105 protein-coding genes and 2 riboswitches (1 of these 107 running past the window's edge) are annotated in these 114,032 nt (G+C 61.8%); of the genes, 66 read left to right on the forward strand and 39 right to left on the reverse strand.

The genetic code is table 11. The features are described 5' to 3' along the window. A partial coding sequence (locus BLS60_RS13640; protein ID WP_143024602.1) for an integrase core domain-containing protein occupies positions 1-297 on the forward strand: 297 nt, incomplete at its 5' end. Between the two features lie 60 nt (positions 298-357). Here BLS60_RS13640 and BLS60_RS13645 read toward each other — a convergent pair. From BLS60_RS13645 to mupP, 3 genes are all read right to left on the reverse strand, one after another. Then, positions 358-1,281: a GGDEF domain-containing protein gene (locus BLS60_RS13645; protein ID WP_092368983.1), complete on the reverse strand. Its 924-nt coding sequence runs from the start codon at positions 1,279-1,281 to the stop codon at positions 358-360. 249 nt (positions 1,282-1,530) lie between these two features. Next, positions 1,531-2,271: a YciK family oxidoreductase gene (locus BLS60_RS13650; RefSeq protein WP_092368986.1), complete on the reverse strand. Its 741-nt coding sequence runs from the start codon at positions 2,269-2,271 to the stop codon at positions 1,531-1,533. 123 nt (positions 2,272-2,394) lie between these two features. Next, the gene (gene mupP / locus BLS60_RS13655; RefSeq protein WP_092368989.1) at positions 2,395-3,066 is read right to left on the reverse strand and encodes an N-acetylmuramic acid 6-phosphate phosphatase MupP; all 672 of its coding nucleotides are present in this window, start codon (positions 3,064-3,066) and stop codon (positions 2,395-2,397) included. 317 nt (positions 3,067-3,383) lie between these two features. Here mupP and BLS60_RS13660 point away from each other — a divergent pair, with 317 nt between their 5' ends. Further along, positions 3,384-4,637 (forward strand): pyridoxal-phosphate-dependent aminotransferase family protein, encoded by a 1,254-nt coding sequence (locus BLS60_RS13660; protein ID WP_092368991.1) that lies wholly within the window; start codon positions 3,384-3,386, stop codon positions 4,635-4,637. Between the two features lie 122 nt (positions 4,638-4,759). On the opposite strand, the gene ubiG is transcribed toward BLS60_RS13660, so the two are convergent. Together ubiG and BLS60_RS13670 are read right to left on the reverse strand one after the other, a co-directional pair. After that, on the reverse strand, positions 4,760-5,458 hold the full coding sequence (gene ubiG, locus BLS60_RS13665; protein WP_092368994.1) for a bifunctional 2-polyprenyl-6-hydroxyphenol methylase/3-demethylubiquinol 3-O-methyltransferase UbiG: 699 nt from the start codon (positions 5,456-5,458) through the stop codon (positions 4,760-4,762). Positions 5,459-5,582: 124 nt separating this feature from the next. Beyond that, entirely contained in the window at positions 5,583-6,911 is a 1,329-nt protein-coding gene (locus BLS60_RS13670) for a TRZ/ATZ family hydrolase (RefSeq protein WP_092368997.1), read from the reverse strand. Positions 6,912-7,052: 141 nt separating this feature from the next. On the opposite strand from BLS60_RS13670, the gene BLS60_RS13675 reads away from it, so the two are divergent. From BLS60_RS13675 to BLS60_RS13715, 9 genes are all read left to right on the forward strand, one after another. Further along, a complete protein-coding gene (locus BLS60_RS13675) occupies positions 7,053-8,123 on the forward strand; it encodes a s-methyl-5-thioribose-1-phosphate isomerase (RefSeq protein WP_092369000.1) in 1,071 nt (356 codons plus the stop codon). A 224-nt stretch (positions 8,124-8,347) separates the two neighbouring features. Beyond that, positions 8,348-11,161 (forward strand): DNA gyrase subunit A, encoded by a 2,814-nt coding sequence (gene gyrA, locus BLS60_RS13680; protein WP_070883008.1) that lies wholly within the window; start codon positions 8,348-8,350, stop codon positions 11,159-11,161. 94 nt (positions 11,162-11,255) lie between these two features. Continuing rightward, positions 11,256-12,341 carry a 3-phosphoserine/phosphohydroxythreonine transaminase gene (gene serC / locus BLS60_RS13685; protein WP_092369003.1) on the forward strand — a complete coding sequence of 362 codons (1,086 nt, stop codon included), beginning with the start codon at positions 11,256-11,258 and terminating at the stop codon, positions 12,339-12,341. Beyond that, positions 12,341-13,450, forward strand: coding sequence for a prephenate dehydratase (gene pheA / locus BLS60_RS13690; protein ID WP_070883010.1), 1,110 nt, complete (start codon positions 12,341-12,343; stop codon positions 13,448-13,450). The genes serC and pheA overlap by 1 nt, the downstream gene beginning before the upstream one ends. An 83-nt stretch (positions 13,451-13,533) precedes the next feature. Then, positions 13,534-14,643: a histidinol-phosphate transaminase gene (hisC, locus tag BLS60_RS13695; protein ID WP_092369006.1), complete on the forward strand. Its 1,110-nt coding sequence runs from the start codon at positions 13,534-13,536 to the stop codon at positions 14,641-14,643. Beyond that, a complete protein-coding gene (locus tag BLS60_RS13700) occupies positions 14,640-16,883 on the forward strand; it encodes a bifunctional prephenate dehydrogenase/3-phosphoshikimate 1-carboxyvinyltransferase (protein WP_092369009.1) in 2,244 nt (747 codons plus the stop codon). Before hisC ends, BLS60_RS13700 begins: the two co-directional genes overlap by 4 nt. Continuing rightward, positions 16,880-17,569: a (d)CMP kinase gene (cmk, locus tag BLS60_RS13705; protein WP_070883013.1), complete on the forward strand. Its 690-nt coding sequence runs from the start codon at positions 16,880-16,882 to the stop codon at positions 17,567-17,569. The genes BLS60_RS13700 and cmk overlap by 4 nt, the downstream gene beginning before the upstream one ends. A 138-nt stretch (positions 17,570-17,707) precedes the next feature. Beyond that, entirely contained in the window at positions 17,708-19,390 is a 1,683-nt protein-coding gene (gene rpsA / locus BLS60_RS13710) for a 30S ribosomal protein S1 (RefSeq protein ID WP_070883014.1), read from the forward strand. Positions 19,391-19,612: 222 nt separating this feature from the next. Next, on the forward strand, positions 19,613-21,379 hold the full coding sequence (locus BLS60_RS13715; protein ID WP_092369012.1) for an ABC transporter transmembrane domain-containing protein: 1,767 nt from the start codon (positions 19,613-19,615) through the stop codon (positions 21,377-21,379). Positions 21,380-21,726: 347 nt separating this feature from the next. On the opposite strand, the gene folE is transcribed toward BLS60_RS13715, so the two are convergent. Both folE and gap read right to left on the reverse strand, forming a co-directional pair. Further along, a complete protein-coding gene (gene folE / locus BLS60_RS13720; RefSeq protein ID WP_092369015.1) occupies positions 21,727-22,290 on the reverse strand; it encodes a GTP cyclohydrolase I FolE in 564 nt (187 codons plus the stop codon). A 174-nt stretch (positions 22,291-22,464) separates the two neighbouring features. After that, the gene (gene gap, locus BLS60_RS13725; RefSeq protein WP_092369018.1) at positions 22,465-23,466 is read right to left on the reverse strand and encodes a type I glyceraldehyde-3-phosphate dehydrogenase; all 1,002 of its coding nucleotides are present in this window, start codon (positions 23,464-23,466) and stop codon (positions 22,465-22,467) included. Between the two features lie 130 nt (positions 23,467-23,596). On the opposite strand from gap, the gene edd reads away from it, so the two are divergent. The 10 genes from edd to BLS60_RS13775 all read left to right on the forward strand — a co-directional run bounded on the left by edd (position 23,597) and on the right by BLS60_RS13775 (position 35,841). Beyond that, complete coding sequence (edd, locus tag BLS60_RS13730; RefSeq protein ID WP_070883465.1) at positions 23,597-25,426, forward strand: phosphogluconate dehydratase; 1,830 nt, start codon at positions 23,597-23,599, stop codon at positions 25,424-25,426. Beyond that, positions 25,423-26,388 carry a glucokinase gene (locus BLS60_RS13735; protein ID WP_092369021.1) on the forward strand — a complete coding sequence of 322 codons (966 nt, stop codon included), beginning with the start codon at positions 25,423-25,425 and terminating at the stop codon, positions 26,386-26,388. The genes edd and BLS60_RS13735 overlap by 4 nt, the downstream gene beginning before the upstream one ends. A 54-nt stretch (positions 26,389-26,442) precedes the next feature. After that, on the forward strand, positions 26,443-27,177 hold the full coding sequence (locus tag BLS60_RS13740) for a response regulator (RefSeq protein WP_092369024.1): 735 nt from the start codon (positions 26,443-26,445) through the stop codon (positions 27,175-27,177). Then, positions 27,167-28,624 carry an ATP-binding protein gene (locus BLS60_RS13745; protein WP_092369027.1) on the forward strand — a complete coding sequence of 486 codons (1,458 nt, stop codon included), beginning with the start codon at positions 27,167-27,169 and terminating at the stop codon, positions 28,622-28,624. The genes BLS60_RS13740 and BLS60_RS13745 overlap by 11 nt, the downstream gene beginning before the upstream one ends. A gap of 246 nt (positions 28,625-28,870) precedes the next feature. Beyond that, a complete protein-coding gene (locus tag BLS60_RS13750) occupies positions 28,871-30,103 on the forward strand; it encodes a D-mannose isomerase (RefSeq protein ID WP_092369029.1) in 1,233 nt (410 codons plus the stop codon). A 114-nt stretch (positions 30,104-30,217) separates the two neighbouring features. After that, complete coding sequence (locus BLS60_RS13755) at positions 30,218-31,486, forward strand: ABC transporter substrate-binding protein (protein ID WP_070883460.1); 1,269 nt, start codon at positions 30,218-30,220, stop codon at positions 31,484-31,486. 117 nt (positions 31,487-31,603) lie between these two features. After that, positions 31,604-32,512, forward strand: coding sequence for a carbohydrate ABC transporter permease (locus BLS60_RS13760; protein WP_092369032.1), 909 nt, complete (start codon positions 31,604-31,606; stop codon positions 32,510-32,512). Then, positions 32,505-33,335: a carbohydrate ABC transporter permease gene (locus tag BLS60_RS13765; RefSeq protein WP_092369035.1), complete on the forward strand. Its 831-nt coding sequence runs from the start codon at positions 32,505-32,507 to the stop codon at positions 33,333-33,335. Before BLS60_RS13760 ends, BLS60_RS13765 begins: the two co-directional genes overlap by 8 nt. A 29-nt stretch (positions 33,336-33,364) precedes the next feature. Then, positions 33,365-34,513: an ABC transporter ATP-binding protein gene (locus BLS60_RS13770; RefSeq protein ID WP_092369038.1), complete on the forward strand. Its 1,149-nt coding sequence runs from the start codon at positions 33,365-33,367 to the stop codon at positions 34,511-34,513. 95 nt (positions 34,514-34,608) lie between these two features. After that, positions 34,609-35,841 (forward strand): maltoporin, encoded by a 1,233-nt coding sequence (locus BLS60_RS13775; RefSeq protein ID WP_070883457.1) that lies wholly within the window; start codon positions 34,609-34,611, stop codon positions 35,839-35,841. 311 nt (positions 35,842-36,152) lie between these two features. On the opposite strand, the gene BLS60_RS13780 is transcribed toward BLS60_RS13775, so the two are convergent. Further along, positions 36,153-37,022, reverse strand: coding sequence for a MurR/RpiR family transcriptional regulator (locus BLS60_RS13780; RefSeq protein ID WP_092369041.1), 870 nt, complete (start codon positions 37,020-37,022; stop codon positions 36,153-36,155). 166 nt (positions 37,023-37,188) lie between these two features. Between BLS60_RS13780 and zwf the strand changes: the two genes are divergently transcribed. From zwf to BLS60_RS21995, 11 genes are all read left to right on the forward strand, one after another. Next, positions 37,189-38,658, forward strand: coding sequence for a glucose-6-phosphate dehydrogenase (gene zwf / locus BLS60_RS13785; protein ID WP_070883455.1), 1,470 nt, complete (start codon positions 37,189-37,191; stop codon positions 38,656-38,658). Then, positions 38,645-39,358: a 6-phosphogluconolactonase gene (gene pgl / locus BLS60_RS13790; RefSeq protein WP_092369043.1), complete on the forward strand. Its 714-nt coding sequence runs from the start codon at positions 38,645-38,647 to the stop codon at positions 39,356-39,358. The genes zwf and pgl overlap by 14 nt, the downstream gene beginning before the upstream one ends. Positions 39,359-39,380: 22 nt before the next feature. Then, complete coding sequence (locus tag BLS60_RS13795; RefSeq protein ID WP_092369046.1) at positions 39,381-40,040, forward strand: bifunctional 4-hydroxy-2-oxoglutarate aldolase/2-dehydro-3-deoxy-phosphogluconate aldolase; 660 nt, start codon at positions 39,381-39,383, stop codon at positions 40,038-40,040. 61 nt (positions 40,041-40,101) lie between these two features. After that, entirely contained in the window at positions 40,102-41,727 is a 1,626-nt protein-coding gene (locus tag BLS60_RS13800; protein WP_092369049.1) for an NADP-dependent glyceraldehyde-3-phosphate dehydrogenase, read from the forward strand. 8 nt (positions 41,728-41,735) lie between these two features. After that, positions 41,736-42,554 carry a shikimate 5-dehydrogenase gene (locus BLS60_RS13805; protein ID WP_092369052.1) on the forward strand — a complete coding sequence of 273 codons (819 nt, stop codon included), beginning with the start codon at positions 41,736-41,738 and terminating at the stop codon, positions 42,552-42,554. Positions 42,555-43,171: 617 nt separating this feature from the next. After that, on the forward strand, positions 43,172-43,330 hold the full coding sequence (locus tag BLS60_RS13810) for a DUF3309 family protein (protein ID WP_070883450.1): 159 nt from the start codon (positions 43,172-43,174) through the stop codon (positions 43,328-43,330). Between the two features lie 131 nt (positions 43,331-43,461). Further along, a complete protein-coding gene (locus BLS60_RS13815; protein ID WP_092369055.1) occupies positions 43,462-44,475 on the forward strand; it encodes a ligase-associated DNA damage response exonuclease in 1,014 nt (337 codons plus the stop codon). Beyond that, positions 44,472-46,211, forward strand: coding sequence for an ATP-dependent DNA ligase (locus BLS60_RS13820; RefSeq protein ID WP_092369058.1), 1,740 nt, complete (start codon positions 44,472-44,474; stop codon positions 46,209-46,211). Before BLS60_RS13815 ends, BLS60_RS13820 begins: the two co-directional genes overlap by 4 nt. Beyond that, the gene (locus BLS60_RS13825) at positions 46,208-48,787 is read left to right on the forward strand and encodes a ligase-associated DNA damage response DEXH box helicase (protein ID WP_092369061.1); all 2,580 of its coding nucleotides are present in this window, start codon (positions 46,208-46,210) and stop codon (positions 48,785-48,787) included. The genes BLS60_RS13820 and BLS60_RS13825 overlap by 4 nt, the downstream gene beginning before the upstream one ends. Then, positions 48,784-49,452 (forward strand): ligase-associated DNA damage response endonuclease PdeM, encoded by a 669-nt coding sequence (gene pdeM / locus BLS60_RS13830; protein ID WP_092369064.1) that lies wholly within the window; start codon positions 48,784-48,786, stop codon positions 49,450-49,452. The genes BLS60_RS13825 and pdeM overlap by 4 nt, the downstream gene beginning before the upstream one ends. Positions 49,453-49,704: 252 nt before the next feature. Continuing rightward, the gene (locus BLS60_RS21995; protein ID WP_092369067.1) at positions 49,705-51,627 is read left to right on the forward strand and encodes a HAMP domain-containing methyl-accepting chemotaxis protein; all 1,923 of its coding nucleotides are present in this window, start codon (positions 49,705-49,707) and stop codon (positions 51,625-51,627) included. A gap of 92 nt (positions 51,628-51,719) precedes the next feature. On the opposite strand, the gene BLS60_RS13840 is transcribed toward BLS60_RS21995, so the two are convergent. Together BLS60_RS13840 and BLS60_RS13845 are read right to left on the reverse strand one after the other, a co-directional pair. Then, on the reverse strand, positions 51,720-52,502 hold the full coding sequence (locus BLS60_RS13840) for a hypothetical protein (protein ID WP_092369070.1): 783 nt from the start codon (positions 52,500-52,502) through the stop codon (positions 51,720-51,722). 97 nt (positions 52,503-52,599) lie between these two features. Beyond that, positions 52,600-53,580, reverse strand: coding sequence for an alpha/beta hydrolase family protein (locus BLS60_RS13845; RefSeq protein WP_208597306.1), 981 nt, complete (start codon positions 53,578-53,580; stop codon positions 52,600-52,602). A gap of 164 nt (positions 53,581-53,744) precedes the next feature. Here BLS60_RS13845 and aroC point away from each other — a divergent pair, with 164 nt between their 5' ends. The 3 genes from aroC to BLS60_RS13860 all read left to right on the forward strand — a co-directional run bounded on the left by aroC (position 53,745) and on the right by BLS60_RS13860 (position 56,700). Further along, a complete protein-coding gene (gene aroC / locus BLS60_RS13850; protein WP_092369076.1) occupies positions 53,745-54,836 on the forward strand; it encodes a chorismate synthase in 1,092 nt (363 codons plus the stop codon). Between the two features lie 97 nt (positions 54,837-54,933). Continuing rightward, positions 54,934-56,088: an MFS transporter gene (locus BLS60_RS13855; RefSeq protein WP_092369079.1), complete on the forward strand. Its 1,155-nt coding sequence runs from the start codon at positions 54,934-54,936 to the stop codon at positions 56,086-56,088. A 66-nt stretch (positions 56,089-56,154) separates the two neighbouring features. Then, positions 56,155-56,700 (forward strand): hypothetical protein, encoded by a 546-nt coding sequence (locus tag BLS60_RS13860; RefSeq protein ID WP_092369082.1) that lies wholly within the window; start codon positions 56,155-56,157, stop codon positions 56,698-56,700. Between the two features lie 6 nt (positions 56,701-56,706). On the opposite strand, the gene BLS60_RS13865 is transcribed toward BLS60_RS13860, so the two are convergent. Both BLS60_RS13865 and BLS60_RS13870 read right to left on the reverse strand, forming a co-directional pair. Next, positions 56,707-57,204 carry a methylated-DNA--[protein]-cysteine S-methyltransferase gene (locus BLS60_RS13865; RefSeq protein ID WP_092369085.1) on the reverse strand — a complete coding sequence of 166 codons (498 nt, stop codon included), beginning with the start codon at positions 57,202-57,204 and terminating at the stop codon, positions 56,707-56,709. A gap of 2 nt (positions 57,205-57,206) precedes the next feature. Continuing rightward, positions 57,207-58,085, reverse strand: coding sequence for a DNA-3-methyladenine glycosylase family protein (locus tag BLS60_RS13870; RefSeq protein WP_092369088.1), 879 nt, complete (start codon positions 58,083-58,085; stop codon positions 57,207-57,209). Positions 58,086-58,295: 210 nt separating this feature from the next. On the opposite strand from BLS60_RS13870, the gene BLS60_RS13875 reads away from it, so the two are divergent. Beyond that, complete coding sequence (locus BLS60_RS13875; RefSeq protein WP_092369091.1) at positions 58,296-60,377, forward strand: LTA synthase family protein; 2,082 nt, start codon at positions 58,296-58,298, stop codon at positions 60,375-60,377. Between the two features lie 308 nt (positions 60,378-60,685). On the opposite strand, the gene BLS60_RS13880 is transcribed toward BLS60_RS13875, so the two are convergent. Further along, complete coding sequence (locus BLS60_RS13880) at positions 60,686-61,240, reverse strand: hypothetical protein (protein ID WP_143024603.1); 555 nt, start codon at positions 61,238-61,240, stop codon at positions 60,686-60,688. Between the two features lie 183 nt (positions 61,241-61,423). After that, complete coding sequence (locus tag BLS60_RS13885; protein ID WP_083328747.1) at positions 61,424-61,702, reverse strand: hypothetical protein; 279 nt, start codon at positions 61,700-61,702, stop codon at positions 61,424-61,426. 361 nt (positions 61,703-62,063) lie between these two features. Between BLS60_RS13885 and BLS60_RS13890 the strand changes: the two genes are divergently transcribed. Beyond that, positions 62,064-62,390 carry a ribonuclease E inhibitor RraB gene (locus BLS60_RS13890; RefSeq protein WP_070883435.1) on the forward strand — a complete coding sequence of 109 codons (327 nt, stop codon included), beginning with the start codon at positions 62,064-62,066 and terminating at the stop codon, positions 62,388-62,390. 77 nt (positions 62,391-62,467) lie between these two features. Here the strand turns inward: BLS60_RS13890 and BLS60_RS13895 are convergent, their stop codons facing one another. Further along, entirely contained in the window at positions 62,468-62,788 is a 321-nt protein-coding gene (locus BLS60_RS13895) for a protealysin inhibitor emfourin (RefSeq protein WP_092369097.1), read from the reverse strand. Next, entirely contained in the window at positions 62,785-63,828 is a 1,044-nt protein-coding gene (locus tag BLS60_RS13900) for a M4 family metallopeptidase (RefSeq protein ID WP_092369100.1), read from the reverse strand. Before BLS60_RS13900 ends, BLS60_RS13895 begins: the two co-directional genes overlap by 4 nt. 268 nt (positions 63,829-64,096) lie before the next feature. On the opposite strand from BLS60_RS13900, the gene BLS60_RS13905 reads away from it, so the two are divergent. Continuing rightward, complete coding sequence (locus tag BLS60_RS13905) at positions 64,097-64,984, forward strand: AEC family transporter (protein WP_092369482.1); 888 nt, start codon at positions 64,097-64,099, stop codon at positions 64,982-64,984. A gap of 422 nt (positions 64,985-65,406) precedes the next feature. On the opposite strand, the gene BLS60_RS13910 is transcribed toward BLS60_RS13905, so the two are convergent. Next, positions 65,407-65,673 carry a PepSY domain-containing protein gene (locus BLS60_RS13910; protein ID WP_070883432.1) on the reverse strand — a complete coding sequence of 89 codons (267 nt, stop codon included), beginning with the start codon at positions 65,671-65,673 and terminating at the stop codon, positions 65,407-65,409. Between the two features lie 447 nt (positions 65,674-66,120). On the opposite strand from BLS60_RS13910, the gene BLS60_RS13915 reads away from it, so the two are divergent. After that, entirely contained in the window at positions 66,121-66,849 is a 729-nt protein-coding gene (locus BLS60_RS13915; protein WP_092369103.1) for an amidotransferase, read from the forward strand. Positions 66,850-66,927: 78 nt separating this feature from the next. On the opposite strand, the gene mqo is transcribed toward BLS60_RS13915, so the two are convergent. Both mqo and BLS60_RS21350 read right to left on the reverse strand, forming a co-directional pair. Next, complete coding sequence (gene mqo, locus BLS60_RS13920; protein ID WP_092369106.1) at positions 66,928-68,544, reverse strand: malate dehydrogenase (quinone); 1,617 nt, start codon at positions 68,542-68,544, stop codon at positions 66,928-66,930. Between the two features lie 328 nt (positions 68,545-68,872). After that, positions 68,873-69,331 (reverse strand): hypothetical protein, encoded by a 459-nt coding sequence (locus tag BLS60_RS21350; RefSeq protein ID WP_143024604.1) that lies wholly within the window; start codon positions 69,329-69,331, stop codon positions 68,873-68,875. Positions 69,332-69,636: 305 nt separating this feature from the next. On the opposite strand from BLS60_RS21350, the gene exaC reads away from it, so the two are divergent. Then, positions 69,637-71,157, forward strand: coding sequence for an acetaldehyde dehydrogenase ExaC (gene exaC / locus BLS60_RS13925; RefSeq protein WP_092369109.1), 1,521 nt, complete (start codon positions 69,637-69,639; stop codon positions 71,155-71,157). A gap of 75 nt (positions 71,158-71,232) precedes the next feature. Here exaC and BLS60_RS13930 read toward each other — a convergent pair whose 3' ends face one another. Then, positions 71,233-72,198: a LysR family transcriptional regulator gene (locus BLS60_RS13930; protein ID WP_092369114.1), complete on the reverse strand. Its 966-nt coding sequence runs from the start codon at positions 72,196-72,198 to the stop codon at positions 71,233-71,235. Between the two features lie 109 nt (positions 72,199-72,307). Between BLS60_RS13930 and BLS60_RS13935 the strand changes: the two genes are divergently transcribed. The 3 genes from BLS60_RS13935 to queF all read left to right on the forward strand — a co-directional run bounded on the left by BLS60_RS13935 (position 72,308) and on the right by queF (position 74,763). After that, the gene (locus tag BLS60_RS13935) at positions 72,308-73,063 is read left to right on the forward strand and encodes a sulfite exporter TauE/SafE family protein (protein WP_070883426.1); all 756 of its coding nucleotides are present in this window, start codon (positions 72,308-72,310) and stop codon (positions 73,061-73,063) included. Between the two features lie 109 nt (positions 73,064-73,172). Further along, on the forward strand, positions 73,173-73,871 hold the full coding sequence (gene pyrF, locus BLS60_RS13940; protein ID WP_070883425.1) for an orotidine-5'-phosphate decarboxylase: 699 nt from the start codon (positions 73,173-73,175) through the stop codon (positions 73,869-73,871). Between the two features lie 64 nt (positions 73,872-73,935). Next, a complete protein-coding gene (gene queF / locus BLS60_RS13945; RefSeq protein ID WP_092369117.1) occupies positions 73,936-74,763 on the forward strand; it encodes an NADPH-dependent 7-cyano-7-deazaguanine reductase QueF in 828 nt (275 codons plus the stop codon). Positions 74,764-74,813: 50 nt separating this feature from the next. Here queF and BLS60_RS13950 read toward each other — a convergent pair whose 3' ends face one another. Both BLS60_RS13950 and BLS60_RS13955 read right to left on the reverse strand, forming a co-directional pair. Beyond that, positions 74,814-75,080: a DUF4404 family protein gene (locus tag BLS60_RS13950; protein WP_070883423.1), complete on the reverse strand. Its 267-nt coding sequence runs from the start codon at positions 75,078-75,080 to the stop codon at positions 74,814-74,816. Positions 75,081-75,209: 129 nt separating this feature from the next. After that, complete coding sequence (locus BLS60_RS13955) at positions 75,210-75,893, reverse strand: HAD superfamily inactivated hydrolase PcrP (protein ID WP_092369120.1); 684 nt, start codon at positions 75,891-75,893, stop codon at positions 75,210-75,212. Positions 75,894-76,100: 207 nt separating this feature from the next. On the opposite strand from BLS60_RS13955, the gene BLS60_RS13960 reads away from it, so the two are divergent. Next, positions 76,101-76,802, forward strand: coding sequence for an MlaA family lipoprotein (locus tag BLS60_RS13960; RefSeq protein ID WP_092369123.1), 702 nt, complete (start codon positions 76,101-76,103; stop codon positions 76,800-76,802). A gap of 76 nt (positions 76,803-76,878) precedes the next feature. Here the strand turns inward: BLS60_RS13960 and BLS60_RS13965 are convergent, their stop codons facing one another. Next, positions 76,879-77,178: a PilZ domain-containing protein gene (locus BLS60_RS13965; protein ID WP_070883420.1), complete on the reverse strand. Its 300-nt coding sequence runs from the start codon at positions 77,176-77,178 to the stop codon at positions 76,879-76,881. A gap of 208 nt (positions 77,179-77,386) precedes the next feature. Between BLS60_RS13965 and rssB the strand changes: the two genes are divergently transcribed. Further along, positions 77,387-78,571 carry a two-component system response regulator RssB gene (gene rssB, locus BLS60_RS13970; RefSeq protein ID WP_092369126.1) on the forward strand — a complete coding sequence of 395 codons (1,185 nt, stop codon included), beginning with the start codon at positions 77,387-77,389 and terminating at the stop codon, positions 78,569-78,571. An 8-nt stretch (positions 78,572-78,579) separates the two neighbouring features. Further along, entirely contained in the window at positions 78,580-79,065 is a 486-nt protein-coding gene (rssC, locus tag BLS60_RS13975) for an anti-sigma factor antagonist RssC (RefSeq protein ID WP_092369485.1), read from the forward strand. Positions 79,066-79,126: 61 nt separating this feature from the next. Here rssC and tal read toward each other — a convergent pair whose 3' ends face one another. From tal to BLS60_RS13990, 3 genes are all read right to left on the reverse strand, one after another. Beyond that, on the reverse strand, positions 79,127-80,053 hold the full coding sequence (gene tal, locus BLS60_RS13980; protein ID WP_092369129.1) for a transaldolase: 927 nt from the start codon (positions 80,051-80,053) through the stop codon (positions 79,127-79,129). A gap of 94 nt (positions 80,054-80,147) precedes the next feature. Beyond that, positions 80,148-81,146 (reverse strand): tRNA dihydrouridine(20/20a) synthase DusA, encoded by a 999-nt coding sequence (dusA, locus tag BLS60_RS13985; RefSeq protein WP_092369132.1) that lies wholly within the window; start codon positions 81,144-81,146, stop codon positions 80,148-80,150. 168 nt (positions 81,147-81,314) lie between these two features. Further along, positions 81,315-82,247 carry a helix-turn-helix transcriptional regulator gene (locus BLS60_RS13990; RefSeq protein ID WP_092369488.1) on the reverse strand — a complete coding sequence of 311 codons (933 nt, stop codon included), beginning with the start codon at positions 82,245-82,247 and terminating at the stop codon, positions 81,315-81,317. Positions 82,248-82,577: 330 nt separating this feature from the next. Here BLS60_RS13990 and BLS60_RS13995 point away from each other — a divergent pair, with 330 nt between their 5' ends. The 4 genes from BLS60_RS13995 (at position 82,578) to mntP (ending at position 86,321) form a co-directional block, all read left to right on the forward strand. Beyond that, a complete protein-coding gene (locus tag BLS60_RS13995; RefSeq protein ID WP_070883416.1) occupies positions 82,578-83,273 on the forward strand; it encodes a fumarylacetoacetate hydrolase family protein in 696 nt (231 codons plus the stop codon). Between the two features lie 231 nt (positions 83,274-83,504). Then, complete coding sequence (locus BLS60_RS14000; RefSeq protein WP_092369135.1) at positions 83,505-84,269, forward strand: SDR family oxidoreductase; 765 nt, start codon at positions 83,505-83,507, stop codon at positions 84,267-84,269. Positions 84,270-84,307: 38 nt separating this feature from the next. Then, positions 84,308-85,264: a 2-hydroxyacid dehydrogenase gene (locus tag BLS60_RS14005; RefSeq protein ID WP_092369138.1), complete on the forward strand. Its 957-nt coding sequence runs from the start codon at positions 84,308-84,310 to the stop codon at positions 85,262-85,264. Between the two features lie 319 nt (positions 85,265-85,583). After that, a riboswitch (yybP-ykoY riboswitch) is annotated at positions 85,584-85,750 on the forward strand. A gap of 4 nt (positions 85,751-85,754) precedes the next feature. Then, complete coding sequence (gene mntP / locus BLS60_RS14010; RefSeq protein ID WP_070883413.1) at positions 85,755-86,321, forward strand: manganese efflux pump MntP; 567 nt, start codon at positions 85,755-85,757, stop codon at positions 86,319-86,321. Between the two features lie 165 nt (positions 86,322-86,486). On the opposite strand, the gene BLS60_RS14015 is transcribed toward mntP, so the two are convergent. Beyond that, the gene (locus tag BLS60_RS14015; RefSeq protein WP_092369141.1) at positions 86,487-86,747 is read right to left on the reverse strand and encodes a type B 50S ribosomal protein L31; all 261 of its coding nucleotides are present in this window, start codon (positions 86,745-86,747) and stop codon (positions 86,487-86,489) included. Positions 86,748-87,011: 264 nt separating this feature from the next. Beyond that, positions 87,012-87,206: riboswitch (cobalamin riboswitch) on the forward strand. A gap of 175 nt (positions 87,207-87,381) precedes the next feature. Here BLS60_RS14015 and BLS60_RS14020 point away from each other — a divergent pair. From BLS60_RS14020 to BLS60_RS14050, 7 genes are all read left to right on the forward strand, one after another. Further along, positions 87,382-88,395, forward strand: coding sequence for an ABC transporter substrate-binding protein (locus tag BLS60_RS14020; protein ID WP_092369491.1), 1,014 nt, complete (start codon positions 87,382-87,384; stop codon positions 88,393-88,395). Beyond that, positions 88,392-89,426 carry a FecCD family ABC transporter permease gene (locus BLS60_RS14025; RefSeq protein WP_420831586.1) on the forward strand — a complete coding sequence of 345 codons (1,035 nt, stop codon included), beginning with the start codon at positions 88,392-88,394 and terminating at the stop codon, positions 89,424-89,426. Before BLS60_RS14020 ends, BLS60_RS14025 begins: the two co-directional genes overlap by 4 nt. Beyond that, entirely contained in the window at positions 89,423-90,190 is a 768-nt protein-coding gene (locus BLS60_RS14030) for an ABC transporter ATP-binding protein (protein ID WP_070883411.1), read from the forward strand. Before BLS60_RS14025 ends, BLS60_RS14030 begins: the two co-directional genes overlap by 4 nt. A gap of 15 nt (positions 90,191-90,205) precedes the next feature. Beyond that, positions 90,206-90,646 (forward strand): pseudoazurin, encoded by a 441-nt coding sequence (locus BLS60_RS14035; protein WP_092369144.1) that lies wholly within the window; start codon positions 90,206-90,208, stop codon positions 90,644-90,646. A gap of 33 nt (positions 90,647-90,679) precedes the next feature. After that, positions 90,680-91,903, forward strand: a complete 1,224-nt coding sequence (locus tag BLS60_RS14040) for an MFS transporter (protein WP_092369147.1) — start codon at positions 90,680-90,682, stop codon at positions 91,901-91,903. A gap of 188 nt (positions 91,904-92,091) precedes the next feature. Next, the gene (locus BLS60_RS14045) at positions 92,092-92,604 is read left to right on the forward strand and encodes a DUF5677 domain-containing protein (protein ID WP_143024605.1); all 513 of its coding nucleotides are present in this window, start codon (positions 92,092-92,094) and stop codon (positions 92,602-92,604) included. A gap of 109 nt (positions 92,605-92,713) precedes the next feature. Next, a complete protein-coding gene (locus BLS60_RS14050) occupies positions 92,714-93,082 on the forward strand; it encodes a hypothetical protein (RefSeq protein ID WP_420848471.1) in 369 nt (122 codons plus the stop codon). Between the two features lie 65 nt (positions 93,083-93,147). Here BLS60_RS14050 and BLS60_RS14055 read toward each other — a convergent pair whose 3' ends face one another. The 6 genes from BLS60_RS14055 to BLS60_RS14080 all read right to left on the reverse strand — a co-directional run bounded on the left by BLS60_RS14055 (position 93,148) and on the right by BLS60_RS14080 (position 98,669). After that, positions 93,148-94,287: a mechanosensitive ion channel family protein gene (locus BLS60_RS14055; protein ID WP_092369150.1), complete on the reverse strand. Its 1,140-nt coding sequence runs from the start codon at positions 94,285-94,287 to the stop codon at positions 93,148-93,150. Positions 94,288-94,426: 139 nt separating this feature from the next. Further along, on the reverse strand, positions 94,427-94,834 hold the full coding sequence (locus BLS60_RS14060) for a hypothetical protein (protein WP_092369153.1): 408 nt from the start codon (positions 94,832-94,834) through the stop codon (positions 94,427-94,429). 271 nt (positions 94,835-95,105) lie between these two features. Continuing rightward, positions 95,106-96,110, reverse strand: a complete 1,005-nt coding sequence (locus BLS60_RS14065; RefSeq protein ID WP_092369156.1) for an NADP-dependent oxidoreductase — start codon at positions 96,108-96,110, stop codon at positions 95,106-95,108. 208 nt (positions 96,111-96,318) lie between these two features. Continuing rightward, complete coding sequence (locus BLS60_RS14070; RefSeq protein ID WP_092369159.1) at positions 96,319-97,512, reverse strand: benzoate/H(+) symporter BenE family transporter; 1,194 nt, start codon at positions 97,510-97,512, stop codon at positions 96,319-96,321. Further along, a complete protein-coding gene (locus BLS60_RS14075; protein WP_092369162.1) occupies positions 97,512-98,126 on the reverse strand; it encodes a LysE family translocator in 615 nt (204 codons plus the stop codon). Before BLS60_RS14075 ends, BLS60_RS14070 begins: the two co-directional genes overlap by 1 nt. A 96-nt stretch (positions 98,127-98,222) precedes the next feature. Further along, positions 98,223-98,669 (reverse strand): MarR family winged helix-turn-helix transcriptional regulator, encoded by a 447-nt coding sequence (locus tag BLS60_RS14080; protein WP_092369165.1) that lies wholly within the window; start codon positions 98,667-98,669, stop codon positions 98,223-98,225. 81 nt (positions 98,670-98,750) lie between these two features. On the opposite strand from BLS60_RS14080, the gene BLS60_RS14085 reads away from it, so the two are divergent. Together BLS60_RS14085 and BLS60_RS14090 are read left to right on the forward strand one after the other, a co-directional pair. Continuing rightward, positions 98,751-99,917 (forward strand): aminotransferase-like domain-containing protein, encoded by a 1,167-nt coding sequence (locus BLS60_RS14085; RefSeq protein WP_092369168.1) that lies wholly within the window; start codon positions 98,751-98,753, stop codon positions 99,915-99,917. Positions 99,918-99,956: 39 nt separating this feature from the next. Next, entirely contained in the window at positions 99,957-100,559 is a 603-nt protein-coding gene (locus BLS60_RS14090; RefSeq protein ID WP_070883400.1) for a glutathione S-transferase family protein, read from the forward strand. A gap of 119 nt (positions 100,560-100,678) precedes the next feature. Here the strand turns inward: BLS60_RS14090 and BLS60_RS14095 are convergent, their stop codons facing one another. Continuing rightward, positions 100,679-102,883 (reverse strand): heavy metal translocating P-type ATPase, encoded by a 2,205-nt coding sequence (locus tag BLS60_RS14095; protein WP_476742262.1) that lies wholly within the window; start codon positions 102,881-102,883, stop codon positions 100,679-100,681. 335 nt (positions 102,884-103,218) lie between these two features. On the opposite strand from BLS60_RS14095, the gene cadR reads away from it, so the two are divergent. Continuing rightward, complete coding sequence (gene cadR, locus BLS60_RS14100; RefSeq protein WP_092369171.1) at positions 103,219-103,665, forward strand: Cd(II)/Pb(II)-responsive transcriptional regulator; 447 nt, start codon at positions 103,219-103,221, stop codon at positions 103,663-103,665. Between the two features lie 425 nt (positions 103,666-104,090). On the opposite strand, the gene BLS60_RS14105 is transcribed toward cadR, so the two are convergent. After that, a complete protein-coding gene (locus BLS60_RS14105; protein WP_092369174.1) occupies positions 104,091-104,459 on the reverse strand; it encodes a glutaredoxin family protein in 369 nt (122 codons plus the stop codon). A gap of 114 nt (positions 104,460-104,573) precedes the next feature. On the opposite strand from BLS60_RS14105, the gene BLS60_RS14110 reads away from it, so the two are divergent. Beyond that, positions 104,574-104,807 carry a DUF3820 family protein gene (locus tag BLS60_RS14110; protein ID WP_074887485.1) on the forward strand — a complete coding sequence of 78 codons (234 nt, stop codon included), beginning with the start codon at positions 104,574-104,576 and terminating at the stop codon, positions 104,805-104,807. On the opposite strand, the gene BLS60_RS14115 is transcribed toward BLS60_RS14110, so the two are convergent. After that, positions 104,808-105,671, reverse strand: a complete 864-nt coding sequence (locus tag BLS60_RS14115) for a universal stress protein (RefSeq protein ID WP_092369177.1) — start codon at positions 105,669-105,671, stop codon at positions 104,808-104,810. A gap of 163 nt (positions 105,672-105,834) precedes the next feature. On the opposite strand from BLS60_RS14115, the gene copM reads away from it, so the two are divergent. Together copM and BLS60_RS14125 are read left to right on the forward strand one after the other, a co-directional pair. After that, positions 105,835-106,509 (forward strand): CopM family metallochaperone, encoded by a 675-nt coding sequence (copM, locus tag BLS60_RS14120; RefSeq protein ID WP_092369180.1) that lies wholly within the window; start codon positions 105,835-105,837, stop codon positions 106,507-106,509. A 111-nt stretch (positions 106,510-106,620) separates the two neighbouring features. Next, the gene (locus tag BLS60_RS14125) at positions 106,621-107,280 is read left to right on the forward strand and encodes a MiaE family protein (protein WP_244153417.1); all 660 of its coding nucleotides are present in this window, start codon (positions 106,621-106,623) and stop codon (positions 107,278-107,280) included. Between the two features lie 62 nt (positions 107,281-107,342). Here the strand turns inward: BLS60_RS14125 and lpxH are convergent, their stop codons facing one another. Then, positions 107,343-108,065, reverse strand: a complete 723-nt coding sequence (lpxH, locus tag BLS60_RS14130; protein WP_092369183.1) for a UDP-2,3-diacylglucosamine diphosphatase — start codon at positions 108,063-108,065, stop codon at positions 107,343-107,345. Then, positions 108,062-108,556, reverse strand: coding sequence for a peptidylprolyl isomerase (locus BLS60_RS14135; protein ID WP_092369186.1), 495 nt, complete (start codon positions 108,554-108,556; stop codon positions 108,062-108,064). The genes lpxH and BLS60_RS14135 overlap by 4 nt, the downstream gene beginning before the upstream one ends. A 183-nt stretch (positions 108,557-108,739) precedes the next feature. Here BLS60_RS14135 and BLS60_RS14140 point away from each other — a divergent pair, with 183 nt between their 5' ends. The 3 genes from BLS60_RS14140 to BLS60_RS14150 all read left to right on the forward strand — a co-directional run bounded on the left by BLS60_RS14140 (position 108,740) and on the right by BLS60_RS14150 (position 113,787). Continuing rightward, positions 108,740-110,404, forward strand: coding sequence for a glutamine--tRNA ligase/YqeY domain fusion protein (locus BLS60_RS14140; protein WP_092369188.1), 1,665 nt, complete (start codon positions 108,740-108,742; stop codon positions 110,402-110,404). Next, positions 110,405-111,790 carry a cysteine--tRNA ligase gene (gene cysS, locus BLS60_RS14145; protein WP_092369191.1) on the forward strand — a complete coding sequence of 462 codons (1,386 nt, stop codon included), beginning with the start codon at positions 110,405-110,407 and terminating at the stop codon, positions 111,788-111,790. It begins immediately after the preceding gene. Between the two features lie 77 nt (positions 111,791-111,867). After that, the gene (locus BLS60_RS14150; protein WP_092369194.1) at positions 111,868-113,787 is read left to right on the forward strand and encodes a DEAD/DEAH box helicase; all 1,920 of its coding nucleotides are present in this window, start codon (positions 111,868-111,870) and stop codon (positions 113,785-113,787) included. 50 nt (positions 113,788-113,837) lie between these two features. On the opposite strand, the gene folD is transcribed toward BLS60_RS14150, so the two are convergent. Next, positions 113,838-114,032 carry the end of a bifunctional methylenetetrahydrofolate dehydrogenase/methenyltetrahydrofolate cyclohydrolase FolD gene (folD, locus tag BLS60_RS14155; RefSeq protein WP_070883389.1) on the reverse strand. Its footprint extends 660 nt past the window's final position, so the window shows 195 of its 855 coding nt (coding positions 661-855); the start codon falls outside the window, past its right edge; it ends in the stop codon at positions 113,838-113,840.

Consider the following 114,032-nt stretch of genomic DNA (forward strand, 5'->3'; position numbering starts at 1 on the left):
CATCACTCCGATCGCGGTATCCAGTATTGCTCGGCGCTCTACCAAGCGCTGCACAAGTATCACGGTGTGCAGTGTTCGATGACCGATGGCTACGACTGCTATCAGAACGCGCTTGCGGAGCGGGTTAACGGAATTCTGAAGAACGAACTGCTGCTGCGCAGCCCCAGTGATTTAGAGCAGGCTAGAGCAATGGTCAACGAGGCGGTCAGGATCTATAACAAGGAGCGTCCACATCTGGCCCTGAAATACAAAACGCCCGATGCGGTGCATCGGGCGTTTTTGGAACCACAAATCTAACTGAAACGGTGTAAACCTATTTCAGGACTAGACACCGTCACAGCACCAGTGAGAGTGCTTTCAGCCCGCCATCTCCATGCAGTTGCGGCCACTGCGTTTGGCGCTGTACAGCGCTTTGTCGGCGCGGTCGAGGAGGCTTTCGAGGCCCTCACCGGCTTCCAGCGTTGCGCAACCGAGGCTGATTGACAGGTCAATAGGCTTGCCCTGCGCTACGCATTGCAGGTCTATGACCGACTGGCGCAGACGTTCGCCAACCAGCGCCGCACCTTCGCGCGGCGTACCGGATAGCAGCACCATGAATTCCTCGCCGCCGTAACGGAACACCATGTCGATATTGCGCAACTGGTCTTTCAACGTGGCAGCGACAGCCTTCAGTACCTCGTCACCGGCGCTGTGCCCGTGTTCGTCGTTGATACGTTTGAAATGGTCGATGTCGAGCATCAACAGCGACAGCGGCTGGGCGTTGCGGCGTGCCAGTTCGATCTCGCGACCCAGCACTTGATCCATGGCGATGCGGTTGCCGGTATTGGTCAGCGGATCACGCAGGGCACTTTGGATGGCGACGCGGTAAAGCAGCGCATTGCGCAGCGGAAACAGCAGGCTGGCCAGCAGCGACTCCAGTTGCGCGAGTTCCTGGTCGGAAAAGCGTTGGCGACGGCGGAAAGTCAGTTCGCCCAGGTATTCACTCTCATGGCTGAGGCGATAGGTGGCTGAATGATTCGCCTGCTTGCCCATATCCAGCCGCAGGTCGCTGCTCTGATGTTGATAACCCAGGGTATCAACCGGCACCAGCTGCTGAATCTCGCGGAAAAACATGCTCAGGATGCGCTCCGCGTCCAGGCTGGTCTGCAAATGCAGTCCCAGCCGCTGGCGTAGCTGCGCAAGGCTGATCGGACGGGCCTGATCTTTACGATTCGCGAAGCCGAGGCGCTGCAGTTTGGCAGCATCGAAATCGATCGTGTTTTTCTGGCTAGGTGGAACCATTTTGGGTGAACCTCTGGCGCTTCGTGACGGCTTAAAAGCCATAGAGCGAATTTCGTGCCAGTCTTTTAGGTCCGCGCGAAAGCCTTTAGGTTCAATGGGTTGAGACAAGAATGCGACGGCGCAAGGCCATTGGTGGCAATCTGCTGTCAGAAGGTCGGCAATGATCTGCCGGCCTTTTGCAGTGGGCGACAATTTACTGTCGTCATGATGCGTGCCGCTGATTGCGGCTGGGAAAAATCCTAACGGCGCCTATTGAGCGTCAAAAGCCTGGCCGTTGATGCCCTGACTGTCCGGGCCCATCAGGTACAGGTACAACGGCATGATCGCGTCGGGCGTCGGATTGTTGTGCGGATTTTCGCCAGGGTAAGCCTGGGCGCGCATGTCGGTACGGGTGCCGCCTGGGTTGACGCTGTTGGCGCGGATCGCGGTGAGCCCATCTACCTCGTCGGCCATCACCTGCATCAGGCCCTCCGTGGCGAACTTGGATACTGCGTAGGCGCCCCAATAGGCCCGGCCCTTGCGGCCGACGCTGCTCGACGTGAACACCACCGACGCATCGGTCGACAGCTTGAGGAGCGGCAGTAGCGTACTGGTCAGCATGAACATCGCGTTGACGTTGATTTGCATCACGCGCATGAAGTGTTCGCCGGACAGCTGCTCAAGCGGTGTGCGCGGGCCGATGATCGAGGCGTTGTGCAGCAGGCCGTCGAGTTTGCCGAATTCCTTTTCGAGCATCGCGGCCAATTCGTTGTACTGGTGCGGCAGTGCGCTTTCCAGATCGAAAGGGATCACCGCGGCTTTGGGATGGCCGGCCTGTTCGATGGCGTCATAAGTGCGTGCCAGGTTGTCTTCGCTCTTGCCGAGCAGCAACACGGTGGCGCCGTGGGCGGCGTAGGTACGTGCCGCCGCGGCACCGATTCCGCGTCCTGCGCCGGTGACCAGAATCACGCGATCCTTGAGCAGGTCGGGGCGGGCGCTGTAATCGAACATGGCAGGGTCCTTCAGGTAGCGGTGTGGAAAGGGCAAACCGAAATTTGCGGACGGGCTGGGGGCTGATTCTGAGCGACGGCACAGGTGCCGTCGCTGACTGCTGTCAATGGATTCGCGAGCGTCTCAGCAACTGCACAGCGCTTGATCAAGCACAGCGCGCAATTCCAGGGGGTGATCGACCACCACATCTGCGCCCCAGTGACGCGGGTTGTCGTCAGGGTGAATGTAGCCGTAGGTCACTGCCGCAGTCTTGGTGCCTGCCGCTCGCCCTGATTCGATGTCGCGCAGGTCATCACCGACGAACAACACACTGGCGGGGTCCAGCTTGAGGGTCGTGCAGGCCAGGGTCATCGGTTCCGGATCCGGCTTGCTGCGCGTCACGTGGTCGGGACAGATAAGAATCGACGAGCGTTCTGCGAGGCCCAGGCGCTGCATGATCGGCTCGGCGAAGCGCAGCGGCTTGTTGGTCACCACGCCCCAGATCAGCTTGGCGCGCTCGATGTCCTCAAGCAACGCTTCCATGCCGTCGAAGGGGCGAGTCAACACCGCGCAGTGATCCTGATAGCGCTCCAGAAACTCCAGGCGCAAGGCCTCGAAGCCCTCGCTCATGGGGTCGATGTCGAACGAGTTGACGATCATCGCCCGAGCGCCGCCCGAGACGTGATCGCGAATCAGCTTGTCATCCACAGGCGGCAGGCCGCGGTCGGCACGCATGGCCTGGCAGATGGCGATGAAGTCGGGCGCGCTGTCGAGCAGTGTGCCGTCCATGTCGAAAAGAACCGCGCGCAAGCGCATCAGGCCTCCTTGGGGACTCGAGTCTGAGGGTTTAAAACGGGTTGGTCCGCGGCTGGGAATGCTGGTCACGGGCCGGATGTGCATGGTGCCATTTTCCGGAGGATGTATGGGCTCTGGTGTTTCTGCCACTGTATGTCACTTTGTCGCAGCGTGCAGCCGTTGTTCAACCGTTAAGCCGCGCGTCAGAGTGCCCTGGGTGGCCTAGCGGCTTCGCCTTTCGGCCGGTATCAGCGAGCCGATCCAGTGACAGGCCGGTAGCAGTCGCCCCGTAGCCTGGGTACCATCGGATACGGCTTGATTGCCTCCAGCGAGAATGTATGACCAGAAGCTATCTCCCCGTGAATCCGCCCCAGCGCCTGTTGATGGGCCCTGGCCCGATCAATGCCGACCCGCGCGTGCTGCGCGCCATGTCCAGCCAGCTGATCGGTCAATACGACCCGGCCATGACCCGTTACATGAACGAGGTGATGGCGCTCTACCGCAGCGTGTTCCGCACCGCCAACACGGCCACGTTGCTAGTCGATGGCACCTCGCGCGCGGGCATTGAGGCCATCCTGGTCTCGGCGATCCGTCCCGGCGACCGAGTGCTGGTGCCGGTGTTCGGCCGCTTTGGTCACCTGCTGTGTGAAATCGCCCGGCGCTGTCGTGCCGACGTCCACACCATCGAAGTGCCGTGGGGCGAGGTATTCAGTGCCCAGCAGATCGAGGATGCAATCAAGCGGGTTAAGCCGCGTCTGCTGCTGACTGTGCAAGGCGACACGTCGACCACCATGTTGCAGCCGCTGGCGGAACTGGGCGACATCTGCCGCCGCCACGGCGTGCTGTTTTATACCGATGCCACCGCCTCGTTGGGTGGCAACCCGCTGGATACCGATGCCTGGGGCCTGGATGCGGTCTCCGCCGGCCTGCAGAAGTGCCTGGGCGGGCCATCCGGCACGGCGCCGATCACGCTTAGTGCGCAGATGGAGGAGGTCATTCGTCGCCGCGCCTGTGTGGAGGCCGGTATTCGTACCGCTGCTCATCAGAATGGCGACGACGAAATGATCTACTCCAACTATTTCGACCTCGGCATGATCCTCGATTATTGGGGCCCCGAGCGCCTCAATCACCACACTGAGGCAACGTCCGCGCTGTTTGCGGCTCGCGAGTGCGCGCGGATAATAGATGAAGAGGGGCTGGATGCAGGCATCGCCCGCCACAAGCTGCACGGCGATGCGCTGCTCAAGGGCATTCAAGGCATGGGCCTGGAGACGTTCGGCAACCTCGATCACAAGATGAACAACGTGTTAGGCGTGGTGATTCCCGAAGCGGTCAATGGCGACCAGGTGCGCAAGCTGATGCTCGAGGATTTTGGCATCGAGATCGGCACCTCCTTCGGGCCCCTCGCTGGCAAGGTTTGGCGTATCGGTACCATGGGCTATAACGCCCGCAAGGATTGCGTGATGCAGACCCTCGGCGCGTTGGAAGCTGTGTTGAATCGCCTCGGCTTTCGCACCGTCCAGGGCGCCGCGATGCAGGCGGCCTGGGGGCATTACGAGGAACATTGTCAGCTGACCCCGTCGACGGCGTAGGGCGAGAGAAGTTGTGGCGCAGGGTGCTGCGGACCTCGGCGAGCAGCGGGGCCCGAGCATCAGCCGAGCAGTGCCCGGCCGCTATTCAGCTAGATCTCATGTGCGGAGTACGCAGGCGGCGATCAGCCCGCCTTGCTGGTGTGCACCATGTAGTTGACGTCGACATCGTTGGCCAGCTTGTAGTGCTTGGTCAGCGGGTTGTAAGTCAGGCCGATGATGTCCTTGACCTGCAGACCGGTGTCGCGGCTCCAGGCGCCCAGCTCGGATGGGCGGATGAATTTTTTGAAGTCATGGGTGCCACGCGGCAGCAGGCGCAGGATGTATTCCGCCCCGATCACCGCAAACAGGTACGCCTTGGGGTTGCGGTTGATGGTGGAGAAGAACACCTGGCCGCCGGGTTTGACCAGCTTGTGGCAGGCGCGAATCACCGAAGACGGGTCAGGCACGTGTTCGAGCATTTCCAGGCACGTGACCACGTCAAACTGGCCGGGCATCTCTTCGGCCATGGCCTCGGCGGTGATTTGCCGATAGTCCACTTCCACACCGGACTCCAGCTGATGCAGGCGCGCCACGGCCAGCGGCGCTTCGCCCATGTCGATGCCGGTCACTGTGGCGCCGCGTTGGGCCATGGCTTCGCTGAGGATGCCGCCGCCGCAGCCGACGTCGAGTACCTTCTTGCCGGCCAGGCCGGCGCGCTCGTCGATCCAGTTGACCCGCAGCGGGTTGATCTCGTGCAAGGGCTTGAATTCGCTTTCCCGGTCCCACCAGCGGTGGGCGAGGGCTTCGAATTTGGCGATTTCAGCGTGGTCGACGTTGCTCATGGTATTCCCTGAATAAAGCGGATGCGTATGACATGGCGCGTGAAGCGCTCATGGTGCCAGCTTTGTCCGGCGTGATGCGCGCCGGGTTGGTCGTTGAGGTGTGACAGTTTGCCGTAGTTTGTGATCAATGGGTCGGACGCCCGGCAATCTTCGCGCCCCATTGCTGGGTGGTCGTGATAATGCGTTCCTCGTCCAGGCGAGTCAGCCGACGATCTTCAAGCAGCGGCTTGCCGGCGACCCAAAGATGCTCGACGCAGTCTCGCGAGGTGGCGTAGATCAGCTGCGAAACGGGATCGTAGACCGGTTGCTGGGCCAGGCCGCGCAGGTCGAAGGCGACGATATCGGCGGCCTTGCCTAGCTCCAGCGAACCGATCTCCTCATCGAGGCCGAGCGCCCGTGCGCCATTGAGCGTCGCCATGCGCAGCGCGCGGTGGGCGTCCAGCGCGCTGGCCGAACCGGCCACGGCCTTGGCCAGCAGGGCGGCGGTGCGGGTTTCGCCGAGCAGGTCTAGGTCATTATTACTCGCGGCACCGTCGGTGCCGATGGCGACGTTGACGCCGGCCTGCCAAAGCTTCTCGACCGGGCAAAACCCGCTGGCCAGCTTGAGATTGGATTCCGGGCAGTGGATGACGCTGCTGTTAGTGGCGACCAGCAGGGCGATATCGTCGTCATCGATCTGAGTCATGTGCACGGCCTGGAAGCGTGGGCCGAGCAGGCCGAGGCGGTACAGGCGTGCCAGTGGACGCTCACCATAATGCTCGAGGCTCTGTTGCACTTCGAAGGCGGTTTCCTGCACGTGCATATGAATGCCGCCGTCTACCTCTTCGGCGAGGATGCGCAGTTTCTCCAGATTAGCGTCGCTGACCGTGTAAGGCGCATGGGGGCCAAAGGCGACGCTGATACGCGAATGGTGCTTCATCTCGTCAAACAGTGTCAGGCCCTTGCGAAGCGCCTCGTCGGCATCGCGGGCGCCGGGAATGGCAAAGTCCAGCACCGGAATACTGATCTGCGCGCGCATGCCACTGGCGTGAACCCGCTCGCAGGCCATTTCCGGAAAGAAATACATGTCGGCGAAACAGCTGATGCCGCTTTTTATCTGCTCGGCGATCGCCAGTTCGGTGCCGTCCTGCACGAACTGCTCATCGACCCATTTGGCTTCTGCCGGCCAGATGTGCTTTTCCAGCCAGGTCATCAGTGGCAGGTCGTCTGCCAGGCCTCGGAACAAGGTCATGGCGGCGTGGCCGTGGGCGTTGACCAGGCCCGGCGTCAGCAGGCGACCGGGTAGCTCACGGATTTCCGACGCGCCGCGGCGCAGCGCTTCTTCACGCGGCGCGATGAGAGCGATTTTGCCGTCCTTGATGCCCAGGCCGTGATCGTGCAGCACAACGCCGGCCGGCTCGACCGGCACCAGCCAAGTGGGCAGCAATAGAAGGTCGAGCTGGGCGTCGGCCATGGGCGGGTTCCGTTATCCAAAACGCTGAGTCTATAGAGGAATGCCGCGGTCTTGAAGGTGCGCGGTAGTGCGCGAGCAACGCATGTGCTGCTAGCTGATTGCGCGGCGTATACTGGCCGGCTTTCTAGGATGGAGTGGGTGATGCGCGAACGTTTGCTGGCTGCCGAGCAGGTTGTGGGCTTTGTTTGGCGCGACGGAGCCCTGCACGTGCTCGATCAAGGCCGTCTGCCGGCTGAGCAGATCTGGCATGCCTGCCACTCCCTTTCTGCAGTGAGCGGGCTGCTGGCGCGCGGCGCGGTGCAGGGCGCCTCGGCGACGACCCTGTGCAGTGCCTATGCCTTGTTGCTCGGCGCTCGCCAGCGGGCGGACGAGGGCGGCGACTGGCAGGCAGGCCTGCAGACCGACGCCCACCTGCTGGTGAATGCTGGCCTGCCTCGCCGCGATGCCGACTGGTTGCTGCAACAGATGCATCAGCGCCTGGCGCACGCACGGCCTGATGCTGAGCCGTTGGCGATACTCGAAGACGAGGCCCATGGCATCCATCAGCGCGACCGCGAAGCCAATCTGGCCATGGCGCAACTGGGTGTGGAACTGATCCGCAGTTTCCAGGGCAATTCGCAGAACCTGCTGAGTATCGGCTGTGCCGGCGCAATGGCCTGTGGCGGCTTCGGCACCGCGCTGGCGGTGATTCGTGGCGCTCATCTTGAAGGCCTGCTTGAACGCTGTTACCTCGGTGAAAGCCGCCCGTTGTTGCAGGGCGCCAAATTGGCCGCCTGGGAGCTGGTCGAGGAGGGCATCGCTGTAGGTGTAAGCACCGACGCAGCGTTGGCTCATGTGATGAAGGTGCGTGGCGTTACCTGGGCCATCGTCGGTGCAGAGCAAATCGCTGCCAATGGCGATGTGCTTGGTGTGATCGGCACCTATCAACTGTCGGTCGCCGCCATGCACCATGGAGTACGTTTGATGGTGGTGGCACCGAGCGCGCTCATCGACCTGCAGGCCGAAAGCGGCGAGGCGTGTTTCCACGAGCTCGGCCATGCGCCGCTTGGCTATCCGCAGCGTGAGCGGGTGGCTGGGGTGGATGAGATAGAGCCGCAGTTCGATGTGACACCGGCCGACCTGGTGGATTTTCTGGTCACCGAGAAGGGCATCATCGAGCGACCTGACGTCGCCAAGCTGGCGCAACTGTTGTCACGCAAGCATCTGCACTAAACCCCTGGCTTCGTACACCGCCAGGGATAGGTGCAGGGCATGCTTTGTGGTAAGCTCCGGCAGTTTTCAGGGGCGCCGTCAGCGGTCGCCGTCACTGCTCGAATACATGGCATAACGTATTGATTTGTCGTGAGTCGTCGCTGGCCTGATGCCATCGCGACGCGCTTCGCCCGATTCCTTTTGAATGGGTGGAGCTTCACCAGAAAAAAGGAATCAGGCTACTCATGGGCGAACTGGCCAAAGAAATCCTCCCGGTCAACATCGAAGACGAACTGAAACAGTCCTACCTCGACTACGCCATGAGCGTGATCGTCGGGCGTGCCTTGCCGGATGCGCGCGATGGCCTCAAGCCCGTGCACCGTCGGGTGCTGTTCGCCATGAGCGAGCTGGGCAACGACTGGAACAAGGCGTACAAGAAATCCGCCCGTGTGGTCGGTGACGTGATCGGTAAGTACCACCCGCACGGTGATACCGCCGTTTACGACACCATCGTCCGTATGGCTCAGCCGTTCTCGCTGCGCTACCTGCTGGTCGACGGCCAGGGCAACTTCGGTTCGGTGGACGGCGACAACGCCGCCGCCATGCGATACACCGAAGTGCGCATGACCAAGCTGGCTCACGAGCTGCTGGCCGACCTGCACAAGGAAACCGTCGACTGGGTGCCCAACTACGACGGCACCGAGCAGATCCCGGCGGTCATGCCGACCAAGATTCCCAACCTGTTGGTCAACGGCTCCAGCGGTATCGCCGTGGGCATGGCGACCAACATTCCGCCGCACAACCTGAGCGAAGTCATCGACGGTTGCCTGGCGCTGATCGACAACTCGGAGCTGACGGTCGATGACCTGATGCAATACATCCCGGGCCCGGATTTCCCCACCGCTGGCATCATCAACGGCCGCGCCGGTATCGTCGAAGCGTACCGCACCGGCCGCGGGCGGATTTACATCCGCGCCCGTGCCGAAGTCGAAGACATCGACAAGGTCGGTGGCCGCCAGCAGATCGTCGTTACCGAGCTGCCATACCAGCTGAACAAGGCACGGCTGATCGAAAAGATTGCCGAGCTGGTCAAAGAGAAGAAGCTTGAAGGCATCACCGAGCTGCGCGATGAGTCCGACAAGGACGGTATGCGCGTGGTCATCGAGCTGCGTCGTGGTGAAGTGCCGGAGGTCATCCTCAACAACCTCTACGCCCAGACCCAGATGCAGAGCGTGTTCGGCATAAACGTGGTCGCGCTGATCGACGGCCAGCCGAAGATTCTCAACCTCAAGGACATGCTTGAGGCGTTCATCCTGCACCGCCGTGAAGTGGTGACCCGGCGTACCGTGTTCGAGCTGCGCAAAGCACGTGAGCGTGGCCATATCCTTGAAGGCCAGGCCGTTGCGCTGTCCAACATCGACCCGGTCATCGCCCTGATCAAGGCCTCGCCAACGCCGTCCGAAGCCAAGGAAGCGCTGATCGCTACAGCGTGGGAATCGACCGCGGTGGAAGCCATGGTCGAGCGCGCTGGCGCCGACTCCTGCCGCCCGGAACACCTCGATGCGCAGTTCGGTCTACGCGACGGCAAGTACTACCTGTCGCCGGAACAGGCTCAGGCGATTCTTGACCTGCGCCTGCACCGCCTGACCGGCCTCGAGCACGAGAAGCTGCTGGCCGAATACCAGGAAATCCTCACCCAGATCGGCGAGCTGATCCGCATCCTCACCAGCGCCGTGCGCCTGATGGAAGTGATCCGTGAGGAGCTGGAAGCGGTCAAGGCCGAGTTTGGTGACAAGCGCCGTACCGAGATCCTCGATTCGCGTCTGGATCTGACCCTTGGGGACATGATCCCCCAAGAAGAGCGCGTGGTGACCATCTCTTACAGCGGTTACGCCAAGACTCAGCCATTGACGTCGTACCAGGCCCAGCGCCGTGGCGGCAAAGGCAAGTCGGCCACCGGTATCAAGGATGAGGACTACATCGCTCATCTGCTGGTCGCCAACAGCCACGCCACGCTGCTGCTGTTCTCCAGCAAGGGCAAGGTGTACTGGCTCAAGACGTACGAAATACCCGAGGCGTCGCGCGCCGCCCGTGGTCGTCCGCTGGTCAACCTGCTGCCGCTGGAGGAGGGCGAGTACATTACCACCATGCTGCAGATCGACCTCGAAGCCCTGCAGCAGCAGGCGGGTGCCGATGACATCGACGACAGCGACGACGCCGTGCTCGAAGGCGAGATTGTCGAAGCCGAAGAAGTAGCAGAAGTCGCCGAAATCGAAGAAATCGAAGGCGAGACTGCCGAACTGGTGGCCGAGCCGACTGGCGCGTACATTTTCATGGCCACCGCCTCCGGTACCGTGAAGAAAACCCCGCTGGTGCAGTTCAGCCGTCCGCGCTCCAATGGCCTGATCGCCCTGAAGCTGAAGGAAGGCGACACCCTGATCGCCGCCGCCATCACCGACGGCGCCAAGGAAGTCATGCTGTTCTCCAGTGCCGGCAAGGTGATCCGTTTCGCCGAGAGTGTGGTGCGTGTCATGGGTCGTGGCGCCCGTGGTATCCGCGGCATGCGCATCGGCAAGGATCAGCGCCTGATTTCCATGCTGATTCCCGAGTCCGGCGCGCAGATCCTCACCGCCTCCGAGCGCGGCTTCGGCAAGCGCACGGCGCTCTCCAAGTTCCCGCGTCGCGGTCGTGGCGGCCAGGGCGTGATCGGCATGGTCACCAAGGAGCGTAACGGTCCGATGATCGGCGCGATCCAGGTGCAGGACGGCGAGGAGATCATGTTGATTTCCGACCAGGGCACCCTGGTGCGCACCCGCGTCGACGAAGTCTCCAGTTCCGGCCGTAACACCCAGGGCGTAACCCTGATCAAGCTGGCCAAGGACGAGAAACTGGTGGGCCTGGAGCGCGTGCAGGAGCCATCCGAAGAAGACATCGAAGAGGCGCTGGACGAAGAGGGCAATCCTATCGTCGTCGCCGAAATCGATGAGGCCGGCGAAGCCGCTGTTGGCGAAGAGCCGGCAGCCGAAGGCGACGAGCCAGTGGAAGACCGCGACGCGTAAGCGCGCCGCTTTGCCCGCAACACCACGGTGTTGCGGGCAGCATTTCGCCAGATAGATGTAGCGCTGTAACCAGACAGTCAAGCGAGAGTGAATTGTGAGCAAGCGAGCCTTTAACTTCTGCGCCGGCCCGGCCGCGCTTCCCGAAGCCGTTCTGCAGCGTGCCCAGGCCGAACTCCTCGACTGGCAGGGCAAAGGCCTGTCCGTCATGGAAATGAGCCATCGCAGCGACGAGTACACCGCTATCGCTGAAAAGGCCGAGCAGGATCTACGCGATCTGCTGACCATTCCCTCCGACTACAAAGTGCTGTTCTTGCAAGGCGGGGCCAGCCAGCAATTCGCGGAAATTCCGCTCAATCTGCTGCCCGAAGACGGCACCGCCGATTACATCGACACCGGCATCTGGTCGAAGAAAAGCATCGACGAGGCTCGTCGCTACGGCAACATCAATGTCGCCGCTAGTGCCAAAGGTTACGATTACTTCGCGATTCCCGGGCAGAACGAGTGGCAGCTGTCCAAGGATGCCGCCTACCTGCATTACGCCAGCAACGAAACCATTGGCGGTTTGCAGTTCGACTGGATTCCCGAGACTGGCGACGTGCCGCTGGTGGTCGACATGTCCTCAGATATTCTTTCGCGCGAAGTCGATATCTCCAGGTTCGGTCTGATCTACGCCGGCGCCCAGAAGAACATCGGCCCGAGCGGTCTGGTGGTGGCGATCATTCGTGAAGACCTGCTCGGCCGTGCACGCAGCAGCTGCCCGACCATGCTCAACTACAAGATCGCCGCCGATAACGGCTCGATGTACAACACCCCGGCGACTTTCTCTTGGTACCTGTCGGGCCTGGTGTTCGAGTGGCTGAAAGAACAGGGTGGTGTCGCCGCCATGGAGCAGCGCAACAAGGCCAAGAAGGACTTGCTGTACGGCGTGATCGACGCCAGCGAGTTCTACAGCAACCCGATCGCCAGCAATGCCCGCTCGTGGATGAACGTGCCGTTCCGCCTTGGCGACGAGCGCTTGGACAAGCCGTTCCTGGCCGGAGCCGATGCGCGTGGCCTGCTCAATCTCAAGGGCCACCGCTCGGTGGGCGGCATGCGTGCCTCCATCTACAACGCAGTCGGCCTGGACGCTGTGCAGGCGCTGGTCGCTTACATGGCCGAGTTCGAGAAGGAGCACGCCTGATGGCAACGGACGTGAACACCGACCAGGCGCTGCAGGCCCTGCGCCTGCGCATCGACAACTTGGACGAGAAGATTCTCGAGCTGATCAGCGACCGTGCGCGCTGCGCCGAAGAAGTCGCGCGAGTGAAAATGGCCTCGCTGCCCGCGGGTGAACAGCCGGTGTTCTACCGTCCCGAGCGCGAAGCGCAGGTGCTCAAGCGGGTAATGGAGCGCAACCGCGGCCCGCTCGGCAACGAGGAAATGGCGCGCCTGTTCCGCGAAATCATGTCCTCCTGTCTGGCGCTTGAGAACCCTCTGAAAGTCGCTTACCTGGGCCCGGAAGGTACTTTTTCCCAGGCTGCGGCGATGAAGCATTTCGGTCACGCGGTGATCAGTCAGCCCATGGCGGCGATCGATGAGGTGTTTCGTGAAGTGGTGGCGGGCGCCGTCAACTTTGGCGTGGTGCCGGTGGAGAACTCCACCGAAGGCGCGGTCAACCACACCCTCGACAGTTTCCTCGAACACGACCTGGTGATCTGTGGCGAGGTGGAGCTGCGTATTCACCACCATCTGCTGGTCGGTGACGCCACCAAGACCGACCGCATTACCCGCATCTATTCCCACGCCCAGTCCCTGGCCCAGTGCCGCAAGTGGCTGGACGCCCATTACCCGAATGTCGAGCGCGTGGCGGTTTCCAGCAACGCCGATGCCGCTCGCCGGGTGAAAAGCGAGTGGAATTCGGCGGCCATCGCGGGTGACATGGCGGCCAATCTGTATGACCTGACCCGGCTCGCCGAAAAGATCGAGGATCGCCCGGACAACTCCACGCGTTTCCTGATCATCGGCAACCAAGAAGTCCCGCCGACCGGCGACGACAAAACCTCGGTCATTGTCTCCATGCGCAACAAGCCGGGCGCGCTGCACGAGCTGCTGGTGCCGTTCCACCATAACGGCATCGACCTGACGCGCATCGAAACCCGCCCGTCGCGTAGCGGCAAGTGGACCTACGCCTTCTTCATCGACTTCGTCGGTCACCATCGCGACCCGCTGATCAAGGACGTGCTGGAAAAAATCAATCAGGAAGCCGTGGCGCTCAAGGTGCTGGGCTCCTACCCGAAAGCAGTACTTTAACTGCGGCTCCAGGCCGCGGGTTGCGGGCTACAGGCGGAATCAGGCTTGTACCGCAGCCTGGGCCTGCAGCCTGAGGCCTGTATATGAGCTGTGATTTCATCGCCCTGGCACAGCCAGGCGTGCAGAAGCTGTCCCCCTACGTGCCAGGCAAGCCGGTCGATGAACTGGCCCGCGAGCTGAACATGGACCCGGCCAGCATCGTCAAGCTGGCCAGCAACGAAAACCCGCTCGGCCCAAGCCCCAAGGCGCTGGCGGCTATTCGTGCCGAGCTGGATGAGCTGACTCGCTACCCGGACGGCAATGGTTTCACGCTGAAAACCCTCCTGGCCGAGCGCTGTGGCGTTTCCACGGCACAGGTGACCCTGGGCAATGGCTCCAACGACATCCTCGAGCTGGTCGCTCGCGCGTACCTGGCGCCTGGTTTGAATGCAGTGTTCAGCGAACACGCGTTCGCCGTGTACCCGATCGCCACCCAGGCTGTCGGCGCACAGGCCAAGGTGGTGCCGGCCGTGGATTTCGGCCATGACCTGCCGGCCATGCTGGCGGCCATCGACGCCAACACCCGTGTGGTATTTATCGCCAACCCCAACAACCCGACCGGCACCTGGTTCGATACCCAGGCGCTGCGCGACTTCCTCGCCGGTGTGCCTGAAAACGTGCTGGTTGTGCTGGACGAGGCCTACATCGAATACGCCGACGGTGACGAGCTGCCGGATGGCCTGGATTTCCTCGCCGATCACGTCAACCTCTTGGTCTCGCGGACCTTCTCCAAAGCCTACGGGCTGGCGTCGCTGCGTGTTGGCTACGGCCTGAGTTCGGCGCAGATCGCCGATGTGCTGAACCGTGTGCGTCAGCCGTTCAACGTCAACAGCTTCGCGCTGGCAGCGGCCTGCGCCGCTTTTGATGATGCCGATTACCTGGCGCGCAGCCGCGAGATCAACGCCGCCGGCATGCTCCAGCTGCAGGCAGGCTGCCGCGAGCTGGGTCTGGGCTGGATTCCGTCCAAGGCCAATTTTATGGCCATCGACTTCGGGCGCGACACCGCGGCGATCAACCAGGGGCTGCTGCGCGAAGGCGTGATCGTGCGCCCGGTGGCCGGTTACGGCATGCCCAATCACCTGCGCGTCTCCATCGGCCTGCCGGCCGAGAACGCCCGCTTCCTTGAAGCGCTGCGCAAGGTACTGAGCGCGTGACTGCACGCAATGCAGCGGTGACGACGCCATTGGTCGAGCGTCTGGTGGTGGTCGGGCTCGGGTTGATCGGCGGCTCGTTCGCCAAGGGCCTGCGGGCCCGTGGTGTCTGCCGGGAAGTGGTTGGCGTCGACCTCGATCCGCAAGCGCGGCGCATGGCAGTCAAGCTGGGCGTGGTCGACCGCTGCGAAGAAAGGCTGGCTGCCGCGTGCGAGGGCGCCGACGTGATCATGCTGGCCGTTCCTATCCTGGCCATGGAGCGCGTGCTCGGTGAGTTGGCCAGGCTGGATCTGGGCGATGCGGTGCTGACCGATGCCGGCAGCGCCAAAGGCAATGTGGTGCGCGCTGCCGACGCAGCATTCGGTGGCGTGCCGGCGCGTTTCGTGCCGGGTCATCCGATTGCCGGCTCCGAGCAGAGCGGGGTGGAGGCGGCCAATGGCGAGCTGTTCAAGCGCCACAAGGTGATCCTCACGCCGTTGCCGCAGACCGATGCCGTGGCCCTGCAACGGGTCGATCAGCTGTGGCGCGAGCTGGGTGCCGATGTCGAGCACATGCAGGTCGAGCACCACGACCAAGTGCTCGCGGCCACCAGCCACCTGCCACATCTGCTGGCCTTTGGTCTGGTCGACTCGCTGGCCAAACGCAACGAAAATCTGGAAATCTTCCGCTACGCCGCCGGCGGCTTCCGCGATTTCACGAGAATCGCCGGCAGTGACCCGGTTATGTGGCACGACATCTTTCTCGCCAATCGCGAAGCCGTGCTGCGCACCTTGGATGTATTTCGCGATGACCTCGACGCCTTGCGCGACGCGGTGGACGCAGGGGACGGGCATCACCTGCTGGGCGTATTCACGCGCGCCCGCGTGGCCCGCGAACATTTCAGCAAAATACTGGCCCGTCGGGCCTATGTGGACGCTATGCACTCGAACGATCTGGTTTTCCTGGCTAACCCTGGTGGCACTGTGCGTGGGCGTATCCGCGTTCCAGGCGACAAATCCATCTCCCACCGCTCGATCATGCTCGGCTCGCTGGCCGAAGGCACTACCGAAGTCGAAGGCTTCCTCGAGGGTGAAGACGCCCTGGCGACCCTGCAGGCGTTCCGCGACATGGGGGTGGTCATCGAAGGGCCGCACCATGGCCGCGTAACCATTCATGGCGTCGGCCTGAATGGTTTGAAGCCGCCACCCGGCCCGATCTACGTGGGTAACTCCGGCACCTCCATGCGCTTGCTGTCCGGCCTGCTGGCGGGTCAGCCGTTCGACGTCACCATGACCGGCGATGCGTCGCTGTCCAAGCGCCCGATGAATCGCGTGGCCAATCCGCTGCGTGAAATGGGTGCGGTGGTCGAGACCGGCCCGGACGGTCGTCCGCCGCTGACCATCCGCGGTGGCCAGACGCTCAAGGCGCTGACCTACACCTTGCCGATGGCCAGTGCCCAGGTTAAATCCTGCCTGCTGCTGGCGGGCCTGTACGCCGAAGGCGTGACCACGGTCACCGAGCCGGCGCCGACCCGTGATCACACCGAGCGCATGCTTCGCGGCTTTGGTTACGCGGTCGAGTCCAACGGCCCTGTGGCTTCCCTGCAGGCAGGTGGCAAGCTGACCGCCACCCGTATCGAAGTGCCGGCGGACATTTCCTCGGCTGCCTTCTTCCTGGTGGCTGCGTCCATCGCCGAGGGCAGCGACCTGCTGCTCGAGCATGTCGGCATCAACCCGACCCGCACCGGCGTCATCGACATCCTGCGCCTGATGGGTGGCGATATCACCTTGGAAAACCAGCGTGAGGTCGGCGGTGAGCCGGTTGCTGATTTGCGTGTGCGCGGCGCCAAACTCAAGGGCATCGAAATTCCCGAGCACCTTGTGCCGCTGGCCATCGATGAATTCCCGGTGCTGTTTATCGCTGCGGTCTGTGCCGAGGGGCGCACGGTATTGCGCGGCGCCGAGGAGCTGCGCGTAAAAGAGTCCGATCGTATCCAGGTGATGGCCGATGGCCTGATCAGCCTGGGTGTGAACGTCGAGCCGACCGAAGATGGCATCATCATTGACGGCGGGCAGACCATCGTTGGCGGCGAGGTGTACAGCCACGGTGATCACCGCATCGCCATGGCCTTCAGCGTCGCCTCGCTGCGCGCAACAGCGCCGATTCGCATCCACGACTGCGCCAACGTTGCCACCTCGTTTCCCAACTTCCTCGCGCTTGCTGAGCAGGTGGGTATTCGCGTCGCAGTGGAGGGGCAGCAATGAACAGCAACGCACCAGTCATCACCATCGACGGCCCAAGCGGTTCGGGCAAGGGCACGGTTGCCGGCCTGCTGGCCAAGCAGCTGGGCTGGAATCTCCTGGATTCGGGTGCGCTGTATCGCCTACTGGCATTCTCTGCGCGCAACCACGGCGTTGACCTGACCAATGAAGAGTCGCTGAAACTGCTGGCCGCCCACCTCGACGTACAGTTTCTCGCGGCCGGTGACGGCAAGCCGCAACGCATCATCCTCGAAGGCGAGGAAGTCACCGAATCCATTCGCAACGAGCAGATCGGTGCGGGTGCTTCCCAGATCGCCGCGCTGCCTGCGGTGCGTGACGCATTGTTGCAACGACAGCGGGCCTTTCGCGAATCCCCCGGCCTGGTCGCCGATGGTCGCGACATGGGCACGGTGGTGTTCACTGACGCGCCGCTCAAGGTCTTCCTGACCGCCAGTGCCGAAGAGCGCGCCAATCGGCGTTACCTGCAGTTGAAGGCCAAGGGTGATGATGTTAATCTTGCGAGTCTTATCGATGAGATTCGGGCGCGCGATGAGCGCGATACCCAGCGCACGGTGGCTCCGCTCAAGCCGGCAGCCGACGCGATCCAGCTGGATTCCACTGAATTGTCCATCGAGCAGGTGCTTGAAAGAATTCTGAGCGAAGTCGCCAATCGCGACCTCGCCGGTTGAAAGGAGCCATTTTCGGCTCGCAGGGGAGGCATACGGGAGACCAGTCCACGTCCCGTAGGCCTCCTTTTATATGAATAAACCCGCATTGTCTGGAATGCGGAGCAGGGCGAATCCCCGCCCGATCCAACAGGAATCAACATGAGCGAAAGCTTTGCAGAACTTTTTGAAGAAAGCCTAAAAACCCTGGACATGCAGCCGGGTGCCATCATCACTGGCATCGTGGTCGACATCGACGGCGACTGGGTTACTGTTCACGCTGGCCTGAAATCCGAGGGCGTCATCCCTCTGGAGCAGTTCTTCAATGAACAAGGCGAGCTGACCATCAAGGTCGGTGACGAAGTTCACGTCGCGCTGGACGCGGTTGAAGATGGCTTTGGTGAAACCAAGCTGTCCCGCGAAAAAGCCAAGCGCGCCGAGTGCTGGATCGTCCTGGAAGCAGCTTTCGCCGCTGAGGAAGTGGTCAAGGGCGTTATCAACGGTAAGGTTAAAGGCGGCTTCACTGTCGACGTTAACGGCATCCGTGCGTTCCTGCCAGGTTCCTTGGTCGATGTCCGTCCGGTGCGTGATACCACTCACCTGGAAGGCAAAGAGCTCGAGTTCAAGGTCATCAAGCTCGACCAGAAGCGCAACAACGTTGTCGTTTCCCGTCGTAGCGTCCTGGAAGCTGAAAACTCCGCAGAGCGCGAAGCCCTGCTGGAATCGCTGCAGGAAGGCCAGCAGGTCAAAGGTATCGTCAAGAACCTCACCGACTACGGCGCATTCGTGGATCTGGGTGGCGTCGACGGCCTGCTGCACATCACCGACATGGCCTGGAAGCGTATCAAGCACCCGTCCGAGATCGTCAACGTTGGCGACGAGATCGATGTCAAGGTTCTGAAGTACGATCGCGAGCGTAACCGTGTTTCCTTGGGCCTGAAGCAGCTGGGCGAAGACCCATGGGTTGCTATCAAGGCGCGTTACCCGGAAAGCACCCGCGTTATGGCGCGCGTGACCAACCTGACCGACTACGGCTGCTTCGCAGAGCTGGAAGAAGGCGTGGAAGGCCTGGTACACGTTTCCGAAATGGACTGGACCAACAAGAACATCCACCCGTCGAAAGTCGTTCAGGTTGGCGACGAAGTGGAAGTCATGGTTCTGGACATCGACGAAGAGCGTCGTCGTATTTCCCTGGGTATCAAGCAGTGCAAAACCAACCCGTGGGAAGACTTCTCCGGTCAGTTCAACAAGGGTGACAAGATCTCCGGCACCATCAAGTCGATCACCGATTTCGGTATCTTCATTGGTCTGGACGGCGGCATCGACGGCCTGGTTCACCTGTCCGATATCTCTTGGAACGAAGTCGGCGAAGAAGCCGTACGTCGCTTCAAGAAGGGCGACGAGCTGGAAACCGTCATCCTGTCGGTCGACCCAGAGCGCGAGCGCATCTCCCTGGGCATCAAGCAACTGGAAGAAGATCCGTTCTCCGACTACGTTGCCGTCAACGACAAAGGCACCATCATTCGCGGTATCGTGAAAGAAGTTGACGCCAAGGGCGCTATCATCACCCTGGCCGAAGGCATCGAAGCGACTCTGAAAGCCTCCGAAATCAGCCGTGACCGCGTTGAAGACGCGCGCAACGTTCTGAAAGAAGGCGAAGAAGTTGAAGCCAAGATCATCAGCGTCGATCGTAAGAGCCGCGTGATCAGCTTGTCGATCAAGTCGAAAGACGTTGAAGACGAGAAAGAAGCCATCAAAGAAATGCGCAGCAAGCAGGAAGTTGAAACTTCCGGTCCGACCACCATTGGTGATCTGATTCGTGCGCAAATGGAAAACCAGAACTAAGTTCGGGTAATCCCAAAAAAGGGCGACTTCGGTCGCCCTTTTTTATGCCTGCGAGAAAGTAATTCGTGCGGTAAGGGCGCTGAAACCAAGCAAAGGATGGCGCCTGCCACTGGTGTTTCACCGGCATCCCAAGCGGCCTGGATACGACCCGGCGCTTGATGTTTCTAGGCCGCGGCCCCATTTGATGTGTAGAACGCCTTGTCATCACCCTTCGAGTCCGCCATGAGCCTGTTTTTGTCTTCCCGCCATCGAGCGGCTTTACGCATGTCGTGGGCGTTTATCGCCCCCTATCGTGGCCGTGTCGTCGGTGCGTTGCTGGCGCTGATGTTTACCGCTGCCATTACCTTGTCCATGGGGCAGGGCATCAAGTTGCTGGTCGACCAAGGGCTGGCCACGCAGTCACCGGAAGCGCTGCGCCATTCGATCCTGCTGTTTTTCGTGCTAGTGCTCGCCCTTGCTGTCGGCACCTACACGCGCTTTTACCTGGTTTCCTGGTTGGGCGAGCGGGTAGTGGCGGACATCCGCAAACGCGTGTTCGATCACCTCGTCGGGCTGCACCCAGGGTTCTATGCGCACAACCGCAGCTCGGAAATCCAGTCTCGCCTGACTGCGGATACCACCTTGCTGCAGTCGGTGATCGGCTCATCGCTGTCGATGGCGCTGCGTAACGTGATCATGCTGGTTGGCGGCATGATCCTGCTGGTGATCACCAACCCCAAGCTGAGTGCCATCGTGCTGGCTGCGTTGCCGTTGGTGGTGGCGCCGATCCTGCTGTTCGGCCGCCGCGTCCGGGAATTGTCGCGGCTCAGTCAGGACCGCATCGCCGATGTCGGCAGCTATGTCAGTGAAGTGCTCGGGCAGATCAAGACGGTGCAGGCCTACAACCACCAGGCCGAAGATCGCCGCCGTTTCAGCCTGTCCGCCGAGGCCGCGTTCGACATCGCGCGCAAGCGCGTCGCCCAGCGTGCTTGGCTGATCACCGTGGTGATCGTACTGGTACTTGGCGCCGTTGGAGTGATGCTTTGGGTCGGAGGCATGGACGTGATCGCCGGGCGCATCAGCGGCGGTGAGCTGGCTGCGTTCGTGTTCTATAGCCTGATCGTCGGTTCTTCATTCGGTACGCTTAGTGAGGTGATCGGCGAGTTGCAGCGAGCGGCCGGCGCCGCCGAACGCATCAGCGAATTGCTGCGCGCACGCAACGAAATCCATGAGCCGATCGAGGGTGCGCTGGTGCCTGCGCAGCCGGTACAGGGCCGCATCGAGGTGCAGGATCTTTCCTTCGCTTACCCGACGCGCTCGGAAAGCCTCGCCCTGGAGAACATCAACCTGACGGTCTTGCCCGGCGAAACCTTGGCTATCGTGGGGCCTTCGGGTGCTGGCAAGTCGACGCTGTTCGACCTGCTGCTGCGTTTCTACGATCCACAGCATGGGCGAATCATGATCGACGGACTACCCATCGAACGGCTCGACCCTCACGTGCTGCGCGAGAGTTTCGCACTGGTTTCCCAGCACCCGGCGCTGTTCTTCGGCAGCGTGGAAGACAACATCCGCTATGGGCGCCTGGACGCCAGCAGCGCCGAGGTGGAGGCCGCCGCACGTGCCGCCCATGCCCACGAGTTCATCGAGCGGCTGCCGCAGGGCTATCAGACCCATCTCGGTGATGCCGGGCTGGGCCTGTCCGGTGGCCAGCGGCAGCGCCTGGCGATTGCCCGGGCATTGTTGGTGGATGCACCTATCCTGCTGCTGGACGAAGCCACCAGCGCCCTCGACGCGGAAAGTGAACACCTGATCCAGCAGGCGCTGCCGGAGCTGATGCGCGGCCGCACCACCCTGGTGATCGCCCACCGCCTGGCCACGGTGAAGAGCGCTGACCGCATCGCTGTGTTCGATCAGGGGCGGTTGGTTGCCCTGGGCAACCACGCCGAACTGGTCGCCGGCAACCCGTTGTACGCGCGGCTGGCCGAATTGCAGTTCGTGGAGAAAACCTGAGGCAGGCCACATCGCAGGGCGCCGCTCTTGTAGGAGCCACGACCCCTCGGCGAATGGTGAGAGCGCCGCCGATATCGCGCTGATGCCGCCATCGTTTCGCGCCGAGGTCGACGCTCCTACAGTTAGGCCGGTGTTCACACCATTTGTAGGAGCCGCGAACCCGCGGCGAATGGTGAGAGCGCCGCCGATATCGCGCTGATGCCGCCATCGTTTCGCACCGAGGTCGACGCTCCTACAGTTAGGCCGGCGTTCACCATTTGTAGGAGCCGCGACCCCGCGGCGAAGGGTGATAGCGCCGCCGATATTGCGCTAACGCCGCCATCGTTTGAACGCAGAAGTGCTCGGTCTCAGCTATTGACCAAGCTGAGGAACTCGCTGCGTGTGGCGGCATTGTCGCGGAATTCGCCGAGCATCACTGAGGTCACCATGGAGGAGTTCTGCTTTTCCACACCGCGCATCATCATGCACATGTGCTTCGCCTCGATGACCACCGCCACGCCGAGCGCGCCAGTGACCTGCTGTACCGCTTCGGCAATCTGCCGGCTCAGGCTTTCCTGAATCTGCAGGCGGCGGGCATACATGTCGACGATCCGTGCGACCTTGGACAGGCCCAGCACTTTGCCGTTGGGGATGTAGGCGACGTGGGCCTTGCCGATGAAGGGCAGCAGGTGGTGCTCGCACAGCGAATACAGCTCGATGTTCTTGACCAGCACCATCTCGCTGGCGTCGGAGCTGAACAGCGCGCCGTTGGTAACTTCTTCCAGGGTTTTCTCATAGCCGTTGCAGAGGTACTGCATGGCTTTGGCGGCACGTTTGGGCGTGTCGAGCAGGCCTTCGCGGGAAACGTCTTCACCGAGTTGACCGAGGATGGCGGTGTAATGCTGTTCGAGTGTGGTGCGGCTAGAGTCCATGCGGCTTCCAGTGATGTTCGGATGACAATGTACCTGCTGCCTGGTGGCCGGCTGGCGCTTTACCACGAGGAGGTGGAGCGTCCAGCGTCGGCATCGAGGTTCAAGCGGGCGGCAATTGTAATCCGCTCGCGGCGATTTTACCGAGCGTAATTCGCCGCGCTGGGTGCCACTGTCTTATTGGGCCGCGTGGGCCGCCAGGCAGGTATCGAGCATGCGGTTGGAGAAGCCCCATTCGTTGTCGTACCACGCCAGTACCTTGACCAGTCGGTCGTTCACCTTGGTGTGGTTGGCATCGAAGATCGACGACTGCGGGTTGTGGTTGAAGTCGCAGGACACCAGCGGCAGCTCGTTGTAGCCCAATACCGGCGATTGCTGGCTGGCTGCGCGGAGCAGGGCATTGATCTCATCGGCAGTCGTGTCGCGCTGCACTTGTACTGTCAGGTCGACCAGCGAGACGTTGATTACCGGTACCCGCACCGCCATGCCGGTCAGTCGGCCCGCCAATTCTGGCAGCACCAGGCCGACGGCTTCGGCGGCGCCGGTCTTGGTGGGAATCATTGATTGTGTGGCCGAGCGCGCCCGGAACGGGTCGCTGTGGTAGACGTCGGAAAGGTTCTGGTCGTTGGTGTAGGCATGGATGGTGGTCATCAATCCACTTTCTATACCCAGCTCGCGCTGCAGCACCTGGGCGACCGGCGCCAGGCAGTTGGTGGTGCAGGAGGCATTGGAGATGATTTGGTGGCTGGCGCGCAGGCTGTCATGGTTGACGCCGTACACGATGGTGGCGTCTGCGCCTTTGGCTGGGGCGGAAATGATCACCTTGCGGGCACCGGCGCCGAGGTGCGCTGCGGCCTTGTCGCGGTCGGTAAACAGGCCGGTGCACTCGAATACCACGTCGATCTCAAGGTCCTTCCAAGGCAGGTCAGCCGGGTTACGCAGGGCGCTGACGGCGATACGATCACCGTTGATGATCAGGTTCTGGCCGTCGACCTCGACGGACGCATCGAAAATGCCGTGTACGCTGTCGTATTTGAGAAGGTGCGCATTGATGGCGCTGTCACCCAGGTCGTTGATCGCGACGACTTGCAGGTTTTCGCGGTAGTTCTGGGTATAGAGTGCACGGAGGACGTTACGGCCGATGCGGCCAAAACCATTGATGGCGATTCGCAATGTCATGAGCGCTGATCCTTATATGTTGTTTTAAAAACAAGATTATTCTCATGAAAGTAGAAATCAAGCGTTTTAGCTGTCAGTATTTTGATAAAAATACAATTCGAATTGCTACCTGTAGCCTGGAGTCGACACCATGCATCCCCGCATTCTCGAGGTAACCGACCGTCTGATCGCCCGTAGCCGCGCGACCCGCGAACGTTACCTGGCGCAGATGGCCGCCGCCGACAGCGACGGCCCACACCGCGGTGCACTGCAGTGCGCCAACTTTGCCCACGGCGTTGCCGGCTGTGGTTCCAGTGAAGACAAGCAGCGGTTGCGGCTGATGAACGAGGCCAACGTCGGCATCGTTACTGCCTACAACGACATGCTGTCCGCCCATCAGCCCTACGAACACTATCCCGAACTGATCAAGCAGGCGCTGCGCGCCGTGGGCTCGGTCGGGCAGGTGGCGGGCGGCGTACCGGCGATGTGCGACGGTGTGACCCAAGGCGAACCGGGTATGGAATTAAGCCTGGCGAGCCGCGAGGTGATCGCCATGTCCACCGCGGTGGCGCTGTCGCACAACATGTTCGACGCGGCGATGCTGCTGGGCATCTGCGACAAGATCATCCCGGGGCTGATGATCGGCGCCCTGCGTTTCGGCCACCTACCGATGATCTTCGTGCCGGGCGGGCCGATGCCGTCGGGCATTCCCAACAAGCAAAAGGCCGAAGTCCGCCAGCTTTACGCCGAAGGCAAGGCGACTCGCGACGAGCTGCTGGAATCGGAGATGAAGTCCTACCACAGCCCCGGCACCTGCACCTTTTACGGCACCGCCAACACCAATCAGGTGGTGATGGAAATCATGGGCCTGCACCTGCCGGGCTCATCCTTCGTCAACCCATACACGCCGCTGCGTGACGCGTTGACTGCAGAGGCCGCGCATCAGGTAGTGCGCCTGACCCGTCAGGGCGGCGAGTACACGCCGCTGTGCCGGATCATCGACGAGAAGGCGATCGTCAACTCGGTGGTGGCGCTCAACGCCACGGGCGGCTCGACCAATCACACGCTGCACATTCCAGCCTTCGCCCGCGCCGCCGGTATTCAATTGACCTGGCAGGACATGGCCGACCTGTCCGCCGTTACCCCGACGCTGGCCAAGGTCTACCCCAATGGGCAGGCCGACGTGAACCACTTCCATGCCTGCGGCGGCGTGCCGTTCATGGTGCGTACGCTGCTCGAAGCCGGCCTGCTGCACGAGGACGTCTATACCGTCGCCGGGCACGGCTTGTCCCGCTACACCCAAGAGCCGATTCTCGATGACGGTCGCCTGGTATGGCGTGAGGGCCCTGAGCAGAGCCTGGACCGCAACATCCTGCGCGGCGTGCCCGAAGCGTTCTCGCCCGAAGGCGGGCTGCGCGTGCTGCAGGGCAATCTCGGCAATGGCGTCGCCAAGGTGTCGGCCGTTGCGCCGGAGCATCAGGTCGTCGAGGCCCCTGCGCGGGTTTTCGAAACCCAGGTCGACCTCGCCGAGGCCTTCAAGGCCGGTGAGCTGGAGCGCGATTTCGTTGCCGTGGTGCGCTTCCAGGGGCCCAAGGCCAATGGCATGCCCGAACTGCACAAACTCACGCCGTATCTGGGCATCCTGCAGGATCGCGGCTTCAAGGTAGCGCTGGTCACCGACGGGCGCATGTCCGGTGCCTCCGGCAAGGTGCCGGCGGCGATTCACGTCAGCCCGGAAGCCTGGGATGGCGGGCCGCTGGCGCGGGTGCGTGACGGTGACGTGATTCGCGTCGATGGCAAGGAGGGGCGCCTGCAAATCCTCGTCGACGAGATCGAGTGGGCGGCTCGCGACTCTGCGCCACGCCCACAGGGCACCGGCATCGGCTGCGGCCGCGAGCTGTTCGCCTTCATGCGTGCTGCGTTCAGCCCGGCGGAAGAGGGCGCCAGTGCCTTTACCGCCGAACTGGATTCGCTGCGATGAGCCTGGCGCTGGTCGGCGACATTGGCGGCACCAATGCACGCTTCGCCCTCTGGCGCGACGAGCGCCTGGAGTCGGTGCGAGTATCGGCCACGGCGGATCACGCCACGGTCGAGCAGGCCATCCATGCCTATATGGAGGCCGAGGGCCTCGCGCTCGGTGAGGTAGAGACCATCTGCCTGGCCTGCGCCGGCCCGGTTGAGGTCGATCCCTTCCGCTTCACCAACAACCCGTGGCGCATCAGCCGTGCGGCATTCTGTGCCGAGCTGCAGGTGCGCGAGCTGCTGCTGATCAATGATTTCTCGGCCATGGCCCTGGGCATGACTCGGCTGCGTGACGATGAGTACATCAGCGTGTGCCCCGGCACGGCGCAGCCAGGACGGCCCAGCGTGGTGATCGGTGCTGGCACCGGCTTGGGCGTCGGTACGTTGCTGTCGCTGCCCGACGGCAGTTGGCACGCACTGCCGGGTGAAGGCGGGCATGTCGACCTACCCGTCGGCAGCATGCGTGAGGCGCAGATCTGGCAAGCCTTGCACCGCCAGCTCGGGCACGTCAGTGCCGAGGCGGGCGCGCTCAGTGGCAACGGGCTGTTGGCGCTGTACCGTGCTACATGCGTAGTGGATGGCCAGCCGGCCTCGCTGCAAAGCGCGGCCCAAGTCACTCGCGCTGCGCTGGAGGGCGAGCCGCTGGCGGTCAATGTGCTGGAGCTGTTCTGCTGCTTGCTCGGCCGTGTTGCCGGCAACAATGTGCTGACGCTCGGCGCGCGCGGCGGCGTGTATATCGCGGGCGGTATGGTGCCGCGTTTCGCCGACTTCTTCCTGGCCAGTGGTTTCGCCCGCAGCCTGCGCGACAAGGGCTGCATGAGCGATTATTTCGATGACTTGCCAGTCTGGCTGGTCACCGCCGAATACCCTGGCCTCGTCGGCGCGGGGGTTGCGGCCCAACAGCAGCTGTTACGGAGCTAGCACCCGGTTCGTTTTGTCCGAGCATCGCTGATAACAACAACAAGGATTATCGATGTGAGCCCAACTGGAAAATCCATCCTGCTGGTCGATGACGACCAGGATATTCGTGAACTGCTGCAAACCTACCTCGGCCGTGCCGGCTTGCAGGTGCGCACCGTCGCTGATGGTGCCGGCTTTCGCCAGGCGCTGTGCGAAGGGGGCGCGGATCTGGTGATTCTCGACGTCATGCTGCCCGATGAAGACGGCTTCAGCCTGTGCCGCTGGACGCGCGGGCACCAGCGTTTCGCCCAGGTGCCGATCATCATGCTGACGGCCAGCTCCGATGAAACCGACCGGGTGATTGGCCTGGAACTGGGCGCTGACGACTACCTGGGCAAACCCTTCAGCCCTCGTGAGCTGCTGGCTCGGATCAAGGCGCTGCTGCGCCGCGTACATTTCTCCCAGGAGCGCGGTGCCGACGTGCTGACCTTCGATGAGTGGCGGCTGGATATGGTCAGCCATCGGCTGTTCCATCTCGATGGCGAAGAGGTGCTGCTGTCCGGCGCGGACTTCGCGTTGCTCAAGCTGTTTCTCGATCACCCGCAGCAGATTCTCGACCGCGACACCATCGGCAACGCCACCCGCGGCCGCGAGATGATGCCGCTTGAACGCATCGTCGACATGGCCGTCAGCCGCTTGCGCCAGCGCCTGCGCGATACCGGCAAGCCGCCGCGGCTGATCCGCACCGTGCGCGGCAGTGGCTATCAACTCGCAGCCGCCGTTACCGCCCAGGCCGGCAATGCGCGCTGACTGGCGTCGGCTGGTGCCGATTCCACGTTCGTTGCTGGGCCGCATGCTATTGCTGACGCTGCTTTCGGTACTGGTCGCCCAGGCGCTGTCCAGCGCCATCTGGCTGTCGCAGTTGCGCGCGACCCAGCTCGAAGGGCTGGTGACCACAGCACGTAGCCTGGCTCATTCGATGTCGGCCAGCGTGCGTTACTTCCGTTCGTTGCCGGTCGCCTACCGGCCGCTGGTACTCGACCAGTTGCGCAGCATGGGCGGCACGCGTTTCGTGGTCAGCCTCAATGACCGGCCCCTGTCGATGCACCTGCTGCCGGACACGCCACGCAAGCAGGCGGTGACTCAGGCGGTGAGTGAGGTCTTGCGTGCGACGCTGGGTAACAGCGCGGACATTTCCGTGACCTTCGTTAGCCCGGACGACCTGCGCATTTTCAACGGTGGCCTGAAACTCGATGAGCTGCCGCGCTCCTGGGCGCATTACGCGCTGACCCTGGAGCCGGTCAATCCGCCGGTGTTGGTCACCCAGATTCAGCTGGCGCCCGGCGAGTGGCTGTACATCGCCTCGCTGCTGCCCGAACCCTACACCAGCCTGGAAGAGCCGATCCTGCCGACCCAGCAGCTGTGGTTCATCCTGCTCAGTAGTGGGTTCCTGCTGCTGTTCATTGGCATTCTGGTGCACTGGCAGAGTCGCCCGCTCAAACGCCTGGCGCGGGCCGCGCGGCACATGTCGCTGGGCGCCGATGTGCAGCCGGTGCTCGAAGGCGGCGGCCGCGAGGTGGTCGAGGTCGGTCGGGCGTTCAACGCCATGCGCGAGCGCATCAGCCGCTACCTGACCGAACGGGCCCAGCTGTTCAGCGCCATTTCTCATGATCTGCGCACACCGATCACTCGCTTGCGGCTGCGCGTCGAACTCCTCGACGACGAGGTGTTGCAGACCAAGTTCGGCCGCGATCTGGATGAGCTGGAGCTACTGGTCAAGGGCGCGTTGCAGTGCGTGAAGGACACTGACATCCACGAGAACATCGAGCCGGTGGACCTCAATCATTTGTTGCACTGCCTGGTCGAACCCTACCTGGCACCGGGCGGCAACGGTCGGGTGACGCTGTATGGCCAGGCCAATGCCGCGTACCTGGGCAAACCCCTGGCGCTGCGCCGCTGCATCGGCAACCTGATCGACAATGCGCTCAAGTACGGGCACAAGGCGCACCTGCACGTTGAGGATCACCACGGCAATTACGTGCTGCACGTCGACGACGAGGGCCCAGGCGTTCCCGAGCAGCGTCTGGAACAGGTATTCGAGCCGCATTTCCGCCTGGCCGGGCAGCAGCAGGGCTACGGCCTGGGGCTGGGTATCGCCCGTAATATCGCCCATAGCCACGGCGGCGAAGTGAGCCTGCAGAATCTGCGGGAGGGAGGGTTGCGCGTCAGCCTGAAGCTGCCGCGCTCGCCGGATTGAATGTCACCCAATGGTGACAAAGCGACCGGCCTTCGTTACTTGGGTGATGTGCAGACGCCATTAGAATCTCACCATAAGCACCTGCTGGTTAATGGGATGAAGCGCTCCCACTGATGCCCGTAATGGTTTTGGTAGCCTGGGTTAGCCGAAGGCGTAACCCGGGTGTTTGCAGTTCCCGGGTATCGCTTCGCTCAACCCTGGCTACGAAGTGGGTGGTGCAATAATCGTTTGCATGGAACAACAACAATGAAAACACCTGCAATGCCCCCCGACAGCTGGCTGGTGAAACCGGCCCATCTTGCCTGGCTGAACGCCGAAGGCATGCGGCTGCTGCCGTTTGCCAGCACCTCCGGCGTCGCGCAGGGCTTCGCCGCTCTCGACTGTCACGGGCGACTGCCTGCGGGGGCCGGTGCTGAACTGATTCACACCACCCGCATGACCCACTGTTTCGCCCTGGCCCATATCCAGGGCGTGCCCGGTTATGTCCATCTGGTCGACCACGGTATCGCTGCGCTGCAGGGCGCCTTGCGTGACGAGGTGGCCGGCGGCTGGTTCGCCGATGCCAGCCGCAGCGGCGGCAAGTCCGCCTACCTGCATGCCTTTGTCGCGCTGGCCGCGAGCTCTGCGCAGGCTGCCCGCAGACCGGGAGCCAAGGTGCTCCTGGCCGAGGCGATCAGCATTATCGAGCGGCATTTCTGGTGTGAGGAGGAGGGCGCGTTGCGCGAGAGCTTCAGTGCTGACTGGTCGCAGGAAGAGGCCTATCGCGGCGCCAACAGCAACATGCATGGCACCGAGGCGTTTCTGGCCCTGGCCGATGTCACCGGCGACGCTCTCTGGCTGCACCGCGCATTGCGGATCGTCGAACGCTTGATCCATGGCCATGCAGCCTCCCGTGGCTACGTGGTGGTCGAGCATTTTGATCGGCACTGGCAGTCTCTGCCGGAATACAACGATGACAATCGCGCCGACCCGTTTCGGCCCTATGGCAGCACGCCGGGGCACAGTTTCGAGTGGGCGCGCCTGTTGTTGCACCTCGAGGCGGCGTTGATCCGCGCCGAGCTCGACGCGCCAGACTGGTTGCTGGAGGATGCTCGCGGGCTGTTCGCCAGCGCCTGCCGCGATGCCTGGCAGGCCGACGGCAAGCCGGGGCTGGTCTACAGCCTCGACTGGCTGGGCCAGCCCGTGGTGCGGGCGCGGCTGCACTGGGTGCAGGCCGAGGCCAGCGCGGCGGCGGCAGCGCTGTTGCGGCGCACCGGGGAGGCCATGTACGAGCAGTGGTACCGGCGCTTCTGGGAGTTCACAGCTAGCTATTTCATCGATCTGCAACAGGGCAGCTGGCACCACGAACTCGACTGCGACAACCGGCCAGCCGCCAGTATCTGGCCGGGCAAGCCCGATCTCTATCACGCTTATCAGGCCGTTTTGTTGCCGCGTCTGGCCCTGGCACCGAGCCTGGCCACGGCATTGGCGGCGATGTAACGAGGTGGTGACATTCGCGCGTCCCTTCGTTACCTGGCTATCCGCAAAGCCTGATTAAACTCCCTGCAACGCAAGCGCCACGACTTGCCCGATAACAACAAGAAAGGTACCCCGATGAACGCGATCACCCGTCTCGCTACTGCCGTTTCTCTCGCCTCGTTGTTCCCCCTCTCTGCCCTTGCAGCCGACTCCAAAGGTACGGTCGAAGTCGTGCACTGGTGGACGTCCGGCGGCGAGGCTGCAGCCGTGAAGGTTCTGCGTGAGCTGGTCGAAAAAGACGGCTACACCTGGAAGGACAGCGCAGTAGCCGGTGGTGCCGGCTCCGCCGCGATGACCGTATTGAAGACCCGCGTGGTCTCGGGCAACCCACCCGGTGCCGCGCAGATCAAAGGGCCGGATTTGCAGGAGTGGGGCGCGCTGGATCTGCTCGCCCCGCTGGATGACGTCGCCAAAGCCAATAATTGGGATGGGCTGCTATCCAAGACCGTCTCCAACACCATGAAATACGACGGCCATTACGTCGCCGTGCCGGTGAACATCCACCGCGTCAACTGGCTGTGGATCAACCCGGAAGTGTTCAAGAAAGCCGGCATCGCTAAGGCGCCGACCACCCTCGAAGAGCTCTATGCAGCCGGTGACAAGCTCAAGGCTGCCGGCTTCGTACCCCTGGCCCATGGCGGCCAGCCGTGGCAGGACAGCACCGTATTCGAAGGCCTGGTGCTCGGCATCATGGGCGCCGAGGGCTACCACAAGGCGTTCGTCGAGAACGACGAAGCGACCCTTACCAGCCCACAGATGACCGAAGTGTTCACCGCGCTGAAGAAACTCTCCACCTACATGGACGACAACCGCGCCGGCCGTGACTGGAACCTGGCCACCGCCGAGCTTATCGACGGCAAGGCCGGCATGCAGATCATGGGCGACTGGGCGAAGAGCGAGTGGACGGCCGCCGGCAAGGTCGCTGGCAAGGATTACCAGTGCGTGCCGATGCCAGGCACAGCTGGCAGCTACACCTACAACATCGACTCGATGGCCATGTTCAAGCTCAAGAAGGAAGGCGACATCGCCGCCCAGCATGCACTCGCCCGCATCGCGCTGGAGCCCGAGTTCCAATACGTGTTCAACGAGAACAAGGGTTCGATCCCGGTGCGTTCCGATCTAGACATGAGCAAGTTCGACAGCTGCGCCCAGGCGTCCATGAAGGATTTCCAGGAAGCCGACAAGAACGGCAAGCTGGAGCCGAGTATGGCCCACAGCATGGCCACCAACCTGGCGGTGCAGGGGGCGATCTTCGACGTGGTGACCAACTTCATGAGCGAGAAGAACGCCGACCCGAGCAAGGCCGGCGCGCAGATCTACGCGGCCATCAAGTCCGCACAGTAGCTCTGTAGCGGGCCGTCGCTGGCGGCCCGCGCACTTTCCCCAATCCCTCTGCGATAGGCAATTTGCCCCTCGTGGACGGCGTTCGCCCTGAAATTCATCTCCACACTGGTAATACCGATGAGTGTCACGACGGTAATCGGCAAGGCTTCACCCTTCGACGCGCTGCAACGCTGGCTGCCCAAGCTGGTGCTGGCGCCGAGCATGCTGGTGGTGCTGGTCGGCTTCTATGGCTACATCCTCTGGACGCTGGTGCTGTCATTCACCAACTCCAGCTTCATGCCCAGCTACAAGTGGGTCGGCCTGCAGCAATACGTACGGCTGATGGACAACGACCGCTGGTGGGTGGCCAGCAAGAACCTGATGGTGTTCGGCGGCATGTTCATCGGCATCAGCCTGGTCATCGGCGTGCTGCTGGCGGTGCTGCTGGATCAGCGCATCCGCCGCGAAGGCTTCATCCGCACCGTCTACCTGTACCCGATGGCGCTGTCGATGATCGTCACCGGTACCGCCTGGAAATGGCTGCTCAACCCCGGCCTGGGCCTCGACAAGATGCTGCGCGACTGGGGCTGGGAAGGCTTTCGCCTGGACTGGCTGGTGGATCAGGATCGGGTCGTCTACTGCCTGGTGATCGCTGCTGTGTGGCAGGCCTCGGGCTTCGTCATGGCGTTGTTCCTCGCCGGGCTGCGCAGCGTCGATCAGTCGATCATCCGTGCGGCTCAGGTAGACGGCGCGAGCCTGCCGACCATCTACCTGCGCATCGTCCTGCCGAGCCTGCGGCCGGTGTTCTTCAGTGCCGTGATGATCCTCGCCCACATTGCCATCAAGAGCTTTGACCTGGTGGCGGCGATGACCGCTGGCGGCCCCGGTTACTCCTCCGATCTGCCGGCGATGTTCATGTACAACTTCACCTTCAGCCGCGGCCAGATGGGCATCGGCTCGGCCAGCGCGATGATGATGCTCGGCGCGATCCTGGCGATTCTGGTGCCCTATCTCTACTCGGAACTGCGGGGCAAACGCCATGACTAGAGCCTTCAGCTCAAGCCGTGTGGCGATCTACGCCACCCTGCTGTTCGCCGCGGCGCTGTATCTGGTGCCGCTGATCGTGATGCTGCTGACCAGCTTCAAGACCCCCGAGGACGTGCGTGCCGGCAACCTGCTTTCGTGGCCTGAAGCGTTCACTTTGATCGGCTGGGTCAAGGCCTGGGACGTGGTAGGTGGTTACTTCTGGAACTCGGTGAAGATCGCCGTGCCGGCGGTGCTGATTTCCACCGCGGTCGGCGCCCTGAATGGTTACGTGTTGTCGATGTGGCGCTTTCGCGGCTCGCAGCTGTTCTTCGGTCTGCTGCTGTTCGGCTGCTTCCTGCCGTTCCAGACGGTGTTGCTGCCAGCCTCGTTCACCCTCGGCAAGTTCGGCCTGGCCAATACCACCACGGGCCTGGTGCTGATCCATGTGGTCTACGGCATCGCCTTCACCACGCTGTTCTTTCGCAACTTTTACGTCAGCGTGCCGGATGCCCTGGTCAAGGCGGCGCGCCTCGACGGCGCCGGCTTCTTCACCATCTTCGGACGCATCCTGCTGCCCATGTCGCTGCCGATCATCATGGTCTGCCTGATCTGGCAGTTCACCCAGATCTGGAACGATTTCCTGTTCGGCGTGGTGTTCGCCAGTGGTGATTCGCAGCCGATCACCGTGGCCCTCAACAACCTGGTGAATACCAGCACTGGGGCCAAGGAATACAACGTGGACATGGCCGCGGCGATGATCGCCGGGCTACCGACCCTGCTGGTGTACGTCGTGGCGGGCAAATATTTTCTGCGCGGCCTCACGGCCGGCGCGGTGAAGGGTTGAAAGCTGCGCTTTCAAACGTGGAGAAGTACATGGCAACGCTCGAACTGCGCAACGTCAACAAGTCCTATGGCAGCGGCCTGGCCGATACCCTCAAGTGCATCGACCTGAAGATCGATGCGGGTGAGTTCCTGATTCTGGTCGGCCCGTCGGGCTGCGGTAAGTCCACCCTGATGAACTGCATCGCCGGGCTGGAGAGCATCAGCAACGGCGCGATCCTGGTCGACGATACCGACATCAGCGGCATGAGCCCCAAGGATCGCGACATCGCCATGGTGTTCCAGTCCTACGCGCTGTACCCGACCATGAGCGTGCGCGACAACATCGCCTTCGGCTTGAAGATGCGCAAGATGGCCCCTGCGGCCATCGACGAGGAAGTGGCACGGGTCGCCAAGCTGCTGCAGATCGAGCACCTGCTCAAACGCAAACCGGGCCAGCTGTCCGGTGGCCAACAGCAGCGCGTTGCCATGGGCCGGGCGCTGGCGCGGCGGCCGAAGATCTACCTGTTCGATGAGCCGCTGTCCAACCTCGACGCCAAGCTGCGGGTGGAGATGCGCACCGAAATCAAGCTGATGCACCAGCGCCTGAAGACCACCACGGTGTACGTCACCCATGACCAGATCGAGGCCATGACCCTGGGCGACAAGGTGGCGGTGATGAAGGAGGGCGTGATCCAGCAGTTCGGCACCCCGCAGGATATCTACAACGACCCTGCCAACCTGTTCGTGGCCAGCTTCATTGGCTCGCCGCCGATGAACTTCGTGCCCGTGCAGTTGCAGCGTCGTGCGGACCAGGTATGGGCAACGCTGACCTCGTCGAGCGGCAGCTGCGAGTTGCCGCTCGGCCAGCTGCCCGAAGGCACCGAACAGCGCGCCTTGCTGCTCGGCATCCGCCCCGAACAGATCCAGCCCACCAGCGCACCCGGTCAAGCCGCTTCGCTGCCTGCAGTGGTCGAGGTCACCGAGCCTACCGGGCCGGACACCCTGGTGTTCGTCAGCGTCAATGACAGCAAGCTGTGCTGCCGCCTGGCGCCGGATCAGGCGCCAAATATCGGGCAGAGCGTCGAGCTGCAGATCGATGCGTCGCGCGTGTTGCTGTTCGATGCCGACAGCGGCGAACGCGTTCGGCCCGAGGCGCAGGCCTCGCTACAGAGCAATGTCACGCACTTGAAGAATCGTTGATAAGGAGTCGGTCTCGCAGGCGTCTTCCCGACGCCTGGCTGTCCTGATGCCGGCATGCAAAAGCGGTAACAACAATAAAAACAGCAGGAGAGGGTATGAAACGATCAACGGGTTTCGGTCTGGCCATGGCGTTGGGTTCCCTGACGCTACCGGCCACGAGCATGGCACTGGAGTTCACCGGCTACGTGCGCAGCGGTGCCGGTACTGCCGATGGCAATGGCCGGCAGTCATGCTTCCAACTGCCAGGGGCGCGGTCCAAGTATCGACTGGGTAACGAGTGTGAACACTACGCCGAGCTGGATCTGCGTCAGGATCTATTCACGCTGGACGATGGTTCGGTGCTGAGCATCGAGGGCATGGCGCAGCTGTTCAACGAATATGGCCACACGCCGAAATTCACCGGCGATCACGGCACTGCCCGCATGAACCAGATGTACGCCGAGTGGAGCAACATGCCGGCGCTCAACGGCGGTTCGCTGTGGGCGGGGCGACGTTTCTACAAACGTAACGACATCCATATCTCCGACTTCTACTACTGGAACCAGAGCGCTACCGGTTTCGGTATCGACGAAATGAAAATCGGCGATTACAAGTACAGCTACGTGTTCTCGCGCAAGGACAGCTACGACCAGAAGGAATACATCAACCGCCACGACTTCAACGTCGGCGGCTTCGTGACTAACCCAGGCGGCGAGTTCGAGGTGGGCGTCAGCTACGTCGACAAGCCATCTTCCGTTGAAGATGCGAACAGCGGCTGGGCGGTGACCGGACAGCACGTGCAAAAGAATTTCCTCGGCCTGGGCGGCGACAACAAGTTTGCCGTGCAATACGGCGAAGGACCGGGCACCGGCCTGGGATACACCGGTGACCCGACCCTGGATCGCAGTGCCAAGAGCTGGCGCGTGGTTGAGTTCTTCGACTTCCAGATGACGCCGCGCCTGGGTGGCCAGGTGCAGGCCGTTTACCAGAAAGACAAACGTGATGACGGCCAGGATCAGGACTGGTGGTCGGTGGGCGGCCGCACCAGCTATGCCTTTACGCAGCAGTTCAAGCTGGTTGGCGAGATTGGCCACGATCAGGTGGACGCCAGTGGCGGCACACGCAAACTGAGCAAATTCACCGTTGCGCCCACGTGGTCGCCGAACGGTCCTGGCTTCTTCGAACGCCCGGAAATTCGTCTGTATTACACCTACGCCACATGGAACAAGGCGGCTCAGGAGGCGGCGAATCTGCTGGCTGAAGGTTCGGCGCTGTCGGACACCGGAGCCTTTGGCAGCGCTCGTAATGGCTCCAACTTCGGTGTGCAGGTCGAGTACTGGTGGAAGTAGGGCGCTGACGCGTTGCCCATCCTGCGGATTCCCCATCCCGTAGGGTGGGTGAAGGTGTGGGGCGCGCGGCCGCTGGATTCGATCTGGTTTTCGGGCGCCGTACCCACCATCGGTATCGGCGTCGCCCGCGTGGTGGGTTACGCAGCGCTCCAGGATCGTGGTGAGTCGACGTTTTAGAGTTCTGGCGCCGCTTCACCCACCCTACGGATTCACATCACGTAGGGCGGTTGAAGGTGCGGGTCGCTATCGCTGGGCTTGGCTCGGTCTCTGGGCGCCGTAACCCACCATTGGCATCGGCATGGACGCCGGCCTCAGCCCGGCTCTTCGTTGGCCGGATAGCGGCTGGCGTTGAGGCTTTCCTTGATCTTGCGCAGGTGCGGCTGAAAGTCCGCACCGCGGCGCAGGGTCATGCCCGTGGCGAGCACGTCGAGCACCGTCAACTGGATGATGCGTGAGGTCATCGGCATGTAGATGTCGGTGTCTTCGGGCAGCGGGATATGCACGCTCAGGCTGCAGGCCTGGGCCAGAGGCGAACCGGCTGCGGTCAGGCCGAGCACCGAGGCGCCATTTTCCCTGGCCAGGCGCGCCACTTCGACCAGTTCCCGGGTGCGCCCGGTATAGGAAATGATCACGAACAGATCACCGGTGTGCGCCACCGACGCCAGCATGCGCTGCATCAGCACGTCGGCATGAGCGGACACCGCCAGATTGAAACGGAAGAATTTGTGCTGGGCATCCAGGGCGACCGGTGCCGAAGCGCCCAGGCCGAAGAAGTGGATCTGCCGGGCCTGGATCAACAGGTCGACGGCGCGGCTGATCAAGTTCGGGTCGAGGCTCTGGCAGGCGCTGTCCAGCGAGGCGATGGCGCTGCCGAAAATCTTCCGTGTGTAAGCCTCAGGGCCGTCATCGGCTTCCACTGCGCGGCTCACATACGCCGCGCCGCTGGCCAGGCTCTGTGCCAGCTGCATCTTCAGCTCGGGGTAACCATTGACGCCGAACGAGCGACAGAAGCGGTTCACCGTCGGCTCGCTGACCTGGGCGGCCTGGGCAAGGGCCGCGATACTCAGGCGGGTGGCCTGCTGCGGATTAAGCAGTATCACTTCGGCGACCTTGCGCTCTGCCTTGTTGAGGCTGTCGAGGCGGCCCTGGATCTGCTCGAGAAGGTTGCGCACGCGATCCATTATTGTCCTTGTCTGATAAAGCGTCGGTCAATCGTACGGCCGCCGCTGTCTACTGGCTATCGAGATCTGCAGTCTATGAAAATGTTGTTTTTATTACTACATTTACGGTTGCGAAATTGGCGGGCAACCGCTATCAATAGGGTAACTTGATAGAAGAACAAACATCATGTCTCCGAATCCCGTTGAGCCTTGTACCTTCGCTCTGTTTGGCGCCCTTGGCGACCTGGCACTGCGTAAGCTGTTTCCCGCCCTCTATCAGCTCGATCGAGCCGAATTGCTGCATGAGGACACTCACCTCCTGGCGCTGGCCCGCGAAGGCGGTGATCCGACGACTCACCTGAGTACCATCGACAAGCACTTGCGTCGATACGTGCCAGCCAACGAGCTGGACGAAGCGGTGCTGCAGCGCTTTCAGGCGCGCCTGCGCTACCTGAGCATGGAATTTCTGCCGCCCGACAGCTACCCGCAGCTAGCGGAGGCGGTTGGTAACGGTCGCCAGTTGATCGCTTACTTTGCCACGCCTGCTTCGGTATATGGCGGCATTTGCGCCAACCTGGCGGCGGTCGGCCTCGCCGAGGGCACCCGCGTGGTGCTCGAGAAGCCTATTGGCCATGACCTGCAATCGTCTCGTGCGGTCAACGATGCCGTGGCCGCGTATTTTCCAGAGACTCAGGTTTATCGGATCGACCACTACCTGGGCAAGGAAACGGTGCAGAACCTGATCGCTCTGCGTTTCGCCAACAGCCTGTTCGAAACCCAGTGGAACCAGAACCACATCACCCACGTGGAAATCACTGTGGCGGAGAAGGTCGGCATCGAAGGCCGCTGGGGCTATTTCGACAAGGCCGGGCAGCTGCGCGATATGATCCAGAACCACCTGTTGCAGCTGCTCTGCCTGATCGCCATGGACCCGCCCGGCGACTTGTCGGCCGATGCCATTCGTGACGAAAAGGTCAAGGTGCTCAAGGCGCTGGAACCGATGAACGCCGAGCAACTGTCCCGCCATGTCGTACGAGGCCAGTACGTGGCCGGTACCAGCGATGGCAAATCAGTACCCGGTTATCTCGAAGAAGAGAATTCCAACGCCCACAGCGATACCGAAACCTTCGTCGCATTGCGGGCCGACATCCGCAACTGGCGTTGGGCCGGTGTACCGTTCTATCTGCGCACCGGCAAGCGCATGGCCCAGAAGCTGTCGCAGATCGTCATCCACTTCAAAGAACCGCCGCACTATATCTTCGCCCCCGAGCAACGGCAGTTGATTGGCAACAAGCTGATCATTCGCCTGCAGCCGGACGAGAGCATTTCCCTGCAGGTAATGACCAAGGACCAGGGGCTCGACAAGGGCATGCAGCTGCGTAGCGGTCCGCTGCAGCTGAATTTTTCGGCGACCTACGGCAGTTCGCGAATTCCCGATGCCTACGAACGCTTGCTGCTGGAGGTCATGCGTGGCAACCAGAATCTGTTTGTGCGCAAGGATGAAATTGAACACGCCTGGCAATGGTGCGATCAACTGATCGCCGGCTGGAAGAAACTCGGCGACCCACCCAAACCGTATGTCGCCGGCTCCTGGGGACCGATGAGCTCCATCGCCCTGATCACTCGCGACGGGAGGGCCTGGTATGGCGATCTCTAATCTCGAATTCCCCGTGGGCGTCGTCGCCCGCAGCCACAGTGACTCGCAGCATCTGGCTCAGGCGCTGGCCGAGAACGTGGCCGGTGCACTGCGCACAGCGATCGACAGTCATGGTCATGCCACGCTGGTGGTGTCTGGCGGACGCAGTCCGATCGCCTTCTTCAAAGTATTGGCGCAGCAAGATTTGCCGTGGGCCAAAGTGCTGGTAAGCCTGGCTGACGAGCGTTGGGTGCCAGTTGGCCACGAAGACAGCAACGAGGCACTGGTACGCCAGCACTTGCTGCAAGGGCCAGCTGCCGAAGCGCGTCTGCTGGGCCTGTACCACAGTGCGAGCAGCCTCGAAGAGGCAGCCAAGCTCACCGAAAAAGCGCTCGATGATCTGCCGGCCATCGATGTCCTGGTGCTGGGCATGGGCGCCGACGGGCATACCGCCTCGTTGTTCCCAAACAGCCCCAACCTCGATGACGCACTAAGCGAAAATTGTTCGCGCCGCTGTCTGCCAATGCTCGCACCGAGCGTGCCGCATCAACGTCTCACCCTGACCTTGCCCTTGCTCAAGGCGGCGCGCCTGCCGCTGCTGTCGATCGAAGGTGAGGGCAAGCTGCGCGTGCTGGAACAGGCACTGCAGCAACGCGACCACAACGCTATGCCAATCAGCGCGTTTCTGAACGCGCCGCTCGAAATTTACTGGTGCCCGTAGTAGGCCAATAGGAACGCACAACATGACACACCCCATCAGTCGCCCAGCTCCCACCATGGCCGAAAAGATCGACAGCATCGATGCGCTCTGCGCTCGGGCGCGGATCATGCCGGTGATCACCATTGCCCGCGAGGAAGATATTCTGCCGCTGGCCGATGCTCTGGATGCAGGCGGCCTGCAAGTGCTGGAAATTACCTTGCGTTCGGCGCATGGCCTGACCGCCATCCGCCGCTTGCGCGAAGAGCGCCCTCATCTTTGCGTTGGCGCCGGCACAGTGCTCGACCGGCACATGCTTGACGCCGTCGTGGAGGCTGGCGCGCAATTCATCGTCAGCCCTGGCTCCACCGACGAGCTGCTGCGCGCCGCGCTCGACTGCCCGGTACCGCTGCTGCCTGGTATTGCCAGTGCTTCGGAGATCATGGTCGGCTACGCCCTGGGTTATCGCCGTTTCAAGCTGTTCCCTGCGGAAGTCTGTGGTGGCACCGCTGCGCTCAAGGCGCTTGGCGGCCCGTTCGGCGATATACGTTTCTGCCCAACCGGCGGCGTCAGCCCGGACAACCTGAAACGTTACATGGCGCTGTCCAACGTAATGTGCGTCGGCGGCAGCTGGATGCTGGACAGCTCTGCCGGCTGGGACGCCGTACGCCAGGCCAGTGCTGACGCTCTAGCCCTGCTCGACTGAGCGAATCCGCCTCGTCATGGTCCGGCCGCTCGGCCGGGCTTTCTCCGCCCTGGAGTCTTCCATGCCCGCCCCATTCGATCCCGCTGCGCTGTTTCCCCGCCTGCACGACATCCCTGAAGCCTATCGGCCCGATGCACCGGTCGAGCAGCGTGAGTATCTGGTCGGTGGTGAGTTGCGCCACTGGCAGGGGCCGTTGGCCCAGGTGCGCAGTCCGATCCATATTGCCGAGGATGACGGCGATCGCCAGGTTGTGCTCGGTAGCACGCCGTTGCTCGATGCGGGCGCGGCAATGACTGCGTTGGATGCCGCCGTCGCGGCCTATGACCACGGTCAGGGGCAATGGCCCAACCTGCGAGTTGCCGAGCGCATCGCCCACGTGGAGACCTTCCTGGCGCGCATGCGTGAGCAGCGTAGCGCGGTGGTCAAGCTGCTGATGTGGGAGATCGGCAAGAACCTCAAGGATTCGGAAAAGGAGTTCGACCGCACCTGTGATTACATCGTCGACACCATTGGCGCGCTCAAGGAACTGGACCGTCGTTCCAGCCGATTCGAGCTGGAGCAGGGCACGCTCGGCCAGATTCGCCGTGTGCCGCTCGGCGTGGCGCTGTGCATGGGCCCGTACAACTATCCGCTGAACGAAACCTTCACCACGCTGATTCCGGCGCTGATCATGGGCAACACGGTGGTCTTCAAACCGGCCAAATTCGGTGTGCTGCTGATGCGCCCGTTGCTGGAAGCGTTCCGCGACAGCTTCCCGCCGGGCGTGATCAACATCATCTACGGCCGTGGCCGTGAGACTGTCAGTGCGCTGATGGAAAGCGGCAAGGTCGACGTGTTCGCCTTTATCGGCACCCACAAGGGCGCCAGCGATCTGAAGAAACTCCATCCCAAGCCCCATCGCCTGCGCGCCGCTCTTGGTCTGGATGCCAAGAATCCGGGCATCGTGCTGCCTGACGTCGATCTCGACAACGCGGTGAGCGAGGCGCTGACCGGCGCGCTGTCGTTCAACGGCCAGCGCTGCACGGCACTGAAAATACTCTTCGTGCATGAAGATGTGCTGCAGCCATTTCTCGCCAAATTCAGCGCCGCCCTGGCTCAGCTCAAACCGGGCATGCCATGGGAGCCAGGCGTCGCACTGACGCCACTGCCCGAGCCGGGCAAGGTCGATTACCTGAAAACGGTGATGGCCGACGCCATCGAAAAGGGCGCGGAGGTCATCAATCCGGGCGGCGGCGAGTACCGTGCGAGCTTCTTCTACCCGGCACTGCTGTGCCCGGTGACGCCTGCCATGCGCCTGTATGGCGAGGAGCAGTTCGGTCCGCTGGTGCCCGTGGTGCCGTACCGCGACCTGGAGGAGGTGATCGACTACGTGTTGCAGTCGGATTTCGGTCAACAGCTCAGCCTGTTCGGCAATGACCCGCAGCAGATCGGTCGGCTGGTCGATGCGTTTGCCAATCAGGTCGGACGCATCAACATCAATGCCCAGTGCCAGCGCGGCCCGGACACCTTTCCGTTCAATGGCCGCAAGGATTCCGCTGAAGGCACGCTGTCGGTACACGACGCGCTGCGTACCTTCTCGATCCGCACCCTGGTGGCGACCCGCTTCAATGAGGACAACAAGGCACTGGTCAGTGAAGTGATCCGTCAGCGCGCCTCCAACTTCCTGACCACCGATTACATCTTCTGAGGTTGGCGATGACGCTCTCTATCAGCAAGGACACTCGCCTGTGCATGTCGCTGTCCGGCCGGCCCGGCAACTTCGGCACGCGTTTTCAGAACTATCTGTACCGGGAACTGCAGCTCGACTACCTGTACAAGGCGTTCACCACCACGGATCTGCCGGCGGCCATCGGCGGCATCCGTGCGCTGGGCGTTCGTGGCTGCGCGGTATCGATGCCATTCAAGGAAGCCTGCATCGAGTACCTCGATGCGCTGCATGAGTCGGCGGCAACTCTGCAGTCGGTCAACACCATCGTTGCCGATGACGGCCACCTGACGGGTTACAACACCGATTACAGCGCAGTCGTGCGGTTGCTCAAGCAACACGGCGTGCCTGAGGACAGCCGCTACGCCCTGCGTGGCAGCGGTGGAATGGCCAAAGCCGTGGCCTGCGCCTTGCGCGACAGTGGCTTCAGCGATGGCTGCATCGTCGCCCGCAATGAACCCGCGGGCAGGGCATTGGCCGCGCAGTGCGGGGTGGGTTGGTGCGAGACGCAGGATGATCAACCGGCGCAGCTGCTGGTCAACGTTACGCCGTTGGGCATGCGTGGCGCCGACGCCGAGCAGCTGGCTTTCGACGAACGTGCTGTGGCCGCCGCACACTGGGTGTTCGACGTTGTCGCCGTGCCGGTGGAAACCCCGCTGATCCGCCTGGCGCGCGCGCTCGGCAAACCGGTGATTACCGGCGGCGAGGTGATCGTGCTGCAGGCCGTCGAGCAATTCGTTCTGTACACCGGCGTGCGTCCCGATGCCGAACTGATCGAACGCGCGGCGCGCTTCGCTCTGACCGAATAGCCAACCTGCGGCTCAACGCCGGTAGGAACGCCACCCCGGCGCGAACGATGGTGGCCGTGTCGGGGTTCCGGCGTTGCTCAGACGATTCGCCGCGGGGTCGCGGCTCCTACAGTAGTGTGACGCCTTGCCAGATGAGCGGCTGCTGCCAGTCGAGTAGGAGCGTCGACCTCGGCGCGAACGATGGTGGCCGTGTCGGGGTTTCGGCGTTGCTCAGACGATTCGCCGCGGGGTCGCGGCTCCTACAGAAGTGTGACCGCCTACGAGATGAGCAGCTGCTGCCAGTCGAGTAGGAGCGTCGACCTCGGCGCGAACGATGGTTGCCCGTACCGGGGTTTCGGCGTTTCTCATTAGACGATTCGCCGCGGGGCGCGGCTCCTGCAGTAGTGTGATGCCTGCGAGATGAGCGTCACTCGGCACTGCCGATTTAAAGTTCGCACTTTCCGCTTCGTTGCCAAGTCGTAAAGAGAGTAGGGCATGGCGATGCGACGAGCGCTCTGCCAGACGCTGGCTTCGCCGCAACGTCATGCCCTGCCTTAGAACGGAATGCCTGCCACAGGCTTCTGACGCCAGGCGCGCCACATCACGTTGGCCGCTGACAGATAAACAAGGAGAGAGCCATGGGCTTGGGAACCATACTGCTGATCATTCTGATCCTGATGCTGGTTGGTGCCATCCCGGCGTGGCCGCATAGCCGCAGCTGGGGCTACGGGCCTACCGGCGGCCTCGGGCTGGTGCTGGTCATCGTGCTGGTGCTGTTGCTACTCGGCTACATATGAGCCAGCGCCTGCGTTTCTGACGCAGGCACTCGCCTGCAGCGACGCTCGTCGCTGCAGGCCGAGCTGGCTGCTGCCAGCACGTCGTCACACCGCTTCAACATCCTGTATTCCAACTTCCGGAGGTCGCCTGCTTGGATCTGGTGATTGCACGGCCTGAAGGCCTGTATTGTCCCCCCGGAGATTTCTATATCGACCCCTGGCGCCCCGTCGAACGGGCCGTGATCACTCACGGTCATGGCGACCATGCGCGTGGCGGCAGCGCTCATTACCTTGCAGCGGCGCCTGGCGAAGGCATCCTGCGAACCCGCTTGGGGCGCGACATCAATTTGCAGACCCTGGCGTATGGCGAATCCATCGAGCACCACGGCGTTACCGTCAGCCTGCATCCTGCTGGGCACGTCCTGGGCTCGGCTCAGGTGCGCCTCGAATACCGCGGTGAAGTATGGGTGGCATCTGGCGACTACAAGGTCGAGCCGGATGGCACTTGCGAGCCCTTCGAGCCGGTGCGCTGCCATACCTTCATCACCGAATCGACCTTCGGCCTGCCTATTTACCGTTGGCAGCCGCAGGCGCAGATTTTCGCCGGCATCAACGAGTGGTGGCGGCAAAATCAGCAGGCCGGTCGAGCCAGCGTGCTGTTCTGCTACGCGTTCGGCAAGGCGCAGCGCATTCTGCACGGCATTGATGGGAGCATCGGGCCGATTCTTGGTCATGGCTCGATGGAGCCGTTGCATCAGGTGTACCGCGACGCTGGCGTGTACCTGCCGGAAACGCGCTATGCCGGTGACGTGCCGAAGGGCGATCCGCTGCTGCGCCAGGCGCTGATTCTGGCGCCGCCGTCGGCAGGCGGCAGCACCTGGATTCGCCGCTTTGGTGATTATAGTGATGCGTTCGCCAGCGGCTGGATGTTGCTGCGTGGCACGCGCCGCCGCCGCGGCGTTGATCGCGGCTTCGTGCTCTCCGACCATGCCGATTGGCCCGGCCTGCTGTGGGCCATCGAACAGACCGGCGCCGAGCGGGTGATGGTCACTCACGGCTCGGTGAACATCCTGGTGCGGCACCTGCGCGAGCAAGGCCTCGACGCCCAGGCCTTCGAAACCGAATACGGTGAAGAAGACGACGCACCGGCGGAGCCCGCGGCATGATCGCTTTCGCTCAGCTTTACGCACGCCTTGATGCCACCACCTCGAGCAATGCCAAGCTGGCAGCGTTGCAGGACTACCTGCATGCTGCCGAGCCGGCGGACGCGGCCTGGGCGGTTTACTTTCTTGCAGGTGGACGGCCCCGGCAGCTGGTGCCATCTCGACAGCTGCGTGAGTTGGCCATGCAGCGTGCCGGCCTGTCCGCCTGGTTGTTCGAAGAAAGCTACTCGGCAGTGGGTGATCTGGCTGAAACCATCGCACTGCTGCTTCCCGAGGCGACCAGCACGTCCGATGACGGCCTGGCGGTGTGGGTCGAGGACAAGTTGCTGCCATTGCGCGGGCTGCCGCCTGACGAGTTGGCGATGCGTCTCGATGCGCTATGGGCGCAGCTCGATCCGCAATCGCTGATGGTCAGCATCAAACTGATTACCGGCGCGTTTCGGGTCGGCGTTTCCAAGCTGCTGGTAACCCGTGCACTGGCCAGCGTTGCCGATGTCGATGCCAAGCGGGTCGCCCAGCGTCTGGTCGGCTACACGGACTTGTCGCATCGGCCCACCGCCGCGTCCTACCAACGGCTGATCGCCGCCGAGTCGGATGACGAGCACGCCCAGCGCGGCGGACAGCCGTACCCGTTCTTTCTAGCTCATCCCCTGCAGCGCCCGCTGGACGAGTTCGAGGCCAGTCTGGGCGCGCCCAGCGACTGGCTGATCGAGTGGAAGTGGGACGGCATCCGCGCGCAACTGGTCAAGCGCGACGGCCAGTTGTGGGTCTGGTCGCGTGGCGAGGACCTGATCAGCGAGCGCTTTCCCGAACTGCAGGAACTGGCGCCGCTCCTGCCGGACGGCACGGTGATCGATGGTGAGCTGGTGGTCTGGCGGCACGCCCCCGAGGCCACCGCCCAGCAAGGCGAGCTGATGGCCCATGCCGCGGAGCAAGCGCCTGGGCGTCTCAATGATCAAGTCGAGGCGCAGCTCGAACAGTACGGCATTCAGCCTTTCGCACTGCTGCAGCAACGCATCGGCCGCAAGACCCTCAGTCGCAAACTGCTCGAAGAAGTGCCGGTGGCGGTTCTGGCCTACGACCTGCTGGAGTGGCAGGGCGACGATTGGCGCGCACGCCCGCAGCACGCACGACGGGCTCAGCTGGAGCAGGTGGTTGCCGCCTGTGCGAGCCCGCGCCTGATGCCATCGCCACTGCTGCATGGTGATAGCTGGCAGGCGCTCGCCGAACAGCGCGAGGCCTCACGCGCCCTGGGCGTCGAGGGGATGATGCTCAAAGGCCGCGAGTCCGCTTATGGTGTGGGCCGCAGCAAGGACGTCGGCGTCTGGTGGAAGTGGAAGATCGACCCGCTGAGTGTCGATGCCGTGCTGATCTACGCCCAGCGCGGACACGGCCGCCGGGCCAGCCTGTACAGCGATTACACCTTCGCGGTGTGGGACGGTGCGCCCGGTGATCCCGAGCGGCGCCTGGTGCCGTTCGCCAAGGCGTACTCGGGGCTGACCGACGAGGAAATGCGCAAGGTCGACGCCATCGTGCGCAAGACCACCGTGGAGAAATTCGGCCCGGTGCGCAGCGTCACACCGAGCCTGGTGTTCGAACTGGGCTTCGAGGGCATTGCCCGCTCGCCACGCCACAAGAGCGGCATCGCGGTGCGTTTTCCGCGAATGTTGCGTTGGCGCCACGATAAAACGGTGGAGGAGGCTGACACCCTGGCGTTGCTGCAGGAACTGCTGCAGTGAGCCTCGCCACCACCTGGCTGCGGCGCAACGGCTGGAAGGCCTTCGGCTTTCAGAAAGAGGTGTGGCAAGCCGTCGCCGAAGGGCGTAGTGGCTTGCTGCACGCTTCGACCGGCGCAGGCAAGACCTACGCCGTGTGGCTTGCGGCACTTAATCGCTTCGCTACCCGGAAAGCGCCGAAAAAAACCGTCGGCAGCAAGCGCGCGCCTCCTGCCGCACCGCTCACCGTGTTGTGGATCACCCCGATGCGCGCCTTGGCTGCGGATACTGCGCGCGCGCTGCAGGCACCGCTCGACGGAATGGAGATCCCCTGGACGCTCGGCATGCGCACCGGCGATACCGGCAGCGCCGAGCGTCAGCGTCAGGCCAGGCGATTACCCACGGCGCTGGTTACCACGCCGGAAAGCCTGACGCTGTTGCTCACCGGTGCCGACGCCAAAACGCAATTCGCACACGTCGGCATGCTGGTGGTAGATGAATGGCACGAGTTGCTCGGCAACAAGCGCGGCGTGCAATTGCAGTTGGCTCTCGCGCGCCTGCGGCAATGGAACCCACAGCTGATTGTCTGGGGCCTGTCGGCCACGCTCGGCAACCAGCCGCACGCCCTGGAGGTGTTGCTGCCGGGTGGCGATGGCTGCCTGATACGTGGCGAGCAGAGCGACCCGCCGCGTATCGACACACTGCTGCCGGCAGCCATGGAGCGCTTTCCATGGGCAGGGCACCTGGGCTTGCGGTTGTTGCCGCAGGTAGTGGAGGAACTGGACAGCAGCAGTGTCACCCTGGTGTTCACCAACACCCGCTCGCAATCGGAGCTGTGGTACCAGGCGCTGCTCGACGCACGCCCCGACTGGGCCGGGTTGATCGCCTTGCACCATGGCTCGTTGGCGCGGGAAGTGCGCGACTGGGTGGAAGGCGGGCTCAAACATGGCAAGTTGAAAGCGGTGGTCTGTACGTCGAGCCTGGATCTGGGCGTCGATTTTTTGCCGGTCGAACGGGTACTGCAGATCGGCTCAGCCAAGGGCGTTGCCCGTCTGTTGCAACGCGCCGGGCGTTCCGGGCACGCGCCAGGGCGTACCTCGCGCGTTACCCTGGTGCCGACCCACGCGCTTGAGCTGATTGAGGCCATCGCAGTGCAGGATGCCGTGGCGGCTGGGCGCATCGAGGCGCGGGAATCCCCACATCAGCCGCTCGACGTGCTGGTGCAGCATCTGGTCAGCGTGGCGCTGGGCGGCGGTTTCCGCCCCGATGACCTGCTGCGAGAGGTACGCAGCACCTGGGCGTATCGCGACCTTGACGACGCGCAGTGGCGCTGGGCATTGGCGTTCGTGCGCCAAGGCGGTGAATCGCTGAGCGCCTATCCCGATTACCAGCGTGTGGAGCCTGACGAGGAGGGCGTTTGGCGAGTGCCCAGCACGCGCCTGGCGCGGCGCCACCGGATGAGCGTGGGCACCATCGTCAGCGATGCCAGCCTCACCGTGAAGTGGTGGAGCAAGGGTGGCGGCGGCGGTTCCCTGGGCAGCGTCGAAGAAGGTTTTATCGCCCGGCTGCGTCCAGGCGACGTGTTTCTGTTCGGCGGTCGACCGCTGGAGCTGGTGCGCGTCGAGAACATGACCGCCTACGTGAAACGCAGCGCCGCTGGCAAAGCCAGCGTGCCGCGCTGGAACGGCGGGCGCATGCCACTCTCCAACGCGCTGGCCGAAGCGGTGGTGGCGCGTTTCGGCGAAGCGGCTCAGGGCCGCTTCGACGGGCCGGAAATGCGCATGCTGCAACCGCTACTTGAGGTGCAAGCCGGCTGGTCTGCACTGCCGGAGCCCGGCACGCTGCTGGCGGAAACGCTGCATTCGCGCGAAGGCTGGCACCTGTTCCTGTATCCCTTTGCCGGGCGTAACGTGCACCTGGGGCTGGCCAGCTTGCTGGCCTGGCGGCTGAGTAAACGGCAGCCGCTGAGTTTCTCCATCGCGGTGAATGATTACGGCCTCGAGCTGCTGTGCGCCAGCGAAGTGGATTGGGCTCACTGGTTGAGCGGTGATCTGTTCGATGACAGCGATCTGCTCCACGACGTACTCGCCAGCCTCAACGCCGGCGAACTGGCGCAGCGGCGCTTTCGCGAGATCGCCCGTATCGCCGGGCTGGTGTTTGGTGGCTACCCGGGTGCGGGCAAAAGTCTGCGCCAGGTGCAGGCCTCCAGCGGCTTGTTCTTCGATGTGTTTCGCCAGTACGACCCCGGCAACCTGCTGCTCACCCAGGCCCATGATGAAGTGCTTAGCCAGGAACTCGACGTTAAGCAGTTGCAACGCACTCTGGCAGACATGCGCGCTGCGCGCCTTGATTTGCATGCGCTGCGTCGGGCGACCCCGCTGGCATTCCCGCTGATGGTCGAACGTTTTCGCGAGCGGCTCAGCTCGGAGAAACTGGCGGATCGGATTGCCCGCATGCTCGGTGAGCTGGAGCGTGCGGCCGGGCCGGGCGGTCAGGCCACCAGCAAACCGCAGATCGAAATCGAGCCGCCCGTGCGCCGCGGCGAGCGCAAGCGCAAGGACGGCCGCCCGCGGCGCAAAGCCAAGGGGCCTGAGGCATGAACAGTCCGCCTTACCTCGCGGTGGAGATTGCCGGCGAGACACTCTGGTTGCTGGCGGACAAGGCCATCTATTGGCCAGCCGAACAGGCTCTGTTGATCGCCGACGCGCACTTCGGCAAGGCGGCTACCTACCGTATCCTGGGTCAGCCGGTACCGCATGGGACTACGGCGCGTAACCTGCAGCGCCTCGAGGTGATGCTGGCGAGCTACCCGACTCGCCAGGTGATTCTGCTCGGTGATTTTCTGCATGCTCGCCCGGCACGCGGCGGCAGCACCCTCGCGGCGCTTAGGGAATGGCGACAACGGCATGCAGCGCTACGGATATTGCTGGTGCGCGGCAACCACGACCGCAGCGCGGGAGACCCTGCCGCTGAACTGGATATTCAGGTGGTGAGCGAGCCCTGGCAAATGGGGCCATTCGCGCTGTGCCATGAGCCTTTGGATTGCCCTGGGCTGCACGTACTGGCCGGGCACCTGCACCCGGTGTTCGTGCTGCGAGGGCGGGGCGGCGACCGCCTGCGCATGCCGTGTTTCAGTGTCGAGCGCGGCATCACGCTGCTACCGGCATTTGGCGAATTCACTGGCGGCATGGTGATCGAGGCGGCGCCGGGGAGGGTGATCTATGGCTCACTCGATGCAGGAATCTGGCGGATCAGTCAGGATTGAGCTGCGGTTTTATGTCGCGGACGGAAAACCGTCGCGTTTCTTTTTGTGAATTTATCTATTTGATAAATATAGAAAATATAAATATTTTCTATATTTAGTTGGTGGCGGGTTTTGCCGCGTGCGAAACGTTTTCTTCGGCCGATTCTAGTTATTCGTTTCGCCGCCGATAGAATGCGTGCCGCTTAAAATCCGCTGGGTCATAAAAATAATTCTCCAGCTTCACAAGTCCCCTCACAAAGGTCGGAGAATTATATGAACAGCTGGTTCGCCAACATCAGCGTCACCCTGAAACTTGCCTTGGGCTTCGGCCTTGTGCTCGCCCTTACCTGCATACTCGCTCTGGCTGGCTGGACCAGTCTGGGCAGCCTGGTTCAGCGCAGCGATTGGACGGCAGATATTGCCCGTCTCAATGACTCGCTGACTGAACTGCGTGTCACCCGCCTGCAGTACATGCTGGCCAACGGTGACGAAACCGTCGCCGACACCGTGCAGAAGTCTCTCGACGGCTTCAAGGCGCAGCATGCCGATGTGCTGGCGTCCTTCAAGAGCCCCGACAACGTACGTCGCCTGCAGGCGCAGGGCGCGCAGATCGACGCTTATCAGCTGTCGTTGAACAAGATGCGTGATGGATACCGCGCTGCCAACGATGCGCGTCAGGAAATGACCCGCAATGCAGTGAATGCCGGCCAGCAGATCGACGAGATCAGCAGCACGGTGACGAGCCTGCCGCCTTATGACGAAGGCCGTGCCGCTCAGTTCGAGGCCATCACCAAGGCCAAGGAAGACTGGCAACTGGTGCGCTATCAGGTGCGCGGTTATACCGGTAGCCCTAATGCCGACGCCGAACGCGTTGCCATCGCGCAGATCGATGCCACCATCAAGGACCTCGACCTGTTTCGTCAGACCTTCTCCGCCGAGCACCCGCAGCGCGTCAGCCAGGTCGATACCGCACTGGCCAACTACCGTTCAGCAGTGATGGCATTCAAGACTGCGACGGAAACCATCGCCGCGTCTCGCAAGGAACTCACCGAGGAAGGCTACGAGATCGTCAAACTGAGCAAGGAGCTCACCGCGATTCAGATGGAGCGTCGCGACGAGGAAACCGCCTCGGCGCGTACGCTGCAGTTGAGCACCACGGTGCTGGCCTTGCTGATCGGCATCCTCGCTGCCTGGTTGATCACCCGTCAGATAACCCGTCCGCTGCAGGACACCCTGGCCGCAGTCGAGCGCATTGCCGGTGGCGATCTGAGCCAGACGCTGCAGGTCACGCGCCGTGATGAAATCGGTGTGCTGCAACAGGGCATCCAGCGCATGGGCACCACCTTGCGTGACTTGATCGGCGGCATCCGCGACGGTGTCACCCAGATCGCCAGTGCGGCCGAAGAACTGTCTGCGGTCACCGAGCAGACCAGCGCCGGGGTCAACAGCCAGAAGGTCGAAACCGATCAGGTGGCCACCGCCATGCACGAGATGTCGGCTACGGTGCAGGAAGTTGCGCGTAACGCTGCCGAAGCATCCCAGGCTGCCTCCGACGCAGACCGCGAAGCGATCCAGGGCGACCGGGTCGTGGCCGAAGCGATTGCCCAGATCGAGCGTCTGGCTGCCGAAGTGGGCCGCTCTACCGAGGCGATGAGCCACCTGCAGCAGGAAAGCAACAAGATCGGCAGCGTGATGGATGTGATCAAGGCGGTGGCCGAGCAGACCAACCTGCTGGCACTCAACGCCGCCATCGAAGCCGCCCGCGCCGGTGAAGCCGGTCGTGGTTTTGCGGTAGTGGCTGACGAAGTGCGCGGCCTGGCTCAGCGTACGCAGAAATCCACCGAAGAGATCGAAGGCTTGGTGGCAGGTCTGCAGCAGGGCACTCAGCAGGTGGCCAACATCATGCACAGCAGCCGCGAGCTGACCGACAGCACGGTGGAGCTGACCCGCAAGGCCGGCGGTTCGCTGGAAAGCATCACCCGCACGGTGTCGAACATTCAGTCGATGAACCAGCAGATCGCTGCCGCTGCCGAGCAGCAAAGTGCTGTGGCCGAAGAGATCAGTCGCAGCGTAATCAACGTGCGCGACATCTCCGAGCAAACCGCCGCTGCCAGTGAGGAAACTGCAGCGTCCAGTGTCGAGCTGGCCCGTCTGGGCAGTCAGTTGCAACAGATGGTCAGCCACTTCCGGGTCTGATCACACGGCAGTGTGCTGAGATGCAAAAGGCCGTTGCCCTCGGGGCAACGGCCTTTTTTATCGCTGTTCCAGGCACGCCGCTATGTGCGTGCTCAGTGGGTGGCAATCCAGATCAGCAGGCCGGCCTGAAACAGGCTGAACGCCACCAGGCAAGCGATAGTGAAACGCAGACCGCCGTCTTCGCGCTTGAGCTGCTCGAGACGTTCGTGTTGCTTGCGTAGCTGCGCATCCTGCTCGTGCAGGTTTTGGTCCGCTTGCTGGAGCATCTGAGCGGCATCCAGCTGATCGATGAATCTGACCTTTTCCGCGTTCCAGTCGCTGTGCAACGCATTCAAGCGTGATGCGCTGTAGTTCGCCTTGAGTTGCCCATCCTGATAATCGACCGCAAAACCTTGCGCTTTCAAGCAATGGTCACGGCGTGCGCGGGCCTCTTCGCTCATGGCGTCGCGGCTCGGCAGCGGACCGGTTTCCAGGGTGTAGTGGGCGCAATGCTGCTTGGCCCAGGCTGCTGCCTGAGCCAGCAGGAATCGACCCAGACCGCGATTCTGAGGTTCCAGATTGAAGCCGTTGTCCGGCCCGAAGCGGGCCTCCTTGGCCCGATGGTCAAGCCACAGCTCGAGCACGTTCTGCTCCTTGCGCACTTGCTGCCCCGGCAGCTGCACGCTCAGGCGCAACAGACTCTGCTCTTTGCTGTGCCGCTCGACGCGGCCAAGCTGTACGAAACGCAGTGGCCGCGCACCGGTGTGGCGATCAATCGGCAGCGCCGCGAGACGCAGCAGGCGAAAGTGCTCGGGGTCGAGTTTCGCCCAGGGGTGCGACGCTTCGACCTGTTCGGTTTCCGGCGCGGCCGCGGCTGGCGTTTCGCTGTCGGACATGGGGCATTCCTCGATAAGCCGCCGCACGCGTCAGCGGTGGTCAAGAAGCGTTCATAAGTGTGCGAGCGGGTGACGCGCAGCAACTCATTGGCATTGTCTAGTGGCTATCGGCAGCGATATCCGTTTCTACAGGGGGCAACGCATTGATGAAACTGGCGATGCTGCTGGTGAGTGCGCGGGCCAGGGGCAGGTCTGGATTGTCGTAGGAAGCCAGCTGTTTCTCGAAGTCCATCGGCACAATGCGCATCACGTGGTTCATGCCAGTGATGATCTGTAACTGCGCGTCGGGGTTGGCGGCATGCAGCATTTCCGCATCCTGCACGCTGACCTGGATGTCATGGTCGCCTTGCAGGATCAGCGCTGGCACGCGAACACGGGCGAAGGCTGCCGCGGGGTCCTGGCGAAACAGTGAAATGAGATACGGCTGCACGCTGGTGCGATACAGCACAGTTAGCTCGTCCGACACCTCGGCGACTTGGCGGCCTTCGCGGAGAGCTTCGAGCAGCGCGTCGCTTTCAGCACGCAAGCGGGGCGGCAGGCGGTTGCGCAATTGCTCCTGAAGCAGCTGATCAATGGGGCGGGCACTGCCGGCAATCGACACCAGCGCATCGGCATCGGACTCGGGGCTCGCCAGGCTGGCGATCAGCGCGCCTTCGCTATGCCCGACCAGCACAATGTGGCTGAAGCGCTTGTCCTGGCGAAGCTGGTGGCTCCAGGCAACCACGTCGGCCACGTAACGCTCGACGCTCAGGTCGCGTTCGTGGGGCGTGGCGGCATGGCTGGCGGCGATGCCGCGCTTGTCATAGCGCACGCTGGCGATGCCTTGCTGCGCCAGCGCCTGGGCCAGCTTGCGATGTGCGTCGTTATGGCCGCCACCCGGGTTGTTGCCGTTGCGGTCGGTCGGCCCGGAGCCGGCGACCAACAGCACCACTGGCACCGCTTCGCTGCGTTGCGGCAGCACCAGTGAGCCGTGCAGCACGCCCTGGCCGGTGTCCAGGCTGACCGGCTCGCGCAGGATGGGGGCAGCCTGAGCCAGGCCGGTAAAGAGGGAAAGCGTCAAAAGCAAAGCTCGCAGCATGATGGGAACGGATCTTCAATGGGGTCTGTTGGACGCTGGCGATTGGCCAAAGGTTCGCTCGCGGGTGATCTCCGCAGGTGCGACGGAGTATACTCAGCGGCTTTCTTATCGGGCCTGCTTTTTCGCCGCGGGCTGCTGATCGACCTTTCCTGGAGCCTCGCGCAATGTCCGGCAATACCTTCGGCAAGCTGTTCACCGTCACCACGGCAGGCGAGAGCCACGGCCCTGCGCTGGTCGCCATCGTCGACGGCTGCCCGCCTGGCCTGGACATTTCCATCGATGACCTGCAGCGCGACCTCGACCGCCGCAAACCCGGCACCAGTCGCCACACCACGCAGCGCCAGGAAGCTGACGAGGTGGAAATCCTCTCCGGGGTCTTCGAAGGCAAGACCACCGGCTGCTCGATCGGCCTGCTGATCCGCAATACCGACCAGAAGTCCAAGGACTACTCGGCGATCAAGGACCTGTTCCGCCCGGCCCACGCCGATTACACCTACCACCACAAATACGGCGTTCGCGACTACCGTGGCGGTGGCCGCAGTTCGGCTCGCGAAACCGCCATGCGCGTGGCGGCTGGCGCCATCGCCAAAAAGTACCTGGCCAGCCAGGGCATCGTTATCCGTGGCTATATGAGCCAGCTGGGCCCAATCGAGATCCCGTTCAAGACCTGGGACTCAGTAGAAGACAACGCCTTCTTCAGCCCCGACCCGGACAAGGTGCCCGAGCTCGAGGCCTACATGGATCAGTTGCGCCGTGATCAGGATTCGGTCGGCGCGAAGATCACCGTGGTTGCCGAAGGCGTGATGCCGGGTCTTGGCGAGCCGATCTTCGACCGCCTGGACGCCGAACTGGCCCACGCGCTGATGAGCATCAACGCCGTCAAGGGCGTGGAGATTGGCGCAGGTTTCGCCTCGGTGGCGCAGCGCGGCACCGAACACCGCGATGAGCTGACGCCTGAAGGTTTCCTCTCCAACCAGGCCGGCGGCATTCTCGGCGGTATTTCCAGTGGGCAGCCAATCGTCGCCCATCTGGCGCTCAAGCCGACCTCCAGCATCACCACGCCGGGGCGCTCCATCGATGTGCATGGCAACGCGGCGGATGTGATCACCAAAGGCCGCCACGATCCATGTGTCGGCATCCGCGCTACGCCGATCGCCGAGGCGATGATGGCTATCGTGCTGATGGACCACCTGCTGCGCCACCGTGGGCAGAATGCCGATGTGCGCGTGAATACCCCGGTACTGCCGCAGCTGTGAGCGCTGCTGTAGGGTTGGGCAGGGCGCGTCGTGCTGGGCGAGGCGATACCCAACGCGCAGTCACTTGGGTATCGCTGCGTTCAGCTCAGGCTACGTCATGAATCCGGCCTTGCCGTACTGGCGCCTGTCCGGCTTCTATCTGTTCTATTTCGCCTTGCTCGGCGCCACGGCGCCGTTCCTGGGGCTGTATTTCGCACACCTGGGCTTCTCGCCAGCACGCATCGGCGAGTTGGTGGCCATTCCCATGCTGATGCGCTGCATCGCACCCAACCTGTGGGGCTGGCTGGGCGATTACAGCGGCCGGCGGCTGCTGATCGTGCGCCTCGGCGCGGTGTGCACATTGTTCAGCCTGAGCCTGATCTTCGTCAGCCAGAGTTACGCCTGGCTGGCCTTGGTGATGGCCCTGCATGCGTTCTTCTGGCATGCGGTGCTGCCGCAATTCGAGGTCATCACCCTGGCACACCTGCGCGAGCAGTCGGCCCGTTATGCGCAAATCCGCCTGTGGGGCTCCATCGGTTTTATTCTCAGCGTGGTCGGGCTCGGCAAAGCGTTCGACTGGTTCAGCCTGGATATCTACCCCTGGGCGCTGCTGCTGATCATCAGCGGCATTACCCTGAGCAGTTTTTGGGTGCCGGACGCCCAGCCGCTGGCCTCGTCACAATCGGCAAGCCGTGGCGGCTTCGTGCAGCAACTGAAACAGCCTGGAGTGCTGGCCTTCTACCTGTGCGTGGCGCTGATGCAGTTGTCCCACGGGCCGTACTACACCTTTCTCAGCATCCACCTTGAGCAGCTCGGCTACAGCCGCGGGCTGATCGGTCTGCTCTGGGCCCTCGGCGTGGTGGCGGAGGTGCTGGTGTTCATGGCCATGGCACGCTTGCTCCGGCATTTCAGCCTGCGCCAGGTGCTAGTCGCCAGTTTCGCCATCGCCGCGTTGCGCTGGGTGCTGATGGGTTTTTTCGCTGATCACCTGGCGGTACTGCTGTTCGCCCAGGTGTTGCATGCGGCCACCTTCGGCAGTTTTCACGCCGCCTCCATTGCTTTTGTGCAACGTAGTTTCGGTGCCCGTCAGCAGGGGCAGGGGCAGGCGCTATATGCCTCGCTGGCTGGCATCGGTGGTGCCCTGGGCGCCCTGTATGCCGGTTACAGCTGGAACGGTCTCGGCCCACAGTGGACATTCGCCCTGGCGGGACTGGCCGCGCTGGCTGCAGCCGTTATCATGCTCAGACGCACCGCTGACCCGGCGCAGCCTTGAGGGCGCGCGGGGTCATCTGTCAAACCGAGCTGCCTGCCGGCGGCGAGTACCCAAAGGATTTTTGCCATGAGCCGCCTGAGCGTTCATCACCAGACCAGCCCAGATATTCCAAACAAGGTGCTGGGTCATGCCGAGGACATCACCAGTACGCTGGCTGCGGTCGGCATCGATTTTCGCGTGCTGGATATTGACGTCAAACTGCAGCCCGGTGTGGCGCAAGCCGAGGTCCTCAGCGCGATCGCCGCGCCGCTGCAGCAACTCCAGAGCGATCATGATTTGGGCCACGTGGAGGTCACCAGTATCGACCAGCGCCGCTGGCCGACCGAGCACGACAAGCCTGTCGGTGCGCCACAGGAAATCACCGTGGAAGGCGAGCAGCGCTATCTGTTCCTATCCGGACAGGGGATGCTGAGCCTGCATATCGATGATTACGTATTCGTGCTGCTGGCAGAGCGCAATGCGCTGGTGTCGGTGCCGGCGGGCACCCGCCACTGGTTCGAACTCGGTGAGTTTCCCTATTGCACGATGGTGCGTCTGTCGACGGGCAACGCAGCGGTTGGCAAGCCAAGCGGTGACGACATCGCGGCGCGATTCCCACGTCTGCAAGACTGACCACCCTCAGTCGAACAGCGATGCCTGCGGCCTGGGCACGGCGCCTTCCAGTTCCAGCAGCAGTTGCTTGCGTGGCAGGCCGCCAGCGAAGCCGGTCAGGCTGCCATCGCGGCCGATGACGCGGTGGCAGGGAATGATGATGCAGATTGGGTTGGCGCCATTGGCAGCGCCGACCGCGCGTACCGCTTTGGGCCTGTCGATGCGCCGGGCCAAGGCGCTGTAGCTGTCCAGGCGGCCAAAGGGGATTTCCTGCAGCGCTTGCCACACCGCCTGCTGGAAAGCGGTGCCCTGCGGGTTGAGATGCAGCTCGAAGCGCTGCCGGCGACCACTGAAGTATTCGTCTAACTGACGGCTGACGGCATCCAGTTGCGAGCCCGTGTCGCGCCAGTGCTCACCAATCAGCCAGGGTGTGCGTTCCACCTCCATGAGCAGCTGCTGCAGCCCATGCTCGTCACCGACCATGAAGAGACGACCGATGGGGCTGTCGTGGTAGCGGTAGAACATCCTCAGCCTCCCGAATAGTTGTGCCACAGATGCGCTGCGGCATACGCCCGCCACGGTCGCCACGCTTCTGCGTGGGCCTGAAGCTGGCGAGCCGTGATGCCCGCTGCGCCCCAGATCGGCGCTTTCAGCAGGCCCAGATCGCTGGCCGGGAACGCGTCCGCGTCACCGAAGGCGCGTAAGGCGATGTACTCGGCGGTCCACGGGCCAATGCCGGGCAGGGCGCACAAGCGCTCGATCAGTTCGGCTGCGCCCTGGTTGATATCCAGGCGCAGTTCGCCATTGGCAACCTGCGTTGCGAAGTGCTGCAGGGTTTGTACGCGTTTACCTGGCATGCCGATGCCGTCGAGGTTGGCCGCAGCCAGCGCGGCAGGAGTCGGAAACAGCCGGTCAATTCCTGTCGGCCCGCCATCCAGCGCCTCGCCGAGGCGATTGACCAGGCGGCCCGTAATGGTCACGGCCGCTTTGACCGTGACCTGCTGGCCGACGATGGCCCTCACGGCCTGCTCGAACGCATCGAACGCGGTGGGCAGCCGCAGGCCGGGGTTGCGCGCAAGCATCGGCGCCAGGCGCAGGTCGGCAGCGAAGTGAGCGGCGATAACGGCAGGGTCGGCATCCAGATCGAACATCCGCCGCACACGCTGGACCAGCGCTGGCAGGCAGGCGCTGGCTGAAGCGCTGCAGGTCAGTAGCAGCGCATCCTGGTCGGGCAGGGCAGTAACGCGAAACCAGCCGGTGACGCCTGCGAGGCGAAAGCTGCGGCAGTAGTCGCGCTCGCCCAGGCTCTCCTGCCCGGCGATGGCGCGGAGTTTTAAGTGCTCATGGAACTGCAGCCAGCTCCAAGGCGCCTGATAGGGCAGTTTAATGGTTTCGTTCTGGGTCATGCCGATGACGATAACCGCCAGACCAGCTCTTGTCAGCGTGGAAAATGACTTTCAAACAGACGGCTCGGTTGCCGTATGCACGCAGGGTATTGGCGTATCGAGAATTCTTGTCGACAAAATTTTCACATCCACATGGCCACACTCGCGCGGCTCCGGTCGCCGCGGTTCGTGGTGAGCCGGGCGGCATATGTATTTAGTGGATGATTGAACATGACCCCTTCAGCAGTTCAGGGCACCCCTTCCAACGCTACGCACTCGTTCCAGCCGTTACGCAGCCAATTGCTCTTCACTCTATTCAGCGCTCTGGCGTTGCTGGTGATGTACACCCTGCTGCGCGCCGGCTTGTTGGCCTATAACCGCGACCTCATCGGCGACACGCCGGCAGCGGTATTTGCCGAAGCTTTTTTCAACGGCCTGCGCTTCGATCTCCGTGTGGTGGTGTACGCCTGCGCGCCTTTGCTGTTCGCCTTGTTGAGCACGCGGGCCATGCTCGCTCGCGTATGGCAGCGGATCTGGCTGACATTCTTCGCCAGTGTCACGCTGTTTCTCGGCCTCGCCGAACTGGACTTCTACAAGGAATTCCACCAGCGCCTGAACAGCCTGGTGTTCCAGTACTTGCAGGAAGATCAGGCAACGGTCATGAGCATGCTCTGGAACGGTTTTCCGGTGGCGCGCTACCTGGTCGCCTGGCTCGTCATCACCGGCCTGTTGTGGTGGATGTTCAGCCGCCTCGATCGCGCCAGCCGCGCGGAGCCCGCGCGCGTCGCTGCCAGCCACCGCCCTAAGGTGGCCTGGTACTGGCGTTTTTCGGTGTTTTTCCTGTGCCTGTTGATCGCGGTGATCGCCGCCCGCGGTCACCTGCGCCAGGGCCCGCCGTTGCGCTGGGGTGATGCCTATACCACCGAGTCGATGTTCGCCAACCAGTTGGGCCTAAACGGCACGCTGACCCTGTTCACCGCCGCCCAGGCGACCTTCGGACCGCACCGCGACAACACCTGGCAGTCGACCATGGAGGACGCGCAGGCCCGGCAGATCACCCGCGACATGCTGCTGACGCCGGACGATAAGCTGGTCGACGCAGACAGCGCCGCCATGCGTCGCGTCTACACACCGCCTGCCGACGGCACGCTGCCAATTCGCAACGTGGTGGTCATTCTGATGGAGAGTTTCGCCGGGCACTCGGTGGGTGCGCTCGGCGCGCCAGGCAACATCACCCCGTACTTCGACAAGCTGAGCCAGGAGGGGCTGCTGTTCGACCGCTTCTTCTCCAACGGCACGCATACCCATCAGGGCATGTTCGCGACCATGGCCTGCTTTCCCAACCTGCCCGGTTTCGAGTACCTGATGCGCACACCCGAGGGCGCGCACAAGTTTTCTGGCTTGCCGCAACTGCTGGGTGGCCGTGGCTTCGACAACCTGTATGTCTACAACGGCAATTTCCAGTGGGACAACCAGTCCGGGTTCTTCAGCAACCAGGGCATGACCAATTTCATCGGCCGTGAGGATTTCGTCGACCCGGTGTTCATGGACCCGACCTGGGGCGTGTCCGATCAGGACATGTTTGACCGTGGCGCGCTCGAGCTGAAGACCAATTACGGTGACAAGCCCTTTTATGCGCTGCTGCAGACACTCTCCAATCACACGCCTTATGCATTGCCCAAGGACCTGCCCGTGGAGCCAGTGCTGATTAACGGCAAGGAAGACCTGCATCGCACTGCCATGCGTTATTCGGACTGGGCGTTGGGGCAGTTCTTCGAGAAGGCGCGCAAGGAGCCGTATTTCAACGAAACTCTGTTCGTGGTGGTGGGTGATCACGGCTTTGGCGGCTTCGATCAGGTCACCGAAATGGACCTGCAGCGCTTCAACGTGCCGCTGCTGTTGATCGCTCCGGGAATCCAGGAGAAGTTCGGCAAGGTCAGCCATACCGTCGGCACCCAGGTCGACATCGTGCCGACCATCATGGGCCGTCTTGGTGGTGAAGTTCGTCACCAGTGCTGGGGAAGGGATCTGCTCAATCTGCCCGAGGGCGACGGAGGCATCGGTGTGATAAAGCCCTCGGGCGGTGATCAGACAGTGGCGATCGTGACTGCCGACCATGTGCTGGTGCAGCCCAAGGATTTCGATCCGCGTTTCTATCGCTACAGCCTGGGCGCCAAACCGACTGCCGAGCGTATCGAAGGGCCGGTTGACGAGCTTCTGAAGCAGCGCCTTGAAGGTTTCCTGCAGACGGCTACCAAGAGCTTGCTGGACAACACGGCGGGTGTGGTAGATGGGATGCCGGACAAGCCATAGCGCCGATGCACCGGCCCGCACGTGTTAGCCGCAGGTACAACGCGAGTGCAACCCCGGGTGTCGCTGCGCTCGACCCGGGCTACCGAAATGGCGCGGGCCGAGGCTGACAGAGGTTGGCTCCTGCAGCGTGGGTTAGCCGAAGGCGTAACCCGGGATCGCAGGCATAACGCGATTGCGACCATCGGGTCGCTGCGCTCGACCCAGGCTACTCCAACCGATTTGCTGGCGAATGGCTGCCTAGCCTCCGACCTGGCGATACAGCCACAGGTACCGCGATAGGCGAGATCAACTGCTCGCCCATCGTCGTGTCAGCTGCAGTCTTCCACATAGAACACGGCCGGCGGCATGCCGATACGCCAGCGCGTCACGATGCCGTCCTTATCAACCTGGAAAATCAGGCGCGCTTCGGTATCGGCGTAAGGCTTGACGATAAAGTCGCGAGCGCCTTCGTCGTACTTGTTCGGCTGTTCTTCGTAGTGGCCTGGGAATGTGGCGCGTATTTGTTGGGCACTGCTGCCGACCTGCAGCCCGCGTGGTGCTTTGCGCTCACGACTGGCAACGTCGTAACGCACAAAAGCCCCGTTCTCCAGCATGAACGAGATGCCGAAGTCATTGGCCGGTCGCGGGTCTTGAAACAGCTGACGGCAGCTGTCTGAGGTACCGCCACCGTCGCGCAGGGCACCTTTCCAGGCCGCCCGCACGGCCGCTTCGTCTGCGCCGAAGCGAGCACTGGCGAAACCGGCAAAAGGGCTCAGGTCCACAATTTCCTGCAGCTTTGGTGGGCTGCTCTGGGCAGCGGAGGCAGTCTTGGCAGGGGTCTTGTCGGCGTCGCTGCAGGCGCTGAGCGCCAGAATGCTGGTCATCAACATCGTAGAAATGAAAAGCGTGCGTCTCGCCATGAAATCCAACCTTCGTCTTGAATGAGAACGGGCGCATCAATGTGCGACCGGGTCTGCTGGGCATGAGACCGGCTGAAGTGGGGCGTTTGCGCGCCTTAGCGTAGGAGTGGAGTGGCCCGCTGCGTATGCGGGCCACTCGTTACGGCCTCATGCTGCGTGGTGTTTGGCCGCGTGATCGGGAAAAAGGTCCCGATTTTTATCAAGGTGCTGATCGACCAGCCATTTGCCGTGGGCTAGGGAGGCGTGCTGGGCTTTGCTCAGGTCATCCAGAAAGGCGCCATTGACCGGTAATGCCATGCGCCGAGTGGTTCGCCCATCCGGCGCGGTGATCCGGCAACCGCCTGCCCAGGGCGTTGGTATGCCAGGATGTTCCATCACCTCGGCGCTGATACGGTGGTCACGGTGGGTGCACTGTAACGTACTCATAGCGGATACCTCGCGTATCGGGCTCGCAGCGGCCGCCCGAATCTCTCTTCGAATACGGCCAACTGACGAGCATGGTTTGCTTCTTTGGTATATCACACAGGCTTCTGGTGGTAAGGCGAGCAGACGAACGTGAAAGTTTCTTCACGCAAGCTACTGACCTCGAGACGATTGCAGGTCTATTCTGAGCATGACGCGGCTATCGCCGATGGCGTGCCGCGTTCGTCGGAGCGGTCATGCCGACGAGAAGTTGCTCGAGTCGCGGGCTTGTGCCCGGTGTCATCACGGCGTGCCCTGGTGGCATGTTGAGTCGGATCACGGCACCGCCGGTGATCCAGTCCTTCGCCTGATGGAGATCAACGTTATGAGCACAATCATGCACGATGAAGTCGGTGGTGGCGTTCTGCGCAGGATGAAAGAAGGCGGGTTCGATTTTGCCAGCGTTCATCCCATCGAGTTCTACGCGATATTTCCCGATGAAGAAGGTGCCGTCAGGGCCACCCGCAACTTTCGCGGTGAGTCGCTGCACGCGCTGGTGACCGAGCGCGATGACGGAGGCTGGTACTTGCAGGTGAGCAAGGTGATGCATGTCACCCAGATCGGTATCGGTGATTTCGAGCAGGACATGGAGTCCGTGGTCAGCCCGCTGGGCGGCAAGCTCGACGGCTGGGGCGTGACGCAGGAGCTCTAGGCCCGGTATTCCAGATGTTGAGCCCAGGCATCACGCCAGCACGGCTTCTGACTGTCCCGCCTGATCGGGCAGGGCAGTCAGGTACCTTCCTTCCACAACTGCACCAGATCATCAGGGGCTCCCTCTTCGGGAACCTGCAGGACGAGATCGCGCTGGGTATTTTGCTGACAAAACTGCAATTCGATGCGGTAGAAACGCCGGTCTGCGGCACCGGCATTTCCCTCCGTGGTTACTGGTAGACACGTTTGCAGCACCGAGCAGACCTGGTCCCGCTGATCAGGGTTGCATTGTGCGAAGTCGATTTCGCGTGGACGACTGAGCGCAGTGACGGCGGCGAATCCCCCTTGCCGGGAGATTCTTACGATGGCGTCGGTGCCGAGTTCCGGCAGGCGCTTCATGATTTAACTCCAACGCCAACGTCTTCCCAGGCCCTCGCGACCGCTCGAAGCTCTGCCGACGCTTTGCCGAAACGCTGTGCTGCGTTGTCGACGCACAGCTGGGCGAAATCGAGAAATTGCGCATCGTTGGTCAAGCGCGCATCACACAAGGTGTCGTACCAGATCTGCCCGGCTTTTTTCCAGGCGTAGCCGCCCATCGCCATGGCGGCAAGGTAGAACGCACGATTGGGAATGCCGGAGTTGATATGTACGCCGCCGTTATCGTCCCGCGTTTCGACGAATTCTCGCATGTGGCCAGGCTGTGGATCCTTGCCAAGTAGCGGGTCGTCATAGGCGCTGCCCGGCGTTGACATGGACCGCAGCGCACGGCCATTCACGGCATCGGTCAGCAGCCCGGCGCCGATCAGCCAGTCGGATTGCTGAACGGTCTGTTTGAGGGCGTATTGCTTGGTAAGAATGCCAAAGACATCAGAAACTGATTCATTCAGCGCCCCTGATTCATTGACATAAACCAGAGCGGCCTCGCTTTCGATAACGCCGTGGGCCAGCTCATGGGCAACCACCTCAAGCGCGACAGTGAAGCGGTTGAAGATTTCACCGTCACCGTCGCCAAATACCATCTGCTCGCCATTCCAGAAAGCGTTTTCGTAGGCCTTGCCATAATGCACGGTACCAATCAGTGGGAAGCCTTGGCCGTCCATGGAGTGCCGCCCAAATACGTCCCAGAAGAACGCATAGGTGGCACCGAGCGCCGTATAGGCTTCATCGACTGCCGCGTCGCCGCTGTCGTCCTGGCCTTCACGCCTGCGCAGTACACCGGGTAGAAGCATCTGTTGCTCGGCATCGTGAATGCTGCGATTTGGTTGCCCTGGTGCGGCGCTTTCACTGGCGGTCTGCGGCTTGGCCAGCTGTGGCGCACCGGGATTTTGGCGCAGGGCCTGAACATGACTGAGGGTGCCACGTGCGCTGGCGCGCTGGCGCTCGGAGCCGTGACCAATGATGCGATCCAGGATGTACGGGGGTATGACGCTGCGGTCCATCCGATGCTCCTTCTGCGCAAGCAGAGAAAGGAGGGCTGCACAAACGCGCAGCTTCTATTGAAGTGAGAGCGCCGTTTAGCCTCGATGTTTCACAACTCGTAGCTTGGTGGACGGATGGTGCCCCACCGCCTGCCTAGCCCTATAGCGCTGCGTATTCTGGCGCCCCATCCTGTAGATATAAGGGCTGAAGGTTTGCGCATGGCCCTGTTATGGCTTGCAGCCAACTACCCACCGCTTCACGATGACTGCTTTTATCCGAGGGATGGCCATGCTGGCTGAGTTGTTCGCTGTACTGTCGCCGGTGATCATCGTCGCGGGCATCGGCTATGCCTGGGCGCGTAGCGGCCAGAATTACCCCACTGAGTTCATTGCCCGGCTGGTGCTCTCCATCGGTACGCCCAGTCTGGTGCTGGCAACTCTGAGCCGCACCGATCTTGATCCCCAGGCGTTCATCAGCATAGCGCTAGGCTGTGTGTTGGTTACCGGGTGCATGGGGTTGATTGGTTTACTGTTCAGCCGCTTGTTTCGCCAGCAATGGAAAGTCCTGGTACCGGCTTTTCTTTTTCCCAACACAGGCAACATGGGTTTGCCCATCAGCCTCTACGCATTCGGTGAGCATGGCCTGGCACTGGCTGTTGGGTTCTTTCTGACGCTGTCGATTTTCCAGTTCACGGTAGGCATCGCACTTTCGGGCAATGCCGCGTCGATGCGTGACCTGCTGCGTAACCCAATCCTGATCAGTCTGTTTTTGGCGCTGCCGATCATTTTCTTCGATCTGCAGCTGCCGCGCTGGCTGGGCAACACTGTCAGCCTGCTGGGCGGTATGACCATTCCACTGATGCTGCTGACGCTGGGCGTGTCGCTGGCCAGCATTCGCATGCGCCACCTAGGCTCTGGGCTCGGGTTGGGAGCGCTGCGTATTTTGCTGGGAGCTGCAGTCGGGTGGGGTATCGGCGCTGCTCTGGCACTCGAGCCGCTCACCCACGCGGTCTTGGTGGTGCAGTCAGCGATGCCGGTGGCGGTGTTCAACTATCTGTTTGCTGTGCGCGCTAACCGTTCGCCCGAGCAAGTTGCCAGCCTGGTGTTGTGCTCTACCATCCTGGCCATTGGTTTGCTGCCGCTGATTCTGGCGTGGTGGATGCCCTTGGTGAACTGAAGGCCAGCTCAGCCGATCATCCGGCTCAGGTTGGGCAGAATCAGCAGTACAGCAGTGGCGAAGAGAATCATCCCTGCCTGACGGAATTTGGGTGTCTTGAACATGGCCGTTGCCTTTTTGATTGTTGTGGTGGGCCGGTGTATGCCGTATCCCCATAATCGCCCCGGCAAGACCCGGCGGCGTATGACTTCACTGTAGGTTGGCAACTCGTTTCTTAATAGACCCGTTGGTTTCTAAAGAGCCGCTTTGAGCTATCACACAGTTATGGAACCCTTTCAAGGTTCTGCGCACTCCCTGTGCCAGACGCAACGCGGGTTTACGCGCGCCTGGCAAACGAGAGATACCGTTCGTCAGGATTGACAGCGCTAAGTTTCAAGGCATAAAAAAACCGGCTCTTGGGCCGGTTCTTTTGCAAGACAGAGTCAGTCATCCAGCTGTTCGCGGATTACCTTGCCGGATTTGCCATCAATGCGGAATTCGTACAGGCGATTGTCCTGTTTGGTGCCTTCACCCTCCCAATAACCGGCATCGTCAGCTTCGATCTTGTGAATCTGGGTGAAACCAGCCTGCTTGGCGCTGCTCAGCGCCTTCTCGATACTGATCCAGTCAGCGCCAGGACGGTCGGCCATGGCGAAGCCGGCGCTCAGTGCGGCGGCAGCGGTGAGAGCGGTCAGGGTCTTCTTGAGCATCGTGGAACTCCTAGGTATTCGGACGATTACGCTTCTAAAGCGTTGAAGCTTGGAGCCCGGCGTTGCGCTTTGGGTTCAAGAAAACTCTGGCTCAGCGACTCGCCTGCGGCGTGAGCGAACTCATCGGAGGCTCGGCATCGCTGACAACGGGCGATCCGTGTTGCATGCTGAGGCCCAGCAACGGCACGGTAATAGCAAGGTAAAGGCCGATAGTGGTAAGGGCGCCGTTGCGGGCATACCTAACGGTTTGGCTGTGCATGATGCTGCTCTCAACATGGCTGGCTGGTGATTGATGTGCAAAGCATGCTCGCCGCTGCCGAGCGCGGGAAGTTAATGATCCATATAGCTGCTATCAAGATGGTTGATGAGCCTTTGCTGGGTGACCTCTTGTCTTGCTGGTCGAGCGCAGGCACGCTTTAGCAGCGCCATTTTCTTTCAGGTATCGCCATGTCGTTGCAGATCTGCATTTTGGAAACCGACATCCTGCGCCCCGAGCTGGTCGATCAGTATCAGGGTTACGGCAGAATGTTCGAGCGGCTATTTGACGGCCAGGCCATCGCTGCCACCTTTAGCGTATTCAATGTCATGAGCGGGGAATACCCGCCGGCCGATGCGCGTTTCGATGCCTATCTGGTCACCGGGAGCAAAGCCGATTCTTTCGCGACCGACCCTTGGATCGAAACGCTCAAAGCCTACCTGCTCGAACGCTATCAGGCCGGCGACAAGCTGCTCGGCATTTGCTTTGGCCACCAACTGCTGGCCTTGCTGCTGGGTGGTAAGGCTGAGCGCGCAAGCGTTGGCTGGGGTGTGGGGATTCATCGCTATCAACTGGCCGAACAGCCTGACTGGATGACACCATCGCTGGAAGAACTGACCTTGCTGATCAGTCATCAGGATCAAGTCACCCGCCTGCCGGAAAACGCCACGTTACTGGCCTCCAGCCCGTTCTGTGCGCATGCCGCATACCGCATTGGTGATCAGGTGCTGTGCTTCCAGGGCCACCCGGAATTCGTGCCCGAGTACTCGCGTGCCTTGCTCGATATCCGCCAGCAGCATATCGGCGAGGCGGTGTATCGCGTAGCGGTGGATAGCCTGCATGAAGCCCACCACGGGCGTACGGTCGGCGAATGGATGCTGCGTTTTGTCGCCAATGGACGAAGCGCCGCGCTGGTATAACCGCCAGAAACGACAACGGCCCTTGCGGGCCGCTGTTTTGCTGAAGGCGCCTCGCATGGAGGCGCTTTTCGACAAGGGTTACAGCGCTTCGGCGTTTGTTTGCGCCTCTGGCGCCTGTTCGGCTTGCTCCTGCTCGGATTTGACCTCGACAAAGCTGAGCTGCAGGCGCTCGCTGCTCCAGGCGCGGGTCTTGTTGGCCAGCTCCACGTTGTCATTGAGAGTCTGACCGTAAGACGGAATGATTTCCTTGAGCTTGGCCTGCCACTCGGGCGAGGCGACTTTGTCTTTGAAGGTCTTTTCCATCAGGTGAAGCATGATCGGTGCGGCAGTCGAGGCACCCGGTGAGGCACCCAGCAGCGCGGCGATTGAACCGTCCTGCGAGCTGACAACTTCGGTACCGAACTGCAGAATGCCGCCGGCTTTCTCGTCCTTCTTGATGATCTGCACGCGCTGGCCGGCCTGGAGCATTTCCCAGTCCTTGTCCTGCGCTTGCGGGTAATACTCACGCAACGAGTCCATGCGGTCTTTCTGGTCGAGCATCAATTGGCCGATCAGGTAGGTGCTCAGGGACAGGTTGTCGAGACCGGCATGGGCCATCGGCATGATGTTGCTGGTAGTCATGGTGCTGAACATGTCCAGCAGCGAGCCGTTTTTCAGGTACTTGGTCGAAAACGTGGCGAACGGCCCGAACAGCAGGGCTTTCTTGCCATTGATCACGCGCGTGTCCAGATGCGGTACCGACATGGGTGGCGAGCCAACCGAGGCCATGCCATACACTTTGGCCTGATGCTGTTGGATCACGTCCTGGTTATGAGTTACCAGCCACGAGCCACCAACGGGGAAGCCTGCGTAGCCATTCGCCTCGGGGATGCCTGATTTCTGCAGCAGCTTGAGAGCGCCGCCGCCAGCGCCGATGAATACGAACTTGGCGTTTACGGTACTCAGCTCTTCGCCATTGGCCAGGTCAGCCATGGTGACGTTCCAGCTGCCGTCGTCGGCGCGGGTGATGTCACGGACTTCCTGCTGCACATGCACGTTAAAGGTGTCTTTCTGCGACAGCGAGTCAATCAGCTGGTTGGTAATTTCGCCGAAGTTGACGTCGGTGCCCGTCTGCACGCGGGTGGCGGCAAGTTTTTCGCCGGGCTCGCGGCCTTCCATCGCCAGCGGAATCCACTGCTTGATCTGCTGCGGATCGTCAGAGAACTCCATGTTGCTGAACAGCGGGCTGCGCACCAAGGCCTCATAGCGCTTTTTCAGGAACTCGGTGTTCTTGTCGCCCCAGACGAAGCTCATGTGCGACACGTTATTGATGAACGATTTCGGGTTATTCAGAACACCCTGTTCGACCTGATAGGCCCAGAACTGCTTGGATATTTCGAACGACTCGTTGATCGTGATGGCCTTGCTGATATCGATGCTGCCATCGCTTTTTTCCGGCGTGTAGTTCAGTTCCGCGAGGGCGGAATGGCCGGTGCCAGCGTTGTTCCAGGCATTCGAGCTTTCTTCAGCGACTTGCGGCAGACGTTCGTACAGGTCGATTTTCCAGGTCGGCTCCAACTCGTTGAGGTAGGTGCCGAGGCTTGCACTCATGATGCCCCCGCCAATCAGCAGGACGTCCACGGATTTTTCCGGTTCAGGCTCCTTGGCGCAGCCGAGGGCGCTCAAGCACAGTAGGGACAGCAGGAGTTTTTTCATTAGGCAGACCACTTCCATAAATGTATGCATGACAGCACGACCGCTCGGTACAGCTCCGGATAGCTGGGCTGCATCGCTTGTCGGGTGCTATCGGGTTTCGTTCTGCGAAACCAATCAGGCTAGGCATTTTTGTGAAACGCCAGGCGATGTACCTTCAAATGCGCGCTTTCGTCGCAGGCGGCGGGGCAGTAAGCAAAATGGATGCCTACTGCTGCAGTTCGCCTGTTTGGTCTGCCGGATTAACATTTCCGTCATATTTAGCAGAATCAGGTGGCGGCTTTCCGCCGTCATTTGGCGATATGAACAGTAACAATGGCGAGTTATCGCCTTAATTATTCATACTTCCACCAGCCGCTCCGCCGTTGCTGCTGCCAGAACCCGGCGCGCTGGGGGCAGGCTGGTTGCCCATGGAACCACGCGGGATGGTCGGAGAGCTTGGTTGCCCATTGGTGCTCGAGCCAGGCGCTTGACCACTGGGCGATTGCCCGCCGGTTGCGCCGCCTGCCGGATTGCTTGAGGAATCTTGCCGGGCTGGAGAGTTGACGGTGCTGCGCGGGGCCTGCTGACCAGGAACCTGGTTGGGCTGTTGCTGCTGATTTTGGTTTGTAGCTGGTTGGCCGACGGTGCCTTCACCCACAGGCGGAGTCCCGGTACGGTCACGCACCATCTCGTCGCCAATTCTCTCGCGTTGTTGCTGCAACGACAGCCCGTTGTCGTCAGCCTGAACGCCAATGCTGAGCAAGGCGAGCAACGCGGCTGCTGATCCAGTAAGTATTTTCATCTTCATCGTCTCCCACATGCTGATTGCGTGATCAGGTGACTGGCTGCCTTACGGCAATGTTCAGTGAATCTTCTGAAAGGTGAACCGCCTCCAGATACAAATCCTCTGCCGCGGTGACAGCGAAAGCGTTGCCCAGTGTCTACCCTGTTAGCAGGTCGGCATCCGCGCGCTCTGTAACCTCTGTCTGGGACGCTTGTCCAAACCTGTGGGCGCAGGATGGATTCCGATAGATACAGGCGCACTCCCGAATCGAACCTTGTCTTGTCGCTCGCCTCAGAGGACAGGCATTCACAATAAATAGAGGTCACGTCATGATTTACGCCAAACCCGGTACCACAGGCGCCGTCGTCACCCTCAAGCCGCGTTACGGCAATTACATCGGCGGCGAGTTCGTCGCGCCGGTCTCTGGCCAGTACTTCACCAACACCAGCCCGGTGGATGCGTCGGTGATCGGTGAATTTCCCCGTTCCGACGCCAAGGACATCGACAAGGCCCTGGACGCCGCCCATGCCGCCGCCGATGCTTGGGGTAAAACCTCCGTGCAGGACCGTGCGCTGGTGTTGCTGAAGATCGCCGACCGCATCGAAGCCAACCTCGAACTGCTCGCCGTGGCGGAAACTTGGGACAACGGCAAGGCCGTGCGCGAGACCCTGAACGCCGACGTGCCGCTGGCCGCCGACCACTTCCGTTATTTTGCCGGCTGCATCCGCGCCCAGGAAGGCACTGCCGCGGAGATCAACGAGCACACGGCGTCCTATCATTTCCACGAGCCGCTGGGCGTGGTAGGGCAGATCATCCCCTGGAACTTCCCGCTGCTGATGGCCGCCTGGAAGTTGGCCCCGGCCCTGGCGGCCGGCAACTGCGTGGTGCTCAAGCCCGCCGAGCAGACGCCGCTGTCGATCAGCGTGTTCGCCGAGCTGGTTGGCGACCTGCTGCCGCCGGGCGTGCTCAATATCGTCCAGGGCTTTGGCCGTGAGGCCGGCGAGGCCCTGGCCACCAGCACGCGCATCGCCAAGATCGCCTTTACCGGCTCCACCCCGGTGGGCTCGCACATCATGAAATGCGCCGCCGCCAATATCATCCCGAGCACTGTGGAGCTGGGCGGCAAATCGCCGAACGTGTTCTTCGAGGACATCATGCAGGCCGAGCCGGCGTTCATCGAGAAGGCCGCCGAAGGCCTAGTGCTGGCGTTCTTCAATCAGGGCGAGGTGTGCACCTGCCCGTCCCGTGCGCTGGTGCAGGAGTCGATCTTCGAGCCATTCATGGTTGAGGTGATGAAGAAGATCAGGGTCATCAAGCGCGGCAACCCGCTGGATACCGAAACCATGGTCGGTGCCCAGGCCTCGCAGCAGCAATACGACAAGATCCTCAGCTACCTGGAAATCGCGCAACAGGAAGGCGCCGAGCTGCTCACTGGCGGCGCCACCGAGAAACTCGAAGGCGACCTGGCCAGCGGTTATTACATCCAACCGACCCTGCTCAAGGGCACCAACAAGATGCGCGTATTCCAGGAGGAGATCTTCGGCCCAGTGGTCGGCGTGACCACCTTCAAGGACGAAGCCGAAGCACTGGCCATCGCCAACGACACTGAGTTTGGCCTGGGCGCCGGCGTGTGGACGCGCGACATCAACCGCGCCTACCGCATGGGCCGTGGCATCAAGGCCGGCCGCGTATGGACCAACTGCTACCACCTGTACCCGGCGCACGCTGCCTTTGGCGGCTACAAAAAGTCCGGGGTCGGGCGCGAAACCCACAAGATGATGCTCGACCACTATCAGCAGACCAAGAACCTGCTGATCAGCTACGACATCAATCCGCTGGGCTTCTTCTGATCTGATCGTCCAGCGCCAAGCGCTCGACTTAACACCAGCAATCGTTAAAACGCGGCTTCGGCCGCGTTTTTTGCGTCAGTTGCCAGCGCCGCGTTGCAAACCGCTTTGCAGGGGAATGTCCCAGGGCGGAATCGGCCCGAAGCGGTTTTTGAGAAACTCCAGCAGCAGGCGGCTGCGTGAGTCGGTATCGCGCTCCAGTCGCAGTGCATAAATGCCGCTGGGCTCTGGCGCCGGCAAACCGTTTTCGCAGAACAGCGCGACCAATTCGCCACGCGCCAGGTATTCGCTGACCAGCCAGGTCGGCAGATGGGCCACGCCAAGGCCAGCCAACAGACTAAAAACCAGGGTTTCGGCGTTATTGGCGGTCATGCGCAGGCGCCGTGGCCGGTACATCGCCAACTTTCCTTCACTCTCGAAACGCCAGGCGTAGGCGGGCGCTAAGCCATCCCAATCCAATCCATCATGTTCCAGCAGTTCCGCAGGCGTGCGCGGTATCCCTTGGCGCTCCAGGTAGCCGGGGCTGGCACAGACCACGCGAACCATCGGCGCCAGCGGGGTGGCGACCAGGCGCGTGTCGGCCAGCGGGCCGATGCGCAGCACCAGGTCGACTTCGCCCAGATGCGCCCCATGCAGGTCGATAAAACTGTCGATCAGCCGTAACTGCACGTCCAGCCCCGGATAGGCGGTCAGGAAATCGGCGATGGCGGGCGCCAGGTGACGGCGCCCGAACGGGGCAGGGGCGTCGATGCGGATAAGGCCTTCTGGGGCGCTGCTCAATGAGACTGCTTCGGCGCGTGCCAGGTGCAGCTCGGCGAGAATCCGCCTGGCTCGGTCCGCGAAGGCCAGGCCAGCAGGCGTGGCACGTACGGCGTGAGTGCTACGGCTGAACAAGCTGCAATCGAGAGAGCGTTCCAGTGCGTCAATGCGCCGGGATACCGCCGAAGGCGTGAGTGGATGTAACCGGGCGGCAGCGGAAAAACTGCCGCTCTCCAGCACATCGAGGAACAGGCTGAGTTGGTCGGTCAGGGCATCGGGATTCATGGAGTTGGCCGCTTTGCTTGATACGCACAGCCATTATGCCGGGCTATGCGTTACCCCGCCAATTGGCAACGGGTAGCATGCGCACATCTCGTTTGTCGGAACATCCTCGATGGATCTGCTCGCATTTGCTCTGAATATCGCGCTCGGCATTCTGCTGGGCACCCTGGGCGGTTTGTTTGGTATCGGTGGTGGCTTGATCGCCATTCCGGTGCTTGGCGTACTGTTCGGCCTGGACCAGCAGCTTGCTCAAGGTACGGCGCTGGTAATGGTAGTGCCCAACGTACTGTTGGCGTTGTGGCGCTATCACCAACGCAATCGCATCGACCTGCGGCATGCCTTGGCATTGGCACTGAGTAGCTTTGTGCTTGCCCTGTTCGGGGCGAGCTGGGCGGTCAACCTGGATCCGGAATCGATGCGCGTGGCCTTTGTCGGCTTCCTGATTGCTCTGGCGCTCTATAACCTGCTGCGCATGGTGATGCGCCCACCAGCGAGTTCTGGTCAACTGCGTCATCCCTGGCCATGGCTAGCCGTGCTGGGCAGCGGTTCTGGCTTGCTCGGCGGCTTGTTCGGGGTGGGCGGTGCGGTGATCGCAACGCCGATTCTGACTAGCGTATTTGGCACCTCGCAAGTGGTCGCGCAGGGTTTGTCGCTAGCGCTGGCTGCGCCGAGTACTGGCGTCACCTTGGTGACCTACGCGCTGCATGGGCACGTGAACTGGATGCTGGCCATTCCGCTGGCGATTGGCGGCTTGCTTAGTATCAGCTGGGGCGTGCGCCTGGCTCACGCGCTTCCGGAGCGCATGCTGCGCGTGCTGTTCACCGTATTCCTGTTGCTCTGCGCGCTGATGCTCGGCATCAAGGCATGATTGCGCCGAACTACGTGAACAGGTTGCAGAGCGTGAACGTGCCGGGCCGGTAATCGGTGCACGCTTGCGCTACAATGCGCGCCGAATTTGGCCCTTCGAGAACTGCACCATGTCCGTTTGTCAGACCCCGATCATCGTCGCCCTGGATTTTCCGACTCGGGAGGCCGCGCTTGCTCTGGCTGACAGGCTTGACCCCAGCTTGTGCCGGGTCAAGGTAGGCAAGGAGCTGTTCACCAGCTGTGCGTCTGACATCGTCACCACCTTGCGTGACCGCGGCTTCGAGGTATTCCTCGATCTGAAATTTCACGACATTCCCAATACCACCGCCATGGCCGTAAAGGCTGCAGCTGAAATGGGCGTGTGGATGGTCAACGTGCATTGCTCCGGCGGCTTGCGCATGATGAGCGCTTGCCGGGAAACGCTGGATAAGCTTGCCGGCCCGGTGCCGCTGCTGATCGGCGTTACCGTGCTGACCAGCATGGAACGTGACGACCTGGCCGGTATCGGCCTGGATATCGAGCCTCAGGAGCAGGTGTTGCGCCTGGCGGCGCTGGCCCAGCAAGCCGGTATGGACGGGCTGGTCTGCTCGGCGCTCGAGGCGCCTGCGCTGAAGGCCGCGCAGCCTTCGCTGCAACTGGTCACGCCAGGGATCCGCCCAGCTGGCAGTGCCCAGGATGATCAGCGACGTATCCTCACGCCCCGTCAGGCGCTGGATGCCGGTTCCGATTATCTGGTGATCGGCCGTCCGATTAGCCAGGCTGCCGACCCAGCCGCTGCGCTGGCCAACGTTGTGGCTGAACTGGGCTGATTGTTCTGAATTTTTCATGGGCGGCGCCCCAGCTGCCCATTTATTGCGCTATAGGTAACCCGTCATGCATTCCGTGGAACATTCGCCGCTAGGCAAGAGCAGCGAGTACATCGCCACTTATTCACCCGAACTGCTGTTTCCCATCCCGCGCGCGGGTAAATGGGCCGAGCTGGGGCTGAGCGCGGAAACCCTGCCATACCGCGGCGTGGACTACTGGAACTGCTTCGAGCTGTCCTGGCTGCTGCCGTCCGGTAAGCCGGTGGTGGCGATCGGTGAATTCGCCATTGCCGCAGATTCGCCGAACATCATCGAATCGAAGTCGTTCAAGCTCTACCTGAATTCGCTGAACCAGTCGGTATTTGCCACCGAGGCAGAGTTGGTGGAAGTGCTGGAGAAGGACCTGTCTGCGACGGCCGGCAAGCCCGTTGGCGTTCGCGTTCGCCACCTGAGTGCTGTCGCGCACGAAGGTCTGGCGGCCTTGCCGGGCACTTGCATCGATGATCTGGACGTGAGCATCAGCAACTATGCGATGCCGCAGCCAGACTTGCTGGCCTGCGACGCTTCACGCATCGTCGAGGAGAGCCTGCATAGCCATCTGCTCAAGTCCAATTGCCCGGTAACCGGGCAGCCGGACTGGGGCAGTGTGGTGGTCCAATACCGTGGCGCGGCCTTGGAACCGGCGAGCCTGTTGGCGTACTTGGTCAGCTTTCGTCAGCACGCCGATTTTCATGAGCAGTGTGTGGAGCGGATCTTTCTGGATGTGCAGCGGCTGCTGCAGCCGGAGTACCTGACGGTGTACGCGCGCTATGTGCGGCGCGGCGGGCTGGACATCAATCCGTACCGGACCACTCTGGATCAGTTGCCGGAGAACCGGCGCCTGGTCAGGCAATAACAAACAAAAAAACCAGCCATCTCAGGCTGGTTTTTTTCTGGCTGTCGCTATCAGATGCCCATGTTGGCAAGGCTCTGCATGATGTTGCGAAGGCTGCCGGCGAGGGTCGGATGACTGACTTCGAAGCGCTCCACCGCTAGGTTGACCCCATCGATCAGCGAGGCATCTGGCGTGGTCACTGGTTGCGCAGCTAATTGCAACTCGATGTCGCGAGCCAATAGAACGAGCGACTCTCGATCTTCTTCATTTTCCGGCGGGTTCTGCGCCAGTTGCTTGTGCAGCTCTTCCAGTTGCTGCTGCAGATGGTTCGCAGGCATGGAGATTCTCCCTTTCTTGATAGGCAAGACAGTTGACCGTGCCGCACGACGAAAGGTCATTACTTCGTTCTGGAACCTCAGCGACAAGCCGCTACCTTGAGTGTGTGTCGATGGGATGTGCCGTGTACTTCAGGGTTTCTCACCCTTGCTGCGACGAATCTGCAGATCGTCGAGGCAGGCGGGCAGGTCGGTAAGTTGATCGATCACCGAATGTGCGCCGAGCCGATAAAGGGCCAGTGTCGCCTCCGCGCGTATCAGCTCGCGCTGAACACCGTTGAGGGTTTGCCATTCAGCCAAGGCATGACCGCCGAGCGAGCCGCAGGCAGCAAGGCCCACAGTCCATAGGCCTGCGTTCAGGCCCGCCTGCAACAGGCGCGGCTCACCGCTGACCAGCACGCAACCTTCGAGACGGTCGATGCCCAGGTGGCTCAGAGCCTGCCAGCAGGCGTCCGGCGCCGGCCAGTTGCGCCGCGTGCACGCCGGGGTGCTGGCGAGCCATTCGGGTAGTTGCGTCGTCAGTTTCAGCGCGAGCGCCTCCGGCAGCTCGTCCAGCCAGGCACAGGGCACGCCATCTTCATGCAGACTGCGAAGGGTCACCAGTGCGCCTGGGGTTGGCTCGGCGCAGTTATCCAGTTCTCGTGGAACGCCGATATCCACCGTACGAGCCGGGCCGCCACCCTCACGAATCAGTGTCAGGTGGCGGCCGCTGGTCAGGGATGCGCTACGCGCTCCGAAATCCACCAGGCAGCCGGACAAGCCGAACAGCACGGCAGTGAAAGAATGGGCGGTAGCGGAGAGCGCTGGCTGTGGCATGGCGGTGTCATTCCCTGGCGATGAGCGTATCCACCATGACAAGCCAATATGACGGTGTCGTGACGTCAGACAGACGGGCATGCAGCGCTCTGCTTTTGCCGGCCAACGCACGCAGAAGCCTCGCAGTCTGCCTATTGGCGCCGCGCGGCTTTATACTACGCAGCAGCTAGCGGCGAGGCCGCACCCCATTAGCCTAGGAGAGCAGCAATGCGTTTGATTGGATCGGATTGGATCGCCACTATGGGTCGCACGCTGGCCTGTGCTGGTCTGCTGGTGCTGCCCACCTTAGGTCAGGCAGCTGAACAGGACCCCTGGGAGTCGGTCAATCGGCCTATCTTCCAGTTCAACGACACTGTAGATACTTATGCCCTCAAGCCGTTGGCCCAAGGCTATCGGAAGGTCACGCCGCAGTTTCTTGAAGACGGTGTACACAATGTATTCAGCAACGTGGGTGATGTAGGCAATCTGGTCAATAACCTGCTGCAGGGCAAGGTACATGACGCCGGCGTGGACACCAGCCGCCTGCTGCTCAATACCACGATCGGCGTACTGGGCTTCTTCGATGTTGGCAGCCGCATGGGCCTGCAGCGCAGTGACGAGGATTTTGGCCAAACCCTGGGTGCTTGGGGCGTAGGCAGTGGCCCCTACGTGGTATTGCCGCTGCTGGGCCCGAGCTCGCTGCGCGATGCGCCAAGCAGGGTCCCGGACAGCTTGCTCACGCCATATCCCTATATGGATCACGTACCGACCCGCAACGTCACCCGTGCGGTGAATATTGTCGATATCCGCGCCAGCCTGCTGGATGCCGAGCGCATGATCAGTGGGGACAAATACATCTTCGTTCGTAATGCCTACCTGCAGAACCGCGAGTTCCGGGTACGCGATGGTGATGTCGAAGACGATTTTTAAATCCGCCATTGCTGGTCAAGCAATGAGTGTGGCCGGTTACGCGATGGAGGCAGCCTTCATCGCGTAACACGTTGTTTCAGTTCATCGAGATTACCGCAAGACCAAGCGTTTGCCGGCCGCCTTCCTCATCTGTCACGCGAACCACTTCCGCTTCGGTTTCCAAACCTTTCAGCTCGTCATGCCCTGACGGGATCATCACGCGCACCTTGTCGCCGACCTTTGCCTGGCACTGCGCTTCGAGCTGCATGCCGGTACTCGACAGATCGCGGCATAGGGCTGGGAATGCCTCGCCGCCGAGATGCAGCGTTACCTGAGTTTCCAGGCGCATACGAATGTAATCGCGCTTTTCTTCGTAATCACGATCACTTTGGCTCATCAGGCTATCCTCATTATGGTGGGGCTCCGCTGCGGTTCTTATAACCCCCACGGATTTGAGGTGTAAAGTCGCAGGGCAGCGAGCGGCAGCTGTTGAATCGTATTGAGGATGGGAGTACCGTCTGCGCCTTGACGCGAATCGTGTACCCGCGCAGGTTGTTGGCTGCGTTTACGCTAACCATCCCCGGCGCAGTTTGCCTGGACACCCCATGCAGAAAACCAGTGCCACGTTGCTGCTGATCGATGATGACGAAGTCGTCCGCGCCAGCATTGCAGCCTACTTGGAAGACAGCGGCTTCAACATCCTGCTTGCCGGCAACGGTATGCAAGGTCTTGAGGTCTTCGAACGCGAACGGCCGGACCTGGTCATTTGCGACTTGCGAATGCCCCAAGTCGATGGTCTCGAGCTGATCCGTCGGATTAATTCGCTGGAAATGGCCGCGCCGATTATCGTCGTGTCCGGTGCTGGCGTGATGACCGATGTGGTTGAAGCGCTGCGCCTTGGTGCCGCCGATTATCTGATCAAGCCGCTTGAAGACCTTGCCGTACTCGAGCACTCGGTTCGCCGTGCGCTGGACCGCGTGCACCTGCGGCAGGAGAACGAGCGCTACCGCGAAAAGCTGGAAACTGCAAACCGCGAGCTGCAAGCCAGCCTGCACCTGCTGCAGGAAGATCAGAACGCCGGGCGCCAGGTGCAGATGAACATGCTGCCCGTTACCCCTTGGGAAAACGAGGGACTGTCTTTCGCTCACCAGATCATTCCGTCGCTCTACCTCTCAGGTGATTTCGTCGACTATTTCCGTGTCGACGAGCGCCGGGTCGCATTTTACCTGGCGGACGTCTCTGGCCATGGCGCCTCATCGGCTTTCGTGACCGTGTTACTCAAATTCATGACCACGCGGCTACTCTACGAGTCGCGTCGTAACGGCATGCTGCCGGAGTTCAAGCCGTCGGATGTGCTCGGCCACATCAACCGTGGTCTGATCAACTGCAAGCTCGGTAAGCACGTGACCATGCTGGGCGGAGTGATCGACGAAGAGAACAATCGTCTGACCTACAGCATTGGCGGGCATCTGCCGCTGCCAGTGATGTACAGCGGCGGTGAAGCACATTATCTACAAGGCCGCGGCTTACCCGTCGGCCTGTTCAAAGAGGCGGATTACGGCGATCTTGAAATCGATCTCCCGGAATCGTTCAGCCTCACCCTGCTGTCGGACGGCATTCTCGATTTGCTGGATGGCGATACGTTGCAGGAAAAAGAAGCCTTGCTGCCCAAGCTGGTCAGCGAAGCAGGTGGAACCCTGGAAGGGTTGCGAAGCGTGTTTGGATTGGCCAATCTGGCGGAGATGCCGGATGATATCGCCTTGCTGGTCTTAAGCAGGAACCTTGCATGAATCCTGGGATAAGCCCCGGTAGAATCCAGTTTGCCGAGCAGGACGGAACCTTCGTTCTGAAGTTCATCGGCGAAGTGCGCCTGACCTTGTGTTCAGCGCTGGATTCAACGATTGAAAAGATTTTCACCTCGCTGAATTTTTCCGCCATCGTTATCGATTTGACGGAAACACGCAGCATCGATAGCACCACGCTGGGTCTATTGGCGAAGCTGTCAATCTTGTCCCGGCAGAAGGTCGGCTTGTTGCCGACGGTGGTGACCACCCATGCCGACATCACTCGCCTGTTGCAGTCGATGGGTTTTGATCAGGTGTTCAATATCATCGATCAGCCTTTCGAGTGCCCGAATTGCCTGGCCGATTTGCCGTCTCAGGACCAGTCGGAAGACGTGGTGCGGGCGCGCGTGCTGGAAGCGCACAGAATTCTCATGGGCTTGAACGATTCGAACCGCGCTGCATTTCACGATTTGGTCAGCGCGCTCGAACAAAACCCTTGATTGCTGAAGGCTGTAAAATAGCGGGGCCCGATATTATCGGCGCCCCGTTTTTGTTTTCGGCTCAGGTGTTGGCGGCCAGCAGTTTTTCCAGCTTTTCCTGGTCACGGGCGAACTGACGGATGCCTTCGGCGAGTTTCTCGGTGGCCATGGCATCTTCGTTCATTTCCCAGCGGAACTGACTTTCGCCGATGCGTGCTTCGCTCTGCCCGGAAATCTCCGTGCTCAGCTTGCGCTCCAGCGTACCGCTGTCCTCTGCTAGCTGTTGCAGCAGGTCGGGGCTGATGGTGAGGCGGTCGCAGCCAGCCAGTTGCTCGATCTGACCCACATTGCGGAAGCTGGCGCCCATGACCACGGTCTTGTGGCCGTGAGCCTTGTAATAGTCATAGATGCGCGCCACCGACTGCACACCCGGATCTTCCGCGCCGATGTAATCGCGGCCTTCGGCTTTCTTGTACCAGTCATAGATACGGCCCACGAACGGCGAGATCAGGAATGCGCCGGCATCGGCACAGGCGCGCGCCTGCGCAAAAGAGAAGAGCAGGGTCAGGTTGGTCTGCACGCCAGCTTTCTCCAGCTGTTCAGCCGCGCGGATGCCTTCCCAGGTAGAAGCGATCTTGATCAGGATGCGCTCGCGGGTTACCCCGGCTCCTTCATACAGTTCAACCAGGCGCCGGGCGCGGCCCAGTGTCGCCTGGGTGTCGAAGGACAAGCGGGCGTCGACCTCGGTGGAAATACGCCCCGGAATGACCTGCAGGATTTCCCGGCCTACTGAGACGCCAAAACGATCGCTTGCCAGGTCCACATCGCCGTTGCTGGCACTGACTGCCTGCTTGAGCAGCTCGGCGTAGCGTGGCAGCGCGGCAGCCTTGAGCAGCAGAGAAGGGTTGGTGGTGGCGTCTACCGGCTTGAGGCGGGCAATGGCATCAATGTCACCGGTGTCGGCAACCACGGTGGTGAATTGCTTGAGTTGTTCCAGTTTGGAGGTCATGGCACAGCCTTGTCGATTCGAGTGCCATGACCTTACCTGAGCCTCAGGTAGCGCTCAACTAACTGGTGGCACGGCAGCTCGTTTCATCGGCCTGCTAGCGGCCCACGAGCAATTCAGCCGCCTGGTCGAAAATCGTCAGCGGCTGATCGCTCTTGTGGATGTCGGCCGAAAGCAACTGGCGAAAGCGCCGCGCGCCGGGGAAGCCTTGCGCCAGCCCAAGCATATGGCGCGTGACGTGGTGCATCTGGCCGCCAGCTGCCATGTGGCGTTCGATGTAGGGGCGCATGACCAGCATGGCTGCGTGCCGCGTGACTGGCGCGAGCTGGCTGCCGAACAACTGGCCGTCGACCTCAGCGAGCAAGTACGGGTTGTGATAAGCCTCGCGACCCAGCATTACACCGTCGAAGGTCTCGAGATGCTGGCGGCAAGCCTCCAGTGTCTTGATGCCACCGTTAAGTATCCATTCCAGTTCCGGAAAGTCCTCTTTCAGATGCGCGGCGATGTCGTAGCGCAGGGGCGGTACTTCGCGATTTTCCTTGGGTGACAGGCCGGAGAGAATGGCGATACGGGCATGCACGGTAAAACTCTGGCATCCCGCTTCAGACACCTGGCCAACGAAGTCGGCGAGCTCCTCGTAGCTATCGCGGCCATCGATGCCGATGCGGTGCTTGACGGTAACCGGAATGCTCACTGTATCTCGCATCGCCTTGACGCATTCGGCAACCAGAGCCGGATGGGCCATCAGGCACGCGCCGATCATGTTGTTCTGCACCCGATCGCTGGGGCAGCCTACGTTCAGGTTCACTTCATCGTAACCGGCCTGCTCGGCAAGCCGCGCGCAGGTCGCCAGGTCAGCCGGATTGCTGCCGCCTAATTGCAGAGCAACGGGGTGCTCGGTGTCGTTGTAATGCAGAAACCGCTGGGTATCGCCGTGCAGCAGCGCGCCGGTGGTGACCATCTCGGTATACAGCAGAGCATGCTGCGACAACTGACGCAGGAAGTAGCGGCAATGATGATCGGTCCAATCCATCATCGGCGCCACGGAGAAGCGGCGGGAGAACGTGGCAGGTGCGCTGGCGGATTCGGGATGCATGCTGGTTTCTACAAGCTGAATGTGTGACCGCCTGGCACGTGATCATTCGGCGGCGGGTCGGAAAGGCGCGCAGCTTACCAAGAAACGCGTGCACATGATGGCACTCGGTCGGTTGCAGCCCGCAAGCCCCGCGCCAATCGCTTATCTGCGTAGTCGCGAGCTAATTGCCTACTCGGTAAAGGCAATCTGCGGCGTATCCGGGTCCAATTGCTGGCGGCGGAACTGGCCGGGTGGTAGGCCGTGGATTTGCCGGAAGCGACGGGAGAAGTAAGCCTCATCGGCAAAGCCGCACAGCCGGGCGACTTCGCCAACCGGCCTGCTGCCATTGAGCAGGTAGTTGCGGGCGGCGTGCATGCGTCGTTCCAGCACCATGTCGCTGAAGGTCTTGCCGACCTCTTTGCGCAGCCAGTGAGTCAGGTAGCTGGGCGACAGATAGGTCGCAGCGGCGACTTTTTTCAGATTCAGATCCGGGTCGGCAATATTGCGCCGCAGGTAGTCGGACATCCGGCCGAGGGCATCACGGCGGCTCGCCTGGGCCGCGTTGCTTTCGGCCAGTTGCTTGAGGGGCTCGGCGTAGAGCATGCACACCAACCCCACCAGTTGCAGCAACAAGCCCTTGAGCATTTCCCGTACGCCAAACTGGCGGCTGATATCCAACTCACGCATCTGTGCGATCAGCGCGCAGACACGCGCGAAGTGTTCGTCGTCCAGGGTGAAGTCCAGGTATTCCTGAAAGCGAAAGGGTGACAGCTCCGGGGCGAGCAGTATGGAAACGTCTTCGAGATCCATCGGGTCGCATTGCAGATGTGGCAACAGGAAGGTCTGCGAAAAATTGATGACGATGAAGTTGCTTTCAGGTGGATGAGGAATCACGTGCACCCGGTGGGGCAGGATGAAAGCCAGGGTATTGCGCGGAAAGGGCCGTTCGACGTTACCGATATGCTGAACCGTATCGCCCCCCAGGTTGATCTGGATCTGGAAGTATTCGTGACGATGGGGCGCTGTTTCCGCGCGGCGGCCTTTCTTGTCGCGGATATAAAAGTCCGTCAACTCGCTACGCTGTTGCATGAAGTAGGTAGGAATTCGGCTCAGTGACGACATCATCCTGCCCTCGATTCAAGAATACTTCGCAACATTCTGGCTATAGCTTGGGGCTGTGGCAAGCAGTTGTACGACGACGCAAGGCCGCAGGATGCGTGTAGTTAGGGATCGTACAAGCCTGCTCTACAGCGGATGCCTCTATCCGCCTGCCGCAGTTTTGATCAGCGGAAAGCAAACAGGGCAGTTAGCCCGAAGCCGCCTGCATCGGTATTTCGAGGGTCGGCGCGAGCTTTGAACAGAGCGCTTTTGTCCAATAAGAAGCGGTTTTCGTCCAACTTTCAGCGGGCGCGTGGCCGTAGGCTGAACGCTCTGAACAGGGACCCAATAACAATGACTCAAACTCCTTATGTCTTCGCTCCTCAGCCGCAGGTCGATTTGCCCGTCGCGGGCAGCGATAAGCGCTTTCCGGTCGGCCGCGTGTTCTGCGTGGGCCGCAACTATCCATGGCCGGGCGCCAGTGGTGAAAAGCCCGAGGCGCCGGTGTTCTTCATGAAACCGGCGAGCGCTGTAGTCGAGGCGGTGGGCGAAGTGATCTTCCCGCCGATGACGGACGAGTTCTGCCACGAAATCGAATTCGTAGTCGCGATCGGCAAGGGCGGGGCGGACATTACTAAAGACCACGCGCTGGAGCATGTCTGGGGCTACGCCGCCGGGCTCGACCTGACGCGCCGCGACATTCAGCTGCGGGTCAAGAGCGCCGGCATGGCCTGGGAAATGGCCAAGGTCTTCGAAGGGGCGGCGCCGATCACCGCCGTGGTGCCGGTCGCCCAGGCCGGTCACCCGGAGCAGGGCTCGGTGTGGCTGAGCGTAAACGGCGAGGAGCGCCAACGCAGCAGCCTGCAAGAGCAGATATTCACGGTCAGCGAAGTGATCAGCTTGCTGTCCCGCCTGGTGCCGCTGCGCCCCGGTGATCTGATCATGACCGGCACGCCCCACGGCGTTTCCGCGCTGAATCCGGGTGACGTGATCAATGCCGGCATCGACGGCGTCGCCGAGTTGGAAATGCGCGTCGGCAGTCGCCCCTAGAACCGTTTCAGTGCAGCTGGAATAGGGCGGGAGCAACGCGGGATGAATCGGGTCGCGCAGCTCAAAGGATGGGTCGAGGAGCGGAACGACGATATTCATCTTCGCCCAGCCTCGTTCATCGATGGGTATCGCGTCGCTCAACTACGCGGCCTGACCCAGCCTACATCCGCTTTTCGATCAATTTCGGAGCCTGCTTAGAGATCGTGAGCAGGTTCTCAGGAGGAACACTGCATGTCCCATGAAACCCTGAAAAAGGTCGCGCTGGTCACTGGCGCCGGCAGTGGCATCGGCAAGGCGGTTGCCGAAGCGCTGATGGCCGATGGTTTTTCGCTGGTACTGGCCGGGCGCCGTCCCGAGCCGCTGCAGGCGCTGGTTGAAGCAGCGCGCCACCGTGGGCAGGAAGCCATCGCGGTGCCCACCGACGTGCGCGATCCGGCCAGCGTCTATGCCTTGTTCGCCAAGGTGGAGGAGGTTTACGGGCGGCTCGACGTGATCTTCAACAACGCCGGCGTCAATACGCCCGCGGTGACTCTCGACGAGCTGGATGTCGAGCAGTGGCGCAATGTCATCGACACCAACCTCAATGGCGTTTTCCTTTGCGCACGCGGCGCTTTCCGTTTGATGCGCAAGCAAACGCCGCAGGGCGGCCGGATCATCAATAACGGCTCGATCTCCGCACACACGCCGAGGCCTTACAGCAGCGCGTACACCACCAGCAAGCACGCGGTGCTGGGCCTGACCAAGTCCCTGGCGCTGGATGGCCGCGAATTCAACATTGCCTGCAGCCAGATCGACATCGGCAACGCGCTGACCGAGCTGTCAGTGCGCATGACCAAGGGCGTGCGACAGGCCAATGGCGAGATCGCTGTCGAGCCGATGGTCGACGTCAAACACGTCGCCGATGCGGTGCGCTACATCGCCGCGCTGCCGCTCTCGGCCAACGTGCTGAACATGACCGTGATGGCCACCAACATGCCCTTCGTGGGGCGTGGCTGATCGCCACGACCTGCCCACTACACAAGATCGAGGTACCCATGAAACCCGAAGTCCTCCAGCTCAGCCCCATTCTGATTCCTGAAATTCGTGACAAGCTGGACCAGCTATTCACCCTCCGCCGTTACTATGAGCAAGCCGACAAGCCGGCTTATCTGGCTCAGCACGGCGCCACTATTCGCGGTGTAATCACCGGCGGACACACCGGGATTACCCAGGCGGTGATGGCGCAGCTACCTAACCTCGAGGTGGTGGCCGTCAATGGTGTAGGCACCGACGCGGTGGATCTTGCCTATGCCCGTGACCGCGGCATTCAGGTGACGGCCACCATCGGCGCGCTCACCGAGGATGTCGCTGACCTGGCCATCGGCCTGCTGATTTCCGTATGCCGCGGCATCTGCACCGGGGACCGCTACGTGCGCTCCGGCCAATGGCCGCAAAGCGCAACGCCACTGGCACCCTTGCCATTGGCGCGGCAGGTGTCGGGCATGCGCATCGGGATTGTCGGCATGGGCCGCGTCGGGCGTGCCGTGGCAACTCGCGCTGCCGCGTTTGGTTGCCCGATCAGCTACACCGACCTGAAGCCGATGAGCGATGTGCCCTATGCCTTTGTCGGCGATCTCATAACCCTTGCACGCGATAGCGATGCGTTGATTCTCGCGGCTGCTGCCGACAAGGGGGAGGCCATCGTCAATGCCGAGGTGTTACGAGCACTGGGCACTGATGGCTATCTGATCAACATCGCCCGCGGCAAACTGGTCAACGAGGCTGATCTCATCGCGGCCCTGCATAACGGCCAGATTGCCGGCGCCGGCCTGGATGTGTTCGCCGATGAGCCGCAGGTGCCGAGTGAACTATTCGGCCATGAACACGCCGTGCTTCAGCCCCACCGCGCCAGCGCTACGGTACAAACCCGCACACGCATGGGCGAAATGGTGATTGCCAGCCTGACTGACGTGTTCGCCGGGCGTAAACCGGCTGGCAGCGTAACTGGCTGAGTTCCTGGGCTTTAGTCTGCGGAAGGCGGCTCTCGCTGAGTCGCCCTTTGGGGCCGCGAATCCTAAGCGGCTCCTTTTTTATGCTCTTGTCAGTGCTTCTGATGCCAGCATTCAAATCGCTGTATTGGTTACGCTGCCAGTTCCCACGTAACGCGGCTGTGGATCCGCTCTTTGGTCATCGTGATGAGCCGTACGGCCGTTCGCTTCAGCTTCTGTGAACCTCTCCACAATCCTCACGCGGTCGCGTTGATCGCAAAGGCGCTGATTTCCTGGCGGAAAAAATGGTTTTTTAGCGCAGCGCTTTTGGGTAAAGTGCGGGCCTCTTTGGGGAGTAGCCTGCTGCCGGGTCCACTTGGCAGCGTTCGTATCAACATTCTCGGCAGCAGCCGTGGTGCGAACACCTTTCGGTTGGTGAGACCAATGACTGATACGTGCCTAAGGTCGGGCGCGTGTGTCCGTCATTGCCTTACAGCCCGACCGAGACGTAACCGTGAATCCGATTTCCCTCATCCTTCTGGCATTCGCCATGTCCACGGATGCCTTCGCTGCTGCCATCGGCAAGGGCGCCAGCCTGCATAAACCTCGCTTTATCGACGCTTTGCGCACCGGGCTGATCTTTGGCGTTATCGAAGGCATTACCCCCGTAATCGGCTGGTTTATCGGCCAGGCTGCGGTTGGTTTCGTCGAGGAGTGGGATCACTGGATTGCCTTCGTGCTGCTGTTGTTGCTGGGGCTGCATATGATCCACGCGGGGCTGCAGCCAGAAACGGCAGAGGCTACCGAGAAAGCCAAGTCACACTCCTTTTGGGTCTTGGCGGTCACCGCCTTCGCTACCAGCATCGACGCGCTGGCGGTTGGCATTGGCCTGGCGTTCGTCGAGGTCAATATCTGGGTTGCTGCAGTGGCGATAGGCCTGGCGACCATGACCATGGTCACGATCGGCGTGCTGCTCGGCCGAGTGATCGGCACCGCTATTGGCCATAAAGCCGAGATAATCGGCGGGCTGGTTTTGATCGGCGTCGGCGCGGCGATCCTTTACGACCACACCATGCTTTGATCTGGACTTGAGGCGGGGCGTGATGTCGATGAGCCTCGCGGGCTTTGCAAGAGCTGCCTGACTGTTTGATGCTCGCTCTGGAGATGGAAGCCTGCGGTGCCAGCGGATGCATGTCTGTCAGGCAGCCGGCGGTACCGCATGGTCCGTTTCAGCGAGCGGAGGTTCTCACGAGCGGGCCTTGGCGAATCCCGCGAAGCGTTTGTTGAAACCCGCGACGCGGCCTTCGCTTGCGGTCTGACGCTGCTGGCCGGTGTAAATCGGGTGCGAGGCGCTGGACACATCGAGCGTGACATACGGATAGGTATTGCCATCGCTGTGTTCGCGGGTCTTGTCAGTGTTGACGGTGGAGCCGATCAGCCAGAAGGCGTCGGCCGATACGTCGTGAAACAGCACGGCTCGATAGTCGGGGTGAATGCCAGGTTTCATAAGCGCTTCTTTAATTACGTTATAAGGTATCAAATATATCTTTGTTGATTTTGATTCTCAATACAAGACCTCGTCGGCGCTGTCTGATGTGATGGTTTTTGGAGCTCGACTCACTATCAAAAGCAGAAAACGGCTTGCAGTTATTGTTATAAGATAACACCATTGGCGGCTTGAAATTCAACTGCGCTCGTCAACGCTCACAGTCGTAGGATGACGAATCGCTCGTGGAATCTGCCGCAAAGCACTGCAGGGGAGCGACTGATCGTTTAAGATGCGCCCGCCGGTTTCCGCAAGGAATTAATAGGGAATCCGTCGCCGCTACGGTGGCTAAACGGAACTGCCCCCGCAACTGTAGGTACTGAGCATCGCTGCATTCGTGTCACTGGGCTTGCACCCGGGAAGGCCGCAGCGTTGCGATGACGTGCCAGTCAGGAGACCTGCCGGCGTAGGGTCTGATCAGCTGCTGTGCAGGGTGATCCGGCGCTAGTTATCGAACCAGCCGGCGGGGTGTCCGGGAGGGCATCCGTAATTACCGTCTCTTGAGATCGGTGCGGCCATGGCCGCTTGGCGTGATGTGTTCTCCAGCCTGCGCACTGCCGTTTATGCGTATTTTGTTGATTGGGAGATCACCCGCATGTTCGTGTCACGCCTCGCCGTTCTTGCCGCCAGCATCGGCCTGTCCACCCTGGCAGCCGCCAGCCCGACCCAGTACCCGCTGACCCTTGAAAACTGCGGCCAGCCGCTGAGCTTCGCGGCTGCGCCAAAGAGTGCTGTAACCATCGGCCAGGCCGCCAGTGAAATTCTCTATTCTCTGGGCCTCGGTGATCGACTGGTCGGCACCTCGCTGTGGTTCAGCAACGTGCTGCCCGAGTTCGAAGCGCAGAACGCCAAGGTCGAGCGCCTGGCCGATAATGACCCGAGCTTCGAGTCGGTGATCAACAAGCGCCCCGGTCTGGTGGCCGTGCAGTTCGAGTGGATGGTCGGCAAACAGGGCGTGGTTGGCACTCGCGAGCAGTTTCACGATCTGCAAATTCCTACCTACATCATGCCGTCCGACTGCGACGGCAAGGACAATCTGGTTGGCGCCGATGGCACGCGCCTGCAGCCGTTCCAGATCGACAGCCTTTACAGCAGCGTACGGCAGCTGGCGGCAATCTTCGATGTGCAGGCCGAAGGCGAGCAATTGGTAGGCAACCTCCAGGCGCGGCTCGACAAGGCGGTTGCGGGTGCCGAACAGCGTCAGGCCAAGGAAATCAGCGCTGCATTCTGGTTTTCCAGCGCCGATCTCGATCTCGATCCCTACATGGCCGGGCAGAAAGGCGTCGCCGACTACATGATGAAATCCCTGGGCTTGCGCAATGTGGTGGAGTCCAGCGAAGAGTGGCCAACCGTCGGCTGGGAAACGCTGGCCAAGGCCAACCCAACCGTACTGGTATTGGCCCGCATGGATCGCCGCCGCTTCCCGGCGGACGATATCGAGAAAAAACTCGAGTTCCTGCGTAATGATCCGGTGGCCCAGCATATGGATGCGGTGAAGAACGGGCGGATCGTGATCCTTGAGGCCGATGGCATGCAGGCGTCGCTGCGCATGGTCACCGGCATCGAAACCCTGGCCAAGGCCGTTGATGGGTTCGATATCCAGCGATGATGGCTCGTGGCTCTCGGCTAGTGCTGATCACCTTTGCGTGCCTGCTATTGCTGGCTGCGGCGGTCATCGCCGGTGTGGCGCTGGGTGAGACCCCGATCCCGCCCTCCGTAGTCTTCCAGGTGCTGGCCAACAAGCTGTTCGGCGCAGGCTTCGTGCTTGACCCGATTGACGAAGGCATCGTCTGGAACTACCGGCTGACCCGCGCCCTGGTTGCCGCCAGTTGTGGGGCGGGCTTGGCGGTGTCTGGTGTGGTGCTGCAGGCACTGCTGCGCAATCCTCTGGCCGACCCTTACCTGCTCGGCATCTCCGCCGGTGCCTCTACGGGGGCTGTTTCGGTGGCCTTGCTGGGACTTGGCGCGGGCATGTTGTCCCTGTCCATGGGCGCGTTCATTGGTGCTATCGCCGCTTTCAGTCTGGTCGCTCTGTTGGCGAGGGCGGCGGGCGGCGGGGCGCTGAAGGGCACCGGTCAGATCATTCTTGCCGGCATCGCCGGCTCCCAGCTGTTCAATGCCATGACGTCGTTTCTGATCACTAAATCGGCTAGCGCCGAGCAGGCCCGCGGCATTATGTTCTGGCTGCTGGGCAACCTGAGCGGCGCCAACTGGCACGACGTAGCCCTGGCCGTGCCGGTGGCGCTGGCGGGCGTGTTGCTGGTGTCCTGGCATACCCGTGCGCTGGACGCCTTCACCTTCGGCGTCGAGTCGGCGGCGTCTCTAGGCGTGCCGGTGCGCCGTGTGCAGGCCGCACTGATTGCCTGTACTGCGCTGGTTACCGCCGTAATGGTGTCGATCGTCGGCTCAATCGGCTTTGTCGGGCTTGTGATTCCCCATGCGGCGCGGCTGCTGGTTGGGGTGCGGCATGGCCGGCTGGTGCCGGTGGCGGCGCTGACCGGCGCGGTATTCCTGATCGCTGCCGATGTGCTGTCGCGCACCGTGATCAAGGGCCAGGTGCTGCCGATTGGTGTGGTTACCGCGTTGATCGGCGCGCCAGCCTTTGCGGTGATTCTGGTGCGTGGGAGGTGGGTGCGATGACCACCGTACTGCAATGCAGCGCGTTGGGATGGGCGGTAAAAGGGCGTGCTATCGTCGCCGACGTCGACCTGCACTTGCAGCAGGGTGAGACGCTCGGCCTGATCGGCCCCAATGGGTCGGGTAAGTCGACGTTGCTCAAGCTGCTCTCGGGCATCCGCCGACCGTGCAGCGGTCAAGTGCAGTTGCACGGCAAGCCGCTGGCGAGCCTGAGCCGCCGTGATGTCGCTCGGCAGGTCGCTTTCGTCGAGCAGCAGGCCGATACCGGCGATGCTGTCACGGTGCGCGATGCGGTGGAGCTGGGGCGTACGCCCTGGCTGTCTGCCTTGCAGCCCTGGTCGAGCGAGGACCAGCGGATCGTCGACCAGGCGCTGGCCGATGTCGACATGGCGCAAATGCCGGAGCGCGCGTGGAGCACGCTGTCCGGGGGCGAGCGACAGCGGGTGCACATCGCCCGTGCGCTGGCGCAAAAACCGCAGATTCTGCTGCTCGATGAGCCAACCAATCACCTGGATATCCAGCACCAACTGTCGATTCTCAACCTGGTGCGCGCCTTGCCGGTGACCACCCTGATCGCCCTGCATGATCTCAACCAGGCGCTGCAATGCGACCGTCTCGGGGTTATGGAACGCGGCCGCCTGGTGGCACTGGGTACGCCAGCCGAGGTGCTGACGACCGAACGTTTGCGTGACACCTTCGGCGTGCGCGGCCGCTACCTGGTCGACCCAGAAGACGGCGCGCGCGTGCTGCGCTTTCAACCTATCTGACACGAGTGTTTTGTCATGCGTATCTCTGCACGTTTTGCCTTGCTCGCCTGCATACTGGCTGCTACCCCGGCGCTGGCCGAGACCCATCAAGTGAAGATGCTCAATCGCGGAGAGTCCGGTGCCATGGTTTATGAGCCGGATTTTCTGGCCATCGCGCCAGGCGACAGCGTTAAGTTTATCGCCACCCATCCGACCCATAATGCCGCCAGCATTCCCGGCTTTCTGCCGGCGGGTGCCGAGCCGTTCAAGGGCAAGATCAACGAAGAGATCGAGGTGATCTTCAGTGAGCCTGGCCTGTATGGCATTCAATGTATTCCGCACCTGGCGATGGGCATGGTGATGCTGATTCAGGTGGGCGAGCCGTCAGCGAGCAACGTGAAGATCCCCGCGCAACTGCCTGCGCGAGCCAGGCAACGTTTCGAGCAGATCGTCCAGCGTGAGTTGTCGGCGCCATGAATTCGGCGATCTTTTCATGAGTTACCTGCAGCCGTGAGTCGAATACTGACCACCTTCGCCAGCCTGTCACCGGCGGCACGCGTGCTGGTGCTCAACAGCCTGGCGTTCAACTTCGGCTTTTATCTGTTGGTGCCATACCTGGCTGGCCATCTCAGTGGAACGCTGGGCCTGGCAGGCTGGGCCGTTGGCCTGGTGCTTGGCATACGAGTGTTCAGCCAGCAGGGGTTGTTTCTGTTTGGTGGGTTACTGGGCGACCGCATCGGTTATCGACGCGCCATTCTTATCGGTTGCCTGGTGCGTTGCGTGGGCTTCGCGCTGTTGGGGTTTTCCGAAAGCCTTACGATTCTGCTGGTCGCTGCCTGCATCAGCGGTTTCGCCGGGGCGTTATTCACGCCCTGCGCGCAGGCCTACCTGGCTGACGAGTGCCAGGATGCGACGCTGCGCAAGCAGGCGTTCGCCTTGCAGAACATGGCCAGCACGGCGGGCATGCTGCTTGGGCCGTTGGCTGGCCTGGGGCTTATTGGTATCGACTTTGCCGTATCCGGCAGCGTAGCGGCCGGCATGTTTTTGTTGATGACTCTGGTGCAGTGGCGCTTCCTGCCCATCAAGGAGCTGGTGTCCGGTGAGCAACCGGTGACCATGCTGCGCCAGTGCCTGGACATGCTGCGGCAGCGCGCCTTCCTGCGCTTTGCCTTGCTGGCAGCCGCCTATCCGCTGCTGTTCCATCCGCTTTACCTGGCGATTCCGGCTTACAGCCATGCGCATGGCGGTGGCCAGGCGTGGATCACCCGTGTATTCGTCGTTACCGCTCTGCTCGGTGTGCTGCTGCAAATGCCGGTCAGCGCGCTTCGCCAACGCTGGTTGAATGAAGGGCAGGGCATGGGCCTGGGGTTGGCATTGATGGCTGCCAGCTATGGCGTGTTGGCGGAACCCATAGCCGGGTTGCTGAATCCGCAGTGGGCTGTGCTGCTGATGGCCGCGCTGCTCAGCCTTGGCAGCCTGCTGGTGCTGCCTCTGCTGTCGGCGCATGTACCGTATTACGCACAGCGCGGTCAGATGGCCGCCTATTACGGCTTCTTCGCTGGCGTGGGTGGCCTGGTTGCATTGTTCAGCAACGTGCTGATTGGTCGCTTGTTGCCGGCAAATCAGGCGCCACCGCAGCTCCTGTGGTGGGCATTGCTCTGCATTGGAACAGCCGCTGCCTGCGGCCTTTGGCGACATATGGCGCGCTTGCCTCTCAATAAAGAGCAACCATGAACAGGATCTGACCGAAAGCCCACGACCTGTACTACCTTATCCGTTTGTAAATATCTCCCTGATCGCGTGGCGCGAGGTAGCGAGACGCTCGGCTTGACGATGAGATATTTACTGAAGTGGCAGCGGGACAGATAACAGTCGTCACTGCTGAGAGAAGAGACAAATGTTTTCCGTAATCAGGAGGTTGTATGACACAGGAAAGAATCAATCTACGGGACATGATGATCTGCGGTAATGATGTGGTCGAGCGTTTGGAGCGTAGCTTTATGGCTGCTCATGAAAAGGTGGCGCTCAAATTCCTGGACAACATCATTTCCAACTCGAATGCAGTTTTGCTTTTGATCAATAATGATTTCGACCGAGAAGCCGCCGCAGTCAATCGAATAGCGATTGAACACCTGATCAACCTGGCCGCCTTGATCAAGCACCCTGACCACCTTGAGACCCTGCTTTCACCAGGCAAGAACGATATCCCCAAAACCCTGGCAATGATTGCCGGTGGCAATGAACAGGGCGCTGATGTCGATCTGCAAGGCTCACTCTATGATGGTTCCTATCGCGAACTCTCGGCCACTTACGCACATTCCACCATCGCTACAATCAGCACGCACCCTGATGCCGCACAAACATTGGAAAATATGACGAACCTCATCAGCTTAGGGATTGGCTTCCTGGAAGGCCGCTCACAGGGAATGGCGTGATATTTGTCTGTCGTCAAGGTATTGGATTGAAACGCAGCGCCAGCGTGCTCTGGCCTGAGCTCTCCGGGAGTATTTAGACGTGTCGGTGTTTTTGTTGCGCCAGTTAGTGATGGGCAGCGTGCTGCTCTTGGCGTGTGCGTTGCCTGCCCAGGCTGCGTTCACCCTGCCTGGCGATGCCATGCGTTGCACCGGCAGTGCCACGTTAGTCAATTGCAGTGATCGCTTCGGCAATCATTACGGCATCGTTCAGCAGGGCAGTGACACCCTGATGCGCGGCTTCGATGCCATCAGCGGGCAGCGTTGGGCGCAGACCAGTACCACCTACGGCCGTTTGCAGCTGTTTACGGGGATTAGCAGCAACGGCGAGCTGTGGATAGGAACCAGCAGGCGCATCGGCTGGAATGTGGTCAGCCGGTTTTCCAGCTCGAAGGGCGAGCGTGATCGGGTCAATTGCAACCGCATGATTGGCTGCCAGTAAGGTTTCATGAGCGTGCGCAGGGCGGGAGAATCGCCCTGCGGATCTCAACGTGGATGCAGAGCCAATTAATTGAAACGCGGCAGCCGTTGATCGTGCCCGGCCGAATCATCCTGCTGTTCATGCTGAGGCAGGCCGGCGACTTTCAGTGTCGGCATCTTCTCGCCGACCAGGCGCAGATCGCGACGCGGCAGGGCAAAGCGCACATCCAGCTCGCGCAACGCATCGAGCAGTTGCAGGTTGATTTCCTGCTGGATGTCCATGTACTGGTTGTAGTCCGAACTCTCCACGATGTAGACCACCTCGAAGGTCAACTGGCTCTCGTCGAAACCCAGAAAATGCGCACGGTCGAACCTGGCTTTGGGTGTGGCGCGAATGATCTCGCCAACCCGTTCGGATACCCGGCGGACCTTGTCGCTTGGCGTGTCGTAGCTCACACCGAACTTGAACACGATACGCCGCGTCTCCATGCGCTTATAGTTGTGCACGATTTGACGCAGCAGGTCGGCGTTGGCGCACACCACCTGCTCGCCGCTGAGGCTGCGGATGCGCGTGGTCTTCAGGCCAATATGTTCGATGCTCCCGGCCACTTCGCCGAAGACCACGAAATCGCCGATCTCGAACGGCTTGTCGACCCCGATCGACAGTGAGGCGAACACATCACCCAGAACCTGCTGCACTGCCAGAGCGACTGCGATACCACCGACACCTAGGCTGGCTACCAGCGCGGTGATGTCGACGCCGAGGTTGGCAAGGATCGACAGCAGCATCACCGACCAGACGACGATCAGCACCATGATGCTGATGATGGTGGTCATCACCGGGTTATAACCGGTACCGCCATGCTTGCCTACGACCAAGCTGCGTGACCACAGGCGCACGCCGGTGTCGACCCACAGGGCGATCTGCAACGCGAGGGCAACGAACCAGGTGTGGCTCAGCGCAGACTGCCAGCTGCCGGGAAGATCCGGCACGCGCAGCGCCAGCAATAGCGAGAAGGCGAGCAATAGAAAACGGCTGGTACGCCCGATGACCACAGCGACGAAATGCTGCCAGTTTCCTTCCTTGCCTTGCGACCAAGTGACCAGGCGCTTATGCAGGATGCCGACCACGGTGCGCAGTACGGTGTAAATCACCGCGGTCGCAACCACCACGATACCGATGCTGAGCCACAGATCGCGGTCGAGCCACATATTCCACTGTTCCATTTCGGGTCTCCAGATAAAGCCGATACAGGTTTCTGTAGGCCTCAGGACCGAGAAGTTCCACTCAATGGCTTGGATGGCTGAATTGATGACCGAGAAATTGCATCATTGCGCGCCGGCCCGGGGGCGCTGCAGGCAACGCTCAGCTTGTCGCGGGCAGGCCCATCAGCTGGCGGAAACGCCGCGGCTCGACCTGACGAATCACCATCAGGGCGCCGAGTGTGCGGGCCGGTGAGGTTGAGAGAGATGTGGCGGGCATGACATCGGGCAGTTGAATCCGCCAACTGTCGATCAATGCCGCAGGCTCGTTCGCGGCGCCCAGCAAGTCGGTTGCGCGAACCTGCACACCCATGTTTGCCGCCAGCTTCAGAGATTGTTGCACCAGCGCTTGTGCCATCTCACGCTGCTCGCCAGGGTTGGCCGCCGCGAAGTGCAGCAACCATTGTGCCATCGGTTTGCGGCACTGCGCTGCAAGGCCCCGAAAGCGCCTGATAAGCAGGTAGCCGGCGGCAACCAGCACGATTGTCATTGCGGTGAAAAGCAGTTCCATCACGGCTCCGCGCACGAAAGAAATAGCCTGGCCCCGACGGGGCGACCAGCATGGCGGCAAACTACCTGATCAAGCTGCGGCGCCTCAAGCGCTTTTATGGCTTATTGCCATCTTTTTTTGTAGGGTGCAGTGGGGGCGTGCTGGCGAGGATAAGAGGGGGAGGTGCTGCTTTACGCGCAGAGGCCCAGAGGCGCAGGAGAGCTGATGATTACAGACCTATCGGATGCAACCACGTCGACCGAGCGGCAGGGCCGCCGCTCGGTCGCAGGCGTTAGACCTTGAGGACGAGCTTGCCGAAGTTTTCACCCTTGAACAGCTTGAGCAGGGTTTCCGGGAAGGTTTCCAGGCCTTCGACGATATGTTCCTTGGATTTGATCTTGCCGCTCGCCAGCCAACCACCGATTTCAGCGGCCGCGCTGCCGAAGTTGGCGGCGTGATCCATGACCACAAAACCTTCCATGCGTGCACGGTTGACCAGCAATGACAGATAATTGGCCGGGCCTTTGACTGCTTCTTTGTTGTTGTACTGGCTGATCGCGCCGCAGATCACGATCCGTGCTTTCGGCGCGAGGCGGCCCAGCACAGCGTCCAGGGTCTCGCCGCCGACGTTGTCGAAATACACATCGACGCCCTTTGGGCATTCGCGCTTGAGCGCCTCGGGCAGCGACTCGCTCTTGTAGTCGATGGCCGCATCGAAACCCAGCTCATCGGTCAGGTAGGCACATTTCTCTGCGCCACCGGCAATGCCGATCACGCGACAGCCCTTGAGCTTGGCAATCTGCCCGGCAATGCTGCCCACGGCACCGGCGGCGCCAGACAGTACAACGGTGTCACCACTTTTCGGCGCGCCGACGTCGAGCAGGGCGAAGTAGGCGGTCATGCCGGTCATGCCCAAGGCCGACAGGTACACGGGCAGTGGCGCGCGCTTGGGGTCGACTTTATAGAAGCCCTTTGGCTCGCCAAGGAAATAGTCCTGCACGCCGAGGGCGCCATTGACGTGATCACCGACAGCGTAATCCGGATGCTTGGACGCCACCACCTCACCCACGCCCAGCGCACGCATCACGTCACCCAGGCCGACCGGTGCGATATACGACTTGCCTTCGTTCATCCAGCCGCGCATGGCCGGGTCAAGCGACAGATAGAGGTTCTTCACCAGAATCTGTCCGTCAGTGGGCTCACCGACCGGCTTTTCCACGTAATCGAAGGTGTCGCGGCTGACCATGCCGGTGGGGCGTTTGGCGAGCAGGAACTGGCGGTTTAGCTGAGTGGACATGAGAAGCCTCCGTAGAAATAAGTACTGTTGATAAGCCTCGGACTGCAAATTCTCAAGGATGTCGCGGTGGCCGAATGGTCAACGATCCATCGAGCTGATGGGCCTGGCTATCTGATCCGGCAGATTCAACATATCCAACGCGGCTAACTCGCTCGGTTGCGGCGCGTGATTTTCCGGGCTTCGCCAATCGTGTAAAGGCGACAAGCGCTCAGGCGCGCCTGCCGCCGTTGAGCAGCATCAACGTCACCAGCCCCGCGACGATGCCCCAGAACGCCGAGCCGACCCCGAACAGCGTCATCCCAGACGCGGTGACGAGAAAGGTGATAAGCGCCGCTTCGCGTTCCTTCGCCTCGCTCATGGCCTGGGTAAGGCCGCCGATGATCGAGGCGAACAACGCCAGGGCGGCGATCGACAGGATCAGCGCCTTGGGCAGGGCGGCGAACAGGGCCGCGAGGGTGGCGCCAAACAGCCCGGCAATGCCGTAGAACACCCCGCACCAGATGGCCGCCGTATAGCGCTTTTTCGGGTCTTCATGGGCCTCCGGGCCGGCGCAGATCGCGGCACTGATGGCGGCCATGTGGATGCCGTGGGAGCCGAACGGGGCCAGCAGAATCGACACCAGGCTGGTGGTGTTGAGCAATGGCGATGCCGGCACGTCATAACCATTGGCACGCAGCACGGCCATGCCCGGCAGGTTCTGCGAAGCCATGGCGACGATGAACAGCGGGATGCCGATGCTGATTGCCGCCGCGATGGAAAAGCTCGGCGTGGTCCATTCCGGTGTCGCCAGTTGCAGTTCGAACTCGGAGAAATTCAGCAGCCCTAGAGTGCCTGCCAGCACGCAGCCAACCAGCAGCGCCGCCAGTACCGCGTAGCGGGGCAGCAGGCGTTTGCCCAGCAGATACGCGAACAGCATGGCAATCACCAGCAGCGGTTGTTGCTCGGCGGCCACGCAGATTTCCAGGGCAATCTTGAACAGCACGCCAGCTAGCAGGGCGGCGGCGATGGAGCCGGGGATGCGCCGCATGATGCGGTCGAAGCTGCCGGTGAGGCCGCAGACCAGGATCAATGCCGAGCAGAGAATGTAGGCGCCGATTGCCTCGCTATACGGTACGCCAGGCAGGCTGGTGATCAGCAATGCCGCGCCGGGGGTCGACCAGGCGACCATCACCGGGGCGCGGTAGCGCAGCGAGAGGCCGATGCAGGTCACCGCCATGCCGATTGACAGCGCCCATATCCAGGAAGAGATCTGCCCGGCGCTGAGCCCGGCAGCCTGGCCCGCCTGGAACATCAGCACCAGCGAGCTGGTGTAGCCCGTGAGCATGCCGATAAAGCCGGCTACTACGGCGGAGGTCGAGGTGTCGGCCAGGGGGCGCAGGCGAGGGCGGCTGCTCTCGAGCATCACAGCACTCCTTTCATATCGGCGAATATCGGGTACAGCGAGGCCACCAGCAGCACCGCCATGCCGATGTTGAAGGCACGCAGCACACGGGGGTTACGCAGCCAGTTGCGCAGCAGCGAGCCTGCCACCGTCCACAGCCCCACGCTTGGGCAGTTGACCAGCGCGAACAGCCCGGCGATCAGCAGCACATTGATCAGGAAGTTGTCCTGTGGTGTGTAGGTGGTGATGGCGCCGATGGCCATGACCCAAGCCTTGGGGTTGACCCACTGAAAGGCTGCGGCCTGGAGAAAGGTGAAGGGCTTGCCGGTTTCACTGCCGTTGCCATCCGGTGCGCCGGAGCCCGCGATTTTCCAGGCCAGATAGAGCAGGTAGGCCGCTCCCAGGTAGCGCAGCACGGTGTACAACGCGGGCATCTGCTCGAACACCTGGCCGAGGCCAAACCCTACGCACATCACCAGCACCATGAAGCCGAGGCTGATGCCAAGCATGTGCGGCACGCTACGGCGCAGGCCGAAGTTCACCCCGGAGGCGAGCAGCATCATGTTGTTGGGGCCGGGTGTCACCGAGGTGACGAAGGCAAAAGCGACGAAGGCGAGCAGCAGTTCCGGGGTCATGGCGGTTTCTCATGGTTGAGCCGAAACGATAAGGGCTGCCAGCGTGGCCGTCGCGGTACAGCGGCGGCTATAAGCAACCATACAGTTGTGCTTCGATCACTCTGGTGTTCGACCTGTACCGCTCAATGCCTTGTTCACTGCCAGCCAGCCATCTACCGCGTGCTTACCGCTCTCGTCGAACGCGCGCTGCAGCAGTTTTACCTGTTCGCGGCGCAATGCCCGTTCCAGATTGGCACCCTCGGCGGTGAGGCCGAGCAGGCGCTTGCGCTTGTCATCTTCGGCGGGAACGCTCTGCGCCAGATTCATTTCCTGCAGCTGACGCAGCGGAATGCTCAGCGCCTGTTTGCTCACGCCAAGGTAGGCGAGCAGTTCCTTGACGCTCAACCCAGGGTGGCGGGCGATGAAAAACAGGATGCGCTGGTGCACCCGTGACAGTCCTCGGCGCGCGAGCATTTCGTCGGCCTTGGCGGTGAACGCCTGGTAACCAAAGAAGAAGGCTTCCATGGCCGCTTGTTGAGCGGCTGAATTTTTAAGGTCAATCATATTGACGTATATGTCTCGAGCGTCGTACTTTCGGTCAAGCAGTTTGACCCAATTTTTCCAACTTATCACCCGGTGACATTCATGGCCTTCTCCGAACGCATCACCCGCCTGAAAAGCTCCCTGATCCGCGAGATTCTCGCTGCCGCTCAGCGCCCGGAGGTGATGTCGTTCGCCGGTGGCCTGCCCGCCGAAGAGATGTTGCCCACCCTCGACTGGTCTCAAATGCCTGCCAGCATGGGCCAATACGGCATGAGTGAAGGCGAGCCGGCGCTGCGTGAAGCAATCGCGGCCGAGGCGAGGGCCCTTGGCGTCCCGTGCGAGGCGAGCCAGGTGCTGATCGTCAGCGGCTCGCAGCAGACCCTGGATCTGGCCAGCAAACTGTTCATCGATCCGGGCACCAAAGTCCTGCTCGAGGCGCCGACCTACCTGGCGGCGCTGCAGGCCTTCCAGCTGTTTGGCGCCGAGTGCATCGCCGTGCCGCAGGAGGCTGATGGCCCGCATTTGCAAGCGCTCGAAGAGCAGCTGGAACGCCAGCGTCCGGCTTTCGCCTACCTGATCCCGACGTTCCAGAACCCCAGCGCCGTGCGCTACAGCGAAGCCAAGCGCGATGCCGTGGCAGCCTTGCTGGATCGCTACCAGGTCACCCTGATCGAGGACGAGCCGTACCGCGAACTGGTGTTCGACGCCGGCAGCGCCACGCCTATCGTCAGCCGCCTGCGCAAGGCCAGCTGGATTTACACCGGTACCGTCTCCAAGACCCTGTTGCCCGGCTTGCGCGTCGGTTACCTGATCGCCACGCCGGACCTGTATCCGCACCTGCTGCGCCTCAAGCAGTCGGCGGATCTGCACACCAACCGGGTCGGCCAGTGGCAGGCGCTGCAGTGGTTGGGTACCGAGCGCTACGCCGAGCACCTGGCCGAGCTGCGAGATTTCTATCGCCTGCGGCGTGATGCGATGCAGGCGGCGCTCGTCGAACATTTCAGTGATCTGGCCGAGTGGCAGATTCCCCAGGGCGGCTTGTTCTTCTGGCTGCAGCTCAAGCAGCCGCAAGACACGCGCCTGCTGCTCGACGCGGCGCTGGCACAGAACGTGGCATTCATGCCGGGCGAGCCGTTTTTCATCGACCCGGATCGCGAACCAGGCTACCTGCGGCTGAACTTCAGCCACGTGGCGCCGGAACGTCTGGGCGAAGGGCTGCGCCGGCTGGCGAGTGTGGTGCGTCAGGGGCTTGCCGCACAGGCAGCATGATTATCGGCAGATAACGATCATCGAGTTGAGGAGGCGAACATGTACAAGGTGTATGGCGATTACCGATCGGGCAACTGCTACAAGGTCAAGCTGATGCTGGCCCTGCTCGGCAGACCCTTCGAATGGGTGCCCGTCGATATTTTCAAAGGCGAAACCCAGAGCCCCGAGTTCTTGGCCAAGAACCCCAACGGCAAGATTCCGGTGCTGGAGCTGGAAGACGGCACTTGCCTGTGGGAGTCCAACGCCATCCTCAATTTCCTTGCCGATGGCAGCGAGTTCCTGGCGAGCGAGCCACGCCTGCGTACCCAGGTGCTGCAGTGGCAGTTCTTCGAACAGTACAGTCATGAGCCCTACATTGCCGTGGCGCGGCGCATTCAGTGGCTCGAAGGCATGCCGGCGGCGCGCGCCGAGGAGTACAAGGTCTGCCAGGTGCGCGGCCACAAGGCACTGCGGGTCATGGAGCGGCAGTTGCAACAGACGCCGTATCTGGTGGGAGATCGCTACACCATCGCCGACATCGCCCTATACGCCTACACCCATGTCGCTCACGAAGGCGGCTTCGACCTGAGCGGTTATCCGGCAATCAATGCCTGGCTGGCTCGGGTCGCCAGTCACCCGAAGCATGTGACCATGCTGGGCTGATCTTTTTGATGGGTTGCACCTACGCGGCCCGACCCATCTTACAGGTCGAAGCTAGTACCGTAGGATGGGTGTAACCCATCGTTTCTCTATCGCGGCCCCCGGCTCGGGCTGCGTATCGCCTATTTGCGCAGCAGCCGCAGCCCGTTGAACACCACCAGCAGGCTCACGCCGACATCGGCGAATACCGCCATCCACATGGTCACCTGACCAGTGATGGTCATGGCCAGAAAGATCATCTTGATGCCCAGAGCCAGGGCGATGTTCTGCTTGAGGATCGTCGCGGTCTGCTGCGACAGGCGGATGAACGAAGGAATCTTGCGCAGATCATCGTCCATGATCGCCACGTCGGCGGTTTCGATGGCCGTGTCAGTACCAATTGCCGCCATGGCAAAACCGATATCGGCGCGGGCCAGAGCAGGGGCGTCATTGATGCCATCGCCGACCATGGCGACCATGCCTTTCTGGCCGAGCAGGCTTTCGACAGTGGCCAGTTTGTCGGCGGGCAGCAGATCACCGCGAGCTTCATCGATGCCGACCTGAGCGGCGATGGCCTGGGCGGTGTGCTGGTTGTCGCCGGTGAGCATGACGGTCTTGATGCCCAGGGCGTGCAGGGCGGCGATGGCCTCACGGCTGCTGGCCTTGAGCGTATCGGCGACCGCGAAAAGCGCCAGTGCGCGCTGCTCGTCGCTTAGCACGATCACTGTCTTGCCTTGACGCTCTAGCTGATCGAGCCGGGCTTGGATCGCTTGCGTGCAAAGGCCTCGCTCTTCAAGCAGGCGGCGGTTACCCAACTGGTAGCGCTGGCCGTCGATAACGCCTCGTACGCCACGCCCGGGCAGCGCTTCGAATGCCTGCACGTCACCAAGAACGATGCCTTGCTCCTGCGCCGCCTGGGCGACCGCCAGCGACACCGGGTGATCGGAGCGAGCGGCCAGGCTGGCTGCACAGTTACGGTAGTGATCGGCATCTTCGCCCAGCGCCTGATAATCGGTCTGCACCGGTTTGCCGTGGGTGAGGGTGCCGGTCTTGTCCAGCGCCAGGTGGGTGATGTGCCGGCCGTTCTCCAGGTACACGCCGCCCTTGACCAGAATGCCTTTGCGCGCCGCCGCGGCCAAGCCGCTGACGATGCTTACTGGCGTGGAGATCACCAGCGCGCAGGGGCAGGCAACCACCAGCAGCACCAGCGCGCGGTAGATCCAGTCGTACCAGCCACCGCCGAACAGCAGCGGTGGCACCACGGCCACTGCCATGGAAAGCAGGAACACCAGTGGGGTGTAGATGCGTGCGAAGCGATCAACGAAACGTTGGGTCGGCGCGCGCGCGCCCTGGGCTTCCTCCACTGCCTTGATGATGCGCGACAGCGTGCTGTTGCTGGCGGCGGCGCTGACCCGGTATTCCAATGCGCCGCTCTGGTTGATGGTGCCCGCGAACAGCGGATCGCCCAAGCTTTTCTCGATCGGCAAACTTTCGCCAGTGATCGGCGATTGGTCGACTGTCGAGTGCCCCGCCAGCACCTCGCCATCCAGGCCGATGCGCTCGCCTGGGCGCAGGCGTACCACGCTGCCGATGCCCACCTGCGCTACGTCCAGGGCCTGCCAGCTGCCGTCGGCCTGGCGCACCGTGGCCCGTTCCGGGGTCAGCGCAAGCAAGCCGCGAATGGCGTTGCGCGCGCGATCCAGGGACTTCGCTTCGATCCGCTCGGCGATGGCGAACAGCACCATGACCATTGCGGCCTCCGGCCACTGGCCGATCAGCACCGCGCCAGTCACGGCAATGCTCATCAGCGCATTGATGTTCAGATTGAAGTTCTTGAGGGCGATCCAGCCTTTTTTATAAACATCGAGTCCGGCGGTGAGAATGGCGCCCAGGGCGATCAGTGCCACTACCCATTGCGGCGCGGTATCGGTGAAGTGCACCAGCTCGGCCAGGAATGCCGCGATGCCGGCGATGATCTGGCGCCACGGCCTGCCGTCCGGTGTGGGCTCTGCTGCGGTCGGCTGGCCTTCGCCGCCTTCGAGCTGAGGCGTGAAGCCCAATTCCCGGATGGCTTGCAGGGCCGGCTCGAGCGCGTCCGAGCTGTGTCGAATGGTCAGCACTCCTTGCATCACGTTGAAGTGCAGGGCCTCGATACCGGGCTGACGGGCGAGCTTGTCGCTGATCAGTCGCTCTTCGGTGGGGCAATCCATCTGCTCGATGCGCACCCGGGTTTCGCTCGCCAGTGGCGTGGCCTGCATGCCGAGGCTGGCAATCGTCTTCATCAGCAGCGGCGCAGCACCTGCGTCGTGCTGCACGAGCAAGGTACGGTTGAGCAGGTTGAACTGCATGGCGTGCACTTCGGGCAGGTGCTGCAGCTTGCCGCGAATAAGGCCCTCTTCGGTCGGGCAGCACATTGCTTCGATGCGCAGTGTGCTGCTTTCACCAGCGGAGAGCGTTTGCGCAGACGCAGCTGTGGCAGCAGGCTCGCTGATCTGGCTGACCAATGGGCTGGTGGCGCAGCAGGACGATGCCGCCTCGGTATCACAGCACGAAGCCTTGGGCGCTAAGGGCTCGGGGGTTCGTTCGTTATCGCAACAATTCGCCATGTGGGTTCTCCCAGCTATCATGTTGCTGAGTGAACACCCTGTAGCCACTATAGGGTCAAGCACCTGAGGAACAGATGATGAAAATTGGCGAATTAGCGACAGTCACCGGGTGTCCGGTGGAAACCATCCGCTACTACGAGCGCGAAGGGCTGCTACCTGCACCACAGCGCAGCGAGGGCAATTACCGGCTTTACCGCCCCGAGCACCTCGAGCGGCTGACCTTTATCCGCAATTGCCGCACGCTGGACATGACGCTCGACGAAATTCGCGAGCTGCTCAGCCTGCGCGGTCGACCGGCGGAAAACTGCGAGGCCATCAACACGTTGATTGACGAGCACATCGAACACGTTAATTCGCGAATCGCCAGCTTGCAGTCCCTGCAAGGGCAACTGGTCGAGCTGCGCAACAGTTGCCTGGCGGACCAGCAGTCTTCGCCCTGCGAGATCATCCGGCAGCTCAGCACCAGTGACACCCTGCATACCGACAAGGATGTCTCCCATGTCGGACGTAGCCATCAGCACTAAGAGCCTGTTCATAATCTTTCAGCCCAGATTCGCCGATTTTGGCAGCTAAGTGGCGGGAGCGGCCGTTCACGATCGTGGGAGGGGCTCTAGGCGTAGGGTGGACGACGCTTCATCCGTCCACCGCTTTACGATCACAATGGTGGATGAAAAAAGCGCCATCCACCCTACGTCTACCTGGGATGCGCGCAGATGATGCGTAACCTACGAATGGTGGGAGCGGGCGGGGACGCCCAGTTGTTCATGCACGCGAATCGCGGGCACGGCCCGCTCCCACAGTCGTAGGGTGGACGACGCCTCATCTACGCGCCCCGATCCACCCTACGTCCGCTATCGCCTTGTAGCTGCTACTTCAGGCGCATAAAGATCGTGAACAGGCTCTAAGATGCCGCTAAGGAACGCCTGCGTTTCAGCCTCCTAGGGGAGCTTCACACCGCAAAGCGCTGGTCCAGATAGGCAGCAATGGCCTTGGATTCGTACAGCCAGGTGCTCTGGCCGTTTTCTTCAATGCGCAGGCACGGCACCTGAATCTTGCCACCTTGGCTCTCCAGCTCGCTGCGGGCAGTGGCGTCATTCTTCGCATCACGCATGGCCACCGGCACGTTAAGTGCGTGCAGCTTGCGGCGGATTTTCACGCAGAACGGACAGGCCTTGAACTGATACAACGCCAGGTTGCCCGCTGCCTGCTCGACCGCAGCCTGATCGGCGGGTGCGCGCTTCATTTTGGCCGGGCGAGTGGCGAGGTCGCCAAGAACGATCAGTTGGCCGAGGCCGAGGCGCAGTGCCTTGATAATCATGATGAGTACCTGCAAGTGTGAACGGCGCGCAGCTTACCCGAGTTGGGCGGCCGGCCCAACCGCCTGGCGGTTGCGGCATAATGCCCCGTCCACGCAAACCTGACGGCCGATCTGATGAAACCCGAAGACCTGAAATTGTTGGTGAGCCGAGAAATGCCCTTTGGCAAATACAAGGGGCGGTTGATCGCCGACCTACCTGGGCATTACCTGAACTGGTTCGCCCGCGAGGGTTTTCCCAAGGGGGAAATCGGTCAGTTGCTGGCGTTGATGCAGGAAATCGATCACAACGGCTTGTCGTCGTTGCTCGATCCGTTGCGCAGCAGACCAAGACAGCCGTTTCGCGAGTGATCAGCGCTCGCTGAGCTGCTGTTCCAGGTGCTCGATGATGCTGTCGGGTTTGAGCACCAGAATGTCACTTTCCAGCGTGTCTAGGATCACTTCGGCGGTATTGCCGATCAGCGCACCACTGAAGCCGGTGCGCGCAACCGTACCGATCACCGTGACCGCAGCATGCAGCTGCCGAGCGAAATGCGGGATCAGCACATCGGCCGGCCCTTCGGCGATATGCAGGTGCTGATCATCGATGTCGTAGGTTTCTTGAAACGCCCGACATTGCTGGCGATAGCGTGCCTCGATAGTGTCACGCAACTGAAAAGTCGGGTCAGCCGCGGCCAGCATCGGTGATGGGTGGGCGCTGAGGACGTGCAATTCGGCCTTGGCCAGGCTGGCAAGGTCATAGCCGTGGTCGATGATGCGGGTGTGCAAGTCGCGGTGCTCATCGTCGGCATTGCCCACATCCACGGCGGCCAACACATGACCGCCGGTCCATGGCGCATGGGTTTTCACCAGGAGCACCGGGCTGGGGCAGGAGCGCAGCAGTTTCCAGTCATCGGGAGTGAGCAGCGCCTTTTTCAGCGGGTTGTCCGGTAAATGTTGCTTGACCACGAGTCCGCAGCCTTCGGCCTGCTGAGCGTTGTTGATCGTGTCGTGAGCGCTGCCGTGCCAAGCCTGTTGGCCAGTCGCGCTGTAGCCGTCCTGCTGCAGCGTATTGCACAGCTGGCGCAGATAACCGCTGTGATCGTTGGCGTCGTCGCAGACAAGCAGATGCACATGGGATCGCGTCACCCCGGCGATCAGTTTCGCGCGCTTGAGCGCCAACCCTTCGGCATGATCCGGTTGAATGACAACGAGAATACTGCGGATGGCTTGCATGGCGTTTCCTCTGCATGTGGCTGGCCCTATCCACTATAGATCGCCTGCTGCGCCTATCGCCGCTCCCTGGTGATAGGCGGCAGCGGCAGGCAGACCACATCTTGACCTTGCCGTCGTGGCAAGGTGTAGGTTCCGACCTCTCATCAATGGTCGAGGATCCTCAATGAAAGCCCAAACCCTAGGGGTACTGCTGGTTACCGCCACGTCGCTGCTAAGCGCCGGCCTGGCCGCCGCCCAGGATGCAACCAGTGGCCATGCAGGCGGGCATGCCGGGCATGCGGCCGAGGGCAAGTCTGCAACTGCCAGTGCCTCGACGACCGCCTACCGCACGATCAACGACAGGATGCACAAGGCGATGGCCGTCACGCTGACAGGCAATGCCGACGTGGATTTCATGCGCGGCATGATTCCCCATCATCAGGGGGCTATCGAGATGGCCAAGGTCGCGCTGCAGTACGGCAGCGACGCAAGGGTGCGTGCCTTGGCCAACGAGATCATTGCCGCGCAGGATCAGGAGATCAGCCTGATGAACGAGTGGTTGGCCGCTAACGCCGCGCGGTATGAGGCCACTCCCGACGCCGGCAAGAGCGCTGAAGTCAGGGCTGCATTCGAGGCGGTCAACCATCGTATGCACGGTGCCATGGCCGTTGATTTCAGTGGTAACGCCGATCAGGACTTCATGCGCGGGATGATTCCTCACCATCAGGGCGCCATCGAGATGGCCAAGGTCGCATTGGCTTACGGCTCCGACCCAGAAGTGCTGAAGCTTGCCAAGCAGGTTATCGCTGCGCAGGAGCAGGAAATCACCCAGATGAGCGCTTGGCTGGAAAACAACTGAGTCGTTCGACCTGCCCATGCTCTGCGCGGGCCGATAGGCAGGACGCGCCGCTCTGGCGGCCCTATAATGGCCGGCTTATCAAATAGCCAGCCGCCAGAGCCCATACCCGTGTTGTTTCCAGCCACTGCTCCCGATCAGCCATCGCCCAGCCGCCGCAGCGCCACGCCGAACCTGCCGGAAATCCATGAATTTCTCGGTTGCCGCACGCCTCAGCCCTGGGTCGATGCTGCCCTGGCCAATCAGGATATCATGCTGATTGACCATAAAAACTGTGAGTTCAAAGCTGCCAGCACGGCGCTCAGCCTGATCGCCAAGTACAGTTGCCACGCGGATTTGATCACCATGATGTCGCGCCTGGCTCGTGAGGAACTGGTTCACCACGAGCAGGTGCTGCGCATCATGAAACGCCGCAAGATCGGCCTGCGTCCGGTTTCCGCCGCGCGCTACGCCTCGGGCCTGCGCAAGGGCATGCGCAATCACGAACCCTACAAGCTGGTCGACACCCTGGTGGTCGGTGCCTTTATCGAGGCGCGCAGCTGCGAGCGCTTCGAGGCGATCGTGCCGCATCTGGACGAAGAACTGGGCAAGTTCTACTTCGGTCTGCTGAAAAGCGAAGCGCGGCACTTTCAGGGTTACCTGAAACTCGCCTACCAGTATGGCGATACGGCGGATGTCGATCAGGCCATCGAGCGGGTGAGGGCGCTCGAGCAGGAGCTCATCGAGTCGCCGGATACGGAATTTCGCTTCCACAGCGGCGTTCCGCAGGCATAGGCGGGATTCGCCGAGGGATAATTCCCGGGTATCGCTTCGCTCAACGCGGGCTGCCTACTGTTTCAATCCAGGGCGAAGGCGCTCTGGTTAAAGCCGTTTTCATCGATCTGCAGCGCCCAACCCTGTTTATCCCAGTCGCCCAAGACGATTCGCCGCGCCGGTTGGCCATCGACCTGCAATTGGTGGGTGGCAGGGCGGTGGGTGTGACCGTGGATCAGTGTGCGTACGCCATGGGCCGCCATCACCCGCTGCACTTCATCTGGCGTGACATCAACAATGTCACTGGCCTTCGTGCGGGTCTGTGAGCGGCTTTCCGAGCGTAGTTTGCGCGCCAGCTTGTGGCGGGTACTCAGCGGCAGGTTACGCAGGATGAACAGGCTCACCGGGTTGCGCAGCCAGCGGCGCATTTTCATGTAGCCGACATCCAGCGTGCACAGGCTGTCGCCGTGCATCAGCAGTACTTTTTCGCCTGCCAAGCGAACTTCGTGAGGATCGCTGAGCAGCGTGCAGCCAGCCTCGCGGCAGAACGCCTTGCCTAGTAGGAAGTCACGGTTGCCGTGCATCAGGTAAATGCGCGTACCGCTGTCGCTCAAGCCGCGCAGGGCCTGGGCGATGCTGTGCTGGAAGGGCGTCATGGCATCGTCGCCAATCCACACCTCGAAAAAATCGCCAAGAATGTACAGCGCCTCGGCTTGGCGCGCCCGAGTGTCGAGAAAATGCAAGAACGCCCGGGTTATGTCCGGGCGCTCCTCTTCAAGATGCAGGTCGGAGATCAGCAGGATCACTCGACGATCTCGGCCTTCTCGATGATCACGTCTTCAGCCGGAACGTCCTGGTGACCGGATTTCATGGTGGTGGCAACGCCTTTGATGGCTTCGACTACGTCCATGCCTTCGACCACTTCACCAAACACCGCATAACCCCAGCCCTGTACGGTCTGTGCGCTGTGGTCGAGGAAGGTGTTGTCACCAACGTTGATGAAAAATTGCGCGGACGCCGAGTGTGGCTCCGAGGTGCGAGCCATGGCCACGGTGCCGATCTTGTTACTCAGACCATTGTTGGCTTCGTTCTTGATCGTCGCTTTGGTCGGCTTCTGCTTCATGCCAGGCTCGAAACCGCCACCCTGGATCATGAAGTTGCCGATCACGCGGTGGAACACGGTGCCGTCGTAATGGCCGCTCTTCACGTATTCCTTGAAGTTGGCAACGGTTTCCGGTGCCTTGTCTTCGAACAGGTTGAGGGTGATGACGCCGTGGTTGGTGTGCAGCTTGATCATGTGTTTAATCGCTCTGTCGAGAAAATCCCGGGCTACTCCCGGTTCGGTACAGACAATTAATGTCGGCCGAAGGTCAGGGAGCAGGTGCCAAGGCCTGTCAGGGGGTTGACAGCTTGGGCTATGATAAGCGCTTTGTTTTAGTCGGCCTACCCTGTGCCGCAATCCGCACGCGCTAAGGACACCATGAGCAAGCCCACCGTCGAAAAAGCCGCCAACTTCCTGCGTCCCCTCGTTCAGGCTGATCTGGACGCTGGCAAGCATGCCAAGATCATTACCCGTTTCCCGCCGGAGCCCAACGGCTACCTGCATATCGGCCATGCCAAGTCGATCTGCCTTAACTTCGGCCTGGCCCAGGAATTCGGTGGCGAGTGCAACCTGCGTTTCGACGACACCAATCCCGCCAAGGAAGACCAGGAATACATCGACGCCATCAAGGCCGATGTCGAGTGGCTCGGCTTCAAATGGGCTGGCGAGGAGCGTTACGCCTCCAATTACTTCGACCAACTGCATGAGTGGGCCGTCGAGCTGATCAAGGCTGGCAAGGCCTATGTCGACGACCTGTCGCCAGACGAAGCCCGCGAATACCGCGGTACCCTGACCTCGCCAGGCAAGGACAGCCCGTACCGCGAGCGCAGTGTCGAAGAGAACCTCGATCTGTTTGCGCGCATGAAGGCTGGTGAGTTCCCGGATGGCGCTTGCGCGCTGCGCGCCAAGATCGACATGGCCTCGCGCAACATGAACCTGCGTGACCCGATCCTCTATCGCATCCGCCACGCCCATCACCATCAGACCGGTGACAAGTGGTGCATCTACCCGAGCTATGACTTTACCCACGGTCAGTCGGATGCCATCGAAGGCGTGACCCACTCCATCTGCACCCTGGAGTTCGAGGACCATCGCCCACTGTACGAATGGTTCCTGGCCAACCTGCCCGTGCCGGCGCAGCCGCGTCAGTACGAGTTCGCCCGCCTGAACCTGAACTACACCATCACCAGCAAGCGCAAGCTCAAGCAGCTGGTCGACGAGAAGCACGTCAGCGGCTGGGATGATCCGCGCATGTCGACCCTGTCCGGCTATCGTCGCCGTGGTTACACGCCGGCTTCGATCCGCACCTTCTGCGATATGATCGGCGTCAACCGCGCCGGCGGACTGGTGGACATCGGCATGCTCGAGTTCGCCATCCGCGAAGACCTGGACGCCAACGCGTCGCGCGCCATGTGCGTGCTCAAGCCGCTCAAGGTGGTGATCACCAATTACCCGGAAGGTAAGGTCGAGAACCTGGAGCTGGCGCGCCATCCCAAGCAGGACATTGGCACCCGCGTGCTGCCGTTCTCCCGCGAGATCTACATCGATGCCGGCGACTTCGAAGAAACCCCGCCGGACGGCTTCAAACGTCTGGTTCCCGGCGGCGAAGCGCGCTTGCGCGGTAGCTACGTGATTCGCGCCGACGAAGCGATCAAGGACGCCGCCGGCAATATCGTCGAGCTGCGCTGCTCCTACGACGAAAACACCTTGGGCAAGAACCCGGAAGGCCGCAAGGTCAAGGGCGTGATCCACTGGGTCCCGGCAGCCGAGAGCGTCGAGTGCGAAGTGCGCCTGTATGACCGCCTGTTCCGTTCGGCAAACCCGGAGAAAGCCGAAGAAAGCGGCAGCTTCCTCGACAACATCAACCCGGAATCTCTGGTGGTGCTCCAGGGCTGCCGCGCTGAGCCGTCGCTAGCCCAGGCAAGCGCTGACGACCGTTTCCAGTTTGAGCGTGAAGGTTACTTCTGCCTCGACAAGGAATCGACAGCCGACGCCCTGGTGTTCAACCGCACCGTGACCCTGCGCGATTCCTGGGGGCAGTAAATGGCACTGTCGATCTACAACACCCTGAGTAAGGTCAAAGAGCCCTTCAAGCCATTGGTCGGTAATCAGGTGCGCATGTATGTGTGCGGTATGACCGTCTATGACTTCTGCCACATCGGCCATGCCCGGGTGATGGTCGCCTTCGACGTGGTCACCCGCTGGCTGCGTCATCGCGGCTATGACGTGACCTACGTGCGCAACATCACTGACATCGACGACAAGATCATCCGCCGCGCCAACGAGAACGGCGAGCCGTTCGAAGCGCTGGTCGAGCGCATGATCGCAGCCATGCACGAAGACGAAGCGCGCCTGTCGGTGCTGCGTCCGGATCAGGAGCCTCGCGCCACCGGCCATATCGCCGGCATGCACGAGATGATCCAGACCCTGATCGACAAGGGCTACGCCTATGCGCCGGGAAATGGCGACGTGTACTACCGCGTGGGTAAGTTCGTCGGCTACGGCAAGCTGTCGCGCAAGAAGATCGAAGACCTGAAAATCGGTGCGCGCATCGAAGTCGACGAGATCAAACAGGACCCGCTGGACTTCGTATTGTGGAAGGGCGTCAAGCCGGGTGAGCCGAGCTGGCAGTCTCCGTGGGGCGCGGGCCGTCCGGGCTGGCATATCGAATGCTCGGTGATGTCCACCTGCTGCCTGGGCGAGACCTTCGATATTCATGGCGGTGGCCCGGATCTGGTGTTCCCGCACCACGAGAACGAGATTGCCCAGAGCGAAGCGGCGACCGGCAAGCTTTACGCCAATGCCTGGATGCACGCCGGTGCGGTGCGCGTGGATGGCGAGAAGATGTCCAAGAGCCTGGGCAACTTCTTCACCATTCGTGAAGTGCTGGAGAAGTACCACCCGGAAGTGGTGCGCTACCTGCTGGTGTCCAGCCACTACCGCAGCCCGATCAACTACTCGGAAGAAAGCCTCAAGGAAGCCAAGGGCGCCCTGGAACGTTTTTACAACGGCCTCAAGGGCTTGCCCGAAGTCGCTCCGGCCGGTGGCGAGGCCTTCGTCGAGCGCTTCAGCGCCGCGATGGATGACGACTTCAACTCCCCGGAAGCCTGCGCGGTGCTGTTCGAGATGATCCGCGAGATCAATCGCCTGCGCGACAGCGATTCACAGGCCGCTGCCGGCCTGGCCGCTCAGCTCAAGCAGCTGGCTGGCGTGCTCGGCGTGCTGCAACTGGAGCCGGAAGCGTTTCTCCAGGCTGGCGCCGGAGGCAAGGTCGATGCGGCCGAAGTGGAAGCGCTGATCGCTGCGCGCCTGCAGGCGCGTGCCGAGAAGAACTGGGCCGAGTCCGACCGTATCCGCGATCAGATCACCGCGCTGGGTGTGGTCCTCGAAGACGGTAAGGGCGGCACCGCCTGGCGGCTGGCGGAATAAGCGATCGCCGTTGAAAAAGGCCGCGAATGCGGCCTTTTCATTTTCAGAAGCCTGCCCGAATTGCTGATGGGAACACCATGCTGACCCGTTACAAACTGCTGCTTTCCACCACGCTGGCACGCTATTTCCCACGTACCGCAGCGTACCTTGAAGCTGAAAAACATGCCGCTGCAGAGCGGCTCAAGGCGGCGCCAAAAGCCAAGGGCAAACCTGCTGCCAGAAAAAAAGGGCCAGCTGCAGAACGCGCAGGGAAGGGCGCCGGTCCGACAAAAAAGCCCGTTAGGCGCGCGAGCGTCGGTATTTACTCTGCGGCTGCCCTGAAAATTACCGCTGCTCAGGAACAGGCCATGCGCGAAAATGTCGCGCGCGCTGTTACAGCTGGGATGGTAGGCGCGCCCTCGGACGAGCAGTGGGCGATGATCCTGGGCCGCCAGCCGCTGACGCGCATTTTCGCCGGCGCAGGTTCGGGTAAGTCGACCACGCTAGTGCTGCGCGTGGTCTTCATGCTCTGTCATCTGAACATCGAGCCCGAGCGGCTGACGGTGATCTCCTTCACCAATGCCTCCTGCGTCGAACTGCGTGAACGCCTGCTCAAGGTGCTGGCGTTCTGGCAAGCGCCTATCGAGGAGCGCGCGGTGCGTGACTGTGTGCGTACCTTCCATTCAGCTATGGGCGTATTGGCGCGCGAGGCGCTGGGCAGTCCCGTCTGGTTCGAACAGCTGGGCGACCGTGCAGCCAGCGAGCCCGATAACCCCTTGGCGGGCGGGCGCTTGGCGGCAGCGCAAAGTCGCCTTCTGAAAGAGGTGTACCAGCGCTGTTACGCCGAGGATCCAGCGTTCCGCTCACAGGTTCATGCACTGCTCAGATCACCCGTGCCCGATGAGCTGAAACCGTTACCGAAGGCGCCTATGCAGCCGTTCAAGGTTAGCGGCGAGCTGCACGCTGTCCCGCTGCATGAGGCGTTTTATGGTCAGGCCGGTTTTATCGAAAGCATCGGTATTCGCATTGAGCAGTTGGCGGTCGAGACGGTGCCCTGCTCAGAGCAGGAGCGCGCCTTCCTAGGCGCGCTGCAGATATTTTGGACAGCGCTGCAGCAACAGTTGGATCAGCAGGGCGTGCTGACCTTCAATGGCGCGTTCCAGCAACTGACCCGGATGCTCGATGAAGGAGATGCTCGGTTGCCGACGGCCGCGCTTGCGAGTCTGTCTCACCTGCTGATCGATGAATTCCAGGATGTCTCGCCACAGATCGTGCAATGGCTGCAAGCCGTGCATCGGCGCCTTGCTCGTGAGGCGGGCGCGGTCAGCCTGATGGCCATCGGTGATGATTGGCAGTCGATCTACGGCTGGCGCGGTAGCTCGCCGGAGCTGTTCATGGACTTTGATCGGCACTTCCCCAGCAAAGGAAAGGGTAAGAGCGCAGTGCTGATGCTCCAGGCCAATTACCGATCGATCGAACCGGTTATCCGTGATGCCGAGGCCATCCTCTCGGATGTGGCGTTCAAGCAGGACAAGCGCACCGCGGCGATCCACTCCACGCCGGCAGGCGGACATGGCGTGCAGGTGGTAACGCCGTTCGAGCTGGCGCGGCACTTACCAGACCTGCTGCGGGAAATCAGCGCGCAGTGCGAATACGCCGAGGCGATTGGTTCGCAGGAGCGCACGGCAGTCTTGCTGCTTGGCCGGCGCAACGAGACACTGAAAGAGGTGCAGGTCGCGCTCGACCGCAAATTGCCGGTAAAGGTGTACACCATTCACCGCGCCAAGGGACTGCAGGCAGAGGTGGCGATCATTGTCGATGACTGCATGCCGGTTATGTCACATCCGCTACGCAATGCTCTGTATGCGCACAGCGGTTTCTTCTCAAACAGTTACGATCAGGCAATGGGCGACGAAAGCCTGCGCCTGGGCTACGTGGCGGTGACGCGCGGCGTCAGCCGAGTGCTGTGGTTCGTGCGCAAGCCTCAAGGGGCTACGCGCTCATTGAAGCTGCGTTGAAACGAGAACGGCGCCTCGAGGGGCGCCGTTCTTGCTACTGCCGAAGGTCATCAGGCGTGCAGATGTTCCGCTGCATGCAGGGTGTTTTCCAGCAGGCAGGCGCGGGTCATCGGGCCTACACCACCGGGCACCGGAGTGATCCAGCCGGCGCGGGGCAGGGCGGTTTCATACACCACATCGCCGATCAGCTTGCCGTCGTCCTGGCGATTGATGCCCACGTCGATAACGATGGCGCCTTCCTTGAT

The sequence above is a fragment of the Phytopseudomonas seleniipraecipitans genome, from assembly GCF_900102335.1.
Lineage (GTDB): Bacteria > Pseudomonadota > Gammaproteobacteria > Pseudomonadales > Pseudomonadaceae > Aquipseudomonas > Aquipseudomonas seleniipraecipitans.

Bases quoted from the DNA above. Each gene is read 5' to 3' on its own strand.
- BLS60_RS13645 (WP_092368983.1), bottom strand. From the start codon at position 1,281: ATGGTTCCACCTAGCCAGAAAAACACGATCGATTTCGATGCTGCCAAA.
- BLS60_RS13650 (WP_092368986.1), bottom strand. From the start codon at position 2,271: ATGTTCGATTACAGCGCCCGCCCCGACCTGCTCAAGGATCGCGTGATT.
- mupP (WP_092368989.1), bottom strand. From the start codon at position 3,066: ATGCGCTTGCGCGCGGTTCTTTTCGACATGGACGGCACACTGCTCGAC.
- BLS60_RS13660 (WP_092368991.1), top strand. From the start codon at position 3,384: ATGACCAGAAGCTATCTCCCCGTGAATCCGCCCCAGCGCCTGTTGATG.
- ubiG (WP_092368994.1), bottom strand. From the start codon at position 5,458: ATGAGCAACGTCGACCACGCTGAAATCGCCAAATTCGAAGCCCTCGCC.
- BLS60_RS13670 (WP_092368997.1), bottom strand. From the start codon at position 6,911: ATGGCCGACGCCCAGCTCGACCTTCTATTGCTGCCCACTTGGCTGGTG.
- BLS60_RS13675 (WP_092369000.1), top strand. From the start codon at position 7,053: ATGCGCGAACGTTTGCTGGCTGCCGAGCAGGTTGTGGGCTTTGTTTGG.
- gyrA (WP_070883008.1), top strand. From the start codon at position 8,348: ATGGGCGAACTGGCCAAAGAAATCCTCCCGGTCAACATCGAAGACGAA.
- pheA (WP_070883010.1), top strand. From the start codon at position 12,341: ATGGCAACGGACGTGAACACCGACCAGGCGCTGCAGGCCCTGCGCCTG.
- hisC (WP_092369006.1), top strand. From the start codon at position 13,534: ATGAGCTGTGATTTCATCGCCCTGGCACAGCCAGGCGTGCAGAAGCTG.
- cmk (WP_070883013.1), top strand. From the start codon at position 16,880: ATGAACAGCAACGCACCAGTCATCACCATCGACGGCCCAAGCGGTTCG.
- rpsA (WP_070883014.1), top strand. From the start codon at position 17,708: ATGAGCGAAAGCTTTGCAGAACTTTTTGAAGAAAGCCTAAAAACCCTG.
- BLS60_RS13715 (WP_092369012.1), top strand. From the start codon at position 19,613: ATGAGCCTGTTTTTGTCTTCCCGCCATCGAGCGGCTTTACGCATGTCG.
- folE (WP_092369015.1), bottom strand. From the start codon at position 22,290: ATGGACTCTAGCCGCACCACACTCGAACAGCATTACACCGCCATCCTC.
- gap (WP_092369018.1), bottom strand. From the start codon at position 23,466: ATGACATTGCGAATCGCCATCAATGGTTTTGGCCGCATCGGCCGTAAC.
- edd (WP_070883465.1), top strand. From the start codon at position 23,597: ATGCATCCCCGCATTCTCGAGGTAACCGACCGTCTGATCGCCCGTAGC.
- BLS60_RS13735 (WP_092369021.1), top strand. From the start codon at position 25,423: ATGAGCCTGGCGCTGGTCGGCGACATTGGCGGCACCAATGCACGCTTC.
- BLS60_RS13745 (WP_092369027.1), top strand. From the start codon at position 27,167: ATGCGCGCTGACTGGCGTCGGCTGGTGCCGATTCCACGTTCGTTGCTG.
- BLS60_RS13750 (WP_092369029.1), top strand. From the start codon at position 28,871: ATGAAAACACCTGCAATGCCCCCCGACAGCTGGCTGGTGAAACCGGCC.
- BLS60_RS13755 (WP_070883460.1), top strand. From the start codon at position 30,218: ATGAACGCGATCACCCGTCTCGCTACTGCCGTTTCTCTCGCCTCGTTG.
- BLS60_RS13760 (WP_092369032.1), top strand. From the start codon at position 31,604: ATGAGTGTCACGACGGTAATCGGCAAGGCTTCACCCTTCGACGCGCTG.
- BLS60_RS13765 (WP_092369035.1), top strand. From the start codon at position 32,505: ATGACTAGAGCCTTCAGCTCAAGCCGTGTGGCGATCTACGCCACCCTG.
- BLS60_RS13770 (WP_092369038.1), top strand. From the start codon at position 33,365: ATGGCAACGCTCGAACTGCGCAACGTCAACAAGTCCTATGGCAGCGGC.
- BLS60_RS13775 (WP_070883457.1), top strand. From the start codon at position 34,609: ATGAAACGATCAACGGGTTTCGGTCTGGCCATGGCGTTGGGTTCCCTG.
- BLS60_RS13780 (WP_092369041.1), bottom strand. From the start codon at position 37,022: ATGGATCGCGTGCGCAACCTTCTCGAGCAGATCCAGGGCCGCCTCGAC.
- zwf (WP_070883455.1), top strand. From the start codon at position 37,189: ATGTCTCCGAATCCCGTTGAGCCTTGTACCTTCGCTCTGTTTGGCGCC.
- pgl (WP_092369043.1), top strand. From the start codon at position 38,645: ATGGCGATCTCTAATCTCGAATTCCCCGTGGGCGTCGTCGCCCGCAGC.
- BLS60_RS13795 (WP_092369046.1), top strand. From the start codon at position 39,381: ATGACACACCCCATCAGTCGCCCAGCTCCCACCATGGCCGAAAAGATC.
- BLS60_RS13800 (WP_092369049.1), top strand. From the start codon at position 40,102: ATGCCCGCCCCATTCGATCCCGCTGCGCTGTTTCCCCGCCTGCACGAC.
- BLS60_RS13805 (WP_092369052.1), top strand. From the start codon at position 41,736: ATGACGCTCTCTATCAGCAAGGACACTCGCCTGTGCATGTCGCTGTCC.
- BLS60_RS13810 (WP_070883450.1), top strand. From the start codon at position 43,172: ATGGGCTTGGGAACCATACTGCTGATCATTCTGATCCTGATGCTGGTT.
- BLS60_RS13820 (WP_092369058.1), top strand. From the start codon at position 44,472: ATGATCGCTTTCGCTCAGCTTTACGCACGCCTTGATGCCACCACCTCG.
- pdeM (WP_092369064.1), top strand. From the start codon at position 48,784: ATGAACAGTCCGCCTTACCTCGCGGTGGAGATTGCCGGCGAGACACTC.
- BLS60_RS21995 (WP_092369067.1), top strand. From the start codon at position 49,705: ATGAACAGCTGGTTCGCCAACATCAGCGTCACCCTGAAACTTGCCTTG.
- BLS60_RS13840 (WP_092369070.1), bottom strand. From the start codon at position 52,502: ATGTCCGACAGCGAAACGCCAGCCGCGGCCGCGCCGGAAACCGAACAG.
- BLS60_RS13845 (WP_208597306.1), bottom strand. From the start codon at position 53,580: ATGCTGCGAGCTTTGCTTTTGACGCTTTCCCTCTTTACCGGCCTGGCT.
- aroC (WP_092369076.1), top strand. From the start codon at position 53,745: ATGTCCGGCAATACCTTCGGCAAGCTGTTCACCGTCACCACGGCAGGC.
- BLS60_RS13855 (WP_092369079.1), top strand. From the start codon at position 54,934: ATGAATCCGGCCTTGCCGTACTGGCGCCTGTCCGGCTTCTATCTGTTC.
- BLS60_RS13860 (WP_092369082.1), top strand. From the start codon at position 56,155: ATGAGCCGCCTGAGCGTTCATCACCAGACCAGCCCAGATATTCCAAAC.
- BLS60_RS13865 (WP_092369085.1), bottom strand. From the start codon at position 57,204: ATGTTCTACCGCTACCACGACAGCCCCATCGGTCGTCTCTTCATGGTC.
- BLS60_RS13870 (WP_092369088.1), bottom strand. From the start codon at position 58,085: ATGACCCAGAACGAAACCATTAAACTGCCCTATCAGGCGCCTTGGAGC.
- BLS60_RS13875 (WP_092369091.1), top strand. From the start codon at position 58,296: ATGACCCCTTCAGCAGTTCAGGGCACCCCTTCCAACGCTACGCACTCG.
- BLS60_RS13880 (WP_143024603.1), bottom strand. From the start codon at position 61,240: ATGACCAGCATTCTGGCGCTCAGCGCCTGCAGCGACGCCGACAAGACC.
- BLS60_RS13885 (WP_083328747.1), bottom strand. From the start codon at position 61,702: ATGAGTACGTTACAGTGCACCCACCGTGACCACCGTATCAGCGCCGAG.
- BLS60_RS13890 (WP_070883435.1), top strand. From the start codon at position 62,064: ATGAGCACAATCATGCACGATGAAGTCGGTGGTGGCGTTCTGCGCAGG.
- BLS60_RS13895 (WP_092369097.1), bottom strand. From the start codon at position 62,788: ATGAAGCGCCTGCCGGAACTCGGCACCGACGCCATCGTAAGAATCTCC.
- BLS60_RS13900 (WP_092369100.1), bottom strand. From the start codon at position 63,828: ATGGACCGCAGCGTCATACCCCCGTACATCCTGGATCGCATCATTGGT.
- BLS60_RS13905 (WP_092369482.1), top strand. From the start codon at position 64,097: ATGCTGGCTGAGTTGTTCGCTGTACTGTCGCCGGTGATCATCGTCGCG.
- BLS60_RS13910 (WP_070883432.1), bottom strand. From the start codon at position 65,673: ATGCTCAAGAAGACCCTGACCGCTCTCACCGCTGCCGCCGCACTGAGC.
- BLS60_RS13915 (WP_092369103.1), top strand. From the start codon at position 66,121: ATGTCGTTGCAGATCTGCATTTTGGAAACCGACATCCTGCGCCCCGAG.
- mqo (WP_092369106.1), bottom strand. From the start codon at position 68,544: ATGAAAAAACTCCTGCTGTCCCTACTGTGCTTGAGCGCCCTCGGCTGC.
- BLS60_RS21350 (WP_143024604.1), bottom strand. From the start codon at position 69,331: ATGAAGATGAAAATACTTACTGGATCAGCAGCCGCGTTGCTCGCCTTG.
- exaC (WP_092369109.1), top strand. From the start codon at position 69,637: ATGATTTACGCCAAACCCGGTACCACAGGCGCCGTCGTCACCCTCAAG.
- BLS60_RS13930 (WP_092369114.1), bottom strand. From the start codon at position 72,198: ATGAATCCCGATGCCCTGACCGACCAACTCAGCCTGTTCCTCGATGTG.
- BLS60_RS13935 (WP_070883426.1), top strand. From the start codon at position 72,308: ATGGATCTGCTCGCATTTGCTCTGAATATCGCGCTCGGCATTCTGCTG.
- pyrF (WP_070883425.1), top strand. From the start codon at position 73,173: ATGTCCGTTTGTCAGACCCCGATCATCGTCGCCCTGGATTTTCCGACT.
- queF (WP_092369117.1), top strand. From the start codon at position 73,936: ATGCATTCCGTGGAACATTCGCCGCTAGGCAAGAGCAGCGAGTACATC.
- BLS60_RS13950 (WP_070883423.1), bottom strand. From the start codon at position 75,080: ATGCCTGCGAACCATCTGCAGCAGCAACTGGAAGAGCTGCACAAGCAA.
- BLS60_RS13955 (WP_092369120.1), bottom strand. From the start codon at position 75,893: ATGCCACAGCCAGCGCTCTCCGCTACCGCCCATTCTTTCACTGCCGTG.
- BLS60_RS13960 (WP_092369123.1), top strand. From the start codon at position 76,101: ATGCGTTTGATTGGATCGGATTGGATCGCCACTATGGGTCGCACGCTG.
- BLS60_RS13965 (WP_070883420.1), bottom strand. From the start codon at position 77,178: ATGAGCCAAAGTGATCGTGATTACGAAGAAAAGCGCGATTACATTCGT.
- rssB (WP_092369126.1), top strand. From the start codon at position 77,387: ATGCAGAAAACCAGTGCCACGTTGCTGCTGATCGATGATGACGAAGTC.
- tal (WP_092369129.1), bottom strand. From the start codon at position 80,053: ATGACCTCCAAACTGGAACAACTCAAGCAATTCACCACCGTGGTTGCC.
- dusA (WP_092369132.1), bottom strand. From the start codon at position 81,146: ATGCATCCCGAATCCGCCAGCGCACCTGCCACGTTCTCCCGCCGCTTC.
- BLS60_RS13990 (WP_092369488.1), bottom strand. From the start codon at position 82,247: ATGTCGTCACTGAGCCGAATTCCTACCTACTTCATGCAACAGCGTAGC.
- BLS60_RS13995 (WP_070883416.1), top strand. From the start codon at position 82,578: ATGACTCAAACTCCTTATGTCTTCGCTCCTCAGCCGCAGGTCGATTTG.
- BLS60_RS14000 (WP_092369135.1), top strand. From the start codon at position 83,505: ATGTCCCATGAAACCCTGAAAAAGGTCGCGCTGGTCACTGGCGCCGGC.
- BLS60_RS14005 (WP_092369138.1), top strand. From the start codon at position 84,308: ATGAAACCCGAAGTCCTCCAGCTCAGCCCCATTCTGATTCCTGAAATT.
- BLS60_RS14015 (WP_092369141.1), bottom strand. From the start codon at position 86,747: ATGAAACCTGGCATTCACCCCGACTATCGAGCCGTGCTGTTTCACGAC.
- BLS60_RS14020 (WP_092369491.1), top strand. From the start codon at position 87,382: ATGTTCGTGTCACGCCTCGCCGTTCTTGCCGCCAGCATCGGCCTGTCC.
- BLS60_RS14025 (WP_420831586.1), top strand. From the start codon at position 88,392: ATGATGGCTCGTGGCTCTCGGCTAGTGCTGATCACCTTTGCGTGCCTG.
- BLS60_RS14030 (WP_070883411.1), top strand. From the start codon at position 89,423: ATGACCACCGTACTGCAATGCAGCGCGTTGGGATGGGCGGTAAAAGGG.
- BLS60_RS14035 (WP_092369144.1), top strand. From the start codon at position 90,206: ATGCGTATCTCTGCACGTTTTGCCTTGCTCGCCTGCATACTGGCTGCT.
- BLS60_RS14045 (WP_143024605.1), top strand. From the start codon at position 92,092: ATGACACAGGAAAGAATCAATCTACGGGACATGATGATCTGCGGTAAT.
- BLS60_RS14050 (WP_420848471.1), top strand. From the start codon at position 92,714: ATGGGCAGCGTGCTGCTCTTGGCGTGTGCGTTGCCTGCCCAGGCTGCG.
- BLS60_RS14055 (WP_092369150.1), bottom strand. From the start codon at position 94,287: ATGGAACAGTGGAATATGTGGCTCGACCGCGATCTGTGGCTCAGCATC.
- BLS60_RS14060 (WP_092369153.1), bottom strand. From the start codon at position 94,834: ATGGAACTGCTTTTCACCGCAATGACAATCGTGCTGGTTGCCGCCGGC.
- BLS60_RS14065 (WP_092369156.1), bottom strand. From the start codon at position 96,110: ATGTCCACTCAGCTAAACCGCCAGTTCCTGCTCGCCAAACGCCCCACC.
- BLS60_RS14070 (WP_092369159.1), bottom strand. From the start codon at position 97,512: ATGCTCGAGAGCAGCCGCCCTCGCCTGCGCCCCCTGGCCGACACCTCG.
- BLS60_RS14075 (WP_092369162.1), bottom strand. From the start codon at position 98,126: ATGACCCCGGAACTGCTGCTCGCCTTCGTCGCTTTTGCCTTCGTCACC.
- BLS60_RS14080 (WP_092369165.1), bottom strand. From the start codon at position 98,669: ATGATTGACCTTAAAAATTCAGCCGCTCAACAAGCGGCCATGGAAGCC.
- BLS60_RS14085 (WP_092369168.1), top strand. From the start codon at position 98,751: ATGGCCTTCTCCGAACGCATCACCCGCCTGAAAAGCTCCCTGATCCGC.
- BLS60_RS14090 (WP_070883400.1), top strand. From the start codon at position 99,957: ATGTACAAGGTGTATGGCGATTACCGATCGGGCAACTGCTACAAGGTC.
- BLS60_RS14095 (WP_476742262.1), bottom strand. From the start codon at position 102,883: ATGCAGTTCAACCTGCTCAACCGTACCTTGCTCGTGCAGCACGACGCA.
- cadR (WP_092369171.1), top strand. From the start codon at position 103,219: ATGAAAATTGGCGAATTAGCGACAGTCACCGGGTGTCCGGTGGAAACC.
- BLS60_RS14105 (WP_092369174.1), bottom strand. From the start codon at position 104,459: ATGATTATCAAGGCACTGCGCCTCGGCCTCGGCCAACTGATCGTTCTT.
- BLS60_RS14110 (WP_074887485.1), top strand. From the start codon at position 104,574: ATGAAACCCGAAGACCTGAAATTGTTGGTGAGCCGAGAAATGCCCTTT.
- BLS60_RS14115 (WP_092369177.1), bottom strand. From the start codon at position 105,671: ATGCAAGCCATCCGCAGTATTCTCGTTGTCATTCAACCGGATCATGCC.
- copM (WP_092369180.1), top strand. From the start codon at position 105,835: ATGAAAGCCCAAACCCTAGGGGTACTGCTGGTTACCGCCACGTCGCTG.
- BLS60_RS14135 (WP_092369186.1), bottom strand. From the start codon at position 108,556: ATGATCAAGCTGCACACCAACCACGGCGTCATCACCCTCAACCTGTTC.
- BLS60_RS14140 (WP_092369188.1), top strand. From the start codon at position 108,740: ATGAGCAAGCCCACCGTCGAAAAAGCCGCCAACTTCCTGCGTCCCCTC.
- cysS (WP_092369191.1), top strand. From the start codon at position 110,405: ATGGCACTGTCGATCTACAACACCCTGAGTAAGGTCAAAGAGCCCTTC.
- BLS60_RS14150 (WP_092369194.1), top strand. From the start codon at position 111,868: ATGCTGACCCGTTACAAACTGCTGCTTTCCACCACGCTGGCACGCTAT.